Genomic DNA, 110,024 nt, shown 5'->3' on the forward strand with positions numbered 1-110,024 from the left:
GCCCAAAATGGATGGCGGCACGAACGAGCGGTCCAATCTGGCCGCCGCTTGCCTTGAGTGCAATCAGCGTCTCGGCCGGCAAATGAACGCTGCCAAGCAACGAAAAGCTATGGGAGCCGAGCGCTCGAAGCGCCCGGAGTCTGAATGCGCGACAGCGTACTGACAGATCGTCCAGGCCGCGGCTGGACGCCCTGGGCGGAAGGCACCGGCGAGAGCGCCATCGATGGTATCGAGTACTGGGGATGTCGCCAGCCTCAATGGTGTATGCGGAAGAAGCCGGCCGACTGGCAGCCTTTGCCCGATGTCTACCGATTGCGCACGAGGAGGAAAAGCTGGCGGCGATAGAGCGATTCCCCGCCGGAGCTCAGGCCAGGGCTTTGCAGCGCCTCATTCAGGCCAGCGAGAAGCGCCGGCGTGCGCGAGGCGCTTCGGCGGCGTAGGAGAGCGCCCAGCCGGAACGCGCGCTGGTGGGCTCCTAAGGGCTAATCCAAGGGGCACTGGCACGCGAGCTTCCATTCTTCAGCCTGTATGATTCAGTAGTCTGGTGGAGGTGTCACGACGATGTTCGGTATTGGCGCGATCGATGCCTTCTACGGTAATCGCGAACATCCCGTTTTCGACCCTTCCTATCCAGCCTTTTGCTTTTAGATACCAGAGATGAAACTCCAGATGTTCACGCGGACAGCCCGACATGCGTTCGAGTTCTTCATCGCCAATGCCAGGATTGTTGACGTCTTGTCGACGTTTGACATAAAGCAGCGAGAGCAGTTTGGCCTGAATGACGCCGTCCCGTTCGATTCCTTTAGTGTTGCTGACTTCCTCAATCAACTCGCGGCGAAGTTTCAAATGGTCTTTATACTGAATGTCGTACTGCACGCGTTTGACCGGATCTTTGAGAGTATTATGGGCCTCCGCGATTTCACTGAAGCGTGATGCATCGCCGGTATCCTGATTGTCGGGATGGTAGCGCATAGCAAAATAACGAAATACCCGTTCTATCGTTTCCGAGTTGGCGTTCGGGCTGATTTCCAGGAGTTCGTAGTAGTCAATGAACAAAGTGGTGCTCCCACAACGGCATTGCGCACACAGTCGAGGGAACGTCGCCGGAGTGTCTTGCGGTCATAGCTAGAAATCCGCGCTTGCTGGTTTCTACTCGCTCAATTCGTGGCATTCGTCCCCTCCCGTTTTGCAGATACTAGCGCGCAAGCTTCGCCCCTGCAAAGGGCTGCCCTCATTCCGGTCATCCGCCGATATACGTCGGCGATCATGCTGCTGAAGTGATAGCGGCCGGGATCAGCCCGCCAATGCCAGCCCAACGGCTATTCCCTATTAACTGTCGACCCGCGGGTCTTTGATCGGCGTGAACTTTTCAACTCCTGGCGTCCAGATCATCGGCAGTCGCCAGCGGTCGCCTTTGCCAGAGGTCGAGATGCGTTCCTTCGTTGTGATCCACCATCGAATAACCAATGCGGCTTGGCCGAACCGTTTGAGGTCCGGCCACCCAGCTGTCGCAAGTGAAGGGGGTCTTCGAGAAACTCGATGGCTGGCTGCGGCGCAGACTACGCTGCATCCTGTGGCGCCAGTGGAAACGGCCTTGATTTTATTGGTGATCCCGACAGGAATCGAACCTGTGACCTACAGATTAGGAATCTGCCGCTCTATCCTACTGAGCTACGGGACCACGCGGCCCGACACATAACCGCTTCGGATCGTTTCGCCAAGAGGCAGGCTTGACGCAATCGGTCGGTTGCGGTGGATCGCAAAGATGAGCTGGGATAGCGGAACTTCGGACCACCGCCGCGCTTTAGTGTGCCGAAGGAGATGCCGCATGAGTGCTACGAAAGAGTTCTTTGAAACCTGGCTCCAGGAGAACGTCGGCGACCTGCCCGCTGAAAGCGAGGTGAGCGTGGCGGTCCTGGCTCAGCAATTCGAACAGGATGCCGACGCGGCCGGCTATGGGCACGAGGTGCGCGAAGACGAGATCGGCGACATTGAAGAGGCTATTGCGGAAGCCCTGAGCAAGGCCAGGGCAGGCGCAGAGCCGCAGGCTGCGGCCGAAGGGAGTGATCCGGCGCCCGTCATGGAGGCGCTGGAGGTCGACGACCCGAAGAGCGGACCATAGCGGTCCAGGCACCATCGATTGATTTTCGCATAGGTTCTTCGCACCGGTTGCGGCCGCCTCTGCCCTACATGACCGCCCATGATAGATGCGTGGGCGTCGCGTCGGCTGCCTACCCTCGGGGGCAAGCCCGAGCGTCGGCTTTGTGGGGGCATGCATTAAAGCGCGTCGCATTTGAACGGATCATGCGGCGCGCTTTAAGTTCTTGTTTTATGCATGTCGTTATCGCAAAACCGCTGCGCACCCTCGGGTCAGGCCCGAGGGCATGCTTTTGGGCGACATGCATCAGGCGGCCAGCGCCGTCTCCGCGAGCTTCACCCAATAGCTCATGCCGTGCGGGATGACCTCGTCGTTGAAGTCGTAGGCCGGATTGTGCAGACCGGCGGTGTCGCCATTGCCGATGAAGATGAAGGCGCCGGGCCGCGCCTCCAGCATATAGGAGAAATCCTCGCCGCCCATCACCGGCTGGATGGCGCGGTGCACATGGGCCTCGCCGGCGACATCAGCGGCGACGTCGCTGGCAAAGACCGTCTCTTCCGGATGGTTGAAGGTGACGGGATAATTGGCATTGTAATCGACCTCGATCGTTGCGCCGAAGGCCGCACCCACGCCCTCGCAGATGGCGCGCACGCGCTGCTCAGCCTTCCTGGCGACCTCCCCCTTCAGCGTGCGCACGGTGCCGGCGATCTCGGCGCTCTCGGGAATGACATTGTAGGCATCGCCGGCGTGGAATTTCGTCACCGACACCACGACAGCCTCGACCGGATCGGTGCTGCGCGAGGCGATCGTCTGCAGCGCGCCGACGAGCTGGCTGGTGATGACGATCGGGTCGATCGTGCCGTGCGGCATCGCCGCATGCCCGCCCCGGCCCTTGACGGTGATGGTGAATTCGGCGGTCGCCGCCATGATCGGGCCCGCCTTGATGGCGAATTGCCCGACCGGCAGGCCCGGCATGTTGTGCATGCCGAATACCTTGGAGATGCCGAAGCGCTCCATCATGCCGTCCTTGACCATCTCGTTGCCGCCACCGCCGCCTTCTTCGGCCGGCTGGAAGATCACTGCGACGGAGCCGGCGAAATTGCGCGTCTCTGCAAGATATTTGGCAGCACCGAGCAGCATCGCGGTGTGGCCGTCATGGCCGCAGGCGTGCATCTTGCCTGGAATGGTCGAGGCGTAGGGTTTTCCGGTGATCTCGTTGAGCGGCAGCGCGTCCATGTCGGCGCGCAGGCCGATGCTCGTGCCTTCGCCCAGGCGGCCGCGGATGATGCCGACGACGCCGGTCTTGCCGAGCCCGGTCACCACGTCGTCGCAACCGAAGGCCTTCAGCTTGTCGGTGACGAAGGCGGCGGTCTTGAAGACGTCGAAATTCAGCTCCGGCGTCTGGTGCAGATGGCGGCGCCAGCCGGCGACCTCGTCTTGCATTTCGGCGGCGCGGTTCAGGATCGGCATGATGGTTCCATCTCGCTGTTGGAGCAGACGGGCCTCTGCCTGCTGCTTTGCAAATTGTGCCTGCTGTTTTACAATTGTCATTCAGGCACTTTGCCATCTTGACGTCACATAGGCTAAATAGCACCGCAAGATTGCGATCCGGATAGGGGCCGGATCACCATGCTGGCGATCGCGTAACAAATCTTACGGAGCCAGAGGCGACTGCGGCAAGAGGCGATTTCGGATTCCACCATGCGGTACAGGCATTTCCTCAAACTATTGCTGGCGGGCGCCGTGGCGCTTCCGGTGCTGGCCGGACCGGCTCTTGCCAATCCGACGATCGTGTTCGAACTGGGGAACGGCAAGATCCTCCAGCATCAGGAGGCTTTCAAGCGCTGGTATCCTGCCTCGCTGACCAAGCTGATGACCGCCTATGTGGCATTTCGCGCGATTGCCGCGGGCGAGGTCCAGCTCGATTCGCCGATCAAGGTCACGAAGCGTTCCGCCGGCGAGCCGCCGAGCAAGATGGGCTTCAAGCCGGGTTCGGTCATGCGGCTCGACAACGCGCTGAAGATAATGTTGGTCAAGTCGGCCAACGATGTCGCCATGGCCGTCGGCGAGAACATCGGCGGTTCGCAGGTCGCTTTCGCCGAACGCATGAACACCGAGGCGCGCCGGCTCGGCATGACCGGAACGCATTTCGTCAACCCGAACGGGCTGTTTTCGCCGGACCAGTATACGACGGCGCGCGACCTCGGCTTGCTGGTGATGGCGATCCGCACTGAATTTCCGCAATATGCCCCATGGTTCTCGATCGAGGGCCTGGCCGTCGGCAAGAAGCAGATCCCGAACTACAATCTCCTGATCGGCCGCTATCCCGGCGCCGACGGCATGAAGACCGGTTTCGTCTGTCCCTCGGGCTTCAACATGATCGGCTCGGCAACACGCGACGGGCGCACGCTGGTGGCGGTGGTGCTTGGCGAGAAGTCGGCCGTCACCCGCGCCGAGACCGTCGCCAGGCTGCTCGACCACGGCTTTGCCACGCCGACACCGGGCTGGTTGACGGTGGCAGCGCTGCCTTCCTATGGCGACACCACATCGGTCAACAACTTGAATGACGAGATTTGCAAGAAGAAGCCGGCTAAGGAGCAGTCGGAATCTGTCACTGTCGGCGATAAGAATGCGCCAAAATCTCCCTATCGGAAAAAGCTCGACCATGTGCCGACATTGGTCGCCGTCGGCCTTGGCGGCGCCACCGGGCCGAAGCCGAAGGCGATGCTCGATGCATCGGGCCTGGAATATGCAGACGTGCCGCTGCCGAACTGGCGGCCTGACCTGCCGCCGCCGCCCGGCGCCGAGCCGGCAGTGATCGGTTCCGCCACTGCGGCCCAGGAGCCCGCCAAGGCCGTGAACTAGCCTGATGAGCAGCGGCTTTCCCATCGCCGTCTCGGTGCTGACCGGTTTTCTCGGCGCCGGCAAGACGACGCTGCTCAACCGGCTGCTCAGGGATCCCGCGCTTGCCGATACCGCGGTCATCATCAACGAGTTCGGCGAGGTGGCGATCGACCATCTCCTGGTCGAACAGGCCTCTGACGGCATAATCCAGCTTTCCGACGGCTGTCTCTGCTGCACGGTGCGCGGCGAACTGGTCGACACGCTGGCCGATCTCGTCGACCGGCTGCAGACCGGCCGCATCGCCCGGCTTGCCCGTGTCGTCATCGAAACCACCGGCCTCGCCGATCCGGCGCCGGTGCTGCAGTCGATCATGGCGCATCCGGCGCTGGTCCATGCCTTCCGGCTCGACGGCGTCATCACGCTGGTCGACGTCGTCAACGGCAATGCGACGCTGGACGCCCATGTCGAGGCGGTGAAGCAGGTGGCCGTCGCCGACCGCATCGTGCTGACGAAAGCCGATCTGGCCACCGATCCGCGCGACGTCGAGGCCTTGCGGGCCCGGCTGCGGCAGATCAATCCGGGTGCCGAGCTGCTCGATGCCGGTGACAGAAGAACCGATGTAGCGGCGCTGTTCGATTGCGGCCTCTACAACCCGGCCACCAAGTCCGCCGACGTGCGGCGCTGGCTGGGCGAGGAAGCCGCCCATGATCACCATGGCGATCATGACCACGGCGACCATGAGCACAATCATCGGCACGATTCCCGCGTGCGCGCCTACTCGTTGGTTCATGACGGGCCGGTGCCGTTTTCGGCGATCGAGATGTTCCTCGACCTGTTGCGATCGGCGCATGGCGAGCGCCTGTTGCGCATGAAGGGCATCATCGAATTGTTGGAAGACCCGTCGCGGCCGCTGGTCGTCCACGGCGTGCAGAAGATCCTGCATCCGCCGGCGCGGCTGCCGTCCTGGCCGGACGGTCAACGCGGCACAAGGCTGGTGCTGATCACGCTCGACATGCCGGAAGATTACGTCCGCCGGCTGTTTGCCGCCTTCACCAACCGGCCGTCGATCGATACACCGGACCGCGCAGCGCTGGAAAACAACCCGCTGGCCATCGCCGGGCGGTAGTTTCAATTTCCGAACGCCGCACTGCCCCTCATCTGCCTGCCGGCATCTTCTCCCCGTATAGTGACGGGGAGAAGGGCGCCCTCACCGACGCTTTCGGCAATCAGCAACGTTGCAGAAAGAGCGCCAAGGTTGCGGCCAGTTCCCTTCTCCCCGTTCAACGGGGAGAAGATGCCGGCAGGCAGATGAGGGGCGGCGCACAGCTGGCAGAACGAGCTAAGTCGAGACTCAGCCGCCGCCGCGCTGGACGAGGAAGCGATGGCCGCCTGACATCGCTGCCGTTTCGATCAGATGATGGCCGCTCTCGGCGCAGAAGGCGGGAATGTCGATGACGGCGAGGGGGTCAGTGGTTTCGAGCCACAGGCGGCTGCCCGGCTGCATTGTGGCCAACCGCTTTTTTGCCTTGAGCACGGGCAACGGGCAGTTCAGGCCTTTGAGGTCGTAGATGGCGGCGGGGCTGGATGAGGGCCTGTCTTCCTGGCCCCCATCTTCTTGTTCAAGCATGAACCTCAGCCGCCGAACATGCCGAACAGCTTCTTCTTCAACCTTGTCGCCGTGCTTTCGGCGTCCGCAGCCTGCGTTTCGACTGCCGGGGCGGCCTCCGATGGCGCTACGGTGGCGGTGACGACAGGCGCTTCTGCGGCGGCCTTGGCAGCTTCCTTCTCGGCCAGAGCCTGAGCCTTGGCCGCCTCTTTCTCGGCCTTGGCTGCTTCTATCGCGGCAAGCCTTTGCTCCTCGGCCTTCTGCTTGGCGGCTTTCTCGGCGTCGAGCGCGGCCATTTTGCGGCCCGCCGGCGAATCGATGCGGCCCATGCGCGCCGTCTCGGTCACCGAGCCGTCGGCGTTGAATGAAGGCGGATCGATCGGCACACGTTCGCCACGGGCGCGCTTCTTCGACCACTCGGAGACGATGCTGGCTTCCTTGATGCCGGCGATGGTCGGCTTGGGCGCCGGCACGCTGGCCTTGACCGCGCCGTTGAAAGCCGCTTCGTAGGTGCTCTGATAGGCATTGAAGGCGCTCTTCAGCGAATCCGGCTGCGTCGTCGCGGGGCAGGCGCCGGCCGGATCGAAGGTCGCGCCGTCAGCCGCGACCTGGTTGAAGACATAGCGCTTCTGGCAGACGTCGACCTTCGGCGGCACTTTGGTGATCTCGAAATTATCGTAGCCGACCTTCAGCATCTTCCAGAATTCGTAGTTCGGGTCTTTGCGATAACGCGCCATGTTGGCGGCGGTCATGTGGAACGGAAAGGCCTGGATCTGGAACTCGGTCTGCCCGCCCTGGAAGGCATCGCGGCCGAAGGCGTAGATCTGCTCGATCTGTGCGTCGGTCATCGAATAGCAGCCCGACGACGAGCAGGCGCCATGGACCATCAGATGGGAACCGGTGCGGCCATTGGCTCGGTCGTAGGCGTTGGGATAGCCGATGTTGAAGGCAAGGTGGTAGCTCGACCGCGGATTCATCTGCGCCGGACGGACCGTATAGAAGCCCTCCGGCGCCTGGCGGTCGCCTTCGGTGTATTTGGGACCCAGCTTGCCCGACCATTTGCAGATGTCGTAGCTGGCGACCAAGTCATAGCGGCCGTTGGTCTTGGCCTTCCAGATTTCGAGCTTGCCCTCTTCCTTGAAGATGCGGGCCATCACCGGCGAGGTGCGGGTCATGCCCTTGGCCTTCATGCTGGCCAGGATCTTGTCGGGCAGCGGCTTGTTGGCCTGGGGGGCAAAATCCTTCATCGAAGAATCATTGCAGCCGGCGACGCCTAACGCGGCAATCACAAGTGCGGTGCGGGCAAGCTTGGCAAACATGGCTATGTCTTTTCTTTCGGGCCGCAGGCATCAGCGCCGTCAGGCCCAACCCTAATCCCGTTAACCTTGAAAATTCCTTACCGCAAGCGCCGGGCCTTACGGCAATCTGATTGAAACGAGTGCAGCGGCATTTTTGTGGCGAAGGTGCTCAATCTCGCCACATTGCGGCGCCGAAACCGTCTGGCGGTCCGTCCGATTGAAGTCGGACGGCCTGAAGCTTCTTGTTTGACCATGATCTTTTCCGAAAACCGGTACCCACTTTTTGGGATCATGGTCTAGAGGTTTCGCCCCATAGCCAGGTATTTCTCGCGGCGCTGCTCACGAAAATCGGTGTTGGCGCCGGAGAATTCCTTCATCGTTTTGGCGATGAGATCGCCGGTGGCGGCAATCACCGTCTCCGGGCCACGATGGGCGCCGCCGAGCGGTTCGGGAATGATGGCGTCGATAATCTTCAGCTCCAGCAGGTCCTGGGCGGTGATCTTCATATTGGTCGCCGCATCCTTCGAGCGGGTGGTGTCGCGCCACAGGATCGAGGCGGCGCCCTCCGGCGAGATCACCGAATAGATGGCGTGTTCGAGCATATAGACGCGGTTGGCGGTGGCGATCGCGATGGCGCCGCCCGAGCCGCCTTCGCCGATGACCACCGAGATCGACGGCACCTTCAGGCCGAGACAGGCCGAGGTCGAGCGGGCGATGGCTTCCGCCTGGCCGCGCTCCTCGGCATTGACGCCGGGGTAGGCGCCAGCCGTGTCGACCAGCGTCAGCAACGGGATATTGAAGCGGTCTGCGAGTTCCATCAGCCGCACCGCCTTGCGATAGCCCTCCGGTCGCACCGAGCCGAAATTATGCTTCAGCCGGCTGGCCGTGTCCGAACCCTTTTCCTGGCCGATGATCGCTACCGGCTCGCCGCGGAAGCGGGCGAAGCCGCCGACGATCGCCTGGTCCTCGCCGAAATTGCGGTCGCCGGCAAGCGGGGTGAAATCGTTGAACAGGCCCTTGATGAAGTCGACGCAATGCGGCCTGTCCGGATGGCGCGCCACCTGCACCTTCTGCCACGGGGTCAGCGCCCTATAAGTGTCGCGCAATGCGTCGCGCACGCGTTTCTCGAGACGGCTGATCTCATCGCCGACATCGACCGCCTCGCCATTCTCGGCGAGCTTCTTCAGCTCGACAATCTTGCCTTCGAGATCGGCAACCGGCTTTTCGAAATCGAGGTAATTGTACATTCTTGAGCGGACCGATAAGCCGGGAGGCAAAGACTGACGGAACCTAGGAAATACAGGCTCCGGGCGGTGGAACGTCGTCCTCACATAGCGATATGACGCCTAGTCGGCAAGCGGATGATGATCGTTGACCAGCCGCACCAGCCGCTCCTCCAGCACGTGCGTGTAAATCTGCGTCGTTGAAATATCGGCATGGCCAAGCAACTGCTGCACGGCCCTGAGATCGGCGCCGTTCTGCAGGAGATGGCTGGCGAAAGCATGGCGCAGCACATGCGGCGATATTTTCGCCGAGGCGATGCCGGCCCGCGCGGCAAGGCCCTTCAGGTCGCGCGCGAAGACCTGCCTGGAGAGATAGCCGCTATCGCTTGCTGCCGGAAACAGGAACGGGCTATCTGCGAAGGCCGGCACCGTTGCCCGGGCAGTGAGCCAGGCCCGCATCGCCGTGCGCGCCTTTGCCGACAGCGGCACCATACGTTCCTTGTCACCCTTGCCGCGCACCATGAAGAAACGATCGTCGCGCAGCGCCACCGTCACCGGCAGGCCGACCAGTTCGGAAACACGCAGGCCGGTGGCGTAGAGTACCTCGACCAGCGCATGCAGGCGCAACGCCGCCAGGCTGTCGCTATCGTTCAGCGAGACGTCAGCTGCCTCCTGCGCCGCACGGTCGATCAGCCGGCCGGTGTCGGCCTCGCTCATCGTCTTCGGCAGCGGCCGGCCTTTCTTCGGACTGTCCAGGGTTCCGGTCGGGTCGTCGCCGCGCAGGCCTTCAGCATAGAGGAACTTGAAGAACTGGCGGATCGCCGACAGTTTGCGCGCCTGCGAGGTGGCGGCAAAGCCGCGTGCGGCGATCTCGTCGAGATAGTTGCGGATATCGGCGGCGGCGGCACCCGCGAGCCCGCCGTCGATCCCGGCCGAAGCGTCTTCGAGGTCGCGGCGATAGCTGGAAAGCGTGTTTTCGGCAGCGCCGCGCTCGGCACTCATCATTTCCAGAAAGGCTTCGATGCGAGCCGCGCTGTTCATTTCTCGGGTCAGTTTTTCTTGATTCAGTCTTTATGGGGATTCAGCTTTTCGGGAGGAATGCGTACGCTCATTTCGGCCTTTCTTGGCTCGACGAACATCGCCAGAGCGAACATCGCGCCATAGACAATGCCGGCCAGAATCGTGAGCGTCACGACAAAGCGGAACAGTGTCGGCATCAATTTTCGCCCGTCTGCTTGTTCTGCGTTTCCAAACCCTGTGCCCTTATGAGACGCCAATCCGGCCAATTCAAGGGCGAAGCTCGGACGACGCGCGGCCGCGCCACGCTTGACGCAATCAGGCTTTTGATGTCGATACGCCGGCAAAGAGGGCCTAAGCAGGCATTCGTGGGCTGGCCCACGAATGCCTGCTTAGATTCTTTGGCTTGTCGCAGGTTCTTGTCGCAAAACCGTGGGACACTTTTGCGGAACCTGCTTAGAAACATCATGGTGTCATGAACGCGCTACCAGCAAATCCTCCTGATGAGAGCCATGCCGCGCTGCTCGGCCGGCTGGGCAATCGTTCCATCGTCTTTGTCGGCCTTATGGGCGCCGGCAAAACGGCGATCGGCCGCAAGGTGGCGGCGATCCTGGGACTGCCTTTCATCGACAGCGATCAGGAGATTGAAAGCGTGTCGCGCATGAGCGTCCCCGAATTGTTCGAACGCTATGGCGAGACCGAGTTCCGGGCGCTGGAGCAGCGCGTCATCCTGCGCGTGCTGGAACACGGGCCGCAGGTGCTGTCGACGGGCGGCGGCGCCTTCATGAGCGCGAAGACGCGGGAGGCCATTGCCGGCCATGGCGTGTCGGTATGGCTGAAGGCCGAGATCGACCTCTTGATGGACCGCGTTTCCAAGAAGCAGAACCGGCCGCTCCTGAAAAGCGCCGATCCGCGCGCCGTGATCGAGCGGTTGATGGCCGAGCGCTATCCGGTCTACGCAGCCGCAGATGTCACCGTGCCGACCCGCGACGATCGCAAGGAGGTCATTGCGGCCGAGGTGGTGAACGCGCTTTGCGGGTATTTCGGCGTTGCAGCCGCGACAGGCGAGGTGCGCTCGTGAGCAGCAATGCGACCGTCACCGTCGAAGTCGGGCTCGGCGATCGTGCCTATGACATAATGATCGGCTCCGGCCTGCTTTTGCGCGCCGGCAGCGAGATTTCGCGCCGCCTGCCCGGCACGCGCGCCGCCGTGGTCACCGACGTCAACGTCGCCGCAGCCCACCTCGATACGTTAAAGGCCGGCCTCGAAAAGGGCGGCATTCAGCCTGCCGTCATCACGCTGCCGGCTGGGGAAAAAACCAAGAGTTTTGCGCATCTAGAGGAGGTGGTGGACGGCGTGCTGGCAGCCAGGCTTGAGCGCGGCGATGTCGTCATCGCGCTCGGCGGCGGTGTCATCGGCGACCTGGCCGGCTTTGCCGCCGGCATCGTGCGCCGCGGCATGAATTTCGTGCAGATCCCGACTTCGCTGCTGGCGCAGGTCGACTCTTCCGTTGGCGGCAAGACCGGCATCAATAGTGCGCGCGGCAAGAACCTCGTCGGCGTCTTTCACCAGCCGAAACTGGTGCTGGCCGATACCGAAGTGCTCGACACGCTGCCGATCCGGGAATTCAGGGCGGGTTACGCCGAACTCGCCAAATACGGGCTCATCGACCGCCCCGAGTTCTTCGCCTGGCTGGAGCAAAACTGGGGCAAAGTGTTTGCCGGCGGCCCGGAGCGAGCCGAGGCCATCGCCGAAGCCTGCCGCGCCAAGGCCGATGTCGTCGCCCGCGACGAGTTCGAGACCGGCGACCGCGCGCTGCTCAATCTCGGCCACACGTTCGGCCATGCGCTCGAGGCCGCCACCCACTATGACAGCGCCCGTCTCGTGCACGGCGAGGGGGTCGCCATCGGTATGGCGCTGGCTTATCGTTTTTCGTCACGCCTCAATCTGGCAAGTCCCGACGATGCGGCGCGCGTCGAGACGCATCTTCGCGCGGTTGGCCTGCCCTGGCGCATGGCCGACATCCCGGGCGAATTGCCTGATGCCGAGGCGCTGCTTGCCTTCATCACGCAGGACAAGAAGGTGTCGCGCGGCGCGCTGACCTTCATCCTGACCCGCGGCATCGGCCAGGCGTTCATCGCCAAGGATGTGCCGGCGTCGGAAGTGCTGTCGTTTCTGAGGGAGAACCATCCGGGTCAGCAGGAAAGCCGCCCGGGTCAGCCGAAACGCAGCCCGAGTCAGCAGAAGAGCCGCCCGGGTCAGCAAAGCCGCCCGGGATGAACGAGGCCGGCTGGGTTGTCGCTGCTGTCCTGGCCGGGCTCGGCCTGCTCGCCTTCGCCTTTCGCGCGCGCCTGCTCGCCGCCTTCGGCTATGAACTGCAGCGCATCGAGCCGCAGCATTCGAACCATGATGAAGCGCGCGGCGCCGTCGACGATTCACGGCGCGACGGCCAGGTGGTGCGCGAGGATCGCGCCCGCATCGGCCGCCTGTCCGATCTCGACGAGCTCGAAGTGTCCGATGTCATGGTCCACCGCACCAACATGCGGTCGGTCAATGCCGACAATCCGCCGGAAGCCGTGGTGCGCGAGATCCTGCAGAGCCCGCATACCCGCATGCCCTTGTGGAAGGGCTCGCTCGACAACATCGTCGGCGTGCTGCACGCCAAGGACCTGCTGCGCGCGCTGAACGATGTCGGCAACGACTTTTCCAAGATCGACGTGATGAAGATCGCTTCAAAACCGTGGTTCGTGCCCGATACCACGACACTGCAGGAACAGCTCAATGCCTTCCTGCGTCGCAAGGCGCATTTCGCCGTCGTCGTCGACGAGTATGGCGAGGTCGAGGGGCTGGTGACGCTGGAGGACATCATCGAGGAGATCGTCGGCGAGATCGCCGACGAGCACGATATCGACATGCAGGGCGTCAAGCAGGAAGCCGACGGCTCCGTTGTCGTCGACGGCACTGTCTCGATCCGCGACCTGAACCGGGCGCTCGACTGGGACCTGCCGGACGAAGAAGCCACCACCATTGCCGGTCTCGTCATCCACGAGACGAAACTGATTCCGGACGAGAAGCAGGCTTTCACCTTTCACGGCAAGCGCTTCGTCGTCATGAAGCGCGACAAGAACCGGATCGCAAGGCTGAGGATCAGGCCGGCCGGCGACATTTAGTTCTGGTAGGTTCTGTCCCGGCTAACCAATCCTTGACTGGACGCTCGCCGCGCTGGCGTGCACTTTCGACTGGGCTGTCTGGAGATGACGGTGATCGATCGGCGAACCCTGCTTTTGATGTCGATGGCTTTGTTGCCGGCCAGCGCTGCGGCGGCATCGCGCCGGCGCTCGCCGTCTCCGCAAACCTTCGACTACGGACCGGCCCTGCTCGACGTCTACACGCGCGATGGCGCAAGCTCCCTGCCTGTGGTCCTTTTCATCCATGGCGGTGCCTGGCGGGCCGGCAACCGCACCAACGTCAACGTCAAGCCGGCCTTCCTGCTCGACAATGGCTTCTGCTTCGTCTCGATCGACTACCGGATGCTGCCCAAGGCCGATGTCGCCACCCAGGCGGACGATGTCGAGCAGGCATATCGCTACGTGCGCGCCAACATGGCCAGATACGGCGGCGATCCGAACCGGATAGCGGTCATGGGGCATTCGGCCGGCTGCCATCTCGCCGCATTGACCGGGCTGCGCGGCGGTCTGCCCGGTGTCGCGGCGCTGGTTCTGAACGACACCAGGGCCTATGACCTGGAAGCGCTTGCGAGGAGCGGCGGCATGACACCGGCCTATGCCCGGGCGTTTCCCGACCCGGCGCAGTGGCGCGCACTGTCGCCTGCGACCCATGTCGGGAGCCGCAAACATCCGCCGACCTTTGTCGCCTATTCGCGCGCACAGGGGAGGGAACAGGATTCCAGGGCCTTCGCCGAGCGTTTGCGCGCCACCGGGACCGAGGTCACGCTGTTCGACGGCAGCGCCTATTCGCACATGTCGATCAATCGCGATTTCGGCGAGGAGGGCGATGCCCTGACCGCAGCGGTGATGATTTTCCTGAAGGCGACGATCGTCTGATTTCGCTGGCGATCGCTTCGCCTGGCTTTTCGATGTCCACCGCGATCGCGGCCGCCCTTCAAGCTGGATCATGTCAAAGTCGGCGGCGGGATATTGCTCTCGGGGCGTATGCCAGCTCAATTGCCGTTCGGTCGACATGCGAGGGAGAAGTTCATGAATGGGGCCGACGTCCTGTGCGACGTGCTTTTGGCGAACGGCGTGAACGTCTGCTTCGCTAACCCCGGCACCTCTGAAATGCATTTCGTCGCGGCGCTCGACCGCAAGCCCGAAATGCGCTGTGTGCTCGGCCTGTTCGAGGGCGTGGTGACGGGAGCTGCCGACGGTTACGCCCGGATGACCGACCGGCCGGCCGCGACGCTGCTCCACACCGGCCCTGGACTGGCCAATGGATTGGCCAATATCCACAATGCCCGGCGCGCCCGCATTCCGATGATCAACATTGTCGGCGATCATGCTTCTTATCATCTTGAACTTGACGCGCCGCTTACCAGCGACATCGAAAGCCTCGCGGCGCCGATGTCGAACTGGGTCCGTCGCATCGCGGGTCCGGCCGACATCGCGCCCGCCGCGCAAGCGGCTTTTCGCGCCTCGCTGATGCCTCCGGGCATCGCGACCTTGATCCTGCCGGCGGACGCGGCTTGGGGCGATGCCAGCCCGGTCTCGTTGGCCACGGTGGAGCTTCCCCTGTCGCCTTCGGTCGACATGAGTGTTGTCCGCAAGATTGCCGAAGCGATACGTGCCGCTCCAGGGCGCGCGGGCATCGTCGTGCGTGGGCTCGCGGCGCGCGCCGATGCGCTCGAGATCGCCGGCCAGATCTCGGCGGCGATGGATGTTCGCGTGTTTGGCGAGGTTCTGATCGCGCGCATGGAGCGCGGCCGTGGCCGTGTCGCGCCCGTGCGCATCCCCTATCCGATCGACGCCGCCCGGGCCTTGCTCGACGACATCGATGTCCTGATCCTTGTCGGCGCCAAGGAACCGGTGGCCTTCTTTGCATATCCGGGAAAGCCGGGACGGCTCGTCCGTGAGGGTTGTGATGTATTGACGCTGGCCGCGCACGGCGAGGATTTGAAGGCGGCGCTGGCGGCGCTTCGCGAGGAACTTGGCGTCAGGCCATCGCGGCAGCTTCCCATCGCCACGGCCTTTCCCGACGAGTCAACCCCGCGCGGTAAGCTGACCGACGATGCAATGGCGCTTTTGGTGGCGAGAAGACTTCCCGCCAATGCCATCGTCTGCGACGAGGCCGTCACTTCGGCGCGACGCTACTTCGCCCTATCGGCCTTCGCAGCGCCGCACGACTACATGATGACCACCGGTGGATCGATAGGTGGAGGCATCCCGCTGGCAACCGGGGCGGCGATTGCCTGTCCCGGCCGCAAGGTCGTCAACCTGGAGGCGGATGGCAGCGGGATGTATACCGTGCAGGGGTTGTGGACGCAGGCAAGGGAAAAGCTCGACGTGGTCACGATCGTTTTCTCGAACCGAACCTACGCGATCCTGCATGGCGAAATGCGCAATGTCGGCGTGAATGCTGTTGGCGAGAATGCCAGACGCATGCTTGATCTCGACCAACCGGCGCTGGACTGGGTTTCGCTGGCAAATGGCATGGGTGTAGAAGCCGCCCGCGCCGAGACTTGCGAGCGGTTCGACGCGCTGCTGGACAGCGCCATGTCCCGCCCCGGGCCGTTTCTCATCGAAGCATTGATCTGACCGGGATTCGCGACCCGCCTTGGAAACTTACCAGCGCGTCTTTTCGTCCGGCGCGGCCGGCTCGATCGCCAGCGCGTGGACACCAGCCTTCAGCTCCTCGGCCAGCAATGCGTTGACCGCGCGGTGGCGCTCGATGCGGCTCATGCCGGCAAAGGCCGAGGAGACGATGCGGACGCGGAAATGCGTCTCGCCGGTGCCGTCATAGGTGCCGTGATGATCGGAGTCCTGATGGTGATGGCCGGCATGCAGATGGCTTTCGTTGATGATGACCAGTCGCTCCGGCGAGAACGCCTTCTTCAACTTGCCTTCCATCGTTGACTGTATGGACATTCGTACTTCCCTTCACCACATATGGCCCGCGCATGACCCCCGAAAATCGGTGCCCTTTGCGCGTCCAGAAGGACGCGCGGTGCCGCCGCCGCGACAAAATTCGCCGATCGCCCGCTTTATGCCGCGATTCAGCGGTTAGGGCGATCATCGCGAAAATGTCAATTCTTGTTTCGCACCGGCGAACAGCCCATAAATGGGTGAGATGAAACCGTACCCCAAATATTTCGAGAAAATCCGCATCCGCCCGGAGAAGGATGCGGAGCTGAAGTCGCGCTCGCCGATCTGCCAGTGGGACGGTTGCAAGGAGGCCGGCACCCATCGCGCGCCGGTCGGACGCATGAAGGAGGGCGAGTATTTTCAGTTCTGCTTCGATCATGTGCGCGAGTACAACAAGGGCTTCAATTATTTCTCCGGTGTCCCCGATACCGAGATCGCCCGCTTTCAGAAGGAAGCGATGACCGGCCACCGGCCGACATGGAAGATGGGCGTCAACGGCGCCTCGACGCGCTCCTCGCCCGATTTCGCCCAGCAGCGTTCCGGCCGCGCCGGCTATTACAACCGCATGCGCGATCCGTTCGACCTGTTCAAAGGTCCGAAGGATCCGCGCGAAGCCCGCGAGCGCAAAGCCAAGCCGCTTGAGGCCAAGGCGCTGGAAACGCTTGGCCTTGATACAAAGGCGACTGGCAAGGACATCAAGGCGCGTTATAAGGAACTGGTGAAACGCCACCATCCCGATGCGAATGGCGGCGACAGAGGTTCGGAAGACCGGTTCCGCGATGTGCTCCAGGCCTATCGCGTGCTCAAGCAGGCAGGATTGTGCTGAGCGACCTTACGGTCCGTGTCGTTTTCCAACTTTCATAAGGTTGGAAAAGGCTTTAAGACCGCCCCCGAACAAAATCGATTGCCGGCGAAACGCGGCGTTTCGCCCGTGGAGACGTTGATAAAGATGAACAAGGTCGATCGCGACATCGCCAACCTGCCCGACACCACCGTGCCGGTGAAGGAGAAATTTGGCTTCGAGTCCAAGATGGTGGTGCCGGCCTATTCGGTGACGAGCGAGCATGTGCCCGACATCGATCCCGACTACCTGTTCGACAAGAACACGACGATGGCGATCCTCGCCGGCTTTGCCTACAACCGCCGCGTCATGGTGTCGGGCTATCACGGCACCGGCAAGTCGACGCATATCGAGCAGGTCGCCGCCCGCCTCAACTGGCCTATGGTGCGCGTCAATCTCGACAGTCATGTCAGCCGCATCGACCTCGTCGGCAAAGACGCCATCGTCGTCAAGGAAGGGCTGCAGATCACCGAATTCCGCGACGGCATCCTGCCCTGGGCCTACCAGCACAATGTCGCGCTGTGCTTCGACGAGTACGATGCCGGCCGTCCGGACGTGATGTTCGTCATCCAGCGTGTGCTGGAATCGTCCGGCCGGCTGACGCTGCTCGACCAGAGCCGGGTCATCCGCCCGCATCCGGCATTCCGGCTGTTTTCGACCGCCAACACGGTCGGTCTCGGCGACACCACCGGCCTCTATCACGGCACGCAGCAGATCAACCAGGCGCAGATGGACCGCTGGTCGATCGTCACCACGCTGAACTATCTGCCGCACGACAATGAGGTGAATATCGTGCTGGCCAAGGCCAAGCACTATCGCGACGGCAAGGGCAAGGAGATCGTCAACAAGATGGTGCGTGTCGCCGACATGACGCGTTCCGCCTTCATCAATGGCGACCTGTCGACTGTCATGAGCCCGCGCACGGTCATCACCTGGGCCGAGAATGCCGAGATCTTCGGCGATATCGGCATGGCGTTCCGGCTGACCTTCCTCAACAAATGCGACGAACTGGAACGCTCGCTGGTCGCCGAGTTCTACCAGCGCGCCTTCGGCCAAGACCTGCCGGAATCCGCGGCGAACGTGGTGCTGGGGTAAGCATGGCTCGATTCCGATTTTCGGGGTCATGCTCCAAGGAATGATCGATGGCGGGTCCGGGCGACAACACGCGCAACAAGTCGAAGACGGGTTCTGAAGCCGACAGCTTCAAGCGCGCCGTCACCGTCTGCATGCGCGCGATTGCCGGCGACAAAGACCTCGAAGTCGGTTTCGCCAAGGATCGGCCGGCGCTCGCCGGCAGCCGCGCCCGGCTCCCTGAACTGCCGAAAAAAGCCTCGAAGGCCGACATCGCTATCACCCGCGGGCTCGGCGATTCCATGGCGTTGAAGCGCGCCTGCCACGACACGCGCATCCACACCAGGCTGGCGCCGGAGGGCAAACAGGCCCGCGCCATCTACGATGCGGTCGAGCAGGCCCGCGTCGAGGCGATCGGCTCCCGGGCCATGCAAGGTGTGGCCGACAATATCGGCTCGATGCTCGAGGACAAATACGCCAGGGCCAACCTCATCGACGTCAAGGACAAGGCGGATGCGCCGATCGAGGAAGCGCTGGCCCTGATGGTCCGCGAAAAGCTGACCGGCCGCGCCGTCCCGAAGAGCGGCGAGCGGCTTGTCGACCTCTGGCGCCCTTGGGTCGAGGAGAAGGCAAGCGCCGATCTCGACGGGCTGTCGGCAAAGCTCGACGACCAGCAGGCCTTCGCCCGCGTCGTGCGCGAGATGCTGGCTTCCATGGAAATGGCCGAGGAACTCGGTGACGACCAGGAGACCGAAGACTCCGAAGACAATGATGAAAACCAGCCGCAAGGCGAGGACCAGAGCGAGGAGGGCGGCGAGGACGATTCCGGCTCCGAGCAGTCGCAGTCGGACGATACCGAGGCGTCGTCCGACGACGAGCAATCGGCCGAGACGGAGGCATCCGATGCCACCGCCGACGACCTGTCCGACGATGACGACGCCGATGCCGAGACACCCGGCGAGGCGCGCCGCAACGACAATCCCTTCACCAATCTGTCGAAGGAGATCGACTACAAGGTCTTCACCACCGCCTTCGACGAGACGGTGGGTGCGGAGGACCTGTGCGAAGAGGAAGAACTGGATCGGCTGCGCGCCTTCCTCGACAAGCAGCTTGCCAACCTGTCCGGCGTTGTCGGCCGGCTGGCCAACCGGCTGCAGCGCCGCCTGATGGCGCAGCAGAACCGCTCCTGGGATTTCGATCTCGAAGAGGGTTATCTCGATCCGGCACGGCTGGTGCGCGTCGTCATCGACCCGATGCAGCCGCTGTCCTTCAAGCAGGAACGTGACACCAAATTCCGCGACACGGTGGTGACGCTGGTGCTCGACAATTCGGGCTCGATGCGCGGCCGGCCGATCACGGTCGCCGCCACCTGCGCCGACATTCTGGCGCGCACGCTGGAACGCTGCGGCGTTTCGGTCGAGATCCTCGGCTTCACCACCCGCGCCTGGAAGGGCGGGCAGGCACGCGAGAAATGGCTGAAGGAAGGCAAGCCGCCGAATCCGGGCCGGCTCAACGATCTGCGCCACATCATCTACAAATCCGCCGACCATCCGTGGCGGCGGGCGCGCCGCAATCTCGGCCTGATGATGCGCGAGGGCCTGCTCAAGGAAAACATTGATGGCGAGGCGCTGCTGTGGGCGCACAACCGCCTGATCGCCCGGCCGGAGCAGCGCAAGATCCTGATGATGATCTCAGACGGCGCACCGGTCGACGATTCGACGCTGTCGGTCAATCCGGGCAACTATCTCGAACGGCATCTGCGCGCGGTGATCGAACTGATCGAGACGCGCTCGCCGGTCGAGCTTTTGGCCATCGGCATCGGCCACGACGTTACCCGCTACTATCGCCGCGCCGTCACCATCGTCGATGCCGAGGAACTGGCCGGCGCCATGACCGAGCAACTGGCCTCGCTGTTTGGCGAGGAAAGTGCGCGGGACGCGCGAAGCGGCGGCGGCATACGGCGCGCCGGATGATTTTTTCGCGGGGCGGCTTTCGGCAGACGCTTTTCGCCGCCACAGCGCTTTTCGTTGCCGGCATCGCCTTGTCGCCTTGCATCGCGGCCGGCCCGGTTTCGGTCGACCCGATCGAAATCTCGGCACGGACCATAACTCGGTTTCACATCGGTCGTGACGACAAGCAGTTTGGCCCGCTCGAATTCGTCGGTGGGCTGGAAATGACCTCACCGTCACGCGATTTCGGCGCGCTGTCGGCGTTTCGCTTTCTCAAGCCCGGCAGTGATTTCATCGGCGTCGCCGATACCGGTTTCTGGTTCTTCGGCACCGTTACCCACGATGCCGAAAAGCGCCCGTCGGGCATCCAGAATTTCCGTATGCAGGAAATGGCCGACGAGGCGGGCCATCTGATCGACGAGAAATGGGATGTCGACGCCGAAGGGCTTGCGGTCAAGGACGGCATTGCCACGGTCGGCTTCGAGCGCAACCCCCGTGTCGCCCAGTTCAGCATTGCCCCGGAAGAGATGAAGCCGCCGTTCAGGCAACTTGACTTCCTGGTTCCTGCCTGGGAGCTCCGACGGAATCGCGGCTTTGAGACCGTCACTCATGCCAGTCCAAACGGCCAGCACGAAGGCGGGCTAGTCGTGGTGTCGGAGAAGAGCCTCGACAAGGCCGGCAACATCTATGCGGCTGCTATCGAAGGGCCGCATAAGGGCGTCTTCACCGTCAAGCGCAACGGTGATTTTGACATCACCGACGGCGCCTTCCTACCGGACGGCGACCTTCTGCTGTTGGAGCGCAGTTTTTCGATGGCCCGCGGTGTCAAGATGCGGCTGCGGCGCATCTATGGCGAAAGCGTCGAGAAGGGCGCCGTTGCCGACGGGCCGGTGCTGTTGGAAGCCGACATGGGCTACCAGATCGACAGTATGGAAGGGCTCGACGTCTGGACCCGCGACGACGGCGCTGTGATGGTATCGCTGGTCTCTGACGACAACCACTCGATGCTACAGCGCAATCTCTATCTGGAATTTGTGCTGCACGAGGATTGAGAGGCGGGCGGCAAAGGACGGCCGATAACAAGTCTACAGCTTCGCGCCGGTTGCCGCAGGCCGGGGTCCGCTGGTCGCGATCCAGATGACGTGGCGCGCGCCGCGCTTGCCATTGGCGCGGACCTTGACTTCCTCGACCGCGAAGCCTGCCTGCCTGAGCCTGCGGGTAAAACCGCTGTCGGGTCCCTGTGACCAGACCGCCAGCACGCCGCCGGGCTTGAGCGCTGCTCTCGCGCTGATCAGCCCGGCTATACTGTAGAGAGCCTCGTTGGCCTTGTGGACGATCCCTTCCGGACCGTTGTCGACGTCGAGCAGGATGGCATCCCAGGCCGAGGCTTCCGATCGTATGAGCTGCCCGACGTCCATTTCGCGAACAGTCAGGCGCGGATCGTCGAGACAGCCGCCGAACACCGCCGCCATCGGGCCGCGCGCCCACGCCACGACGGCGGGCACCAACTCGGCGACAACGACACCGGCATCGGCGCCAAGCTCGGCGAGAGCGGCGCGCAGCGTGAAACCCATGCCCAACCCGCCAATCAGGATTTTCGGCTGGCTACGGCCGGCAATCCTTTGGCAGGACAGCCTGGCCAGCGCTTCCTCGGAGCCGCTGAGGCGGCTGTTCATCAGCTCGTTCGAGCCGAGCATGATCGAGAATTCGGTGCCGCGTTGTTTCAGGCGAAGCTCGTGGTCGCCGTCAGGCGTTTTCGCGGTATCGAGCTGGACCCATGGGATCATGCTTGAGAACCTGTGAGCATGATCTTTTCCGAAAACCGGTTCCCACTTTCAGGGATCATGCTCTATGCCGCCAGTGCCGGCTGGCTCCAGCGGGCGGCAAGCAGCCGGTAGGGGATCAGCGCCACCACGGCGATGATCAGCTTCACGCCGAGGTCGCCGAGTGCCCATGACACCCAGCGCATGGTCTCGAGCGACAGCACGCCCATCAGCGGCGCGGTTTCGAGCGCGAAGCCATCGTTCGGGCCAGCGAAGGCGAAGGCCGCCGAAAAAGCGACGGTGAAGAACACGGCGGTGTCGAACACCGAGCCGACCAGCGTGCCGACGATCGGCGCCCGCCACCAGCTCTGCCGGCGCAGCCGGTTGAACACGGTCACGTCGAGCAGTTGCGCGATCAGGAACGCGGTGCCGGAAGCCGCCGCAATGCGCACCAGCCGGTCGGCGGCCGTTTCGAATTCGATCAGGCCGTAGCGGAACAGCAAGGGCGGGATGACGACCGAGCAGATCACCGCCGCCGTGAAGCCGACAAACACGATCCGGCGCGCCACGGCCGGGCCGTAGCGGCGGTTGGCAAGGTCGGTGACCAGGAAGGAGAACGGATAGGTGAAGGCGCCCCAGGTCAGAATGTCGGCCAGCGACAAGCCGCCGATCGCACCTTGCAGCGGGAACTGCACGAGGATGTTCGACGCCACCACGACAAGCGCCATGGCCGCAACAAAGGGCAGATATCGGGAGAAAAAACTCATTTTTTTATCCTGGGTAATGGAACCAGCGGGGTGTCATGCCGAGTTCGGACGACACTCCTTGGAAGGCGGTTGCCTGAGAAATTAAGCGGCCGGCTGTTCGACAAGCTTCTTGGCGATCTGCTTCTTCAGCAGGCGCGCGCGCTGCGACAGCTCCTTGGCGTCGGCCTTGGCCAGGAACGCATCAAGGCCGCCGCGGTGCTCGACCGAACGCAGCGCGTTGGCCGAAATGCGCAGGCGCACGTTCTGGTTCAGCGCTTCCGAGATCAGCGTCACATTGACGAGATTCGGCAGGAAGCGACGCTTGGTCTTGTTGTTGGCGTGGCTCACATTGTTGCCGGACATGACTGCCTTGGCAGTGAGTTCGCAGGTGCGGGACATGGTTCTAAACCTTCAGTTCTCGGTCTGGCCAAACATTCGACCCGCGCCGGGTGGCGCGCGGTTTCGGTCAGGCGGCCTTATGGAAAAAGTTGGCGTTCCATAGTTGCATTTCGCCGATGCGTCAAGCTCCGGCTTGCGCGCGGGTGTGACGACGCCTTTCACATAAAGGCCGGAATTCAGCCTATAAGCGGTCGCACAAGGAGATACCAGGCCGGAGTTGTCCGCTTCCGCTGAAAATCGAGGATCAATCCCCGCCATGCTTCGTTCGTCTCATGCTCTCCTTGCCTCGCTTGCCGTCGCGCTGCCGACGGCAACGTCTGCCGCCACGCAACAATCCTTCAAGGGCGAGTATACGGTGTCGATCCTCGGCCTCTCGGTGGCAAAGGCAACCTTTTCCAGCAGTTACGAAGGCGATACCTATTCGATCGACGGCAGCGTCTCCAGCGCCGGCCTCGCCACAATCTTCGACGACACACGTGGCACGATCTCGTCAAAAGGCAAGATTTCGGGCAAGCAATTGCAGCCGCAAGCGTTCCGCGCCGACTACAAGTCGGGCGAGAAGGCGTCGATGATCGATATCCAGTTCGCCAATGGCACTGTTACCGCGACGAAAGTCGTGCCTGCGCCGAAGAAGCGCAATCCCAAGAATTGGATACCGCTGGGCGCCAGCCATCTCGCGTCGGTGCTCGATCCGATGGCCGCCACCGTCATCCATGCCGATAGTCTCGACAAGGTCTGCGGGCGCACGGTGAAACTCTATGATGGCGAGATGCGCGCCAATCTGACGCTGACCTACGATTCGAAAGGCTCGACCTCGGTGCGCGGCTACAAGGGCGATACCGTCACCTGCAGGCTGGGCTTTGAGCCGGTGGCGGGTTACCGCAAGAACCGCAAAGCTTTGACGTACCTGAAGGATCGCAGCCGCATCATGGTGACGTTTGCACCGGTTGGCCAAACCGGCGTATATGCGCCGATCCACGCCACGGTCGGTACGAAAATCGGCACCCTCACCGTCAGCGCGGAGCGGTTCGAAGCGACAGAATAGGCGCGATCGCGCGCCGCCGGAGACGGACATGGGGCGCGCTACACTGATCGGCTTCTCGGCGGTCGCCATGTGGGCGCTGCTGGCGCTGCTTACGGACGCTTCCGGCGAGGTGCCGCCGTTCCTGCTTTCAGCGATCACCTTCACGATCGGCACCGGCGTCGGGCTCGTCGCGCGGCTGTTCATGCCGGCCGCCGCCACCCGGCAGAAGATACCGCCGCAAGTGTGGGTGATCGGCATTGCCGGCCTGTTCGGCTATCACTTCTTCTACTTCACTGCGCTGCGCAACGCGCCGGCGGTGGAGGCAAGCCTCATCGCCTATCTTTGGCCGCTGCTGATCGTGCTCGGATCCGCGCTGATGCCGGGCGAGCGGCTGGCCTGGAACCATGTCGTCGGCGCGCTGCTCGGCCTTGCCGGCACTTTCCTGATCGTCACCAAGGGCGGCGGGCTTGCCTTCGACGCACGCTATGCCTTCGGCTATGCGATGGCCGGCGTCTGCGCCGTGCTGTGGTCGTCCTATTCGCTGTTGTCGCGGCGCTTCCCGTCGGTGCCGACCAGCATCGTCACATGGTTCTGTGCGGCTACGGCAGCGCTTTCCCTTGTCTGCCATCTCATGCTGGAACAGACGGTGCTGCCTGTCGGTGCCGGCCAGTGGCTGGCCGTGCTCGGCCTCGGCCTGATGCCGGTGGGTGCGGCCTTCTACGCCTGGGATGTCGGCGTCAAGCGCGGCAACATCCAGGTGCTGGGCGCGGCGAGCTATGCCGCCCCGCTGCTGTCGACGCTGGTGCTGATATCGGCCGGTTTCGCCGAGCCGTCCCTGCGCATCCTCGCCGCCTGCGTGCTGATCACCGGCGGGGCAGCGCTTGCGGCGAAATCGCTGTTCTTGCGCAAGCAGGCAACGAGCGAGGCCGAGGCATGATGCCGTTTCCCGGCGGCATCGACGCCAACGCCAATGCGACGCTGCTGTTTTCGCTGGCGGCGGCGGTGATCTACGCCTTCACCATCGACATGCCGCCGAAGCTTGCGCGTTCTGCGGTCAAGACACTGGCCGTGGCAATGCTTGGCGTGCTGGCATCGCTGCAGGGCGGTCCGTGGCTGCTCGTCGCGGCGCTGACGCTCAGCGCCATCGGCGACGCGTTGCTGTCACGCGAGGGTGAAAAGGCTTTTCTCGGCGGGCTGGCCAGTTTTCTCGTTGCGCATGGGCTTTACATCGCGCTGTTCCTGCGCTTCGGCGACGGGATCGGGCTGCTGTCGGCCGAGCCGTGGCGCGCGGCGATTGCCATGGCAATGGCCGTGTTCGCGCTCGCCATGCTTTTTGCGCTCTGGCGCCGTGTCGGCCCCGCCTTGCGCCTTCCGGTCAGCGTCTATATCGCGGCAATCCTCGCCATGGCGATTTCAGCCCTCACCCTGAGCAATTTCTGGATCATCGGCGGCGCCGCGCTGTTCATGGCGTCCGACGGGCTGCTCGCCTCGGAAAAGTTCCTGCTAAGCGCCATCTCGCCGCACCGCGTCTGGACGCGCTATGCGGTCTGGATGCTGTATTACGCCGCCCAGCTGGCGATCACGATGGGTTTCCTGCTGGGTTAGGCCTCCAACCCGGTGCTGCCAACTCGAAGGCGGCGAAATCGAAGCCTGGCGCCACGGTGCAGCCGACCAGCGTCCACTCGCCCAGGCTGCGTGCCGATTGCCACCAGCCTGCCGGCACGACGATCTGCGGCCGCTCGCCCGCCGCCAATGCCGTGCCGAGCACCTGCTCGATCACCGGCCCGTTTTCCCGATGCATCGACAGTGCCAACGGGGCGCCGGCATAGAAATGCCAGACCTCGGCCGCGTCCTTGACGCGGTGCCAGGCCGACACTTGCTCCTGCTCCAAAAGGAAATAGATCGCGGTCGAATGGCCGCGCGCGCCCTCCGCGCCATCGCGGAAGGTCTCGGCATACCAGCCGCCTTCCGGATGCGGTTTCAGGCCGAGCGTTGCGATGATTTCGGCGGAACTGGTCATGATTTCCAGCACATCATGGTGCTCAGAAATTGTCCTTGCGTTTGCGAATTTCGGCGAACACTTCGGCGTCGGAGGCCTTCTCCATGCCGAGATGCTTGCGGATTGCCGGATCGTGCCAGCGCAGGAACGGATTGGTCGACAGTTCCTCGCCGATCGTGGTCGGCAGCGTCGGCTTGTCATCGGCGCGCAGCGTCTCGATTTTCGCAGCGCGCTCCTTCAACGCCGAATTGGTGGGGTCGACGGTCAGCGCGAAGCGGGCGTTGGAAAGCGTGTATTCATGGCCGCAATAAACGACCGTCTCGGCCGGAAGTGCCGCGAGCTTTTTCAACGAATCGTACATCACCGGCGGCTTGCATTCGAACAGCCGGCCGCAGCCGAGCGCGAACAGCGTGTCGGCGGTGAACGCCACTTTCGATCCCGGCAGATGATAGGAGACATGGCCCGCCGTGTGGCCGGGCGTGGCGATCACGTCGATCCTCTCGTCGCCGAGGTGGATGACCGAACCTTGCTCGACGGTTTCGTCGATGCCGGGGATTTTTGCCTTTTCCGCTTCCGGTCCGACAATGCGCAGCTTGAAGCGCTCCTTCAGCGCCAGATTGGCCTCGACATGGTCGACATGGTGATGGGTGGTCAGGATCATCGTCGGCGTCCAGCCGGTACGCTCGATCGCGGCCAGGATCGGCGCCTCCTCGGGCGCGTCGATGATCGCGGTCTGGCCGCTTTTCGGGTCATGCACCAGCACGCCGAAATTGTCGCTGCGGCACATGAACTGTTCGATTTCAACCGGCATGGCGTCTCTCCACTAGTGCGCCGTGCGTCCAGTTGGACGGCACAAAGGACGCTCTAACATTTTTTTTCCGCTGCATCGCGCTTTCCGAAATCGAAACCGATTTCGGCCGATGCAGTAGTCGCCGCAGACATAGGGCGCTTGCCCGCGGATGTCATCCGCCTTTGTTGAACTTGGACAGCATCGAAGATACCGTCCCGCGCATGCATTCCGATATCATCGACCTTCGCTCGTTTTATTCGACCACGCTCGGGCGATTGGCCGAACGCTCGATCACCATGGCGTTGTCCTCGATATGGGCTGTTGTGCCCAATGAGCGGCTGGTCGGCCTCGGTTACACCTTGCCGTGGCTGGAGCGGTTCGGCACCGACGCCGAGCGTGTCTTTGCCTTCATGCCGGCAACGCAAGGCGCGGTGGTCTGGCCGGCTACGGGGCCGACCGCGACCGCACTGGTCTTCGATGAGGAATTGCCGCTGGTCGATGCCTCCATCGACCGCATGCTGCTCGTCCATTCACTCGAACATGCCGAGAACCCGCGCGAGACGCTGAACGAAATCTGGCGGGTGCTGTCGCCCGCCGGCCGCGTCGTCATCGTCGTGCCCAACCGGCGCGGTGTCTGGGCCCGTTTCGAGCATACGCCGTTCGGCAGCGGCCGGCCCTTTTCGCGCGGCCAGCTCACCGAATTGCTGCGCGAAGCAAACTTCACGCCCGCGGCCTGGTCCGACGCCCTGTTCTTCCCGCCATCGCGGAGACGCTTCATGATGCAGTTCCACAATGTGCTGGAGCGCGCCGGCCGCAGGTTCTGGCCGATCTTTTCCGGCGTCATCGTGGTCGAGGCGCAGAAGCGGCTCTACCAGGGCGTGCCGGTCGTCCAGCGTGCCTCTCGCCGCGTCTTCGTGCCGGTTTTCTCGCCGCATGGCGCCACAGGGCTCGGCCGGATATCGCCGACCGGGAATGCAACATTGCCGGGCCGTCGATGACATGTTCGTGATCGGAATCGCGCTTTTTCTCACCTATCTGTCGAGGGCGGGTTTGGTACCCGATTGAGTCGACTTGTTCATCGGTTTCAGCACCGCTTGCGAATTCAAGGACTTCACCAATGGCTGATTATCCGGATGTCGAAGGCAGCGCCAAGCCGGTTGCCGCGTCGATCGAAGCCAGCAGCCTGCGTGACCAATTGGCGACCATCAAGCTGGCGCTGGGGACCTCGCCGATCCGCAAACACCTGCTCTGGGCCTGCGTCGGCATAGTCGCCGTCATTGTGGCAACCTCGATTGGGCAGGTTCTGCTCAATCGCTGGAACGAGCCCTTCTACGATGCGCTGGCTCGGCGCGACATGCAGGGCTTCCTGCACCAGCTTCTGGTCTTTGCCGCCATCGCCGGCGGGCTTGTGGTGCTCAATGTCGGCCAGACCTGGCTCGACCAGATGATCCGGCTGAAGCTGCGCGAGGCGTTGACCCTCGATCTGATCGGTGAATGGATGCGGCCGGCGCGTGCCTTCCGGCTCGCCAACGCCGGCGCCATCGGCGTCAACCCTGACCAGCGGCTGCAGCAGGATGCCGGGCATCTCTCTGATCTCTCTACCGGTCTCGGCATAGGGCTGTTGCAGTCATTCATTCTGCTTGTTTCGTTCGTCGGCGTCTTATGGTCGCTGTCCTCGGGCTTCGTCTTCCATATCGGCGGCTATTCGCTCGCCATTCCGGGCTACATGGTGTGGGCCGCGATCCTCTATGCCGGCACGGCCTCCTGGCTGAGCTGGCTGGTCGGACGGCCGCTCATCCGCTTCAACAGCGACCGCTATACGCGTGAAGCGGAGCTGCGCTCCTCGGTGGTCCGCGTCAACGAGAATGTCGATGCCATCGCGCTTGCGCATGGCGAGGCCGACGCGAGACGACGGCTCGAGCTCGACCTCGGCACGGTGCTGGGCGCGATGCGGCGCATCTACAGCGCCCAGATCAATCTTTCCTGGGTGACCGATACCTATGGCTGGATCACTGTCGTCGCGCCGATCCTCGTCGCCTCGCCGGTCTATTTTGCCGGCGATATCAGCTTCGGCGGGCTGATGATGGCAGTCGGCGCCTTCAACCAGGTGCATGCCTCGTTACGCTGGTTCATCAACAATATCGGCGGTATCGCCGATTGGCGCGCCACGCTGATGCGCGTCGCCGATTTCCGCATCGCGCTCGTTGAAACGGATGTGCTGCACGACAGCGAAGAACGCATCACGATCGGCGAAAACCCGAATGGCGGGCTGACATTCGAGAACCTCGAGGTCGCGTCGCGGGATGGATGTACGAAGCTCGCCGAGCCCCATGTCGAAATCCGCGCCGGCGAGCGCGTCATGATCACCGGAGATCCGCGCGCCGGCAAGACGCTGTTCTTTCGCGCCATTGCCGGTCTGTGGCCGTGGGGAAGCGGGCGGATCGGCATGCCGGCCGGAGAGGTGCCCGCCTTCGTTCCCCGCAAGCCCTATTTCCCGCTCGGCACGCTGCGCGAGGTGCTCAACCACGCCGATGCCGCGCTCAGCGACGCCGACATCTCGGCGGTGCTTGCCGAGGTCGGTCTCGGGCGTCTGTCGTCCTCGCTCGACCGCTCGGCGCGCTGGGAGCGCGAATTGAGCGATGACGAGCAGCGCCTGCTTGCCTTTGCCCGGCTGGTCTTGCGGCAGCCGAAATGGGTGATCATCGACGAGGCCTTGGACACGTTCGACGGCGCGACGCTGAGGCGGGTGCTGTCGATGCTGGAGGCGCGTCTGGCCGACGCCGCAATCCTCAATATCGGCCGAGGCCAGCAGAACATTGAATTCTTTCCACGCTCATTGGCGATCGTGAAAGACATCGAGCGACCGGCTCTCAAGCCAGTCCGTGTCAGGGCCGGCGCGATCGAACCACCCCCGGCCGTCGCCGCAGCCTACCAAGAGACGTAGCCGGCGATACGCAGCCAAGCTTTATTTCGCCGTGATCGCAGCGAAAGATCGCCGGTATCGTTCGGAAGCCTGCGGCATTGGACCATGCTCGACGCGCTTAGCCTGTTTGCCTGCCTCGCCTGCGCTCAGGCAGCACCACTGGCTACGCCCGCCGATGCCATTGCGGTGGACGTCGAACTGGTGCTGGCGGTCGACATTTCGCACTCGATGGACGAAAAGGAATTCGCGCTGCAGCGCGCCGGCTATGTCGAGGCGCTGCGCCACCCCGACTTCATCAATGCGGTGCGTTCGGGTGTGACCGGCCGCATCGCGCTGGCCTATTTCGAATGGGCAGGCACCGTCCGCGACGATGCTGTCATTGCCTGGCAGGTCATCGACAATGCTGAGAGCGCCAACGTTTTCGCCGACAAGATCGAGGCGCGCCCGTTCAGGAGCTTTCGCGGCACCTCGATTTCCGGTGCGCTCGCCTTCGGCGCGGAGCTTTTGGATGGAGCCGCTTTCGACGCGACGCGCAGCGTCATCGACATTTCAGGCGATGGCCCCAACAATACCGGGATGCCCGTCACCACGACACGCGACGCCGTGGTGGCAAAGGACATCGTTGTCAACGGCCTGCCAATCCTGATCAGCCCGTCGCCCAGCTTCAGCCATCTCGACCAATACTATGCCGAGTGCGTTACCGGCGGGCCAGGCTCCTTCGTGCTGCCGGTCTATGCCGCTTCCGAATTCGTGACCGCCATACGGCGCAAGCTGGTCCTGGAGGTCAGCGGTGTTTCCGGTCCCGGGGCCGATCCGGGACCGATCCGGGTCGATGCGGCAGCACCGGTCGACTGTTTGCAAGGCGAGCGCGACCGGCGGTTTTTCTCCGATCCGTATTTTCCGGAACTTAATCGCTAGCTAGACTTGGTCTATGAATGGCGAACAGTCCCAGATGGTCTCCGGACTCTTGCCGGCCGCGCGCCATATGCGACGGCCGTTATCGCTTCAGCAGGAACACCGCTTGCTGGCCAAAGAAATTCCAGAACCACCATGGCATCGACAGGCCGATTTTCTGGCCATTGGCGTCGAGCGCGGTTGCCTTTTCCACCGTTGCGCCGAGCTCTTCGCAGAGATTGACGAAGTCGCGGATGGTGCAGAAATGGATGTTGGGCGTGTCGTACCAGGAATAGGGCAGGTCCTTGGTCACCGGCATCCGCCCTTCGACGAACAGCGAAAGGCGCACCCGCCAGTGGCCGAAATTGGGGAAGGAGACGATGGCGTGCTTGCCGATCCTGAGCAACTCGTCGAGCACCAGCTTCGGGTTGCGGGTCGCCTGCAAGGTCTGCGACAGGACGACGAAATCAAAACCCTTGTCGGGATAGAATTTGAGGTCCTTGTCGGCGTCGCCCTGGATGACGGACAGGCCGCGCGCCACGCATTCGTTGACGCCGCGCTGCGACAGTTCCATCCCGCGGCCGTCGACCTGCTTCGTCGCCTGCAGCAATTCGAGCAGCAGGCCATCACCGGAGCCGACGTCCAGCACCCGCGACTGCGGCGGGATGAGATCGGCGACGACTTCGAGGTCGACGCGCTGGGCGTGGTTGACACTCATGATCGTGCCTTTTGTCTGGCGCATGATCCCGGTCCGAAAAGTCTGCAACTTTTCGGGGTCATGCGCTGATGCCTGGCGCAAGATGCCGGTCCGGAAAGCCTGCAATCTTCAGGGATCATGCGCTGAGCCCCCTGGCGCGAGCCGCCGAGGCGATGAAGCCGTTGATGGCGGCAAACAGCTCCGGCTCGTCGAGCAGGAAGGCGTCGTGGCCGCGATCGGTCTCGATCTCGACGAAGGACACCGAGGCGCCGGCCGCGTTCAGCGCGTGAACGACCGAGCGGCTCTCCTCGGTCGGGAACAGCCAGTCACTGGTGAAGGAGACCAGGCAGAAACGGGTCCTGGTTCCGGCAAAGGCGTCGGCCAGCCGGCCGCCGTGGTCGGCGGCGAGGTCGAAATAGTCCATCGCCCGGGTCATGTAGAGATAGGAGTTGGCGTCGAAGCGGTCGACGAAGGTCATGCCCTGATGGCGCAGATAGCTCTCGATCTGGAAGTCGGCGTCGAAACCGAAGGTGAGCGCTTCACGGTCCTGCAGGTTGCGGCCGAATTTCCGGTGCAGGGCCGCTTCCGACAGATAGGTGATGTGAGCGGCCATGCGCGCCACAGCCAGCCCCTTTTCCGGGCGCTTGCCATGCTCGAAATATTTGCCGCCATGCCAGTCCGGATCGGCCATGACCGCTTGCCGGCCGACCTCATGGAAGGCGATGTTCTGCGAGGAATGGCGCGCGCCGGTGGCGATCGGCAGCGCCGAGAAAACGCGCTCCGGATAGCTCGACGCCCATTGCAGCACCTGCATGCCGCCCATCGAGCCGCCGAGCACCGAGAACAGTTTTTCGATGCCGAAATGGTCGATCAGCATCAACTGCGCCCGCACCATGTCGCGGATGGTGATGATCGGCAGGTCGAGCCCGTGGGGCTTGCCGGTAGCGGGATTGGTCGAGGCGGGGCCGGTGGAGCCGAGGCAGCCGCCGATGACGTTTGAGCAGATGACGAAGAAGCGGCTGGTGTCGATGATCTTGCCGGGGCCGATCAGCACTTCCCACCAGCCCGGCTTGCCGGTCACCGGATTGGTGCTGGCGACATGCTGGTCGCCGGTCAGCGCATGGCAGACGAGGATGGCGTTGGAGCGGGCGTCGTTGAGCGTGCCGTAGGTCTTGTAGGCGATCTGGAACGGTGACAGCAGCGTGCCGGCGTCGAGCTTGAGCGGCTTGTCGGCACCAAAACGCAACACCGGGCTCGACGGCTCGACGGCCTCGTTGTTGGTTCTTTTAGTGCGCAGCGCGACCATCGCATCCTCTTACATTAACCCATCGCGCTTTCCGAAAGTCGATTCCGATTTTCGGTCGATGCGATTGTCCGGCCGGCTACGGACAACAAAAAAACCGGCATTGCCTTCGCAAAGCCGGTTACAGGATGCAAACGGCCCTTTAGCGAGTTGTTTAACGTGGCTGCAAGCCGACCGGCCAAATCACCACGGGATTTCGCCTTTCTTCTAGGACCGGCGCGCCTCGGCGTCAACGCCCAGTCGCTCACGGCCAGTCGCTCACCCATGATCGCCGCCTCTCGACATTCCAGGCCACGGCTTGTATTTCCGCTGCGGCTTCTAGTGTGGTGAATCCGAAATTCGCATCGCGTTGGAGCAGCGCAGTGGGCGAATTTCGGATTCGCCACACTGGCAAACCAATGAATTCTAGTGTGCTGGATTTGAAGTTCCTGAGCGCTGATGCCACCAAAATGGCAGGAACTTCAAATCCACCACACTAGGCGGAAGCGTTCTCGACGGATTTTTGCGATATGAACCAGGCATCGGATCAGGCACGTCCTACGCCCCGCGCGGGGATCATGGACATCGAAGCCTATGTGCCGGGCAAAAGCACGGCGCCGGCCGGCGTTGCCAAGGTCCACAAATTGTCGTCGAACGAGAACCCGCTCGGCCCCTCGCCGAAGGCGATAGAAGCCGCGCGTGACGTCGCGGCCAAACTCGACATATATCCCGACGGCACTGCCAGGCGCCTGCGGGAGGCAATCGCCGAGGTGCATGGCCTCAACCCGGCGAACATCGTCTGTTCCAATGGTTCCGACGAGATTCTGGGCCTGCTTGCGCAGACCTATCTCGCGCCCGGCGATGAAGCTGTTATCACCGAACACGGCTTCATGGTCTACAAGATCTACATCCAGTCGGCAGGTGCTGTCCCGGTGTCGGTCAAGGAAACCAATGAGCGCGCCGACGTCGATGCGATCCTCGCTGCGGTGACGCCGCGTACCAGGATCATCTTCCTCGCCAATCCCAACAACCCGACCGGCACCTATTTGCCGTTCCAGGAGGTGCGCCGCCTGCATGCCGGCCTGCCTCGAAACGTGCTTCTGGTGCTGGATGCAGCCTATGCCGAATATGTCCGCCGCAACGATTATGAAGCCGGCGTCGAACTGGTGGCTGGCGCGGAAAACGTGGTCATGACCCGCACCTTCTCCAAGCTCGGCCTTGGCGGTGCGCGGATCGGCTGGATGTACGCGCCGATGCATGTCATCGACGCGATCAACCGCGTGCGAGGTCCCTTCAACGTCAACGCGACGGCGATCGAGGCCGGCATTGCCGCGATCCGCGACCGCGCCCATGTCGAGCGCAGCGTGGCGCATAACGAGGCCTGGCTGCGATGGGTGAGCGAGGAGTTGACCAAGCTCGGACTGCGGGTGACGCCGAGCGTCGGCAATTTCGTCCTCATCCACTTCCCCGAAGACAAAAAACATTCGGCGGCGGCTGCGGACGATTACCTCTCCGCGCGCGGCTACATATTGCGGCGCGTTTCCGGCTACGGCTTCCCCAATGCACTGCGCATGAGCATCGGCACCGAAGAGGCCAATCGCGGCGTTGTCACCACCCTCGCGACATTTCTGAAAAGCTAGAATACCATGACATCACCGATGTTCGAAAAGATCGCGCTGGTCGGCATCGGCCTGATCGGCTCGTCGCTGGCCCGCGTCATCCGCCGCGAAGGCCTTGCCCGCCACATTGCCATCTCGACGCGCAGCGAAAACACGCTGGCGCGGGCAAGCGAACTCGGCCTCGGCTCTTCCTACACGATGGATGCGAAAGAGGCGGTCCGCGATGCCGACCTGGTTATCGTTTCGGTGCCGGTCGGCTCTTCGGGCGAGGTCGCCGAGGAAATCGCACCGGCGCTGAAGCAGGGCGCGATCCTAACCGATGTCGGCTCGACCAAGGCGTCGGTCATCGCGCAGATGCAGCCGCATGTGCCTGCCGGCGTGCATTTCATTCCCGGCCACCCGCTGGCCGGCACTGAAAAATCGGGTCCGGACGCCGGCTTTGCCGAACTGTTCGAAAACCGCTGGTGCATCTTCACGCCGTTGCCCGGCACCGATCCGGCCGCCTTGGAAAAGCTCTCGGAATTCTGGCGCCGCTGCGGCTCCAACATCGACACGATGGATCCCCAGCATCACGACATGACGCTGGCGATCGTCTCGCACCTGCCGCACATCATCGCCTATAACATCGTCGGCACCGCCGACGATCTGGAGTCGGTGACCAAGTCCGAGGTGATCAAATATTCGGCCTCCGGCTTTCGCGACTTCACCCGTCTGGCCGCCTCCGACCCGACCATGTGGCGCGACGTCTGCCTGCACAACAAGGACGCCATCCTCGAAATGCTGGCGCGGTTCTCGGAAGATCTGGCCTCGCTGCAGCGGGCGATCCGCTGGGGCGACGGCGAAAAGCTGTTCGACCTGTTCACCCGCACCCGCGCCGTCCGCCGCTCGATCATCGAGGCCGGCCAGGACATCGACGTACCGGACTTTGGCCGGCAGGCGGTGGAACATCCTGCCAAGGGATAGAGCATCGGGCCAAAAGGGGGCACCGGTTTTGGGAAAATCCGGTGCTCGAACAAAAAGAGCAGCGGTACGATTCGATTTGAAAGCCCGCCGCTGTCTCAGGCCGGCCAGTGAGCCGCCATCATCGCCAGTGTCTCGGCCCTGTCCGGCGCGCCCAGCCTGCCGCCGAAGCGCAAGCATTTGAGCGCGGCGGCGGCGCTGGCAAAGCGCAATGTCCGTTCGATCGGCATCGCCTCCGCCAGCCCGACGGCAAAGGCGCCGTGAAACACGTCGCCGGCGGCAAGCGTATCCACTGCCTTGATCCTTGGCGCCGTGACATGGCGCACGGACCCAGCCGAGCGGTCGAACCACCAGCTTCCCGCCGCGCCGCCGGTCACCGCGACGAACGCATCGGTGCGTCCGGCCAGCGCTTCACAGGCATCTGGCGGGCCTCGCTCCTCGCCGCAGAGGATGAACGCCGCCGGCTCCGACGCGACGATGTGCGAGGCCAGCGGAAACAGCCGTTCCAGCACGTCTCGTGGCGCGGTGTCGGCGTCCAGTATGGCCGGACGGCCGATTTCGCGCGCCGCCGCCAGGGCCAAAGCTGCTGCGCCCGGCCAGCGCACATCGGCCAGGACAGCGTCGAATGCGGTGAGATCTTGAATGGGGAGCGCCTCGGGGTCGGCCTGGGCGAGCTTGTCATAAAAAGGAACGATGATGCGCTCGCCATGCGTGTCGACCAAGATGGCCGACAGTGCCGACCGCGCGCCGGTGACGCGTCGGACAAAGCTGCAATCGACGCCCTCGGCCTCGATCCCGGCGACCAGCTGATCGCCGACGAGGTCGTCGCCCGCGCTCGCCCATAGCGATACGTCCGCGCCGAGGCGGCGTGCGGCGCAGGCCGCGCTCGAAGCCATGCCCGAGGCGATCTGGACGCCGTCGGATGCAATGAACTTGCCCGGACGTGCCGGAAGCGTGTCGACGCCAAGGATCGTATCGAGCGTCAGCGCGCCAACACTCAGGAGCTTCACCGGGCTGTTCATCTATCTTCCTGTTTCATCATGATCTTCTCCGAACTGGAGGTTCGCAATCATGGTCTAATCGACCGGCTTGATCCTGCCCAGCGGGATAAAACCCAGCGAGGCCTTGCCCTTGACGACCTTGAGGGGCATCGACGGTTCGTTGCCAAGCAGCGCCAGCCCGGCAAAGCCGGTTTTGATCTGGCTCTTCTGCTCCGGGATTGCCTCGCCAAGGATTTCCGCCACCGCCCTTGGGTCGCTGAGCTTGATCATCAAATCGGCGTCGATCAGCCCGTCGGCATCGACCGACACCGGTCCGGAAACGGTGACGCGCGCGGTCCCCGACGACAGATCGAGCTTGCCGATATCCACCGCCTGGCCACGCAGGCTCTCTGTTTGTGTCTTGATCAGCGCCACGCCGTTCTTCAGCGTCACGTCGCCACCGCCGTCGAGCGGCGGCAGCACGCGGCCATCGATCGCCCCTGGATCGATTTCGAGATTGGTGAAACTCCCGGAATAGTCGATGTCCTGGCCGTTCGGACGCAGTTGTCCGGCCGCTGTCCCGGCGCTGAACAGCTCGACCGGGTCTGTGCCATCCGCCGGATCGGTCTGGGCTGACAGGCCCTCGGCCTCCAGTGAAACGCGCCGGGGCAGGGGCCAGGACAGTTTGACGGTCGCTCGCAGATTATCCCAGTCGATCCACAGCGGCGCCATCCCCGGCGCGGAGGCCCTGAGCGGGCCCCGCAGGTCGGCGCCGGGCGACAGGATCTGGGTGATGTGCGTGACGGCGTTGAGGCTGCCGAGGGAGGCGGCGACGTTCCTGTTGTCGTCCTGATAAGCCAGGCTGTCGCAGGAGATGGCGAAGCTCGAGGGATAGCCGCTGACCGTGAGATTGGCGCAGTCCGCCTCGATGCCATTGCCGTTGAGCTCGGCCACCGCTTTGTCGGCTTCGCTCTTGACCTTGTCCGCCAGGTAGAACCAGCCGGCGCTGTAGAGGCCGAACAGCACAAGGATGAAAGCGCCAAGCCAGAAGAGGCGGCGGCGAAAATTCGGCGGACGCTCGTCACTTGACGTCATGCTGCGGCTCTCGCTAGCGCGTGTTGCAGAGGGGACTGTCGTTTCCGGCAACATCAGGTAGACGGAGACGGATTTTAAAAAACACCGATTCCAGTGCGGTGCTGCAACCAGGCTTGGCGATATGGGCGATTTTTGGGTTTTTGGCTACGGCTCGCTGATCTGGCGGCCGGGATTTGCGCATGTCGAGACGCGGCGCGCCCGCCTCCACGGCTATCGCCGGTCGCTGTGCGTCTACTCCTTCGTGCATCGCGGCACGCGCGAACGGCCCGGCCTGGTGCTCGGCCTCGACCGTGGCGGCTCCTGCATCGGATTGGCTTTCCGCGTCCCCGGCGATCTGCGCAACGAAGTCATCACTTATCTACGCGAGCGCGAGCTGGTCACCAATGTCTATCGCGAGCGCATGCTTAGCATTCGCCTCGACAATGACGCTACGAACGGCGAGACGGATGGGGGCGAGACGGTCTCGGCGGTCGCCTATGTCGTCGATCGTGCCCACGAGCAGTATGCCGGCGCGCTCGATGCCGCCGATGCGGCGACCGTCGTTCGCGGTGCCGTCGGCCAGTCGGGAAAGAACGAGGACTACGTGCTCAGCACGCTGGAGCACCTCGAAGCGCTGGGCATCCGCGACCACTGGCTGGAAGAGGTAGCGAAACGGATCGGGTCGTGATCTTCTTTCGTTGTTTGACCATGATCCCGAAAACCGGTTCCCACTTTTTGCGTCGCTGACCTTCGGTTCGGGATCATGGTCCGGGTTACATCCTGAAAATCTGCTTTCCGAGATCGGCGCGATCCAGGCTGTTTGTCACGGCGAGCTCGAACTCCGCCAGCGGATGGATGCCGCCAACAGGGACATGGAAATCGGGTTGGCCGAAGATGTCGACAATCTCGCGCAACACTGGCCGGTCGGCTTCGACAGGCGGCGAAAAGAAGTAGCGGTAGATATTTGCCCTGATCTCGAGGCCGCTCAGCAGCACGTCGAAATTGTGCAGTTCGAAACGCTCGGTGCTCATGCCGCCATTGATAACCATCTGCCCGCCCATCGCCAGGGTGCGGATCAACTCGCCACTGACGGGTCCGCCGACATTATCGATGATCCCGTTCAGCCCGGCGCCGTCGGTCATGTCCATGACTGCTTCCCTGATGCCGACCTTCAAACCCGACAGATCGAGGATGGCGGTGGCACCAAGCCCCTTCAGGTCCAGCCTCTCGCGAGATCGTCGCACGAGCGCAATCACGTTGATGCCGCGCCGTTGGGCGAACTGCATCACCATCGTCGAAACCGATGAATAGCCGGCGGTGACGGCCAGCCACTGTCCAGGCTGCACACGGGAATCCGCCAGCAGGTCCCAGGCGGTGATGGGGTTCACCATCTGCCCGGCGCGTTCGACCGGATAGCCGGCGGGCAGCGGGATCAGCCAAGCGGCCGGAACGGCCGCATATTCAGCCCAGCTGTTGTAGTAGCTGAATGCGACAAGCGTGCCCGGTTTCAAGGCGACGTTCGCGCCCACGGCCTCGACAATGCCGGCGCCATGGTTTCCGGCGATCTGGCGGGGGAAATGCGGCTTCTTCGGTTCGGGATAGAGGTTCTGGATGAACAGAAAGTCGCCAGGGTTGATCGAGGCGGAGACCATCCTGAGCAGCACCTCACCGTCGCCGATTCGCGGCATGGGCACGTCGCCGAGATAGAGCACGTCCTGCGGCGAGCCGATTGCGTCGAATACAACTGCTTTCATGGTGGTCTCCAATAAAGGGCGATCTGGCCATGCAATTTGGACGCGGCCAGATCGCAGGCACCGGTGTTTGCATCGGCGTCGCGGAACCTAAAACCGCTGGCAAAAATCGGAATTGGCAGATTTGACAATCTATGTGCTAAACTTGCCATAGCTGTTCAAAGGAGCCATCTTGGACAATCGTCCCGTCCACGCCGTGATCTGGCTGCCGTCGACGTTCTATTCGGCTGTCGCCGCGACGCTTGTCGAAATGTTCGAGCTGGTAAACACCATTCGCGGCGCGCCGGCGATTTCCTTCGAATTCGTGGCACGGCAGGCCGACGCCACGACGACGCCTGGAATCTCCTTTCACACCAGGCGCGAACCCTCGCAGCGCATGGACCTGCTGATCTTGCTGGCCATGCCCGGCATGCAGATTCCGGAGCTTGTTGCCGCGCTCGAGGAGGAGAGCCGCCACGCCGCGCCGCTTATCGCAAGCGCGCGGCGCGACGGCGCCATCATCGCCGCGCATTGCGGGGCCGGTTACTTCCTGGCAGACGCCGGTCTTCTCGACCGAAAGCGCGCGACGATCTCCTGGTGGCTGAAGACCGATGCCCAGCGCCACTTTCCGAAGGTGCGTTGGGACGCTTCACGTGTGCTGATCCGGGACGGACGGATCTATACTTGCGGCGGCGGTTTTTCAGGCCTGGAGCTCGGCAAGGCGCTTCTGCGCGACCTTGGCTTCGCCAGGGAGGAGCGCCTGGTTCGCAAATTGCTGGTGCTGCCGCCGACGCGGCAGATTCAGACACCCTACGAGTTCCCGCTCACCGATCTGCTGCCCTCGCAAGAGCCGTTCCGCGACCGGCTCGAAACCTTGTCCAGAAAACAGCCCGGAGCGCTCGACCTTGCCTTCCTCGGCGCGCAACTCGGTCTGTCGCCGCGAACGCTTGCGCGCCGGTTTTCCGACGAATTGCACACCACTCCCGGCCGATGGATCCAGGACCGGCGCCTTGAGGCCGCAAAAACACTTCTTGAAAGCACCAAACTCGGTATTTCGGAAATATGTTACCAGGTCGGATACCGGGATACGGCCTCATTCAGCCGGCTTTTCAACCGCGTGGTTGGACTGCCGCCTGGTGAATACCGGCGCCAGAGCCAGTAAACATCGGCTGGAACATAGAGCGCGGCGGATCGCGCCCTTGTGAAGCAGTGGTCCGTCGGAAAGAACGGCCAGGCCTTTGACCTCGGCGCGGTGAGACCTAGGTAAGCGAGGGCTTTTCGCCCGCTCCTTTCCATTCCCCACGGAGATCAGTCTTGCAGAAACGTCGTCTCGGTCAAACCGACCTGTCCATCGCGCCGCTGGTTCTGGGCGGCAACGTCTTCGGCTGGACCGCCGACGAGAAAACCTCTTTCGACCTGCTCGACCGCTTCGTCGGCGCCGGCCTTAACGCCATCGACACCGCCGATTCCTATTCGCGGTGGGTTCCCGGCAACACGGGCGGCGAATCCGAAACCATCATCGGCAAATGGATGAAGAGCCGCGGCAAACGCGACAAGGTCGTGGTGATCACCAAGGTCGGGTCGGACATGGGGCAGGGCAGGAAAGACCTCTCCGCCGCCCATATCGAAAAGGCCATCGATGCGTCGCTGAAGCGGCTGCAGACCGATGTCGTCGATCTCTATCTGTCGCACTGGCCGGACCCGACCACCCCCTACGAGGAAACGCTCGGCGCCTACCAAAAACTGCTCGCCAAGGGCAAGATCCGCCATGTCGGCGCTTCCAATCTCGACGCCGGCCAGTTGCGCGCCGCGCTCGACGTGGCAAGCCTGCGGGGCCTGCCACGCTATGCGGTGCTGCAGCCGGAGTACAATCTCTATGACCGCGCCTCCTTCGATGGGCCGCTGCGCGATCTGTGCATGGCCGAGGATATCGGCGTCATCAGCTATTTCAGCCTCGCCAAAGGGTTTTTGAGCGGCAAATACCGCAGCGATGCCGATCTCGGCAAAAGCGCGCGTGGCGGCGGCGTGAAGGGCTACCTCAACGGGCGCGGCATGCGCATCCTGGCGGCACTCGACGCCGTATCGGGGCGTCACGCGACCAAGCAGGCGGAAGTGGCGCTCGCCTGGGTGATCGCGCGGCCCGGCGTCACGGCGCCGATCGCCAGCGCCACGACGCTGGACCAAGTCGACAGCCTCGTCCGCGCTGCATCATTGAAGCTCAGTCGGGACGATATCGCCGAGCTCGACAGCGCGAGTGCATAGACGCCAGCGCGAAGCGGCGGCTTGATCAAACAGCAGCCAAGAATCGTGCGCGGCCTGCGCCGGAAGGCTCCCTGCACGATCGTTCAAGACGCCCTGGTCTGCCCTGCCATACCATTGCCCGCATCGCGCCTGGATACTGGTAAACAGATGGCCGAACTGGTCTTTTCCCATCCGAAACTATGGCAGCAATTGCTCGCGCTTGTGCTGGCATCGGCGGTCGTGATGGGCAGTCCGGGGCCGGCGACGATAAGCGTCACCGCCGTTGGCGCCGCCTTCGGCCTGCGCGATTCGCTCCGCTACGCCTCGGGCATCATTCTTGGTACAGTCGCCGTGCTTTTGGTCGTGGCGACGGGCATTACGGCCATGCTCGCCTCTGTGCCGAAGCTCGCACCGCTCTTGGCGGTGGCATCCGCAGCCTACATCCTCTACCTCGCCTTCAAGATAGCAACGGCTCCGCCTCTGGCAGCGCGCACCGGCGGGGCGGCACTTCCCACGTTCCTGGGTGGGTTTCTTCTGGCTGTCGCCAACCCGAAAGCCTATGTGGCGATTGCCGCCGTGTTCGGCGGCACGTCGTCCGCCGGTGAGCTCGATGCAGGGCTCAAGCTGGCGATCCTCGCCTCGATGATCGTCGCCATCCATGTCCTTTGGCTTCTCGCCGGGGCCGCGTTTGCGCGCTTCCTGCGCAGACCGCTGGCCTCGCGGATCATCAATCTGACGTTCGCGGCGACACTGGTTTTGACTACGGCGCTGGCTGTGATTCCCTAGGGGATCTTACCGGTCAGGCGGCGGTTCAGGCTGGGGTATCGGAGCCAGTTCCCTCAGCCGCTTCTCCGCCATCGGTGGCAGGGGCGGCGGATTCGGCGCCTGGGACGCCTCGACGAGCAGCTGGTCGCAGGCGGCCTCCGTCTCACCGATCAGGCGTTCCATGAATTCCTCCTTGCCCAATCCCGCCGGGATCGGCGGCAGGAAGCGGGCCTTGATGGTGCCGGGATAGCGCAGGAATTTCCGGCGCGGCCAGTAGAGGCCGGCGACGTGAGCGACCGGCACCACCGGAATGCCAAGCTGGGTATAGAGCTCGACGATGCCGTATTTGTAGGCCGGCTCGTCGCCCGGTGCCCGCCGTGTGCCCTCGGGGTAGATGATCAGCTGGCGGGGATTGCGCGCCAGCTCCTGCCTGGTCGCGGCGACCACCGCTTTCAGCGCCTTCGAGCGGCTGCCGCGGTCGACCGGGATCATCCGCATTTTCAAGATGTACCAGCCGAAGAACGGGATCCAGGTCAGTTCCCGCTTCAGGATGTAGATCGGATCTTGCAGGAAGGGGAAGAAGGCGATCGCGTCCCAGAAGGATTGGTGCTTCGGCGCCAGGATGAATGAACCCTCGGGCAGGTTTTCCTGGCCGGTGATCTCGCTTTTGGTGCCGGCGATCTTGTCATAGAGCCACATGCTGGTGCGCGACCAGAATTTCGGCACAAACCAGGCGCGGTGGCGCGGCGACAGAAAATAGTACGGGGTCCAGAGGATCATCTGGACGATCAGATTGACGTAGAAGACGAGGTTGAACGCCAACGAGCGAATAAGGAGCATGTGGGAAGTGCCCGGTGAGGAGGTGTGCGTTGGTTACACCAAGCGCGGGCAAAAAGGAAACGGTGCGATGGCCCGTTCGTCAGGCCTGCCACGTCGCTTGCATCAGCCGCTTCTTCAGGCGTGGGGCGGCGAAATCGAGGAACGCGCGCAGTTTCACCGGCAGTAGACCCTGGCCGGCATGCACGAGACTAACCGACCATGGCTGCGGCTCGAATGCCTCCAGCACGGCGCAGAGCGTGCCCGACCGCACCGCAGCTGTGATCTGGTACGAGAGCACCCTCGTCATCCCGACGCCGGCAATCGCGGCATCGATCGCCGCTTCCGCGGTATTGACCCGAAGCCGCGAGCGGATCGGAACAGCGAGTTCGGTCTTGCCGGTGGCAAAAGTCCATGCGGCGGGAGCGGTGAGCCCCTCGAAGGTGATGCAGCTGTGTGCCGCGAGGTCTTTCGGCGTCTTTGGCATGCCGTGCTCGGCCAGATAGGCCGGGCTCGCGCAAACAACGCGCCGGATCGAGCCGACGCGGGTGGCCACCAGGCTCGAGTCGGGAAGCTCGCCGATGCGGACGGCGAGATCGATGTGCTCCTCGGTCAACTGGGTTATCCGGTCCGCGAGCATCAGGCGGATAGCCACGTCGGGGTAGGCGGCGAGGAAGCCAGTGACGACCGGCAGCACATGCAGGCGGCCAAAGACGATCGGTGCGGTGATGATCAGTTCGCCCGTCGGCGCGCTGTATTCGCCGGCGGCGGTACGCTCGGCCTCGCCGACCTCGTCGAGAATGCGATGGCAGGCAGCGAGGTAGGCGTGACCCGCGTCGGTCAGCGTCAGCTGCCGCGTCGAGCGGTTCAGGAGACGCGTCTTCAGATGCCGCTCCAGGTCGGAGACCTTGCGGCTGACCGTTGCAAGCGGGATGCCGAAATGGCGTCCGGCGGCCGAAAGGCTGCCGGCCTCCACTGCGGCGACAAAAAGCGACATGGCCTCGAGGCGATCCATGTTTCTCCCGGAAAGTGGAAGGATTGATTGCAAATATGACATCTACATCCGAAGGATGGAAGGGGCCATGTTTGGCCGCGAAGCTGATCGACGAGAAGGAATGCCGATGCCCCGTATCCCTACACCCGCGTCCATAGAGGCCGCGCCTGCTGCGTCGCAGCCGATGTTACATGCCGTCGAGAAGCAACTCGGCGTCGTGCCAAACCTCTTCAGGCTTGTTTCCAATAGCCCGGCTGCGCTTGAAGGCTATCTCAGTCTGTCCGGAGCGCTTGCCAAAGGCCGCCTGCCCGCGCCGACGCGCGAGCGCATCGCTCTGGCGATCGCCGAGATCAATGGCTGCAGCTACTGTCTTTCCGCCCACACCTATCTCGGCAAGAACCTCGCCAAGCTGGACGATGCCGAAATGGTCGCCAACCGCGCGGGCGGCTCCAACGATCCCAAGGCCGCCGCAGCCGTGCGTTTCGCCACCAAGATTGCGCGCGACCGCGGCCATATCGGTGACGAGGATCTCAGCGCCGTCAGGCTCGCAGGCTACGACGATGCGCAGGTCATCGAGATCGTCCAGCATGTCGCTCTCAATGTCTGGACCAACTATGTCAATGAGGTTGCCAGGACGGAGATCGACTTTCCGGTCGTTTCTGCCCGCAGGGCAGCCTGAATTCAGCGACCGGTGTGTCGTTAGCCCATCACAAGGAGTTCCATGTCTGAAAGCCGCCCGCCGCTCCCGCCATTCACCGCCGAAACCGCCGTAAAGAAGGCACGCATGGCGGAGGATGCCTGGAATTCCCGTGATCCGGCACGGGTCGCGCTTGCCTACACAATCGACAGCCGCTGGCGCAACCGGGCCGAGTTCCTGCAAGGGCGCGACGCCATCCAGACCTTCCTCACACGCAAATGGGGTCGCGAACGCGACTACCGGCTCATCAAGGAGGTCTGGGCCTTCCGCGACAACCGTATCGCCGTGCGTTTCGCTTATGAATGGCACGACGACAGCGGCTCGTGGTTTCGCAGCTACGGCAACGAGAACTGGGAGTTCGATGAGCATGGATTGATGCGCTTGCGCATCGCCAGCATCAACGACCTGCCGATCCTCGAGGCCGACCGCAAATATCATTGGCCGCTTGGCCGCCGGCCGGACGATCATCCCTCTCTATCGGAACTCGGCCTTTGAAAGAGGCTTTCCATGCATGCTCACGCCTTCACCAGCGATGTCGCCTTTACGCCAACCGTCAAGGCGATCCAGGCCCGCAAAGGCTCACGTGATGCCTATGCCCGCGTCGAGGAGCGCGGCAGCTGGCAAGCTGATATCACGCCCGATCTCGCCGCCTTCATCGAGGCGCAGACCAGTATCTTCCTGTCGACGGCCAATGGTGAGGGCCAGCCCTACATCCAGCATCGCGGCGGGCCGGCCGGCTTTCTCAAGGTGCTCGACGAGCGGACGATCGGCTTCGCCGATTTCTCCGGCAACAGGCAATTCATCACCCAGGGCAATCTGGACGACAACCCCCGCGCTTTCCTGTTCCTGATCGACTATGCGCACCGGCAGCGCATCAAGATCTGGGGCAGTGCGCGTGTCGTAGAAGACGACGCCGAACTGATGGCGAAGCTGATGCCGGAAGGCTATAAGGCGCGCCCAGAGCAAATCATCCTGTTCACCGTTTCGGCCTGGGATTCCAATTGCCCGCAGCATATTCCGCAGCGTTTCGAAGCGGCCGATGTGGCGGCGGCGCTGGCCGAGCGGGACAAGCGTATCGAACGTCTCGAACAGGAGATCGCGCGCCTGCGCGGAGCCTCAAGCGCTACGGTCAAGGAATGATGTCGGTTCCAGATCGGCTCAGTTCGGCGCAGCAGCCTCGGCCAGCGCGATACCGGTTGGCGTTGGCTTCACCGGCACGATGCCGCGCGCCAGCGCCAGCAGATATTTGTTGTACTCGGTGAACAGCACGCGCAGCGCCCTGGGCTTGGTCAGCCAGCCGCCATTGCCGAGATTGCTGTTGACCACCGGATAGGGCTCGAGCTTGGCCTTGTGCAGCAGCCGGCCCATTTCCAGCAGGCTGCGCGGCATGTGATAGTTGTTGGTGACGAGGATCACGGTGCCATAGGCGTGGTCTTCCACCCACTTGGCACTTTCCTCGGCATTGCCGATCGTGTCGAGCGCGGCGCGGTCGATATCGACGCAACAGGAAAACAATTTCTTGTCGCCGCGCGTCGCGACCTGAAGCTGGCGGCGGCTGGCGGAAGGATGCACGCCGCTGATCAGCAGCCGCTCGCCCTTGCCGGATGCCAGCAGACCCATAGCGGCGTCGAGACGCGAATGGCCGCCGGTCAGCACGATGATGGCATCGGCTTTTGCCGGATTGGTAGGCGTCGCGAGACGGCTGACGGTGTTGGCGAACCAGCCGAAGCCGCCGGCAAACAGCGTTGCCAGCACGAGCAGAAAGAAAGCGGAGATACGCAACGCGCCCGCCAATCGGCTGGGCTTGGCGCGCTCGCGGGAACGCGTAATCACCAAGGGCAACTGTCCAGCCATTCCGGTCGAGTCGCGCGCGTCCATCGTGTCTATCGTTAACCCCGAAATGCGGCGTTTAGTAGGTGAAAAAGCACACATTACGTTACGTTAATTCTCTATTCGTGATCACCCCGCGTCCGGTTGGCGGACATCGATGTCGCTGAGATAGGTGACGACGGTGACATGGGAGGTTGCCGCCGTCAGCGCACCGATGACCAGCACCATGAGGACGACGCCGAGATAGCCCGCCGAACCGATGGCGAAATTGCCGAACAAGGCGGTCGCCTGATCTGCCTCAGGCGTTGCCATGTTGCGCGACGACCACCATGAGAAGACGATGAAGACGAGCACCGCCGCCGCACCCCCGGCGGCTGCGCCCTTCATACCGGTGACTAGAAAATGGTGGCGGAATTCGCGCGCGATAAAGCGCGCTTCGGCGCCGACGAAATGCAGCACCTCGATGATGTGGCCGTTGCCGGCCATGGCGCCGCGCGTCGCGAACACCACGGTCAGCACGGTTGCCGACAGCATCAGCGCCAGCACGGCGATGCCGATGGTCACCGTGGTGCGGGCCATAGCCACCAGCCGGTCGACCCAGGTGCGATGGTCGTCAAGCGCTGCACTGGGCAGCTTCGGCGTAATCGCGGCGCGCATTGCGGCGAAGTCGGGCGGGTTGTTCTCGTCTATGGTGACGATGATCAGACGCGGCACCGGCAGGTCGTCGATGTTGAGACCCGAGCCGAGCCACGGCTCCAGTAGCCGCGCCGTGGCATCGCGGTCGACGATCCTGGCGCTCGTCACGCCAGGAAATTCGCCGGCGATCTGCGAGGCCTGGGCAAGTGCTGCCTCCATGTCGAGGCCGTCTACCGGCTTGATCCGGATCGTCGCCTCGCGTGAGATCTGGTTCTCCCAGACAGAGGCGGTGTCGCGCACCAGCGTCACCGCGCCGAAGGCCAGGCAGGAGAGGAACGTCATGATGGCGATGACCAGGACCAGAGCCCGGCCGGCGATGTTCTGCGCCGGCACGATCGGCGCCATCTTGCGCTGAACGCGCTGCGTCGTCGCAGCCTTCCCGGCGTGCTGGTCTTCGACATGCTGAACGGAATGGTCAGTCATAGATATCCAGCCTTCCGCCGGCCAGGATCAGGCGCCGTGCGTCGACCTGTTCCATCAGGCCGAGGTCGTGGGTTGCGATCACCACCGCGGTGCCCAGTCGGTTGAGTTCGATGAACAGCCGCAACAGGCGCCGCGCCAGCGGCGGATCGACATTGCCGGTCGGCTCGTCGGCAAGCAGGATCTCGGGCTGCTCGATTAGCGCCCTGGCAATTGCGGCACGCTGTTTCTCGCCACCCGACAGCACCGGCGGCAGCACATGCATACGCTCGCCAAGGCCGACCCATTTCAAGAGCTCGGTCACGTCGGTGCGGTAGCTCGCCTCCTCGCGACCGCGCACGCGCAGCGGTAAGGCCACGTTCTCGTAGGTCGTCATGTGGTCGAGCAGGCGAAAGTCCTGGAACACGACGCCGATGCGCCGCCGCAGATGCGGCAGCTCGGTGCGCGAGATGCGCGAGCGGTCCTTGCCGAAGATGGTGATCAGTCCGCGCGTCGGCTTGAGCGACATGAACAAAAGCCGCAGCAGCGTCGTCTTGCCGGCGCCCGAAGGGCCGCTCAGGAACTGGAAGGAGCGCTCCGGTATGTGCAAGGAAATGTCGCGGAGGATTTCCGGACCCATGCCATAGCGGAGGCCGACATTTTCGAAGCGGATCACGTTCGACGACCTGAAACTTGCGGCGGCGACGAGCCAGCCATCTCTGAGAAAAGACCATCGGCCGGCATGGTTAACCGGCGGTTAATTCTGAGGTTTTTTGGGCGCGTCACAGGGGTACCGATGGGGAAGCGTTAACCATTTCCGTTTACGCAAAAGAAACGAAGAGCGAACAAGTGCCGTAGTGCTGGAGCCATGATGGCTGAGGATCGAACCGCGCGCCCGGTTTCCGGCGAAATCATGACCGGTGCGGCCGCAAATCCTGCGCCGGAACGCATCATGCGTGATCCGGCCGACGACATCGTCGATGCCGACTACGAGGTGCTGCCGCGCCGCACCGCCAGCATGGACCCTTCACCGCCGCTTTCGCGCGCGATCGCCACGCCATCGCTCGAAGGCATGGACATGCTGCGCAAGCCCAAAGCCGCGATGGAACGGCTGCGGGCGCGCGGCGGGCCGATCTTCTGGATCGCCGGCCTCAGTGCCGTGTTTGCAGCCTTCTGGGTCTCGGGCGGGCACGCGCTGGTGCGCCAGGCGCCGCTTTTTCTTGCGGCACAGGAAACGGGCGCTGCACTCACCATTTCAGGCGTTACGTCGCGTATCGATGCGTCCGGGCCGAAACCTGTCCTGTTCGTCGGTGGCGAGGCCGCGAATGACGGCGCCAGTCCGTCGCCGTTGCCGCCGCTGGAAATCCGGGTCACCGGCAATGACAGGCGCACAACCCGCTATACGCTGGAGACATCCAACCGTTCGCTAGCGCCCGGCGAAAGATTTGGCTTTTCGAGCCGGCTCGACATGCCTAGAAACGGGGTCAGGACCGTCTCGGTCACCTTCGCCAACTAGGGCGATCATTTCTGGAAAGGCTGCCAATGCCAGTCGTGCGCGGCAAGGATATCGAGGTTCTGTTTTCGGCGTCGGCGATTGCCCGCCGCAATCTGGAGCTCGCCAAGGAGATCGCCGAGCGCGACTATCAGGACCTTCTGGTGATTTCGGTGCTGAAAGGATCGTTCATTTTCGCCGCCGATCTCATTCGCGCCATGCACGATGTCGGCCTGTCGCCCGAGGTCGAGTTCATCTTCATCTCCAGCTACGGCGCCGGCACCACCAGCGGCGAGGTGAGGGTGCTGCGCGACATCGACAATGAGGTCGCCGGCCGCGACGTGCTGTTGATCGACGACATTCTCGAATCCGGCAAGACGCTGTCCTTCACCCGCGACCTGATGCTGTCGCGCGGCGCCAAAAGCTGCGCCATCGCCGTGCTGCTTGACAAGCGCATGCGCCGCCGGACCGCGCTCAACGCCGACTATGTCGGCTTCGACTGCCCCGACTATTTCGTCGTCGGCTACGGCATGGATGTCGCCCACGCCTTTCGCGAACTGCCGTTTGTCGGCGTCGTCAAGGGCGACGCCTGAGACCTTTTGATAATTCTACTGCGACGGTCACCACGCCATCTGACTCGCCGGAGCGAATTCTGAAAAGGCCTCACTGATCTCGGCTCCTTCAGAAAACGTCAACTTTTCCCCGCCAAACATTCCGCTATGGCAAAGCTCCTGATCGTCGAGGACGATGAGTCCGTCCGCACCCTCGCCGCCCGCGCGCTCGAACGCGCCGGGCATATGATCGACATCGCCGCCGACGGCGCGCAAGGGCTTGCCCTGATCCGCGCAGCACGTGGCAGCTACGACCTTGTCGTGTCCGATATCCGCATGCCGGAAATGGACGGCATCCAGATGGCCAAGGCGGCGGCGTCGCTATTCCCGGCGATGAAGATCTTGCTGATGACCGGCTATGCCGACCAGCGCGAGCGCGCCGAGGAACTGAACAGCGTCATTGTGGACGTCGTGCAGAAGCCGTTCACGCTGGCCGAAATCCGCGCGCGTGTCGAACAGGCGCTCGCCTGTTTTGCCTAGAATCCAAGCCTAATCGCGGTCAGGCGGGATCGCAGGTCGCCGCGATTGCCGGCCCGCTGCTCCGGCGCCGGCTGGCATGGAGCGCGAACAGACCGGCGCCGATGATGAGGGCGGCGCCGACGACGGTGGTCGATCGCGGCACTTCGGCAAAGAACAGGAAACCCCACAGCGGCGACCAGATGATGCCGGTGTATTCGAAGGTGGCGACGCTGTTGGCGGGCGCCAGCCGGTAGGCCTGCGACAACAGGATCATCCCAGCCGAAGCGACCAAGCCGCAGGCGGCCATCGTCAGAAGATCGATCGGCGTCGGCCAGATCCATGGCCTGACCAGGAATTCGAGGCTCGGATGCGTGGCGTGAGCTATTCCTGCCAGCCAGAACAGCCCGGCGACCGCTGCAGCGCCCAGGAGATAGACGCCGTTTTGATAGAACGCCATGACCGTGGATGATTCGGTGTCACCGATCTTGCGGGCCATCAACTGCGAAAAGCCGTACAGAACCGCCGAGGCCAGCGACAGCAGCGCCGCCCAGTCGAACAGCCCGGCACCGGGCCGCAGCATCACCAGCACGCCCAGCATTCCGACCATGACGGTGACCAGCGTCTGCCACGCCACCCGTTCGCCGAGATAAGGGCCGGCAAGCGCCATGATGAACAGTGGTGCCATGAAATAGAGCGCCACCGCGTCGGCAAGCGGCAGGGCGGCGATCGCCAGGTAGTAGACCGTGTAGGAGGTGAACAGGATGAAGGCGCGCATCGTCAGCATGCGAAACCGCTTCGAAAAGATCGCGCTGACCCCAACATCGGCATGAACAAGCACGAGAAGAATGGGCAGGGCGACGATCGAGCGGATCGCCATCACCTCGGTCACCGGATAAGTGCTCGATACGGCCTTGATCAGCGGGTCCTGGAGCGAGAACACCAGAACGCCGAGGCAAAGGCTTGCCATGCCGAAAACGATCCGGTTCTGCATGTCGTTCAGCGGCTCCTTGCGTGTGCGGCCCGAGAGCCGGGCCTGGTAATTTTTGGTGATGCATGTCGCTGTCCCAAAACCGCTGCGCACTTTTGGGCGACATGCATCAAAAAGAACCCGCCACCGTTTCGGGCAGCGGGTACGAGTGAGGACTCTAGATTGGTCCGCGGCCGATTTCGCAGCCGCATATCCAATGGGTGAGGTGACTATTATCTGCCGTTCGACATGTTGCAAACGAATTGGAATGATGCCAGCAATCATATTTTCTTATGGCGGACAAATGAAGCCCACGCTCGACAGCGATCTGCTGCGCACCTTCGTCGCGGTTGCCGACACCGGCAATTTCACCAAGGCAGCGGAGCAGGCCGGCCGTACCCAATCGGCGGTTTCGATGCAGATGAAGAAGCTCGAAGATGTGGTCGGCGACAGCCTGTTCGAGCGTGGCTCGCGTGGTGTGGCGCTGACGCGCCGCGGCGGCGAACTCATCGTCAACGCCCGCCGGATCGTATCGCTGCTGGACGAGACGGCGGCATCGATGGTCGCGGCGCCGCTTGGCGGGCCGGTGCGCATCGGCATCCCGGAGGAATATGGCCACGCGATCCTGTCGCGCGCGCTCGGCGCCTTTGCCAAGCGCCATCCTCAGGTCGACATCACCGTCCGCTACGCGCATTCCGGTGCGCAGATCGCGGCGCTCGCCGCCGGCGAACTCGATCTGGCGGTGGTGTTCGAATGGCAGGATCTCTCCGGCGGTGAGGTGCTGATGCATGACCCGACCGTGTGGGTGACGTCGGAGCTGCATCACATGCATGAGGAGCGGCCGGTGCCGATCGCACTCTACAACCGTGCCGGCTGGTGCAAGGATTTCGCGATCAAGTCGCTGGAGCAGCGCGGCCTCGCCTATCGTGTCGCTTATACCAGCGACACCAATGGCGGCCTGCGGCTCGCCGTCACCTCCGGGCTGGCGATCGCGCCGATCTCGCGCAGCAACATCCCGGCCGGCTGCCGCGAACTTACGGCCGCCGATGGGTTCGGCGACATCGATTCCTCGAACGTGGTGCTGCGCCGCAATCCGAACGCTTCCGGCGAGGCCATCGACGGCATGGAGGAGGCGATCCGCGAGGCGTTCACCAACCGCTAGAGCATCGGACTAAAGTGGGTACCGGTTTTGGGAAAATCCGATGCTCAAACAAAAGATAGAGCGCGGCACGGTTCGACTTGATAGTCCGCCGCTCTAGGATTCAGACTCAATCGGTTGGCTGCCGCCGATGACCGAGATGGGTGGAACACTGCAGTTCGGTCCATTGGATTAGGAATTACAGTTGTTGCTGCCTCGCACTTATGAAAGCAGATCGCGGCAGCCGAGATCGTCAACCGCCAGCATGATGCGCTCGAGGTTGTTCCACCAGACCCGCGGGGGAATGTTGTTCATGGCCTGCGCCACGGGTCTTGTGATTAGCCAAAGCGCTGACAGGCGATAATCGTCGCCCAGCGCCTGGCGGTCATAGCCGCTCACGCCACGTGTCAAGAGTTCCGCATGGTAGAGGTCCAGCAGCGGTCGCTCCATCCGTCGCCGGCGATCGGGATACCAAAGCATGGCCATCATATAGGCGAGGTCCATCGTCGCTGTGCCGATGTGCCAACTTTCCCAATCAATAAACCGGACGCCCTCCCTGTTTACCGGCCGCGGCAAGAAGCAGTTCCACCAATGCGCATCGCCATGAATGACGGTAAGATTGCGACGGGTGCGTCCGAGCAGAAGGGGCGTTTGCTCGATCAATCGTTCGTAGAGATCGCGCCTCTCGCGAGGCATGAACTCGCCGAAGCGATCGGTGGAGCACTCGAACCGCTCCGCGAAACCTCCCAAGTGTCGCTCCCACGAAGTTGCGTCGCCCACTGAAACGCCTAGACGTGGATGATCCCACCAAGCAGCGTGGAAGCGCGCCCATGCCTGCACAATGCTTTCGCATTGCTCCAATGAGGGCGGCAGCGGCCAGGCAGTGGCGATGAAATGCGAATCCGTAAGGTCTTCAAGCAGAAGATGCCACGCAGTCCCGCCCGCAGCGTCGATGGCCTCAAAACAGTGTGGCACTACGCGTGCTGGGAGGGCGGGGGCGATGTCACGGTAGAACGCGATCTCGCGATCATTCGTGTTTGACGGATGACCGGCGCTGTCGAGATGTCCCATCTTTAAAATCACGGAACTCGGCGCGTCTCCGGCCGGACCCTCGTAATCCAGGTGCAGCCGTAATGTGTGGGAACGTAGCTTCTTTAGCGAGCTCATCACCACGACGTTCGAAACGCACACTGTACCCACTGCGCCGGATCGGCGAAGCGCTTTGGTGAGATGCTCGGCGTCTGCTGGTCTGGGCAGGGGATCCGTTGTCATAACCGAACCGTACCGACACGGGTTTTCGACAGTGTGTCGTAGCAGATGTGCAGCCGCCATGTTCCCTTTGAGTCAGGTTTTCCCTTCAACGTCTCCAGAAGAAGGACGTGGAAGGGTGGAATCTTGTCGTCTGAGCCGACTAACGGAATGTGTAGGTAGCGCCAGGAGCGGACGCTGGGCTCCGATGTGGCGAACGTCTTGATTGGGCCGATTCCAGACTGACTGGTTCTGGAGGCGATCATGGGATAGCTGCCGTTCGCCGGGTCCGATTCCGCTGTCTCCTGGCCGATCTGGAGCTTCAGCACGGGTCGCAAGCGTCAGGTAACGGAAGCAGGTATCTGCCCGCGCTAGAACGGGTCCGCCTCGTCCTCCCACGAACCAGCGCAAATTGCTCGATCTCATATTCGCTGCGCAGATGATCGCCCCAGGAGAACCAACGCCGTCATCACCGTTGCGGTGCTCACCAGGAAGCTCGCATTGGTGACCGAGGTATCGAGGTAGGAGACCTGCTGGACAGTGATCGAAATCGAAAACAGAACGCTGATTTTGATGAGGCTCATCCAATAGCCGGGTCCGAATTTCCTTCCCCATTCGAGCATCGTCAGCGGCGCGACCATGAGCCCTGCGATCAGGCAGCGCATGCCCACGGCGCTGAGCGGATCGAGATGATCCAGAACGGTCTTCTGCGCGACATTACCGAAACCCCAAAAGGCAGCAGCCAGCAGCAGCAGACAGTTGGCCTGCACCTTCGACATATCAATGTCTCGATAAAGCTTGCGCCGCAAAGGGCGGAACGCTGGTTGCTAGCGGGCGGCGAGCTTGTCCCACCGTTTGCAATACAGGCGGACGCCGACGGGCCCGATCTCATAGCCGGCGTCGTTCAACTGGAGCTTCATCTCCTCGAAATGCCGCTTTGAGCCGCTGACGATCGATTCAGGCGTGTAGTCCCAGCCGTTGCGGGCGGCATTGGCCAGGATGTCGGCATAGAGGCGCATGCTCGCGATTTTCACATCCGATTCCAGCGCCTGCCTGCATCCTCTTGCGAACGACGGCGACTGCGCGGCGGAAAAACTCACCATCGTGCATGCCAGCACTACGGAAACAGGACGCATGGAAACCTCCCCTGATTGCAGCTTGTTGCTGCAAGCGATCTTGCAACGCGTGCGCCTGCGGCGTGATCGGGCAGATGCAGTATTCGACCTCCTGCATTTGTAGTATTCTGTCCTGGGACGGGTTCCACCATGACGCTCAATGACGCTTCGAAAGCGCAGACGCTCGATGCCTTGTCGGGTCGCGAGCGCGCGGTCGCGGAAAAATTCGCAACCGGCATGACCTATCGCGAAATCGGCAATGCACTTTTCATTGCCCCAACCACTGTTCGCACCCACCTTGCGGCCATCTACGAAAAACTTGGCGTGCGCACCAAGATCGGGCTCGCGGCGTATTTTGCCGGCGCTTCCGGCGCTAGCAACGGCTCGGACCAGCACGTCGAGATCGGCCATCAAAGCGGAAAACCGCGGCTGGCGGTGATGCCGGTCAAGGGTCAGTTCGGCAAAACAAAGACCGACGCGGATGCATTGACGCGCGCGTTGACCGCAGAGCTCGGCCGCTTCTCCCAAATCGGAATCGTCGCAGCGGCCACAATGTTCGCGCTCGCGAAGCGGCATCTCACTGTCAAGGAAATCGGCAGGACCACGGGAGCCAACTATGTCCTGGAAGTCGCGGTCCATCGCCAGGACAAGGCCACGCACGCCTTCGCGCATCTCGTGGACGCCCAGGAGGAAGTCGAGGTCTGGAGCGCAAGATACGATCTCGCCCAGACGTCATCGCATGACGAATTGACAGGCGTGATCAGCGGAAACCTGTTCCAGGTGTTGATGAAGCATGCGGCAGGCCCGCCCGCCCTCGAGGAAGCAGTTCAGCGCCGCAAGCTCTATCTGAAGGCATTTTACCACGTCGAACGGCCGACGGCGAAAGGCATGGTCGTAGCGCGGCGTCTTTGTGAAAGGCTCCTCGCCGCCGAGCCAGACCATGCCTTGATAAGAGAGACTCTTGCCTGGGTCGACTTCCACTCCTGCTTCAACGGATGGTCCAGTGACCCCATCCAGGCCTTTCGCCGGGCTGGTGATGAGGCGCGGGCCGGACTTCGTTGCGATGACCGGGAAGCATGTCTGCTCAGTGCTCTCGGATTGGCCGAGACTTATCTCGGAAACTTGCAGACGGGCCTTGGCTGCCTGCGGCGGGCCATCGCACTCAATCCGAACGATGCAGAGTGCCGTACCTGGCTGGGAATCGGGCTGACTTACGCCGGAGATCTCGAAGGTGCACAGGCAGCTTTCGCGCGGGCCAACCTTCTCAGTCCGGATTATCATCCGATCTTTCTGTTCAGGGGCGATGCCGAATACGCCGCGGGGAACTATGACGCCGCGACTGCCTCGTTTGATCGATTTCTGATGGTCCTGCCTGAATACCACTGGGCACGGCTCCTGCGGGCAGCATCCTACGTCGGGATAGGCGATCTCAAGTCTGCGCGGAAAGACGTGTCGTTCGTCTCGCGCGAGTCGCCCACGTTGACCGGCAAGCATGTCGATCAATTGCAGCAGGCGCGCGGTCCGGAGTTCAGGAATAAACTGTTGTCACGCCTCAGCGCCGCAGGACTGCCGTGGAAGTGACTCATCGAGGATGACATCTGGCGCATAAGGTCCGGTTCCGGGTCAACTTGCGTCGTGGCGGGCTCCAACCCGAACGGCGGGAACGGGTCATGGTTTCCCCTTCAACCTCTCCGATGGAACGGCAGAAAAGGGTCGAATTCGGTCGTTCAGAGTGATTGGGGTTTGACCCTGGAGCATATCGCCCAAAAGTGTGCAGCCCGGCGATGGCGGCCACCTGGATCCGCGCACGGCGATCTTCCTGATATAGAGGACGGCTTTATTTCAGCTCCAGCAGCCGCTCCAGATAGCTGCGCTCGATGTCGGGGCTGAGCGCGTTGCCGAGCCGCTTGCGGATCGCTTCGAGGATCTGGCGGGCGCGCTGCACGTCGATTTCGTCCGGGACCTTCACCGAATCGCCGAAATCGGGACCTTCGGTAGCGCGCGGCCGGCCGAGCGGATCGCGGTCGGCGTTCTGCTGGCGGCCGCCCCGCTCGCCTTCGCCCTCGTCGCCCTGCATGGCCTGCAATTGCTTCATCATGTCCTTGGCGCCCTTGCGCAACGCTTCCAGCGCGCGGCCCTGGTGACCGACGGCCTGGTCGCCATCGCTGTCGCCAAGCGCCTGTTCGGCGTTGCCCATGGATTTGCCGGCCTCGCCAAACCCTTCGTTGGGCTCGAGACCCATGCCTTCGAGGCCTTTTCTCAACTGGTCGAGGTCGCCTTGCAGCTTGCCCTGGCCTTCCTGCAACTGCTTCAGCGCGTCGGCGAATTCCTGCGGCGTCATCGGCTTCGGCCGGCCGAGCGGATCGCGGTCTTCACCTGGGCCGGGCTGCTCGCCCTGTTCGCCCATTTGGCCCTGCTCACCGTTCTCGCCGAGCTGCTCGTCGCGATTCTGCCCGCGCTGTTGCTGGCCGCGCTGCATCTGGTCCATGCGGAAGGTCTCGTTCATCATCTCCTGCTGGCGCCGCATGATCTCGCCGAGCTTGTCCATCTGCTGGCGCATTTCGCTGTTTTGCTGACCGCCCTGCTGCTGACGTCCGGCCTGCAGGTTGTTCATCATGTCCTGCAGTTGCGAAAGCAATTGCTGCGCGCTGTCGCGGTCGCCTGATTTCGCCAGGTTTTCGATCTGGTCCATCATGCGTTCGATGTCGCTCTGGCGCAGTTCCTGGCCGTTCTGCTGCATCTGCGGCGCGTTCGGATTCTGCTGTGCACGCTGGGCGAATTCCTGCAGGAACTGGTTCATCGCCTCGCGGAGTTCCTTCATCGCCTTGTCGATTTCCTCGTCGCTGGCGCCATTCTTGATCGCGTCCTGCAGCGCCTGCTGCGCCTGGCGCAGCCGCCGCTCGGCCTCCGAAAGATTGCCTTCCTCGATGCCGAGCGCGATCTCCCACAGATAGGCGACCTCGTCGCGCAACTTGTCGTCGCTGTCGGCTATCTTCAACCGGGTGCGGGCGCTCATGATGGCGAGGTAGTGCGCCATGTTTTCGAACGTGTCTTCAGGCCTGAGCGTGATCGCATCCATCAGGTCGAGCACGCGGCTCTTGGCGTTGGCGTCGAGCGCCAGCACGCGACGCTGCTCGATCACGGCCCTCGCCAGCGGGTTGGAGAAAGGCCGCTCCGGCATCACCAGCGTCTTGGTTTCGCTGGTTGCCGCATGTCCGGCGTCGTCGGTGGCGACAAGCGTGAGCTTGATGTTGCCGCCGGCCCAGACATGCTCGGTCAAGTCCTTCGTGGTCTTGGCGGCATTCCCCTTGGCGCCGCGGCGCGGCAGCGTCAGCGGCATTTCGGGCGGGCCATAGAGCGGATGCGCATTCGGCGCCGGTGGGTCGGCCAATTCGAAATCCGCCTTGGCGGAGGCCGCACCATAGTCGTCGTCGATCTGGTAGTTGAGTTCGAAGGAGCCATTGACGGCGCGTTTCGGCTCGCCGACGAAGCGGATCTGCGGCGGCTTGTCAGGGATCACCGCGAAGGCCCAGTTGCCGAGTTCGTCATTGCCCGAGTTCAGCGTTAGCGTGCCGTTGGCCGTCAGCTTTCCGGTGAACTGGCGCACCGTGGAGGGCGTTGCGGTGGAGGGCGTTGCCGCCGCCGGCTTGGCCGCGTCGGCCTGCTGACCGGCCGGCTCGATGGTGCGGGCGTTGCCGTCGGCGTCGGCGTAGCTCAGCGTTTCCTCGCCGGAACCGCCGGTGACGCGCAGCGACACATCGCTGCCTTCCGGAACGGTGAAGGTGGACACAGCCTGATTGCCATTGTCGGCGAGGGCTGGGTTGGCGAGGGCTGGGGAAGTGAGGAAGACCGGCGGCCTGCCGGTGTAGGCCGGCGGCGTCACCCAGGCGTCGATGCGCGGCGGCACGGCGTCGCGCGCCGCGTGGGCACTGAACCCGTCTGCGATGCGGCCGCCCGACGGTCCGAAGGAGAAGGCAAAAGCGGTGACCAACAAAAGCGCCGCCACGGCGCGCAGCCCCCACGGGTCGCGCTCCGGCACCCGGGTGCGCGGCAGGTCGCCACCGAGGTCGCCGAGTTTTTCGGCCATGCGTTTCTGGTGCTCGCGCCACAGCGCTTGCGAAAAAATGCTTTCCCTGCCGCTCGGCCGGTCGGTCTGCACCAGCACCGGGCTGTGCAGCAACTGGTTGGCCGCCTCGATGCGCCGGTCGATCTCGGCGCTGGTCGGCACGCGGAAGAAACGCAGGGGATAGAGTGCTGCAACGGCGGCGATGCTGAACACTGCCACGAGGCCGACGCGTGCAGTGTCGGGCAGCAGAAGGAAGAGGCCGAGCCACGAGACGCTGAGGAACAGGCTGGCGACGATGACCAGCGGCAGCAGCAACGGCCAGCCACGCTCGACCGTCATCGAGACCCGCGTCGCCAGCCGGCTCAGGGCAAGGCGCCCGGCCAGGCTGCGATCGCTGGTGAAGGTGGGTCGTTGCGTCATCGGCCCTTCCTGTTCGGGCGGGATAACCCGAACCTCACAAATCTATCGCACCGGCCCGAAAATCGGATGCGAAGGACTCAAAGTCTTAGATGCACGTCGCTCCAAACATACCAAGAAACACGGCGAAGGCGAGGCAGTTCCCTAAAACGTGAACAGGACTACCCCTACTATCGTCAGAATTTAGCCGGATTGGCGTTTGCACCGCAGACCAGCACGGCGACACGCTCGCCCGCAGCCGGCGCGTAGCGGCCGGACAGGATCGCCGCGAAGGTGGCGGCGCCACCCGGCTCGGAGATGATTCGCACCCGATCCCAAAGCGCCGCCTGCGCGGCGATGATCTCGTCGTCGCTGACCAATATGGAACGCTCGACGAAGGCTTCGGCGATTGGAAACATCATTTCGCCGACGCGCTTCGGCGCCAGCGAGTCGGCAGCGATGCCTTCCGCCGGGGCGTCGACGGGCCGGCCGGCCTCGAAGGCGCGATGAAGCGTCGGCGCACCCTCGGGCTCGACGGCGATGATCCTGATGCGTCCGGCAAACCAGGCGGCGATACCGCCGATCAGGCCGCCGCCACCAACGGCGACCAGCAGCGTGTCGAGATCAGGCAGGTCGGCCTCGATCTCGAGGCCGAGCGTGCCTTGGCCGACCAGCGTTTCCTCCTGGTTGAATGCGTGGATCTGCAGGGCACCGGACTTTTCCGCGAAACTCTCGCTGGCGGCCAGCGCCTCGGCATAGCGCGCGCCGCCGACGACCAGCTCGGCGCCGTAGCCGCGGATGCGTTCCAGCTTGGCCGGCGGGCTCACTTCGGGAACGAAAATTGTCGCCTTGTGGCCGAGCCGCATGGCGGCATAAGCGACCGCGGCACCATGATTGCCGCCGGATGCGGCGACGACGCCAGCCTTGGGAACCGGCCGCTCGAGAAGATTGGTGAAAGCGCCGCGCGCCTTGAACGAGCCGGAATGCTGCAGGCATTCGAGCTTCAGGTCGACGCTAACAGGCGGACGGCCGAAATCGGCCATGTCGACGCGCAGCACCGGCGTGTGGCGCAGGAATGGCCGGATGCGCGGTTCCATTGCGGCGATGCGTTCGCGTGTGATCCTATTGCCGTTCAGCATGGCCTGCTCCCGAGGGTTGACATCAATTAGTAACTTAGCAAAATGGCTAAATGCAAGAGGTTGATGTCTTCAAGGCGATTGCCAACGAGCGCAGGCTGCAAATCCTCGATTGGCTGAAGGATCCGCGCGCGCATTTCCCACGCCAAGCGGATGGCGATCTGGTCGAGGACGGCGTCTGCGCGCTGCTCATCGCCGAAAAGCTTGGCATCACCCAGGCGACGCTCAGCGCGCATATGCGGGTGCTGACCCAGGCGGGCCTTCTGCGCAGCAAACGCATCAAGCAGTGGACATTCTATCGCCGCGACGAGGGCAGGATCGCCGAGACCAGAACGCTGATTCAGCACCGGCTGTAGCCGGTCGAGGTTGCGCTGACGGCGGAATGATCGCTCACCCCGCCGCCGTGCTCAGTCGAGATCGGCAGCTTTGCGCAATGCCGCATTCATGCGCGTCTGCCAGCCCGACCCGCTTTTCTTGAAGCTCTCAACGATGTCAGGGTCCAGCCTCAACAATATTGCGACCTTGGCGTGCTCTGATCGAGGCCTCCCGCGCTTTGCTACTAAGTTTGGTTGCGCGTCAGGATCAGTTCTAGCCGCGGCGGTGATTGCGGCGTCTTCTTCAGCCGTCATTTCATCAAGAGCGGCCTTAGCCCGCTTCAATAAGCTTACTTTTGACGGCTCGCTTGTACCGATCAATGTAGCCTTCCTGATGGGGGAGGGCGCCCGCTTCGCTCTGACATGGGCGCCACCACTTTTAGTAGCCGGTTTCGATGTATTCGACATAGCTCCTAATCTCCTCTTTGGTGGCGCGCCGGAGCGAAATGACCCGGATATTTCCGTTGCGCGGTGTGTAAGCGATCTGGTGTATCTTGTTGCCGATGAAGCCGATCCCCACGAACCTTTCCTCGCCATAATCTTCAGTCGCATCTTCAAAGATCATTGCGCTGTCGAAATCGAAAATCTCGGCAAACTCGAACGACACGCCGTGTTTAGCTTTGTTCTTCCTAGCCTTTTCGTCGTCCCACTCAAATCTCACCGCCGTCAGCCCCTGCTGGTATTTTTGTATATACAGAAAGCGCATCACTTGCAAGTTTTTTTGTATATACAGAAATTTTCGGTGCGAGGCGCCGCAGGACCGCTGCCGCCCCGAGTTGTGAAGGGTGCTTTCGACCTAGCCATGTCGATTTCGACGCACTTGCCATTTCCTCGCGACGCGTCGCATCCACCGCCGCAAGTCGTCGCGCCGCCAAGGAAGCCGAGGTCGCTTGATCGCGCGCGACCGCAACTAAAGGGCGATAGGGGACGACGCGTCTACCTCAGCCAATCAGGCAGCGAATCCAGTCCGATTAGCTCGTCATAAGTCTGGCGCGGGCGCACGACATGGAAACGGTCGCCGTCGACCAGCACTTCGGGCACCAGCGGCCTGGTGTTGTAAGTGCCGGCCTGCACCGCGCCATAAGCGCCGGCGGTGGCGATGGCGATCAGGTCGCCGGCCTTCGGCCGGGGCAGGTCGCGGTCGAGGCCGAGATAATCGCCGGTCTCGCAGACCGGGCCGACGACGTCGACCGTCATGCGCGGCGCCGCGGCCGGCTGCTGCACCACCGGCTTGATGTCATGGAAGGCGTCGTAAAGCGTCGGCCGGATCAGATCGTTCATCGCGGCGTCGACAACCAGGAAATTCTTGGCGTCGCCCTCCTTTACGAAGATCACTTGCGAGACAAGGATGCCGGCATTGCCGACGATCAGCCGGCCCGGCTCAAACATGACCTTCAGCCCGAGCTTGGCGACGTGCTTCGTGACGATCTGGGCATAAGCGTCCGGCAAGGGAGGCGGGCTGTTGTCGACGCGGTAGGGAATGCCGAGGCCGCCACCGAGATCGATATGCTCGATGGCGTGCCCGTCGGCACGCAGCACGCCGACCAGTTCCACCAGCAGCGCGAAGGCGTCGTCGAAGGGCTGCAATTCGGTGATCTGGCTGCCGATATGGGTGTCGATACCGGTGACCTTGATGCCAGGCAGTTCAGCCGCGCGGGCATAGACCTGGCGCGCCTTCTGCCAGGGAATGCCGAACTTGTTCTCGGCCCTGCCGGTGGAGATCTTCTTGTGGGTCTTGGCATCGACATCCGGGTTGATGCGCAGCGAGATCGACGCGACCTTGCCCAGCGCCGTGGCGCGGGCCGACAGCAATTCAAGTTCCGGTTCGGATTCGACGTTGAAGCAGAGAATGCCGGCCGAGAGCGCAAAATCCATTTCGCGCGCGGTCTTGCCGACGCCGGAAAACAGGATCTTGTTGGCCGGAATGCCGGCGGCCAGCGCGCGGCGCAATTCGCCTTCCGAGACCACGTCGGCGCCGGCGCCGAGTTTTGCCAGGATCTTCAGCACCGCCTGGTTGGAATTCGCCTTCATGGCGTAGCAGACCAGCGCGTCCAGCCCGGCAAAGGCTTGCGTAAACACGCGGAAATGCCTGGTCAGCGTCGCCGTCGAATAACAATAGAACGGCGTGCCGATGCTTGCGGCGATATCCGGGATCGCCACGTCCTCGGCATGCAGCACGCCGTCGCGGTAGTCGAAATGGTTCACGAGAGTGGTTCCGGAAGTTGGAGCACGATGAGATCGGCCGATCTCATCGGCTCTAGATCAGCGGGTCCAGAATGAACTTCTTGTCCTTGACCGGTTTTTCCGGCTCGGGCGGCACGGGCTGCTCGGCCTTTTGTGCGTCCTTGCGCGCCTGCACGGCCGCCTCATAGGGCGTCTCGAGCCCGGACTTCCTGCCGCAGGCCGTTACGGTTGCTAGCGCCGCCAGCAGCGTCAGCGTCACCAAAATCCTGCTTGCGGTCATCGATCCATCCGTCCGAAACTTTTGCCCGCCGCTTTTAGCCGAGTTTTTCTGGCATTGCACCTAGTGTGGTGGATTTGAAGTTCCTGGCATTGATGGCATTCGCGTTGAGGAACTTCAAATCCAAAACCACACTAGAATTCATTAATTAATTCGTGCGGCTTTTGAATCCGAAATTCGCTCGCCGCGCTGCTCCAACGTGATGCGAATTTCGGATTCGCCGCACGAGCATCACGCCTTGGCGATGTGCTTTTTCCAGTATCGGATCTGCTTCCTCACTTCCGACGGCGCGGTGCCGCCGAAGCTCGTGCGGCTCTTCACCGAGTTCTGCACGGCAAGCACGGAAAACACGTCCGCCGTGATCCCTGCGTGAATGGACCGCAAGTCTTCCAGCGGCAGCCTGTCGAGCCCGATCTTCCTCTCTTCCGCCAGCGCTACCGCGCGGCCGGTGACGTGATGCGCCTCGCGGAACGGCAGGCCGAGGGTGCGCACCAGCCAGTCGGCGAGATCGGTCGCGGTCGCATAGCCTGACCCGGCGGCCTTCTTCATGGCGGCGGCGTTCACCGTCATGTCGCGCACCATGCCGGTCATCGCCGCCAGCATCAGGTCAAGCGTCTCGGCGGCGTCGAACACGGATTCCTTGTCCTCCTGCATGTCCTTGCCGTAGGTCAGCGGCATGCCCTTCATGACAGTCAGCAGGCCGACCAGATGGCCAGTGACGCGGCCAGTCTTGCCGCGCACCAGTTCGGCGGCGTCGGGGTTCTTTTTCTGCGGCATGATCGAGGAGCCGGTAGAGAATGAGTCCGACAGCCTGACGAAGCCGAATTGCGGCGTCGACCAGATGATGATCTCTTCGGCCAGCCGCGACAGATGCGTCGCGCAGATTGCCGCCAGCCCCAGAAACTCGAGCGCGAAATCGCGGTCCGAAACGCTGTCCAGGGAATTGCGCATCGGCTCGCGGAAGCCGAGCGCCTTGGCCGTCTGGTGCCGGTCGATCGGAAAGCTGGTGCCGGCAAGGGCGGCCGCACCGAGCGGGCTTTCGTCCATCCGTTCGATGGCGTCGCGAACACGAGACAGATCGCGCGAAAACATCTCGACATAGGCCATGCAGTGATGGCCGAAGGTCACCGGCTGCGCCGCCTGCATATGGGTGAAGCCAGGCATCACAGTTGCCGCATGCTCCGCGGCCCGTTCCAGGAACGCCGTGATCAGGCCCTTCAGCGCCTCGGCGACGCGAAAGCACTCGTCCTTGACCCACAGTCTGAGATCGACCGCCACCTGGTCGTTGCGCGAACGGGCGGTGTGCAGGCGGCCGGCGGCTGGCCCGATCAGCTCGGCAAGGCGAGCCTCGACATTCATGTGGATGTCTTCCAGCCTGGTCGAGAACTCGAACGTGCCGGCTTCGATCTCTGCCAGGATCGTGTTCAGCCCGTGAGCGATTTTTTCTTGATCGGCCGCCGAAATAATGCCCGTTTGCGCCAGCATCTCGCTATGGGCGATCGAGCCTCTGATATCCTGCGCATAGAGCTTGCGGTCGAACGAGATCGACGCGTTGATGGCTTCCATGATCGCGGCCGGACCCGAGGCAAAACGTCCGCCCCACATCTGGTTGCTGGCCTTCTTGTCGCTCATCGCTATAACCCGTGCTCCGGAGCAGTTTTTAAAAAATGGCAGACGGCAATCGATTTTTTCCGGCCCCGCGCCTCATCCTCGCCGCTTTGGTGGCGGGCGTGCTGGCCGGCGCGGTCGCGGTATATGTCAGCGAGAGCGGTTCTGGCAACAACGCGCCCGCTCAAGTCGCCGTTGACGACAGCAAGGACGATGTCGCCTGCGCCGCCAAGGCTGACCGCGCCAAGACGGTCGCGGCGGCTGCCACCGGCCAGGTTGCCGCACTCTTGCCGGCCGATCCGCCGCAATCGCTGAAAAGCCTTGCCTTCAACGACCCTGGCGGCAAGCCGATGACGCTCGCCGACCGTGCCGGCAAGATGCTGCTGCTCAATCTGTGGGCGACATGGTGCGCGCCGTGCCGCGCCGAAATGCCGGCGCTCGACGCGCTGCAGAAAGAAATGGGCAGCGACGCCTTCGAGGTCGTCGCGGTCAATGTCGATGCCGGCGACGACACCAAGCCGAAGAAGTTCCTCGAGGAAATCGGCGTCGAGGCGCTCGGCTATTACCGTGATTCGACGATGGCGCTGTTCAACGATCTCAAGACGCGCGGCCTGGCGCTCGGCCTGCCGGTCACCATGCTGATCGACGGTGAAGGCTGCCTGATCGCTCACATGAACGGCCCGGCCGAATGGTCCGGACCGGATGCCAAGCGGCTGGTCGAGACGGCGCTCGGCAAGTCGGACTAGGCGCCGGCAATCGCGCCGATCTCCGTCACTTGTTCGAACCGTAAGCCGGCTTGGCAAATTCCTTTCCATCGGCTCTCATCCGGAAGCGTGCACAACTTTGAGCCGAGATCGAGTTCATCGATCCGCAACAAAACCGTTGTCCAATTGTCACGAGCGGCACATATTGCCTTTGCGAGAGTGCCCTTTCGCCAATGACAAAACGGGAGATGAAACATGAAGTTCTTCGGCTTCGCGGCCGGTGTCGCCGCCACCATGACCCTGCTTTCCACCACCTCCGCTTTCGCCGTCACGCAGATCAGCTGGTGGCACGCCATGACCGGCGCCAACGCCGAGGTCGTCGACAAGATCTCCAAGGATTTCAACGCCAGTCAGAGCGACTATGAGCTGGTTCCGGTGTTCAAAGGCACCTATCCCGAGACGCTGAATGCCGGCATCGCCGCCTTCCGCGCCGGCCAGGCGCCCGATATCCTCCAGGTGTTCGATGTCGGTACCGGCGTGATGATGGCGGCCGAGGGTGCGATCAAGCCTGTGGCCGAGGTGATGACCGGCGCCGGGATGACCTTCGACAAGAGCCAGTATCTGCCCGGCATCGTCGGCTATTATTCGAAGCCGGACGGCACCATGCTGTCCTTCCCCTACAACTCCTCCTCGCCGATCCTTTACTACAACAAGGACATCTTCCAGAAGGCGGGCCTCGACGTGAACAACCCGCCCAAGACCTGGAACGAGGTGTGGGAAGCTGCCAAGAAGATCAAGGCGAGCGGCGCCGCCTCATGCGGCTACACCTCGACCTGGCTGACCTGGATCCATCTGGAGAATTTCGCGGCGTGGAATGATGTGTCCTGGGCCACCCAGCAGAACGGTCTGGCCGGCGGTGATGTCGAACTCAAGATCAACGCGCCGATCTTCGTCAACCACTTCCAGGCGCTCGCAGACCTCGCCAAGGACGGCACCTTCAAATATGGCGGGCGCACCTCCGAAGCCAAGCAGATATTCCTCGCCGGCGAATGCGGCATCTTCACCGAATCGTCGGGCGGCCTCGGCGACATCGTCAAGTCCGGCATGAATTATGGCATCGGCCAGCTTCCCTACGATAGCGACGCCAAGGGCGCGCCGCAGAACACCACGCCGGGCGGTGCAAGCCTGTGGGTGTTCGGCAACAAGTCGGACGAGCAATATAAGGGCGTCGCGGCCTTCTTTTCCTACCTGTCCAAGACCGATGTGCAGGAATATCTGCATCAGAAGTCGGGATACCTGCCGGTGACGCTCGCTGCGTACGACGCGACCAAGAAATCAGGCTTCTATGACAAGAACCCCGGCCGCGAGACACCCATCCTGCAGATGACGGGCAAGGCGCCCACCGACAACTCGAAGGGCGTGCGCCTGCCGAACCTGCCGCAGGTGCGCGATATCCAGAACGAGGAGTTCGAAAAGATGCTGGCCGGCCAGCAAACCGCTCAGCAGGCGCTCGACAATGCGGTCACGCGCGGCAACGCCGCCATCAAGGAAGCGCTAGAGAACTGACGAGACTATCTCGGTTAGTCGATGAATATCGCCCACGCGAGCTCGCGTGGGCGGCCCCTGGATAGCGAGGGAAATCAGCCTGTCTCCACGCATCGTCTTTCCCAACAAGATCCTGCCTTACCTGCTGGTGGCGCCACAACTCGCCATAACGCTGGTTTTCTTCTACTGGCCAGCCGGCCAGGCGCTTTACCAGTCGATGCTCAGGCAGGACCCGTTCGGGCTGAGGACCAAGTTCGTCTGGTTCGCCAATTTCCGCAAGGTGCTGGCCGATCCGGCCTACCTCAACTCGATCAAGGTCACGGTGGTGTTTTCGCTTGCGACCGCGATCGTTGCCATGGGTGCGGCCCTCTTGCTTGCGGTCATGGCCGAGAAGGCACTGCGCGGCAAAGGCCTCTACCGCACACTGTTGATATGGCCTTATGCCGTGGCGCCGGCGATTGCCGGGATGCTGTGGCTTTTTCTGTTCAATCCTTCGATCGGCTCGTTGGCCTATTTGCTGCGAAGCCTCGGCATCGCCTGGGATCCGCTGCTCAATGGCACCCACGCCATGATCCTGCTGGTGTCGGCGGCTGCCTGGAAGCAGATCAGCTACAATTTCCTGTTCTTCGTCGCCGGCCTGCAGGCGGTGCCGAAAACGCTGATCGAGGCGGCGGCCATGGATGGTGCCGGCGAGACCAAGCGCTTCTGGACCATCGTCTTCCCGCTGCTTGCGCCGACGACCTTTTTCCTGCTGGTCGTCAACACCGTCTATGCCCTGTTCGACACGTTCGGCATCGTCCATGCCGTCACCGGCGGCGGCCCGGGCAAGACGACCGAGACGCTGGTCTACAAGGTCTACAATGACGGCTTCGTCAATCTGATCCTGGGCGACTCGGCGGCGCAGTCGGTCATCCTGATGGCCATCGTCATTGCGCTCACCGCCATCCAGTTCCGCTACGTGGAACGCAAAGTCCATTACGGTTGAGGGCAGCGATGATCGGCCAGTCCCCGCTCCGCACCTTCATCGCCCATGCCGTGCTCATCCTTGGCATATTGATCGTGGCTTTTCCGATCTACTACACTTTCGTTGCCTCGACACACACGCTGCAAACGATCCTCAGGCCGCCGCTGCCGCTCTTGCCCGGCGGCCAGCTATGGAACAATTACAGCGAGGCGCTGTTCGGCGGCATTGGCCGCATCGGCGGTATCAGCGTCGGCCGACTGCTCCTCAACACCACGGTCATGGCGCTCGGCGTTGCGGTGGGAAAGATCTTCATCTCGATCCTGTCGGCGTATGCGATCGTGTTCTTCCGCTTTCCCCTGCGCATGACATTCTTCTGGTTGATCTTCATCACCTTGATGCTCCCCGTGGAGGTGCGCATCCTGCCGACCTATAAGGTGATGGTCGATCTCGGCATGATCGACACCTATGCCGGCCTGATCATCCCGCTGATCGCCTCGGCCACCGCGACGCTGCTGTTCCGCCAGTTCTTCATGACCATACCGGGCGAATTGGTCGAGGCGGCGCGTGTCGACGGTGCCGGGCCATGGCGCTTCTTCTTCGATATCCTCTTGCCGCTGTCGCGCACCAACATCGCGGCGCTGTTCGTGATCCTCTTCATCTATGGCTGGACGCAGTATCTTTGGCCGCTGCTCGTCACCAACAGCAACGATATGAACACCATCGTCATCGCGCTGAGAAAGATGGTTTCCTTCGCCGATGCCGACACCGAATGGCACCTGGTCATGGTCACAGCGATGCTGGCCATCGTGCCGCCGATCCTGGTTGTCGTGCTGATGCAACGCTGGTTCGTGCGCGGCCTGGTCGAATCCGAAAAGTGAGAAGCCGATGGCGACCGTCGATCTGAAGGACGTGAAGAAGGTCTATCCCAGCGGGGTCGAAGCCGTGAAAGGCGTCTCCATCGCCATTCCCGACAAGGAGCTTTGCGTGCTGGTCGGTCCATCCGGCTGCGGCAAGTCCACCCTGCTGAGGATGATCGCCGGGTTGGAGACCATTTCTGCCGGTACAGTCGCCATCGACGGCAAGGTGGTCAACGCCATTGGCCCGACCGAGCGCGACATCGCCATGGTGTTCCAGAACTACGCGCTCTACCCGCATATGAAGGTCTATGACAACATGGCCTATGGCCTGCGCAATCGCGGCACGCCGAACGACGAGATCGACAGCAGGGTGCGTTCGACCGCCAAGGTGCTGGAGCTTTCGGCGCTGCTCGACCGGCGACCGCGCGAGCTTTCCGGCGGCCAGCGCCAGCGCGTCGCCATGGGCCGCGCCATCGTGCGCAATCCAAAAGTCTTCCTGTTCGACGAGCCGCTCAGTAATCTCGATGCCAAATTGCGCGGCCAGATGCGGGTCGAGATCAAGAATTTGCAGCGCGCGCTCGGCGTCACCTCGGTCTATGTCACCCACGATCAGCTCGAGGCGATGACGCTGGCCGACATCCTTGTTGTCATGAACGCCGGACTGGTCGAGCAAACGGGCGCGCCGCTCGACGTCTACGAAAAGCCGGCCTCGATCTTCGTCGCTTCCTTCATCGGCGCGCCGCCGATGAATCTTCTGGCGCTAACCGGAAGTTCCTCAGGCCCGGTACTGGCTGACGGCACGGCGATCGACTTCGCGGCTCGCGAAACACCAGCCGTGACACTGGGTTTTCGCCCTGAAGATGCCGACGTCACCTTCAATGCGGAGGCGCTGCCCGGTGCGCTCGTCCTGCCGGCGACAGTCGAGGCAGTCGAACCGGTCGGTGCCGAAAGCTTTCTTCACTGCGCCGCAGGCGGTAGCCGTATCGTCGTGCGCGTCTCAGGGCGCGCCGCCGCAAAGCCTGGTGATCAGTTGCGTGTCGTGGCCAAAGCCGAAAAGCTGCATTGGTTCGATCAGACCGGAAAACGGGTCGATTGAAGTCGCCCTGTCGTCCCGACCAGCGAACCGCGAGAGGCGCAAGAGCGTTCAGGCAAACACATGCGCCTTGCCCGACACCGTCAGCCGGACGATCTCGCCAACCACCGGCGTGTCCATGCCCGGCTTGCGCAGGATCAACGGCGTGTTGCCGATCGCGGCCGCGTCCGGCGGATCGGGACTGTTCAACAGCCGCACCGCGATGGTGCACATCGAGCCGGCGAATTCGGATTCCGTCACTTCGCCGAACAGCATGTCCGGCGTGCCCGACATGCCCTCGCGCGACGTCCGTTTCAGCAGCACCTGTTCCGGCCGCAGCATGATGCGGACGATATCGCGCCGCTCGGTGCTGTCGACCGCGATGCGGCCGAGCGGCGAGCTGGCGAAGCCGTCCGCGATCTTGGCCGGCAGGATGATGGCATCGCCGAGGAATTCGGCGACCATCCTGTCCTTCGGCTTGAGATAGAGTTCGTGCGGCGTGCCGACCTGCGAGAATTTGCCGTCGCGCATCACCGCGACCTGGCTGGCAAAGGACAGCGCCTCGGCCTGGTCGTGGGTGACCAGGATCGTGGTGATGCCGGCGGTCTCCAGAAGCTCGGCCACCGCCTTGCGCATCGAGGCGCGCAGACCGGTGTCGAGCGCCGAGAACGGTTCGTCGAGCAGCATCAGCCGCGGCTTCATGGCCATGGCGCGGGCCAGCGCCACACGCTGCTGCTGGCCGCCGGAGAGTTCGTGCGGCCGCCGTTTCAGGATCGCCTTGTCGAGCCCGACGATATAGGCGAGCTCGGTGATGCGCTCGGTGCGCTTGTCCTCGTGGTGGCCCATGCCGAAGCCGATATTGGCGGCGATGCTCAGATGCGGGAACAGGGCGCCGTCCTGCGCCACCACGCCGATGCCGCGCCGATAGGCGGGCACGGCGGCGCCGCCATTGGCCAGCACCTGGCCGTCAAGCACAATGCGGCCCTGGTCCGGCGCCTCAAAGCCGGCGATCAGCCGCAGCAAGGTCGTCTTGCCGCAGCCGGATGGCCCGACGATCGCGGTGCGGCTGCCGCTGGCCACGCTGAGGTCGACACCGGCCAGTGCGGCCACCGGGCCGTAGTGCTTGTGCACATCGGTGAGTTCGAGGAAGCTCATCGTCCGGCCATCCGCTTCGACTGGACATAGAGCAGCCAGGTCAGGGGCAGCGACATCGCTACCATGATGAGGGCGTAGGGTGCGGCGGACGCATAGTCGATCTCGCCGCTGTGGGCCCAGAACGCCATCGCCAGCGTGCGGGTGCCGTTGGGCGCCAGCATCTGCGTGGCGGTCAATTCGTTCATGATGCCGAGCGCCACCAGCGCCATGCCTGCCGCGGCACCCGGCGCCGACAGGCGGATCGTCGTCGACCATAGCGCCTTGAGCGGTGACCGGCCGAGACTGGCGGCGGCGCGTTCGAGCTCGACCGGCGCCTGCGCGATCGACGCCCGCAGGCTGATCAGGGCGCGCGGCAGGAACATCAGTGCATAGGCAACGAGGATCGTGAACACGGTCTGATAGAGCGGCAGAGCGATGCGCACAGTGATGGTGACCAGCGCCAGGGCCACGACGACGCCGGGCAGCGAGCCGACGATGTAGTTGCAGCCCTCCAGAAGGCGCTGCAGCGGTCCCGGCGCGCGGATCGAGATCCAGGCCATCGGCATGGCGGCGACCGTGGCGAGCAGGGCGCCGGCGAGCGCCAGGAACAGGGTCTGGCCGAGCGCCAGGCCGATCTCGTCGAGGCGCCAGACATCGGCACCGCCGGCCACAAGCCAGCGGCTGATGGTGACGAACGGCACGCCCAGCGCCAGCAGGGTGGTGATGACCGGCAGCAGCAGGCACGGGATCGTGGCGCGGCCGAGCCTTGTGCGTTGCTGCTGCCGCGCGGCGCCCGAGCCGACGCGGGCATAGCGCTCCTCGCCGCGCACCAGCACTTCGATCCCGAGCAGCACGAAACAGCATGTCACCAGCACCGCAGCCAGCATGTTGGCGGCGGGGCCATTGAAGGTCGACTGGAACTGGTCGACGATCGCCGTGGTGAAGGTATCGAAGCGGATGAACACGTAGAGGCCGTATTCGGCCAGGAGATGCAGGCCGATCAGCAGCGAGCCGCCGCAGATGGCGAGCCTGAGCTGCGGCAGCACCACCCGCCGGAACACGCGCCACGGCCCAAGGCCGACGGCTGCTGCGGCGTCTTCGAGGGCAGGATCGAGCCGGCGCAAAGCTGCCGCCACCGGCAGATAGAGGAACGGGAAATAGGCGACGACGGAAACCAGAACGCCGGCCCACAGGCCGTGCAGTCCCGGCACCAGGGTGATCCAGGCATAGCTGTGGACGAAGGCAGGAATGGCGAGCGGCGCCACCGACAGCCAGGCCCACAGCCGGGCACCGGGAAGACTGCTGCGTTCGGTCAGCCAGGCCAGCGCCACCGAGAGCACGATGCAGATCGGTACGGCCAGCATCACCAAAAGCAGGGTGTTGGCCAGCAGCTCGCCGACGCGCGGCCGGAACACCAGTGCCGATACGGTTTCCCAGCCGGTCTGCACGGCAATCCAGATGATGAAGGCGAGCGGCAGCAGGGAGAAAAGTGAGACCAGGATGGCGGCGAGCGAAATCCAGGATATCGGCCGCCGGCGCGTCCATTGCCCAGCCGCCACGCCGGTCGGCAAGCCTGAACGTGCAAGATCGGCCGCAGACTGCATCAGCTCAGACGCCGCGCCGCTGCCGCCCGGTGGCGGAAACGGTCGAAGGGCCGCAAACGTGGCCAAATACACAGCTTGTCGTCATCGACGAATGCCATCTCGAAAAACAGAGCGCTCCTGCGGAAAGCGAATTCCCGCAGGAGCGCAGTCGGTTGCCCTTTTAGGACGAACGCTAACTAAAGCAAGCCGGCTGCCGTCATCAGATCGGTCACCTTCTTGGAGTTCAGCGTCGTCGCGTCGACCTTCGGCGCCTGCAGATCGGCCAGCGGCACCAGCGCCGGATTGGAATCCGCGCCCTTGCCGACGGCGTATTCGAAGGAATTTCCGGTTTTCAGCACGTCCTGACCACCCTTGCCGGTCACCCATTTCAGGAATGCCTGGGCCTCCTTCGGGTGCTTGCTGGAGGCCAGCACGCCACCGCCGGAAACCGAGACGAACGCGCCCGGATCCTGGTTCTTGAAATAGTGGAGCCCGACGTTCTTGCTGTTCTCGCCGGTCTTGGCCTGGTCGCCGTAGTAGTAATAGTGATAGATCACGCCGCCTTCGATCTCGCCGGCATTGACCGCCTTCATCACCGTGCTGTTGCCTTTGTAGGCGGTGAAATTCTCCTTCATCGCCTTCAGCCAGTCGGCGGTTGCGGCCTCACCCTTGAGCTGCAAAAGGGCGCTGACGATCGCCTGGAAATCGGCGCCGGAGGGCGAAGCGGCCCAGCGTCCCTTCCAGCTCTGATCGGCGAGATCAAGCAGCGACTTGGGCAACTGCTCGGTGGTCAGCTTGGTCTTGTTGTAGGCAAAGACGGTGCTGCGCGCGGCGATGCCCACCCACTTGCCGCTGGCCGGCTGGTACTCCTGCGGGACCTGCGCTTGCGTATCGGCGTCGACCGGCGCGAACAGGCCGGCGCATTCGACCAGCACCATGGCGGGTGAATTTTCCGTCAGGAACACGTCGGCCGGCGAGGCGGCGCCTTCGGCGACGATCTGGTTGGAGAAATCGCTGTCGCCGCCGTGGCGAACGGTGACCTTGATGCCGGTTTCCTTGGTGAAACCTTCCACCCAGGCATTGGTCAGGCTCTCGTGCTGGGCATTGTAAACGACGATGCCGCCGTCCTGGGCCATCGCCGGGCCGGCGACCAGGCTGATTGCAAGTGCCGTGGCACCGGCAAGGGCGGAAAGAGCATATTTCATGGAACGTCATCCCTCTCGATCTCGATGGTCTTGATTTAGCAAGGCTGCACCTATCAATTCATGACCGGTGTAGTCAACATTGATGAGCTGCGTAATCGGGCGCCGGAGGTGAAACCTTCGTGATGTTCCCATATTTTGGCTTGGACATTATTTCGCCAGCACGTAACAAATCAGCGCCGAAGCGCGAATATCGGGGAGTGAACTCTTGTGACCGGCAAGGACGAGGCCGAGCTTTCCCGGCTGATGCGGGCCGCGATCGCTGGAGATGAAAAGGCTTACGCCGACTTTCTTCACCGGACGGCTGCTCTCGTTCGCGGCTTTATCAGGCGCAAGATCGTTCAGGGCGGGGTCGATCCCGAGGATGTCGTGCAGGATACCTTGCTGGCCATTCATGTAAAACGACATACCTGGCGGCAGGATTTACCTGTGCTGCCCTGGGTCTACACCATAGCGCGTTTCAAGCTGATCGACGCCTTTCGGCGGCGCGGGCGGCGCATCGAGATCGAGATCGACGAGATCGCCGAGACCTTTGCCGAACCGGAGGCCGAGACGGTCAGCGAGCGCGACATCAATCGGGCCCTGGACGGCCTGCCGCCAGCGCAGCGTTCCGTGGTTTCGTCGGTGTCGGTCGAAGGCCGTTCCATTGGCGAGACGGCGGTGAAGTTCGGCATCAGCGAGACGGCGGTGCGCGTGTCGCTGCATCGTGGACTCGCAGCTATTGCCAAACGGTTCGGGGCCAAACAATTCGGGCGGGCCAAATAATTCGGGCGGGCCAAATATTCGGGCGGGAATGACATGAGGACCGACGATCTCATCAAGGCGCTCGACGCCGATGCCCGCAGCACGGCGATGCCGCTTGGCTCGGCCTGGTGGGCCGGCGCCGGTGCGGCTACGGCGATTGCGGCGGTGGTTTTCTGGCTGGCGATCGGCCCACGCACCGACATCGCCACCGCCATGCATACGATGCGCTTCCTCGCCAAGTTCGTCTTCACGATGGCGCTGGCCGTCAGCGCCTTCGCCTTGATCCGCGCCCTGTCGACCCCCGGTGCCTCGACGGGCAGGGCGGCGGCCTGGATGATTGCCGCACCGCTGCTGGTGATCGTTGCGGTGGTTCTGGAGCTCCTTTCCGTGCCTGCAGCCGACTGGGGCAGGCGGCTGATCGGCAGCAACATGGTTATCTGCCTGACCTTCATTCCACTGATCGGCGTCGGTCCGCTTGCCGTGTTCCTGGCGGTGCTGCGCTATGGCGCGCCGACGCGGCCGGTGCTTGCCGGAACGGTGGCGGGCCTGCTCGCCGGTGGACTGGCGGCAACTTTCTATGCCGCACACTGCTTCGACGACTCGCCGCTTTTCGTCGCCGCCTGGTACACGATCGCGATTGCCATCCTCGCCGCGCTCGGCGCGCTCGGCGGGCGGCTTTTCGTGCGCTGGTAACGACGGCCCGCGATCTGAGACCATGATGCTCTAAGGTCAAAACTCATTCATTCTGCACGACCTAGTTCGACCCGAAGGCGACCTTCGCGACGTCGGGCCGGAAGGTCTGCACAGGGATCAACTCGCCTCCAATCTGAAAACGTTTGTCGCCTCGTGCCGACCGCGCAATACATGCTGGCCGACGGGTTGCGCCGCGCATCCGGGTCCAGGAGATCGCAGCACGACGTCGCTGACCAGAATGACCGCTTCGTCTTCGTCGGTCATGCACTCTTTGGCGACATCCTCGATGCGTTGCGCCGTGTTCACGACATCTCCGACCAGCGTATAGTTGATGCGCCCCGGGGCCCCGATATTTCCCACCATCGCCGGGCCAGCATGGATGCCTATTCGGATTCGCACGGGCGGCAGGCCAAGCCCGCGTCGACGCCGATTGTCGCCAACTATCGCCGCCGCGATCGCGATCGCTGCACGACAGGCCCGGGCGGAATGATCGAGCTGGATTTCTGGCGCCCCCCAAAATGCCATCAGCGAGTCGCCAATGTACTTGTCGATAGTGCCACCTTCCGCCTCCACGCAGGCGGCAAGCTGCTGGAAATGGTCATTGAGGAACGTCGCCGCATCGGACGCCGATAGCCGTTCGGCAAAGCTCGTGAAGTCGACAATGTCGGTGAACAGCACCGTGACTTCCCGCTCTACAAGTGCTGACGCCTGTTCGCCCTGCGCCATCAGCTGCTTGACTAGGCGTCGCGGCACATAGGTCTCGAACCAGTGCAAGGTCGCGATGAGCGCGTTGTAGGCTCGGATCGCCTCGTCCAGTTCGCGAAGATGACTGCCAGCGAGCGGGCGGGCAGAAGTGAGATCGAGCGTACGAATTGCAGACGTTGCGCGTGCCAGACGCAATATCGGCTTTCCAATCGCATAGCCGACCAGCCAGGCGCCAGCGACCGCCACAAGGACCGCCCCGAGCCCTAGCCAGGCCGCGTGTTCAAGTCTGCGGACTTCGCTGCCAATCTCGTCGAGCGGCAGGTAGCGGCCTACCACCCAAGGCTGGTCGCTGTATCCTGTGATGTCGCGGTAAATGAAGACATAGGGCGCGCGATCAACGGTCACGACGTGGCTTTTCGAAGAACCTACGAAGGCGGCTGCGCCCAAATCGGGATTTGGACTCCAGATCGAGGCCAACACCGGATCCCCGATCTCGGTCACTTCCGGAAGGAGTTTATCGCGCTTGAACAGCTGAGGATTGTGCGCAAGTGCTGCATGAGCGAGGACGTGGTTGCGGCCGAGAAGAATGAACGCGCCGACGTCTGATCCGGCGGGCGATTCGGCGAGAAAACGTGACAGCTCCGAAACCGTAACCGCGGTTAATAAAATCCCGAGAAAGGAACCCTCATGCCACAGAGGGGTACGAACGTTGACGAGAGGCTGGTTCAACCGTTCACTCCACAGAAGCTCTTCCCAGACAGGGTGACCTGCGCGTCGCGCCATCTCGAACGCTTCGTCCAGGCCGGGCACGGTTTGCATGTCGATCTTTCGCAAAACTACATCGTCGCCATGGCGTTCGGCGCGCAATTGCTTCAAATCGGTGCGAATGACGGCTAGCGCGGCGACCTGTGGAATACCTGCGAGTGCCGCCCGAAGTTGGCCCAATGAGGCAGCTTCATCTTGCGGGTCGAGATCGCCATCGCGGAAAAGCCTGGCCAGGAATTCGGACTGGTCGCGGGCTGGATCGAGGTGCAATCGAGTCCGTTCCACAATCGTGTCGATAATTCGCTCACTGCGGTCGCGGACGAGAGCGATAGTGTTCTGGCGGCCGCTTTCCAATGCGAGGATGAGCGCGGCTGCGGTCACTGCGATGATGACACCAAACGTGAAAGCCAGCGCAGCGCGTATCGAGACGCGGCGCGGATGCAACGACGATGCTTCCTCACCGCTATTCGATCGAGCCTTTGCGACGCCTGCCGATCTCGTCCCGGGAAACAACTTCCCGGCCAGAACCATTCGCAATTTCGGACCGACAATGGACATCTGACGATCAGCGAGCCGCGAGCAAGAGAAAGGGCGGGCTGTAGTCCGGGACACAACCTCCCGTTAGGTCGCTCGCTTGATGGGTTGAAGCGCTCAGCTTCAATTCTCAGTAGTGTCAGTAGTGGAGGTGCAGCATGATCGGCGCCTGCTCTTCCTTCGGGACGACCACGAACAAATTGTCATATGCACTTCGTTCGATCTTTACTTCCTCAGGATATCCGAGCGCCTTGAGAATCTCTGGAATGGTACTCCAATGCCCAACGACAAGCACTCTGTCTCTGCCGTTCTCTGAGCGAAGTAGACGGACCAAGCCGTCGCTGTCCTCATACGAATGAACACGAATTTCGAGTCCACGGGTTTTCGCGAGTGGCTCTGCCGTCTCAACGGTACGCGTGGCTTGCGTGGCATAGATAGCGGTAACGCCGGCGTCTTTTAGTCGCTCAGCCAGCATCTTTGCCCTTTGTCGTCCGGACTCCGACAGCGGGGTTTCGTCGAGAATCTCATCCAGGTTCAGTGTCGATGGCGGATCACTGTGCCGAACGACATAAATCACCTCCTGCGCACTGACTGGATGGGGCAATACGAGGAAGCCGGCAGCTAACCCGACCAGAAATCGGATGGCCCTAGCTCCCATGACCGTTGCTCCCTGCGTCCGGCTCTCCCAGACGACCCCCAATGGTAACATGCAAGGCACGTTGCAGATAGCCATTGGTTCCGCACGAGGAGGCGACCGGAGTGTTCGGCGATGTCGCGCTCTCCGGTGCTGTCCGCGATCGCGCGGTGATCGTTCAGAGGAAAACGGGGCGCCCGGTGCAGTTCGAGATCACGGAGCAGACCCGCGCCGCCGTCAACGCTTGGATAGCGGCCTTAGCGAAAGGGACTTGCGCATGGGCGTTTGTCGCTACGCTATCGGCCTGCGTCGTGCTATACTTTTTCTTTGGCTTCTTTCGACGGGATGGAGATGTTCGCCCTGTCAACCTTGACGCGGAGAAGCATTGGCGTTGCTCTTGTCGGTTGCGCGTTCCTCGCGCCGGCTGCCATGGGAGCGGGAGATACTGAAGATGTCGCGATGGGAATCCGCCTTGCGGAATTGCTTCGCGCTGGGCGAAGCGTTGTCTCCAACTATCAGACACTAATCAACGATCCCGCACTTGGCGACAAGCACCTCGACAGCGAGCGGTTTGCGAGCGAGGCCATCGCCGTTTACTCAAAAAACACCGGCCAGGACCCGTTTTCCGGCGAATTGACCAATCGCGACCGGCGTCTGCTTGAGGCCCAGATTGGGGCTATGCGGGAGGTGGTGGACGAGCAGCAAGATGACATCAACCGCGCTGGGATCGGGTTCAAGGGCTTCGTGCCGGCCGTTTTCGCGCGTCTGTTGAATGAGAAATTCGCCGCCAAGGTTGGCAACGAAGCTCTGGTGCGCGTGACTGCGCCCGAGCAACTCGTGCGCAACCGCAAATCTCTTCCGGACGCTTGGGAAGCCAGCATCATCGTAAGCGTCTTTTCAGATCCGAAGAGAGCAAAAGGCGAAGCCTACACGGATGTGTCCGAGGTGGAGGGACGCCCGGCATTTCGAATGCTCCTGCCCGAATACTATACGGAGTCGTGCCTTTCCTGCCACGGCGAGCCGAAGGGCGAGATCGACATAACTGGATATCCCAAGGAGGGCGGAAAGGCCGGCGATCTGGGGGGCGCAATCAGCATCGTCTTGTTCAAATGAGCGTCCTGGAACAGACACCCCACGAGGTGGAAGCCATACCTGCGCCGTCGAAATCCCTGGGACGTCGCCTTGCCAGTCTGCCGATCGCGGCCCGCGTAGCTGCACTGACAGCGGCCGGCCTCATTAGTCTCATCGTATCTTCCATCCTTCTCACGCAGGCGCTTTATCGCAGTGCCGACCGCACCGCAGACACTAAGGCATTGTTCGATCTCGCGGCGACTGCGGCTGCGGCGCACGTGACCTTTGGCGAATTGCGATACTGGCTCACCGATTTGTCGGTCAGCTTGCTAATGAACTCCCAGCGGAATGCCGAGCAGGCGCGTGAGCGACTGCTGGACCAACTGGACGGCCTTTCGAAATCATCCCCCGATGCAGTGAGGGAAATCCGTGTCGAGATCGATGACTACGTCAAAAGGGCACTAGAGGCGGCGGACAGCTATACTCAGGATAACCGCATCATTGGAAACGCTCTCCTGGCCGAGGCGCGAACCCACAGCACGAATGTCGATGCCGCCCTTAACAAACTTGTCGAGCAAGTGAGCGCCGAGGCAGAAGCTGCTCGCAACGAGGCTGTAAGGCTAGCCCAGAAAACCGCGACTACCGCTGCCATTCTGGTGGTCATCGTGCTGTTGATTGGGTCGCTTCTTACAATCCTTGTTCTTCGCTCGATCATTGGCCCGTTACGGCGGCTGAACCGGGTCATCGGCGAACTGACGCAAGGACGCTACGATATTGAAATACCGATTGAGGGAGGCGACGAACTCGGCGCAATGTCGCGGACGCTTCGACTTTTTCGCGCGGGCGCGATTGAAAAGAAACGACTGGAAGACGAGGCGGAGCAGCAAAGACGGACGATCGCAGCGGCGCTTGAGGCAATTTCTGACGGATTTGTCCTATTCGATCCGCAGGACAGGGTCATCCTGGCCAACAGCAAATTTTGCGAATTCTTCCCTGACCATGCGCGAGCTTCTCTTCCTGGGCAAAGCTTCCAAGAAATCTTGGAGCAACGCCTGGCGGGCGGGCAAGTCGACCTTGCGGGCGCGTCGCCGGAGGAGTGGATTGCCCAGCGGTTACACATCCACAAGGACCCGGCGGGCTTCGTCGGTGAGGATCGCTTCAGCGACAGATGGGTTCGCGTAAGCAGGCGAAAGACGCCTGACGGCGGCGCGGTCGCCGTTTACACCGACATCACGGAATTGAAACAGAGACAAGACGAACTCGAGCGCGCCAAGAGCCGTGCTGAATCGACGAATGAAGCCAAGAGCCGCTTCGTCGCATCCGTCAGCCACGAACTGCGTACGCCGCTGAACGCGATTATTGGTTACAGCGAGATGCTGATCGAAGATGCGAGCGACCAGCACATGGTGGAATTCGTTCCGGAACTGGAGAAGATCGCCGCGGCTGGTCGCCATCTCCTGGCGCTCATCAACGACATCCTCGACTTGTCGAAGATCGAGGCGAACAAGATGGAAATTTTCTTGGAAACGTTCGACGTCGCCGATTTGATGCGCGACGTCCAGGCCACAGTCGCGCCTCTGATGGCGAAAAACCGAAACGGTTTCGTACTGGACCTCGAGGACGACCTCGGGAAAATGCATTCGGACCAGACGAAGTTGCGTCAGAACCTGTTTAACCTGCTCAGCAACGCCGCCAAGTTTACCGAAGGGGGTCGAGTAACACTCGCGGTGCGTCGCGACAGGCGACCAAACGGCGATTGGCTGATATTCAAAGTGTCCGACACCGGGATCGGGATGACGTCGGAGCAGCAGGAACGGCTCTTCGACGCTTTTACGCAGGCGGACGCATCCACCACTCGCAACTATGGCGGAACGGGGCTTGGCCTCAGCATAACCCGGAGTTTTAGCCGAATGATCGGAGGCGTTGTAAAGGTCGAGAGCGAACTCGGAAAAGGCTCGACCTTCACAATGGAGATTCCAGCCGAGTTCAAAAAAGAATCTAGCGAGCAACACCCCTCCGAAGCTGTGCCGTTGCCGCCACGAGACAAGGCGGTTCTGATCATAGATGATGAACCAGCCGCCCGAACCGTCATCGCCAGCGCCTTGGCGGAGGCGGGACTGGCATCGTTCGAAGCAGCAAGCGGCGAGGAAGGAATAGCCGCTGCTCGAGCGAATCGCCCCGCGGCGATCATTCTCGACATCATCATGCCGCATCAGGACGGCTGGTCAGTGCTGCGATCTCTGAAGAACGATAGGGAGCTTTGCGAGATTCCTGTGATCCTTGCGACGATACTTGCAGATCGCGAACTCGGCCTCTCACTCGGGGCGGTTGAATACCTGACGAAGCCGATCGACACCGAGAAGCTGATTCAAACAATTGAGGCTTGCGGCGGTGGCAACCGCGATGTGCTTGTAATTGATGACGACCAAGCCTCCCGCGATTTCCTTCGGCGTATCCTGATCAAGAAGGATTGGCGGGTTCACGAGGCAAGCGACGGCGTGCGCGGCCTTGGCCTGATGAAACGGTTGTTGCCGCGCCTGGTGGTGCTTGATCTGCTGATGCCCGAAATGGACGGGTTTCAGACATTGAGTGAGATGCAGCAGACGCCCGAACTGCAGAACATTCCGGTGGTCGTAGTTACCTCGAAAGATCTGTCGATGAACGAGCTCGAATGGCTCCGCGATAGGGCGGTTGCCGTTGTGACCAAGGGCGCGAACAGCAGGTCTCAATTGGTCAAGGCGCTCGAACGCCAGATTTCCGCGGCCGAGTAGGTTGGCCCGGCATCTCAGTTCGTTGACCCATCGTTAGAAGAGGCCGAAGATGACGAGAATCCTTCTGGTGGAAGACAACGAAATGAATCGCGACATGCTCTCGCGGCGGTTGTCGCGGCGTGGGTTCGAAGTGCTTATTGCGGAAAACGGACAATCCGGCGTGGAACTAACCATTTCGGAAAGACCGGATCTGATCCTTATGGATATGAGCCTGCCCGTGATGGACGGATGGGAGGCGACACGGCGGATCAAGGCTGATCCGGCCACCTCGGGGATCCCTATAATCGCGCTTTCTGCGCATGCTATGACCAGCGATCGGGAATTGGCGCTTGAGGCCGGCTGCGATGACTACGACAGCAAGCCGGTGGACCTGCCGAGGCTTGTCCAGAAAATCGAACAATTGCTTGCCGCAAATCCGTGAGCCGCCGAGTCGGCGGATTGGAGACATGACTGCCAACGAGTTCCAACGCCACGCAATAGCCGCCCATCTGGCGCAGACCCTTGCTGGACCAGCACGGGCAATCTCGGGATTTCAGGAACTGCTGCTAGAACAGGTGCAGAACCACAGTCTGGTGCACATCACTCCAGATCTTGAGAGGGTCGGCGCCGCTGCCCGGCAATTGAACAGCCTCATCGACAGCTTGATCCATGGCAAAGCCGACTATCCGGACCATGCAGGGCGCGAGATCGAGGCGAAACTGCGCCACGATTTGCGAACACCACTCAACGCGATTATCGGCTACTCCGAAATGATCCTTGAAGAAGCCGAAGAATTGCACGAACACGCATTGGACGAAGATGTCAGGGTGATGCTCGCGGCTGCGGCCGAGCTGTTGGCGCATGTCGATGCAATTGCCGGCCTATCGCGCGCCAGCGACAACGAAGGGCTGTGGACGACGGATCAGGCAGAGATCGATGCAGCAGGGCTCGAAAGGGCGCTGGGCAAGACGGAGCGCGATGCATTCTCAGGACGCAACGGTAGAATACTTGTCGTCGACGACATCGGCAGTAACCGCGATCTTCTCTCGCGCCGCTTGCTGCACGACGGTCATCAGGTAGTCACTGCCGAGTCAGGCCTGTCCGCGCTGACCCGCCTTGCGGAATATGAATTCGACCTTGTTCTGTTGGACATACTGATGCCGGACATGAACGGCATCGAGGTGCTCTCGCGATTGAAAGCTGAGCGCCGGTGGCGGCACATCCCGGTCATCATGATATCGGGGCTGAACGAAGTCGACGCCGTGGTCCGCTGCATCGAGGCGGGAGCCGACGACTACTTGCTTAAACCGTTCAATCCGGTCCTGCTGCGCGCCCGGATCAACTCCAGTCTGGAGAAGAAGCGTTGGGGCGACCGCGAGCACCAGTATCTTCAGCGGATCGAGGCGGAAAAGCGGCGGGCCGACTCGCTTCTACATGCCGTCCTGCCCGGTCAAATCGTTGCGCGGCTGCAAGGGGGCGAGGAGATCATTGCGGACCGGTTCGAGGAAGTGACCATCCTTTTTGCCGATATTGTCGGATTCTCGCCCATCGCAGCGAAATTGCCGGCATCCGACCTTATCAAGCGCCTCGACCGGATGTTCAGCATGTTCGACGCGCTGGCGGAGAAGCATTCCGTGGAGAAGATCAAGACAATCGGAGACGCGTATATGGCCGCTTGTGGTCTTCCGGAGCCGGCGGCCGATCACGCCGACAGGACCGTGGCGCTGGGAAAATCCATGCTGGACTCGTTGAGGCTCTTGGCGTCGGGCAGCGATAGTTTTCGCGTCCGAATCGGCGTACACACCGGACCGGTGATCGCCGGTCTGATCGGCCGACATCGGTTCGTCTATGATGTCTGGGGCGAAACCGTGAACATCGCAAGCCGGCTCGAGTCCCAGGGCGTAGCCGACCGCATGCAAATCTCGGAGGCAACCAGACGCGCTCTGCACGCCTCTTGGGAGCTAGAACCGCGCTGCACTGTGGAACTGAGAGGCGTCGGCACGATGGAAACCTATCTCGTTCGACACTGATGTCTGATTCCCTCAGGATATTCCGCAAAGCGACGCGTAAGCGAGTAGCTTACGGCACCGGCGTTGAGAGGCTATTACTACCATAGCAATCGCGAATCGAAGAGCAGATTAACCAGCGTCCGTGTCATCATCAGCATGACTGGGTTAGGCTCGGCGGACTTGGCTACGACCACCCGTCCCATCCATATCGAATTTAGTTATGGGTTGCTGGCGAGACTGGAGGCCTATGTCGAGACGGGTATTCTATGCTTCCGCCGCATCTCCAAGCGGAAGTTCATCCATCTGTGATGGTCGAGAATAACGCCAGAGCTATCGCGACACAGTTCATCTCTGGGGTGCTGACCTACCGTGGCACCATACGTCCGGAACGTGTCCGAGACGCGACCTCCATAGCGATGGCCGCGTAAGTCCGATTATGGCGCTCGTTGCGCGTTCCAATGAACGAGACGTACGACAGGAAACCACCCATCTCGGCCATTGGCGGCAGCCCGCTGATTGAGTTTTGACCCTAAAGCGGAATGCGTTTGGATTGAACCGGCATTCCGCTCTATCTCTTTGTTTTAGCCGCATTTGTGCGACGCCAAGTGATTCCACTTGGCTGCAAATGCTCTACGTGAAACGCTCTGCCGGGCTGGTTTAAGCCAAATCCATCGGGCTTCGGCGGTCGGCGAGCAAACGGGCAAGGAGCGGCCTGATGCAGTCTTCGATCAGCGGCCAAGAAGCTGTCGACAGACCAGCCGCATGGTCTTCACTCAGCGCGACCGCGCGCGATGTCCGTGAGCTCGTATCGCCGGTCAGCGCGTCGGAACCGGATGCTCGCCGCGATAGTCGTAGAAGCCGCGTCCGGTCTTGCGGCCGAGCCAGCCGGCCTCGACATATTTCACCAGCAGCGGGCAGGGGCGGTATTTCGAATCCGACAGGCCGTCATGCAGCACCTGCATGATCGACAGGCAGGTGTCGAGGCCGATGAAATCGGCGAGCTGCAGCGGTCCCATCGGATGGTTGGCGCCGAGCCTCATGGCGGTGTCGATCGCGTCGACCGAGCCGACCCCCTCATAGAGCGTGTAGATCGCCTCGTTGATCATCGGCAGCAGGATGCGGTTGACGATGAAGGCCGGAAAATCCTCCGAGACCGTGATCGTCTTGTCGAGATGGTTCACATAGGCCTTTGCCGCTTCGAAGGTCTGGTCCTCGGTGGCGATGCCGCGCACCAGTTCGACCAGCTTCATCAGCGGAACCGGATTCATGAAATGGATGCCGATGAAACGCTCCGGCCTGTCGGTCTGCGCGGCGAGACGTGTGATCGAGATCGACGAGGTGTTCGTCGCCAGGATGGCTTCGGGATTGAGCTGCGGGCAGAGCTGGGCGTAGATCTTGCGCTTGACCGTCTCGTCCTCGGTCGCCGCTTCGATCACCAGATCGGCACCCGCAAGGTCGGCCATGGTGGGCGCTGCCGAAATGCGCGCCATCGCCTCGTTGCGCAGCTTTTCCTCGAGTTTGCCGGAGCCGACCTGGCGGGCCATGTTGCCGCTGATCGTTGCGATGCCCTTTTCGATGCGGTCGGGTGAGATGTCGTAGACCAGCACCTTGTAGCCCGCAAGCGCGGACACATGGGCGATGCCGCCGCCCATCTGGCCCGCGCCGATGATGCCGATCGTCTCGATCTTGTTCATTACACCGATCCCGTCAAAAGGCCTTTGCGGCCTGCTTTTTGTGCGGTGCAAACTAAAAGGGCGGGGCGACTTCGTCTACCCCGCCCTTCACAATTTAATACGCTTTGGCAGAAGGCGTCAAAGCGCCTTTTGCAGTTCCGGCAGAATGACGAAAAGGTCGCCGACGAGGCCGTAGTCGGCGACCTGGAAGATCGGCGCTTCCTCGTCCTTGTTGATGGCGACGATGACCTTCGAATCCTTCATGCCGGCAAGATGCTGGATGGCACCGGAGATGCCGACGGCGATGTAGAGATCGGGTGCGACCACCTTGCCGGTCTGGCCGACCTGCCAGTCGTTCGGCGCGTAGCCGGCGTCGACGGCGGCACGCGAGGCGCCGACGGCCGCGCCGAGCTTGTCGGCGATCGGCAGGATGACTTCCTGGAATTTCTCCGAAGAGCCCAGCGCGCGGCCGCCCGAGATGATGATCTTGGCCGAAGTCAGCTCCGGACGATCGGTCTCGGAAAGCTTGTTCTCGACGAAGCTCGACAGGCCGGGATTGGCCGCCGCCGGAACCGTCTCGACCGGGGCGGAACCGCCCTCGGGTGCGGCCTGGAAGGAGGCGGTGCGCACGGTGATGACCTTCTTGGCGTCGCTCGACTGCACCGTCTGGATGGCGTTGCCGGCATAGATCGGCCGCTTGAAAGTGTCTGATGACACCACTTCGATGATCTCGGACACCTGCGCGACATCGAGCAGGGCTGCCACGCGCGGCGCGACATTCTTGCCCGACGAGGTTGCGGGCGCGATGATCGTGTCATAGGCGCCGGCTATGCCGACGACGAGCGCCGCCAGCGGCTCGGCGAGACGCTCGGTGAGTTCGTCGGCTTCGGCGAGCAGCACTTTGCTCACGCCCTTGAGCTTGGCGGCGGTGTCGGCTGCCGGCTTGGCGCCCTTGCCGGCGACCAGCACATGCACGTCCGAACCGATCTGCAGTGCCGCCGAAAGCGCCTTGGCGGTCTGGTCGGAAAGCGTCGCATTGTCATGTTCTGCGATGAGGAGAATTGTCATCTATCTATTCCTTGATCCACTTCAGTGGGGACGTCTCGAATTCATGTCAGGCCGAGTCGAAAACGGTTGGGTTCGAGAACCGGAGCGGAGCGTACTTCGGTACGTGAGCACCGGAAACGGAGAACCCTGCCGTTTGCAGGCCGGCATCACATGAATTCCTACAACACGCCGGCTTCGTTCTTGAGCTTGTCGACCAACTCGGCGACACTCTTGACCTTGACGCCCGCCTTGCGGCCGCTCGGCTCCTCGGTCTTGATCACCTTCAGCCGCGGCTTGACGTCGGCGCCGTAGTCGGCCGGGCTCTTCTCGTCGAGCGGCTTCTTCTTGGCCTTCATGATGTTGGGCAGCGAGGCATAGCGCGGCTGGTTGAGGCGAAGATCCGCGGTGACAATTGCCGGCATCTTCAGCTCCACCGTCTGCAGGCCGCCGTCGACCTCGCGCGTCACCTTGGCCTTGTCGCCATCGATGACGACCTTGGAAGCAAAAGTGCCTTGCGCCCAGCCCAGAAGTGCGGCCAGCATCTGGCCGGTCTGGTTCGAATCGTCATCGATCGCCTGCTTGCCGAGGATGACGAGACCGGGCTTTTCCGCCTCGACCACGCCCTTCAGCACCTTGGCAACGCCCAGCGGCTCGGTCTGCTCGTCGGTCTTGACCAGGATGGCGCGGTCGGCGCCCATGGCGAGCGCGGTGCGCAAGGTCTCCTGCGCCTGCTGCGGCCCGATCGAGACAACGATGATCTCTTCCGCCTTGCCGGCCTCCTTCAGCCGGATCGCCTCTTCGACCGCGATCTCGTCGAACGGGTTCATCGCCATCTTGACGTTGGCGAGTTCCACCGCCGAACCGTCAGCCTTCACACGAACCTTCACATTCGCGTCCACAACCCGCTTCACGGGCACAAGGATCTTCATTTGCCTGTCACCTCTTTCACGATAGCCACCTCTTTCAAGATAGTCGGGCGCGCTATAGCAGTGTGCGCCTCTTCAGAGTTGTCGAAAGCCGACATTCCGGGCGGAATTCTAGCCTCCGACCGCCTAAAGCGCGTCGCATTTGACTGGCCTCACGCGACGCGCTTTAGGTTGTGTGTTTTATGCATGTCGTTATCGCAAAACCACTGCACACTTTTGCGCGACATGCATTAGTGTGGGAAAGCTTCCGTAGTTGCGGCGCCCCCACACGTCAATATCCGGGGCGCGCCCAAATCATCCGCGACGCACTCAAATCGGTTCAGTCCGGACTGGAGGCGCTTCCCCGTCCCCAGCGCGGCGCCGGCTGCCCTAGCGGGTCGCTTGCCGTGGGTTCTGCAGCAGCGGGTGCCGGGCCGATTACCAGCGCGGTCTCTTCCTCAGCACCGGCAAGCAGTGGTACGGCGCGATTGCGCAAGATGAGCACCAGCACGGCCCCGGCGATGATGCCGCCGACATGGCAGGCCCAGGAAATCTGATCCTCGCCGCCGGCGGCGAACATCACGATCTGGAACAGGATCCACAGGATGAGCGGGATGAAGGCCGGGATGCGCAGCGGAATGCGGGCGAAGGCCAGCACCCATACCTTCACCCTGGGGTAGAGGATCAGATAGGCGGCGACCACGCCGGCGATGGCGCCTGAGGCGCCGATCAGCGGAACCTGCGAGTCCCACGCGATCAGGCCCTGGAAGAAGGCGCCGGCGATGGCGCAAAGCAGGTAAAAGATGAGAAAGCGTACATGGCCGAGCGCGTCCTCGACATTGTCGCCGAACACCCAGAGGAACAGCATGTTGCCGCCGAGGTGGAAAATATCGGCATGCAGAAAGGAATAGGTGACGTAGCTCAGGCTCTCCGGGATCACGACAAACTGCGGAGCCAGCTCGACGCTGTCGTGGACGACCGACGGGATGAAGCCGAGGCCCAGCACAGCGGCGTTGGTGAACTGCTCGCCGCCAAGCGCGGTGGCGAAGTAGATGAGCGTGTTGAACGCGATCAGGCCGATCGTCACATATTGCAGCTTTATGTGGCGCAGCCGGTTGGTGTCATAAAGCGGGATGAACATCGGACCCCCTCCCGCCTCGGCAGATTCAGCGGTTCTTACCGGGAACCCATAGCACGTCGGCGTTTCCATTGTCATTGACTGCGCGTGCGGCGACGAACAGAAAGTCCGATACGCGGTTGATGTATCTTATCGCCTCGCGGTTGACATGCTCGCCTGGGTCCTGCGTCAGAGCCACCATGATGCGCTCTGCCCGCCGTGCCACCGTGCGGGCGAGGTGAAGGGCCGCCGCCGCCGCCGTGCCGCCGTTGAGCACGAAGGATTTGAGCGGCTGCAGGTCCTTGTTGAGCAGGTCGATGTCCTTTTCGACACGATCGGTCTGCACTGCGGTGATGCGCAGCGGCTCATAGCCGAGCGGCTTGCCGTCGTCCGGCACGGCCAGATCGGCGCCGAGGTCGAAAAGATCATTCTGGATGCGGCCGAGCATCGCGTCGATCGCCGGATGTGCTGCCGCGGTGTGGATGCGGGCCATGCCGATGCAGGCATTGGCTTCGTCGATCGTGCCATAGGCGTCGATGCGCAGATCGGATTTCAGCCGCCGTTCACCGGTGCCGAGGCCGGTGGTGCCGTCGTCGCCGGTGCGGGTGTAGATCTTGTTGAGCTTGACCACGCTCTGCCTCCCGAAATCGCCACCCTCGTCACTTGCGGGTGAAATACACCGCCAGCATGATCAGCACCAATGCCACGAACTGCAGCAGCACGCGCGTCTGCATCAGCTTGTTGGAGGTCATGCCGGAGCCGCCGCGCATCATGTTGATGAGGCCGCGGATCAGCACGATCACCACGGCGACCATGACGAGGACAGCGAGGATGTTGAAGACGGTTGCCATAGTGTGTTTCCAGTCGATTGCGTTCAGGCGCGTTTGGCAAGCAGGCGGTAGAGCATTGATGCCGGCAGGATGCGTTTGAGGATAACGCCGATCCTGGCCGGCACCGTTACCACATAATGCGGACGCGGGCGCCGCGACAGAAGCGCATGGTGCAAGGCCGCATGAACCACCTCCGGCCCGGCCTTCAGCCGTGACGTGCTGCCGCCGGCCTGCAGCCGTTGCAGCTGCGCCTGGTAGGCGAGGCGGTGGACGGAATTCTCACGATCGATATTCCTGAGAAACCACCCAAGGCCGTTGCTGGCGATCTTCGATGTCACCGGCCCCGGCTCGATCAGCGAGACATGGATGCCGCTGCCCTGGAGTTCCTGATGCATGCACAGCATCAGCCCTTCGATCGCGTGCTTCGACGCCGAATAGGCGCCGCGAAAGGGCAGCGGCGCCAGGCCGAGGATCGAGGAGCAATGGACGAGACGGCCATGGCCCTGGCGCCGCATCACCGGGACGACACGGCGGGTGAGGTCATGCCAGCCAAAGACATTCGCCTCGAATTGCTCCCTGAGTGCCGCGACGGGCAGGTCCTCGACGGCGCCGGGCTGTGCATAAGCGCCGTTGTTGAACAGGGCATCGAGCCGTCCGCCCGTCCGCTCCAGCACTGACGCCACCAGCGTCTCGATGGATCCGGCCTCACGGTAGTCCAGATAGAAGGCCTCGATGCCATCGGCCTCGAGGGCGGCGATGTCCTCCGGCTTGCGAGCCGTCGCGAACACCCGCCAGCCTTCCGCCTTCAGCGCCCGGGTGCAATAGGCGCCTATCCCGGAAGAAGCTCCGGTGACGATGATGGTGCGCAACTCTTCTCCAGGAGCGTGCTTTGACCTAGGCTTGCCATTTGCCGCAATCCCTTCCCATATTCGCGGCGTCGAGACAATCGAAGGGAACGCGGTTCTTGTTGCGGAAGATCGTAGCCCTCAAACGCGTGCTCTATGACGCGGTCGGCCATTTCGATGCAGACGATGGCTGGGCGATGGCCAGTCATCTGGCGATCACGGCGCTGATGGCGCTATTCCCTTTTCTGATTTTCGCCACGACGCTGGCCAGCTTCCTCGGCGCACAGGCCTTTGCCGACACCGCCGTGCATCTCGTCTTCGACACCTGGCCAGAGCAGATCGCCAAGCCGATCGCGCGCGAAGTGCTCAATGTGCTCACCGTGCAGCGCACCGACCTGTTGACCTATGGCGTGCTGCTTGCCGCCTTCTTCGCCTCGAACGGGATCGAGGCGCTGCGCACCTCGCTCAACCGCGCCTACCGCGTTTCCGAAACGCGCGGCATCATCTATCGCCGGGTGCAGAGCATCGCCTTCGTTCTGATCGCCACGGCAGGTTTTCTGGTGATCAGTGTCCTCGTGGTTTTCGCGCCCTTACTGGGGCGGCTGGCCGAGGCCAATTTCGAATGGGTAAAACCCTATATGGGGACGATCACGCTGTGGCGTTACATCATCGCCTCCGCTGTCATCGTCGGCGGGCTGTTCGCGGTGCATTACTGGCTGCCTGCCGGCAAGCGCCGCTTCGTCTCGATCATACCGGGCATCATCTTCACGCTGATTGCCTGGCTCATCGGGTCGACAATCTTCGCCGCCTATCTCGACCGTTTCTCGTCCTATGTGACGACCTATGCCGGCCTTGCCTCAATCATGGTCGCGGTCGTCTTCCTCTACATCGTCTCGGCGATCTTCATCCTCGGCGGCGAGCTCAACGCGGCGATCAGCCGCTATCTGGAGGCACGCGCCCGAGTTGGCTGATTCTTGGTCGGCTGAGCGGTTGCCAGCCCGACGCCGAGCGTCGCGATCGCCATGCCGACGATCTGGATCAGGTTCAACTGTTCGCCGAATAGTATCCAGGCAATGACCGCGGTGACGGCCGGGACCAGATAGAACAGCGAAGCGACTTTCGACATCTCGCCGTCGCGGATCATCACCATCAACAGGAAGATGGCCCCGATCGACAGCACCAGCACCAGCCATGCCATGGCGAAGATCAGCTCGCCGTTGACGACGACCGTTCGCGTCTCGAAGGCGAGCGAGGCCAGGGCCATCACCGACGCGCCGCCGACATATTGCCATTTGGTGGCCGCCACGAGATCGCCGCCGGAGGCGAAGCGCTTCTGCCAGATCGTGCCGGCGCTCATGCCAAGCACCGAGACAAGCGAGGCGGCCAGCGTTTCGGCCGTTACGCCGCCGCCGAGCGCACCGAGCTTCGGCCAGAGCACGATGACCACACCGACCAGACCGATGCCGAGACCGGCCCAATGGCGCGGCAGGATGGCCTCGCCGAGAAATCGGCCAGCCATCACCGCCGTGATCAGCGGCTGCAGCCCGACGATCAAGGCCGAAAGCCCGGCCGGCATGCCCCTGTGGATGGCCCAGAACACGCCGCCGAGATAGACGCCATGCATCAGGATGCCGGCGCCGGTCGCGTGGAGCGCTTCCGCACGCGTCGCCCGCCTGGAACCGAGTGCTGCCATCAAGGCGGCCAACAGGACGGCGGCCAGAACGAAGCGCACTGCCAGGAAAGTGAAAGGCTCGGCCCATGGCATGGCGTAACGCGCGCCAATGAAGCCGGTCGCCCACAGGACGACGAAAGAGGCGGGGATGAACCGCTTGATGCTGTGCATTTTTGGAAGGCTGCCGCGTGATCGGTGATGGGTTGAGTGTCGCGACTGCTGTAATGCGGTTCAACCCGGCAAGCAAAACCAAACGGTTGATCCATAGGCTCATCCGAATTGAAGGATGCACTCTGGGTCTGGGAGGTTTCAAGATCAAAACATGATCAGAACCCAATCAGCCGCCTGACATCGGCCGGTGATGCGCCGGCCTCGCGCAGGGCGGCAAGGCCGGTGTCCGCAAAACACTTCGACAGCTTTCGCCCGTCTGGGCCAAGGACGAGACGATGGTGGAAGTAGCTTGGTTGCGGCAGCCCGAGGATCTCCTGGAGCAGGCGCTGCACGCCGGTGGCGGAATAGAGGTCCTGGCCGCGCACCACATGGCTGATGCCTTGCAGCGCGTCATCGACGACGACGGCGAGATGATAGCTTGTCGGGATTTCACGGCGCGCCACGATCACGTCGCCCCAGTCCTGCGGCCGGGCTTCCACCGCACGTGTTGCGGAAAGCCTCTCATCCGAAAATTCCAGCCATGACAGGTCTGTGCCGACGCGCGCCATCGCAGCATCGACGTCCAGCCGCCAGGCGAAGGGCGCATTGTCGGCAATCCGTCGCTGGCGTTCCCTCATCGGCAATGCCTTGTCGACGGCGGGATACAGCGGCACCCCGTCCGGGTCCCGCGGCCAGTCGCGGCCGCGCCTTTCGCTGTCGGCAATGAAGGCGCGGATTTCGCCACGGCTCATGAAGGCCGGGTAGACGAGATCTTCCCTGATCAGCCGGTCGAGCACCGCCTGATAGTCCGCGAAATGCTCGGACTGGCGGCGCACCGGTTCTTCCCAGCCAAGCCCGAGCCATTTCAAGTCGCGAAAAATGCCCGCCTCGAATTCCGGCGTGCAGCGCGTCGTGTCGATGTCCTCGATGCGCAGCAACAGGCGCCCGCCCGTTGCCCTCGCCAATTTTTGATTGAGCAGCGCCGAATAGGCATGGCCGAGATGCAGTTCGCCATTCGGGCTTGGCGCGAAGCGGAATGTCAGGAGTGTCATCCTTCGGCGGCAATCGGGTTGTGCGGCGCTTTCGCCAATTGCTACTTTGCGCCTGATTACATCTGACATTTTGCGCTGGGAACAAGGAGACATGCAACGCATCGCCACGCTCGACGACATCTCGCAAGGGCTCGACGCGCTTTGTCTGCTCGACCCGCGCCTCACAAAAGTGCGCGGCATGGCCGGCGAGGTGCCGCTTCGGCTTTCCGAGCCGGGGTTCAGAAGCCTTGCCTCGATCATCGTCTCGCAGCAGGTTTCCCGCGCCAGCGCCGATGCCATCTTCGGGCGGCTGACAAAACTCGTCGATCCGCTGACGCCGCAAGCCATCCTTGCCGCCGACGAAGCCATTTTTCGCGAGGCCGGACTGTCGCGGCCGAAGCAGCGCGGCCTAATCGCCGTCGCCCAGGCGGTGGTCGATGGCCTCGACCTCGATCATCTCTGCTTGCTCGACGCCACGGATGCGATCATGGCGATGACCAAGGTGTCGGGCATCGGCCCGTGGACGGCGGAAGTCTATCTTTTGTTCGCCGCCGGCCACCCCGATGTCTTCCCGGCACGCGACGTTGCCCTGCAGAGCGCGGTCGGCCACGCGCTCGGCATCGACCCGCGTCCGCCCGAGAAAACACTGATCCAACTCGCCGAATCATGGAGCCCGTGGCGAGGTGTCGCATCGCGGCTTTTTTGGGCCTATTATCGCGAATTGAAGGGCAGGGACGCCGCGCCTCCGGCTTGAATTCGCAAAAAAGCATTGAAATCAGGCGCTTTTGGCGTGGCGTTTGATCGACAAGCCGCTTCACATCCCTGTCATGTCGGGCTTACAGTATCCGCGCCGACAGGCTACAGCGCCGCGCATCCAATTGGATGCGCAAAGGACGCTGTAGGACTTTTGAATCTGTGCATGATCCTTTCCGAAAATCAGTCGATTTTCGGGGTCATGCACTGGACCAAGGAGGTCAATGACGTGACGGTTGCCGTATCTCCGGATGGGCTTCCAGCACTGGTGCTGAACGCGGATTACCGTCCGCTCAGCTATTACCCCCTGTCGCTCTGGTCGTGGCAGGACGCCATCAAGGCGGTGTTCCTCGAGCGGGTGAACATCGTCGCCGAATACGAGCACGCGGTGTCGTCGCCGACCTTCTCGATGAAGCTGCCGAGCGTCGTCAGCCTGAAGGCCTATGTAAAGCCATCGCGGCATCCGGCCTTCACCCGCTTCAACGTCTTCCTGCGCGACCGTTTCCAGTGCCAGTATTGCGGCACGCCGGAGGATCTGACCTTCGACCATGTCGTTCCCCGCCATCGCGGCGGCGCGACGACGTGGGAGAATGTCGTCGCCGCCTGCTCGCCCTGCAATCTGAGGAAGGGCGGCATGATGCCGGCGCACGCCAAGATGTGGCCGCTGCAGAAGCCCTACCAGCCGACGGTGCATGATCTGCACAACAATGGCCGCCTGTTCCCGCCCAACCACCTGCATGAAAGCTGGATGGATTATCTGTACTGGGATGTCGAACTGGAGCCGTAGGGTCGGCGTCAAACATTGAGGCTGCTTGGCCGACGCATGTACAAGATCATGATCGAGTGCCTTGACGTGGCGCCGGGTTCAGGTCCGCAAGCTGCCATCGACATAGAGCAAGAGTTTCGCATCCATCGGACTTGGCACGAGCGGCCTAGCTGCACTTATGCCAACGGGAAACTTCTACTAATCGCACGAAATGACTTTGACGCCGACGGAAAGGCCCTGCTCGACGAATTCTGGGACTGTCTGGCCGCATATCTCGGAGAGCACGGATCGATGCACATCCTTAGTGTCGAGCAGGTCTGAGGCAGCCCGAACCTGTTTGCTCAGTCGCGGGCAAAGGCGCCGCGGAAGGCGATGACTGCCAGGACAAAGCAGGCGATGGCGTTCCAGCCGGCCAGCGACAGGCCGAGGATGCGCAGTGCCGCCTTGTCGCAGGAGGGCGGGACGAATTGGTCGAGCGCGTCGAGCACGCCCTTGCCGCCGGTGTCCACCGGTCCTGCAGCCGCCGCACAATCGGTCGGCCCCGGCCACCACGCCCATTCGACGCCGGAATGATAGACGCCGAGATAGACGCCGTAGGCCATCAGCAGGCCGCCGACGGCCAGCAGGCCGCGTGTCAGCCAGGCCGGCCAGCGCAGCGCCGACGACAGCGCCGCCAGCAGCATCAGCGGCACGCCGACGTAGTAGGGGGTGCGCTGCTCCAGGCAGAGCTTGCAGGGGATGTAGCCGCCGAGATACTGGAAGGCCAGCGCCGAGCCGACGGTGGCGGCCATGGCGACGGCCAGAAACAACGCCGTCCGCATGCGCTGGCCTCCAGTGTCGGCATTCACGGTCGCTGTCATCGATCTACCGTCCATTCCCCTCAAGGGATGGGTCAAATTGAACATCCTTGCTCTAAAAGGCGTATTTGACGACGATATAGAGCGAAATCAGGGCAGCGGCGCCGGCGCCGGCGATCATGCCGAGGCGCTTTTCGATGAACTCGCGGATCGGTTCGCCATAGCGGCGCAGCAGCCAGGCGAGGAACAGGAAGCGGGCGCCGCGCGCCACGATCGCCAGCACGATGAACAGCAGCAAAGGCGTGCCGATGACGCCGGACAGGATCGTCACCACCTTGATCGGCGGCAGATGGGCGAGGCCCGAGGTGATCAGCATCAGGACGATGAATCCGGTGCCCGCCGAGACGCGCAGTGTCTCGAAGTCGTCATACTTACCGTAGAATTCGAGGATCGGCCGCGCCACCGTGTCGTAGGCATAGTGGCCGATGTACCAGCCGGCTATACCACCCAGAACGGAGGCCAGCGTGGCGACCAGCGCGTAGCGATAGGCGCGATCCGGCCGCGACAGCGCCATCGGCAGATAGAGCACGTCGGCCGGCACCAGGAACACCGAGCTTTCGACGAAAGCGATGAAGGCCAGCCACCACTCGGCGGATTTCTTGGCCGCCAGCGACAAGGTCCAGTCGTAAAGTCCGCGAAGCATCGGCACTCCTGATGCACGTCGCCCAAAATGCGCAGCGCCTTTGGGATAACGATGCATAAAAACAAAGACCAAAAGCGCGCCATATGAATCTCTCCAGACGCGACGCGCTTCATTGCGCTGCCTGTCTAGAAAGATTTTCTGCGCCGCACAATGGCCGCGGCTTCACGAAATCGAAAGGCTGGGGATTGAGCAAAGGCCGCTTGCCGGGAATTGGCCAGTTGACGAACAGGCCTCCAACCGTATAGTCCGCGCCCATCCAGGCCGCCCGGCCTGAGCCCCTATGGCGGAATTGGTAGACGCGCTCGACTCAAAATCGAGTTCCGCAAGGAGTGCTGGTTCGATCCCGGCTAGGGGCACCACCTGCTTTTTCAGGCGCTGATTTTCCTCAGTTTTTTGCCTGTTTTTGTCCCACTTTCTTCAACCGCCTGAAGCGGTGGGACAGTTTCGTCCATTTTTTGTTCCGCGGTGAAGAGCAGTTTGTGAGCTGCGCGGCCGGCGATCAGCTTGCGTCTGGCCTTCTTCGTGTAGAGCGTCGATTGCGTCTTGGTGACCCAGCCATAGATCGCCATCAGCTCTTCATCCGTTGCGCCGTTCTCGGCCGCGATCGTGGCGCCGAGCTTGCGCAGACCATGCAGAGAGCATTGTGGCAGGTCGGCCTGGTCGCACCAGTCGCGCATCTTGTTGCCGAGCGAGTTCACCGTGAACGGCCGCTTCCATTCCGATTCGAGGAAGGTCATGTCGCCGGCAGCACCGGCATCGATCTCGTCCTGCAGGATCGGCAGGATCGGAAGTTCGATGACGACGCCGGTCTTCTTCGCGGTCTTGCCCGGCCGGATTGTCAGCCAGCCGGCTTTGACATGCTGCTTGCCGGCGACGGCAAGATCCTCGCGCCGGAGACTTCTGCAGTCGGTCACTTGCGATTAAATCTACCGGCCTTATCCGGTCGTATAATGGGACACGGAGCGATTATTGTGCAAAGGCCCGAGCCGACGAAGATAACTCTAATGACGACAATTCTGACAATGACACCGATGAGTAGCTGGACGCTGGACGTCCCTGTAAGCGCTGGTCTCTCGGTAGCGGGCGATCAGCCACTTCAAGCTGCCAACGCCCCGGGATGAGCCCACTACATACCGGCGGGATAGATCCACGCATAGCCGAAATGATAGACGTCGCCGTCGCGCCCATAGTGATAGGGCAGCGCAACGTCCTTCACTTCGGGCTCCACGCCGCGCAGTTCCGGTCTGGCCTCGACCCAGGCCGCGAGATCGTCGGGCATCGCCGGATCGGGCTTGCCCTTGTTGCGCCAGACGACCAGCGCCGGATGCGCCGGGTCGAATGCGTAAGGCCGTTCGAAGCTTTCATAGCCCGGAAGCATCACCGGAATGTCCTGCGCATGCAGGCGCAAGTTGCCAGCCATCTGATGATCGTCGGCCAAGATGACCAACGGCTGGTCTTTGTTGGATGACAGGATTGCTGTAATCGCTGGGCCATACGGCACGTTCTGCTTTCCATAGCGCCCCATCGCGCCGAACAGTGGCGTGCGCGTGAAAAGCACGAGCGGCACCGCTACCATGATGGCAGGGGCGATGACGCCGAACCTGCGAGCGGCGCCGGCGATCGTCTCGCCCGATGCTTCGATCTTTAGGCACAGATAGGTCGGCAGCAGGAAGAAGAAGGGAACGAGCCAGCGATCCTCGATATGGTCCGCGCCGCCGAACAGAACCATGAGCACCAGCGCGACCACGATGACCAAAAACATCCGGCCGATCAATCGCGCCCATTGGCTTTCCGCCTTCCAGGAGCGGAGCAGCGTGCCGCCAAATGCGATCGCGAAGAGCAGCAGGGTCGCAAGTGTGAAACCCGCAATCGCGTCGACCAGCGACAGCAGACCCTCGGCGATCTGGTCCAGCCGGCTGCCATCGGCATCTCCCGTCAGCTTGCTCATGGTTCGGGCCGTCGCGGCGTCGATATGATCGAGGAACCACAGACCGTGCGGCAGCACGATCGCCGCGGCGACAAGGATTGCGAGGAGCATGTGCGGATCGAGCAGCCTTCCCCGGAGCTTTCGCTCCGGCAGGATGGCGATGATCGCTGCGATCGGCAGCAGGACGAAGTTGTATTTCGAGATGACCCCGATGCCCATGGCGACGCCGGTCAGCGCGTAGTTCAGGGCATTCGGCTCCCGCAGTGCCCGGATGAAAAAATAGACGAGGAGGCAAGCCGCGAAAAGCACCGCCACGGTGTGCGTCAGGTCACGCTCCGCTTCGAAGCCGATCTGCGGCATAGTTAGCAGGCCGAGCGTGGCGATGATGGCGAGCGTCCGGTCGCGGATGACGAGGTGAGCCGTCAGCCCGAAGAACAGGAAGCAGCCGAACAGCATCAGGTTCTTGAGGATCGACAGCGCCGCGACCGTGTCGCCGAGGACCTGCACCACGCCATATTGCAGCCAGTTGTAGAATGGCGGCTGGCTGTCATAGCCGCTGGCGAACCATTGCGCGAGGAAGAGCTGCTGGCCCTCGTCAAGTTCCAGGGAGGCTGGCATGGCGAGGCGGACAAGCACGTTGACGGCGAAATAGCCGGCCAGCAGCAGATAGAGCGCGCTGCCGTTGCGTGTCAGCCGTTCGATCACGTCAGCCGTCCCGACCGTAGCTTTTGCGGATAACGTAATTCGTCGTGTCGCGCTCTGTTCGCGCCAGCATCTCCGCCAGGATGCCGGTGGTGATCATCTGCACGGAGCCCAGGAACAGCATCACGGCGATGGTCAGCATCGGCCGCGTGCCGATGCTTTCACCGAGGATGAATTTCGCCCAGAAAAGATAGAGAAACATCAGGGCGCTGATCCCGCCGAACACCAACCCGATCGAGCCGAAGAAATGCCCGGGCCGCTGGCGGAAACGCATGAAGAACAGCACCGAGAGCAGGTCGAGGAACACCCGGAACGTCCGCCAGATGCCGTATTTCGATTCGCCGAACTGGCGCGCATGGTGATTGACCGCCATCTCGCCGATCCGCGACGTCGGTACGACGCCGGCGATCCATGCGGGGATGAAACGGTGCATGCCGCCGAGGATTCTGATCTGCTTGAGGACTTTGGTGCGGTAGAGCTTGAGCCCGCAGCCATAGTCATGGATCGTTACCCCGGTGATCTTGCGGATCAGCCGATTGGCGATCCAGGAGGGGATGAGCCGGAGCACCAGCCCGTCCTGCCGGCTCTTGCGCCAGCCGCAGAGCAGATCGAGTTCCCGTTCCTCGATCACCGCGATCATCTTTGGAATGTCGTAAGGGTCGTTCTGCAGGTCGCCGTCGAGCGTCACCAGCAGCCGGCCGCGCGCCGTGTCGATGCCGGCCTGCAGGCCGGCCGCCTTGCCGAAATTGCGCTGGAACTCGATGATCCTGAGGTCGAGCCCTTCGCGGCCGAATTCCTTGCGGACATTGACAAGCGTACCGTCCGTCGATCCATCGTCGACGATGATCAGCTCCCACGGCTTGCCGAAATCCTTGAGGGCATCGCAGATCCGCTCGAACAGCGGCGCGATGCTTTCTTCCTCGTTGCAGACCGGGATAAGGACGGACAGCTCGATTTCGTCGGCCGCATCTCGGGCGAAAAGCGGAACAGGTTGGGATTTCGACACGGGATCTCTCGATGGAAATTCGGCTTTGAGGCGGCCTTCTGGTACGCCAGGCGGCGGTTCAAAGCAAATCGAAGGCAAATCGGCAAGATGACTGACGGCGTCCCATGGAATTGGCTGGCGAAAAACCGGTTGGTGCTGTTCGCGGTGGCGGTCATCGTCTTTTACGCGGGTTTCGTGCAATGGATCTGGGGTTGGCCGTCGATCCTCGCAGTATGGCGGGAGGTCGGGTTCGGCACGATCCTGGCTGCGCTCACGCTGCTTGTCGCCACCTATTTCGTCCGCGCCCACCGCATGCACGATTATTTCCCGCGTGAGACGGCCGGCCGGTTCCTGCGGCTGTTCCGTGTGACGCAGGTTCACAACATCCTCAACATCATGCTGCCTTTCCGGGCTGGCGAGACCAGCTTTCCGCTGCTGATGCGCTCCGAGTTCGGCGTGCCGCTGGCGCACGGAACCTCGGCGCTGCTGGTGCTGAGATCGCTCGACCTGCACGCGCTGCTAGCTGCGGCCGGCGTCGGTCTGATCATGGAAACGGGCTACGCGCTGTGGGCCTGCGGCCTCTGGATTCTGTTCCTGGGTTCGCCGCTGCTCGTTTTCCCGTTCCACGATCCGGTGCTCCGCGCGGCCCGGCGAAAGCTTCCGGCGAAGTTTTCGAAGCTGGTCGACCAGATCGCCGACGGCATTCCGCAAAACCTCGCCGCGTTCGTCCGCGCTTGGGCACTGACCGTTCTGAACTGGGGCGTGAAGGTGCTGGTGCTCGCCTGGGTACTGGCGCTGATGGGCGTCGGCCCGCTCGCCGCATGCTTCGGCGGCGCGTTGGGTGGAGAGCTCTCGTCGGTACTGCCGGTCCATGCGCCGGGCGGCGTCGGCACCTATCCGGCCGGCATCGTCGCCGTCGCTGCGGCCTTCGGCGCCGGTGAGAATGCTGACGGACTTGCCGTTCTCGCCAAGGCGAGCATCAACACCCATCTGCTGATGATCGTCTCGGCGCTTGCCGGCACCGGCATTTCCCTTGTACTCCCGTGCTTGACAGGCCCTGGGAGCGGCCGGATTCGAGGTGACGAATAGGGGCAAAAGGACTCCATATTGAATGGTTGTCCCGCTTGCCAACGTTTGTTTGATACGATAGTACCGCCGCTGCAGGAGGATAAAGACCAGAACGCCTTCCTGCACGCATCATGGCGCGGGCTATCGCGAGCTGCGCCTCGACCTTGGCGTTTTCCTTTTGCGTCATATTGTCGGCGGCGACCAGGCGCTGAAGCGCGCGCATGACCTCTCCGCGCGTCCAGCCGGCCTCCAGCATGCAATCAACGATTGCCTGAAAGCCTGGCTCCATGGCCTCCTGGCAGTCAATCTCGCGATCGGCGTATTCGCCCTGTTGTCTTGGCGGTCTGATCATCCGGGCATGCTCAGAGGTATCGCTCGCCTTCGGCGCGGTGCTCGAAACAGAACCAGTGCGACGGCTGCCGCGGCTTGGCGAAGCCCCATCCGGCATTCTTGCCGCAGCCGGGATGCTCGCACCTGTGGTGCTGAATGCCGGGGCGCGTGACAGGCTCCATTGCGGGAAGGCGGATCAGCTCTTCGCTCATCGGTATGTTCTCACTTCAGATTGGTGGAAAGATTCCACGGCCCGTCTTGACGATCAAGGAAAATGTTCCTTATTCGTTCTCATGGCGCACGATCCGATCGACACGCTGGGCAAGGCGACCCGGCACAACATGCTCGTCAAGGCTGAATGCAGTTGCGGCAATGTTCGCTACTGCCGTTCAGCGGACCTGATGATGGTCTATGGCGGCGGGGTCGATCCGCTGAAGCTCAAATTCGACTGCAGCCGCTGCAAGCCAACGGTGAAGATCACATTGCTCGAGGTTCATCCCGAGCACCTGCCCAAGCGCCTGATGATCCATAAGCCGATGAAGATCGGCGGCAAGATCCATTGGACCACCGAGCGGTTCCGAGGATGAGCGAGCGCCTCAAGGTGCGCCTCGCCTACCAGCGCGGCTTCCAGATCGTCGAAGGGAGCACCATACTTGCTGCCTTCGAAAACCCTGTCGAGGCCTTCAAGTTCGTCCGCGACCGCGGCGCTCGTGCCTGGCTGGACTGGGGCAGAACCGTGATCGCTAGCCAAACTGGACAGTACGATTTACCGCGAGTTTCCTGCAATCCTCAGTCGGCCGCATTTTGAAGAACCAATGGGGTTCGCTCTCAGGAACTTGGTTCTGGTCGATCTCGACCTCCGATCCGCGCTTCCGTCGTCATGGCGGGCAGCGCGGTAACGCCGGCACGAAAGACGAGGCGGTCTTCAAGCTCGAGCGCGAGTTCACGCGCTTCATGGCCGAGACGGAAAAATACCGGCGCTAGCTGCAGCTCGGTGGGTTGTTACAGCCGATGCGAAGCCCAGTTAGGCACTCTTTGCGCCGTCGACGTCTGCATTCAGTACGACCGAGCGCCACGCACCCTTCGCCAAAGCTTCCATGAGATCAAGGTTGTTCGGGCCGATTTGTCGCACAGCGGCATAGGCTGGATTGTTGCTACTCTTCTCGTGAACGATGCGGATCGACTTCTTGAACGAGGCGCATGTAGCTTTGATCTCCCCTACGATCCCCAGAGCAAAGCCACACTTATCCTTTGGTTTGATGTTCACGCATTTCCGAAGCGTGTGAACAGTCGCGACAACGCTGGCAGCTCTCTCCTCTCCATGGAACTCAAGCCAGCTGGCGGAGAGATATTCCTCATCTGGTCGAAGCTCGAACGCTTGAGGCAAAGGAACCGGTTTGCCGGTCGGCCTTTTTTTGCCAGTTCTCGGATTCGAAACTGTTGTTGATCAGGCTCGGATTTTCCCTTGGCCTATCACGCCCGTGGCTGGCGGCGGGCGAAACTAAAAAGTGGGACCAGCGCGCGAGAAAACCAAATGAAACGTGGCTTTCGACGGCTGTCCCACCTTTTTGCAACTGACTGATTTTGTTCGCTTCAGTCACATCGGCTAGGGGCACCATTTCCCACCCGAGAGACCTTGAAAGCTCGGTGGGAGGTTATCCCAGGCGCACTGGGATAACTGCAATTGAGCCCGGGCCTTCCTGACACCTTCCGGATTGCGTAGCCTAAGTCGCTATTACATCGGCCCCGGCACCATCTTGGTCGGCTGCTCCGGCATCGGAAACGCGTAATTGTCGCATTTCACGTCAGGGTTCGTCGGGCTGAACATTCCGAGCGGGTTGTCCTTGAACAGCCAGGCGTGAAGATCGTAGTGGTAGAATTCCTTCGGAATAAGCGGATAGTGCCCCTCCATCGGCCCCTGGAATGTCTGTCCAAAGAGTGTCGGCGGCTCCTTGGTGTCGGGCGTCAAGGGCACGAGCCATTCCACGGCGACCAGGCGCAAGCCGTTGTCGACCGGCTCATAGATAAGGACATTGGGGCGCGTCGGATCTGGTGTCGGGCTGACGCTCGCGACGTTGACGAAATGAATGCCCATCGCGCCCTTCGGGTAGTCCATAGCTCCAGCCACCTTTTCGCCGCTGTAGTAAACGCATCCGACCGTCGACAGATACAGGTCGCGGATGGCGGCCTTGTAGTCTTCGTACTTGGATAGCGATTGTTTCAGGGCATCGATGTCGGCCTTGTTGGGCTCGGTGGCCTGAACTGCAGCCGCGTTCAGACAGCCGCCAATAAGACCGATCAAAGCGAGAATACTGCGACGCCTGAAGCGAGTTGTTTTCGTCATGCATTCCTCCCAGTTTTTTTGTTCTGGCCGTGCAAGGTGGCAATGATGCTGGTTGCGCGGCCGATCGCCGATGCTAATCCTTTCCGCTGCTTGGGAGAATTAATCCTCACGACCTAGGTCCACAAGGGATTTGGTTCTTCGACTGAGCCTGAAAAGGAATGTAGACGGTCGCCTGCCGCCGGAACTGCGGGTTTGTTTGTGAGCCCGCAGTTCCGGCCGCCAGACTACCTGATCCTTCTCAAACAATCCCAGGGCGGAGCAAGGAGCGAAGCGACGCGGCGCAGACCCTGGGATCCATTCCGTGAAATCAGCCGAAGAATGCAGCGGCTCAGAACGACGCTATGCCTACTGACCGCGAGCCAGAAGCGTGGCACGATCTGCACCAGCCGCTGCGGCGTGCAGCGTCTGGTCTGGTACGAAGAACATTTCGACATTCGCGATGCCATCCAGCGCGAGACGTCGCTGAAGCGTTGGCCAATGGAAGATCGACCCTGATCGAGAAGACCAATCCAGAATGGTTCGAGCTTTTTCGCGGGACCGGGTGGAAGCGTTCGGTTCTGGTCCGCAGGAGCACTGCCGCCAGGTAACGGCATGGATCCCAGGGTCTGCGCCGCGTCGCTTCGCTCCTTGCTCCGCCCTGGGATGAAATGGCTTCGGCTAATCCTAGAGGTTTGCGATTTGCCACTGACAGGAGTTATCGACGTTCGCTGTTGATTGGCCCGGCCTGTCGAGGAACTAGGCCCTTAGCAGAACCACCAAGCCTACCGCCGCCCCAACAGGCTCTTCATCCGGTTGCGCAGCAGGCGCGCCATGTTGCGGGTTTCGCGGTAGAGGTGAAGCTGCGACGCCGCCTGGCGGGCGAGGCGGTCGGCGTCCGGCGTCAGGCCGATGACCAGCGTGCCGATCGGCCTGCGCTCCGTCCATAGCCGGCTCATCACCGGATGGTCGGGCACGGCGCAGGAATCGGTCATCATGATGTTGGGATCGTCGAGATGCTGCCTGGTCACCTCGATCATCAAGAGCGTGCCCGGCGAATAGGCGGCGAGCGTCTCGTCATAGGCCGTCTTCCAGGTGTAGGCGACGCCGGCCTCGACGAAGACTATCAGGCTGGCGATGGTGCGGTCGTCGAGCGTCAGTGAATGGATGCGGCACAGATCCTGTTCGGCGAGCCGGTGCACGGCCTCGCGGGCGAAGGCGGCGCGGTAGCGGTCGATGGCCATGGCGGTGCGCTCGCGGCCTTTCCAGCCTGCTGCTTCCAGCGTCAGGAAGCGTTCAATGGCATGTCGGATATTTTCCGGTCCGCGCGCCACCAGATGCTCCAGCCTGCCGAGGTCGACGAGGCGGCGCTTCAGGCGGCGGAACTCGCGATAGTGGTGCGAGCGCAGCGAGGCCTTCAGATACTCATCGCCGTCGATCTCGCTTTCGAGCATCGGGCGTTCGGCCTTGCCGGTGGTGACCAGCGTCAGGCCACGCGTCTCGGCGACCGTCGCCAGCAGGCTGGCAACCGGGCCGTCGAGCCGGATGTCGGGCAGCACAAAGACTTTCGGCAGCTTGAGATGCGGCCGCGACAGCATCGAGAAGAAATCCTCGATGACGCCGACGGGATCGTCACGGTCGACCAGCGGCGTGCCGATCGGGCCGAACGGACTCGACCATGTGCGCATGACCCGCACGCCGAGCGGCACCGCCGGCCGCTCCATCGAGAACGGCACCAGCAGGCGCAGCCGGTTGCGGTATTCGTCGCCGTCGCGGATGACCGCCAGCCGCACCTCGCGGTCTTCCAGCCGCGGCATGGCGGGCGCCAGGAAGCGCGGGTTGAAGAAGACGTTGGGCTCGATCGTGCGGGTGCAGAGATAGCCGAGTTCCTCGACCAGGTCGAAGCCGGCGGAGGCCGGGTAGATCGCCAGCTTGCGCTCTGGCCGGTCGTTGGCCAAGAGTTCGAGATGGGCGGGATCGGCTTCGCGGGCGAGCCCGGCGAGGCCGGACACCATGGCGCCGGCCGGGCCGCCGCTGGTTTCCTCGAGCAACGGGATGGCGGCCATTACGCGGCTCCTCTGGCAGCTGCGAAAATGGCCATGACGATGCCGAGCCTGCGCCAGACGGTGAAGGACAGCGCGCCGGCCTCGAAGATCATGGCAAAGGCGGTGGCCATTGCCGCGCCCCACAGGCCGAAAAGCGGAATCAGCACCACATTGAGGCCGATGTTGAAGGCCAGCGTCATGGCGTAGACGGCGGCACAGATGTTCTGGTTGCCGCTCATGGTGAGCAGGCTTTCGCAGGGGCCGACGGCGGCGCGGGCGACGACGCCGAAGACCAGCAGGAACAACAGCGGATAGCCGGCAACGAATTCAGGCCCGAACAGGCTCAGCATAGGCTCGCCCAGCACCAGCACCAGCAGCGCCATCAACAGCGACGGCCAGAACGTCCACGACACCGTTTCGCGGGCGAAGGCGGCGAGCTTTTCCGGCTCGCCATGGGTGAATTGCGCGTAGCGCTGGGCGACGCCCGCCTTGACCGCGAAATAGACGAAATGCACCAGAGCCAGCGTTTTGACCGTGGCGAAATAGACGGCGACGTCGTTGGGATTCATATAGGCGCCGACCATCAGCACGTCGGCATTGGTAAGCAGGAAGAAGAAGCCTTCGACCAGGAAGATCGGCAGCGACACGAAAAACCACTGCGCGAAATGCAGCTTCATCGGCCCGGCAGGGATGTTTTTGTCGATGCGCGCCGTGACGCCGATGAGCTGGCCGAGCGTGGTGGCATAGGCGGCGGCGATCGAGGCGAAGATCGCCGTCCTGGCGTCGGGCGCAAAGCCGACCAGAAGCATCAGCGCCATCAGCGCCAGGATCAGCACCGGCCGCACCAGATAGGTCGGCGCCAGCGCAAACAGCGCCCATGAGTTGGCCCGCGCCAGCCCCTGCAGCAGGTCGGACATGGCGATCATCGGCATGCAGATGAGGCCGAGCATGAACGGCACGACATAGTAGTTTTCGATAAAGGGCGAGAGCAGCCAGACGCCGAGCGCGCCCAGCCCGGCGATCGCCGTCGAGGCAACCAGCACGAACAGGCGGCTGGTCAGCACGATGCCGCGCAGTTCGGCCAGCATGTTGCGCTCGCGGTATTCGGGAATGAAGCGGATGACCGAGGTGTGGAAGCCGAGGCAGGCGAGATTGCCGACGATGACCATCGTCACCCAGACGAGGACGAAGATGCCGTATTCGAACGAGCCCATCCAGCGCGCCATCAGCACCTGGCTGACGAAGGCGATGACGGCGCTGATGATGCGGATGGAAAAGGCGATCAGCGACATGCGGCCGGCCTCGCCGCGCTCGTCGGCGGTGAACAGCACGGCATCGATACGGCCAAGCAGCGGCTTTACGCGCAGCGCAAGGCGCTGCGGCAGGAACCGCCCGGCTGTCGTCGCCGCGGAAAAGCGCACCCACTACTCTCCGTTTTCCGCCTCTTTTCTGGCTCTGCGTCTAACGAGAACACATTAAGAAACGGTTGGGTGGGGAGCGATCCGCGCAGCGGACGAAAGCCAACGATTTGGGCTTCTCGAGCGACGAACACCCGGAGCCATAGCGGAGGGCGGCGCGCCGGTGCGCGGCAACGCGCGCTCGTCATACCGGTGGCATTATGAGGGCGAGCGAACGCCGGGAGTTGCCGGAGCCCGTGCGATCCGGCCGATCGCGCTCGGCCGCAAGAACTGGTTGTTCGCCGGATCGGACAAGGGCGGCGAGCGCGCCGCTGCGATCCTGTTGCTGATCGAAACCGCGAAGCTCAACGGTCTCGATCCCGAATCCTATCTTCGCGACGTCCTCGCTCGCATCGCCGACCATCCGATCAATAGGATTGACGAATTGTTGCCGTGGAGCATGCGGCATCAAGATCGATAGTATCTGTCGCGCCTCTTTTTGGCGTTTAGGATTCTACGCCGCGGGTTGACAATAACCACGGCCAAACACGCGGCTAGCACTGGGTAGATTGCCGGCCAATCGAACAGCAGTGCCACAATGACACCCGCGTAAATGGGAGCGCTACATGGAAACCGATGGAAAGCGGCCAGCGAAGAGATGAAATGTGAAATTACGGACAAAATCCCGCAGGGCAGCCACTAGGTGGTAAGCGATCGTCACCTTGGAGAGCTTCGTCAGCAGGCGCTCGGCTGCCTAACCGCATGGCCGGCTGCGCTTACCCAACCGACTCCGCCGGCCATGCTGCCTTTGGCGCAGCAGCCAAGGCCACACTAACATTCTCCCTGGACCACTCGGTGGGGGCTGGTCACTCCGCTCTGCGTGTCTCGGGGTGAGGCCCTTACCTCGAGTTAGTAACCCAGTTCGAGGTCGATCTTGTTGGACAGAGGCTCTCCTCTTGCGACTTGACCGCAGAGATCGGCGGCCTGGTCGATTCCAGAATCCACCCAGAAGCTCGCGACATGAGGTGTGATGGTCACCTTGGGATGATTCCACAGTGGCGATGAGGCCTCCAGCGGTTCACGCTGAAACACGTCAAGGCAAGCACCAGAAAGCTGATCTTCGTCGAGAGCGCGGATCAGGTCGGCTTCGTTGACATGCGCGCCCCTGGCGACATTCACGAGGTAGGCACCTCGCTTCATTTTTCCAAAGGCACTGGAGTTCAGTATCCCACGAGTGTCACCAGTCAGGGGAAGTGAACAGATAACGTAGTCCCGGAGTGTGAGTGCGTCCGCAAGCTGGGCACGGCCAAAGTAACTCTGTATGCCAGGAAGCGTCTTCTGGTGACGAGACCAGACAGCAGTGTCGTAGCCCAGGTCCGCAAACAGCTTTGCGGCCCAGCCACCGATCCGGCCCGCACCCAGCACAACAATTCTTGTCTCGGAGACCTTCCGCGGCGCGATCGGACTCCAAATCTTGCGGGCTTGCTGACTCATGTACTCCGCAACATGCCGTTGCTGGCAGAGAACGCGAAGGACGATGTACTGCACCACTTCCGAAGCCTGCTCACGCGTTGCGAGCCTAATGAGCGAAACACTCTTTGGAAAGCTTTGGAGATCAATACCGTCGACACCTGCCCCCAAATAGACGACGGCGCGCAGTCCTGTCATCGCGTCGAAAAAGCCAGGACTGGCGCCTTTGTCGATCAGCACTATATCTATGTCTCCTTTGTTCCCGACGTCTGGCCAAAGCCTGAACTCCAGCTGCGGCACACGATTCTTCAGCTCAGCAGCCCACACTTTGGCGTCGATGTAGTCAGGATACTCATTGACCATCAGAACGGTAATGGGTTGGCCCGACACTTCGCACCTCCAAGATACAGGCAATGATCGGATGCATATTCCCGCCTATTCTAGCACACCGGCCTTGCGCAATGAATCTGCGAAATGCTGCTGGTCCTCCGGGCTGCGGTAGGGGTTGTTTTCGAGCATAATTTGAATGCACGTCTTCTTCGCCTGCCTTGCGCCTCCAGGGTGCTGGCCTTGCAACAGCCAGCTCGGCCCATTGTCGCGCCTCGTCAAGGCGACCGAGTTCCGCGAGCATCGCGGCTCCGTAGAAGGTCGAGTCGATGAAGTAGTCTGGCAACTTTCTTCTGAGCTCGAATGCGTCCTCGTAACGCTCAAGCCGCGTAGGACGCCGGACGCTTACGATGGGATGCGCCGACCGTTTATTGTCACGGCGATCCGGACCGGGTGCGCGCGCGATTGCACAGGCTTATCGCCGAGGCACGCAGCGCGGAGACGTTGCCTTGGGATCAGGACAGCACTCGGCTCTACCGCAAGATCGTGCCCCAGATGGTGCTTTGGCTGCCGGAGGAAGAGGCCGCGCAGTTGAAGTTCGAGCTCGAGGCTGAAATGGAGCGGCCGAAAGCGGCGTAATAACGGATACGCCGGCGGGACAGCGCCCCCTCTGGCCTGCCGGCCATCTCCCCCTCAGGTGGGGAGATTGGCTAACCGCGAACGCCGGCGCCGCCCCTCATCCGCCTGCCGGCACCTTCTCCCCGTGAACGGGGCGAAGGCAAGCTTACGCAAACGCCCCATGGCAATGCTTGTACTTCTTGCCTGAACCACACGGGCAGGCCTCATTGCGGCCGACCTTGCCCCAGGTGGCGGGGTTGTTTGGGTCGCGGTTTTCGGGGGCGACGATGGCGTTGGTCTCCTGGCGAACCAGAAGCCCGGTCTCGCCGCCGTTAAAATCGTCCTCGCCGGTGGTGCCGTCGAGATGGCTGCCGAACATATCGGGCGCCTCGGGCGGCGGCGCTTCGGCGGCCTGGCGGACCAGCTCGACACGCATCAATTGCGCGGTGACGGCCTGGCGCAGATTGCCGAGCATAGCCTGGAACAGCTCGAACGCCTCGCCCTTGTATTCCTGCAGCGGGTCGCGCTGGGCGTAGCCGCGGAAGCCGACGACCGAGCGCAGATGATCGAGGTTGACGATGTGCTCGCGCCACAGATGGTCGAGCGTCTGCAGCACCACCGAGCGCTCGACATAGGTCATCACGTCGGGGCCGAAGCGCTCGGCACGCTCCTTGGCGGCAGTTTCGGCGGCCTGGCTGATGCGCTCGCGGATGTCGTCCTCGGCAATGCCCTCTTCCTTGACCCAGTCCTCGATCGGCAGGTCGAGATTGAGGAATTCGGCGACCTCGGCCTTGAGGCCGGCGACGTTCCACTGCTCGGCATAGGCGTTTTCGGGAATGGCCTTGGCGACGATCTCGTCGATGACGCCCTCGCGCATTTCGGCGATGGTCTCGGAGAGGCCCTCACCGTCCATCAGCTCGAGGCGCTGCTCGAACACCACCTTGCGCTGGTCGTTCGAGACGTCATCATATTTCAGCAGGTTCTTGCGGATGTCGAAGTTGCGCGCCTCGACCTTCTTCTGCGCCTTTTCCAGCGCCTTGTTGATCCAGGGGTGGATGATCGCCTCGTCTTCCTTGAGGCCGAGCTTCTGCAGCATGCCGTCCATGCGCTCGGAGCCGAAGATGCGCATCAGATCGTCCTGCAGCG

118 protein-coding genes, 2 tRNA genes, 1 pseudogene and 1 riboswitch (2 of these 122 only partly in view) are annotated in these 110,024 nt (G+C 62.5%); of the genes and pseudogenes, 60 read left to right on the forward strand and 61 right to left on the reverse strand.

Translation table 11 applies throughout. The features are described from left to right. Positions 1-163, forward strand: partial view of an HNH endonuclease gene (locus IHQ72_RS07170; RefSeq protein WP_258121799.1) — the 3' portion only. It extends 134 nt beyond the left edge of the window; 163 of the gene's 297 nt are visible here — the last part of the coding sequence; the start codon falls outside the window, past its left edge; it ends in the stop codon at positions 161-163. A gap of 356 nt (positions 164-519) precedes the next feature. Here the strand turns inward: IHQ72_RS07170 and IHQ72_RS07175 are convergent, their stop codons facing one another. Next, positions 520-1,056 (reverse strand): DnaJ domain-containing protein, encoded by a 537-nt coding sequence (locus IHQ72_RS07175; protein WP_258121800.1) that lies wholly within the window; start codon positions 1,054-1,056, stop codon positions 520-522. 458 nt (positions 1,057-1,514) lie between these two features. On the opposite strand from IHQ72_RS07175, the gene IHQ72_RS07180 reads away from it, so the two are divergent. Next, the gene (locus IHQ72_RS07180; protein ID WP_258123767.1) at positions 1,515-1,598 is read left to right on the forward strand and encodes a group II intron maturase-specific domain-containing protein; all 84 of its coding nucleotides are present in this window, start codon (positions 1,515-1,517) and stop codon (positions 1,596-1,598) included. 6 nt (positions 1,599-1,604) lie between these two features. Here IHQ72_RS07180 and IHQ72_RS07185 read toward each other — a convergent pair. Next, positions 1,605-1,681 (reverse strand) — tRNA-Arg (locus IHQ72_RS07185). A 147-nt stretch (positions 1,682-1,828) separates the two neighbouring features. On the opposite strand from IHQ72_RS07185, the gene IHQ72_RS07190 reads away from it, so the two are divergent. Continuing rightward, the gene (locus tag IHQ72_RS07190; RefSeq protein ID WP_258121801.1) at positions 1,829-2,122 is read left to right on the forward strand and encodes a hypothetical protein; all 294 of its coding nucleotides are present in this window, start codon (positions 1,829-1,831) and stop codon (positions 2,120-2,122) included. Between the two features lie 282 nt (positions 2,123-2,404). On the opposite strand, the gene IHQ72_RS07195 is transcribed toward IHQ72_RS07190, so the two are convergent. Next, a complete protein-coding gene (locus IHQ72_RS07195; RefSeq protein ID WP_258121802.1) occupies positions 2,405-3,568 on the reverse strand; it encodes a M20 aminoacylase family protein in 1,164 nt (387 codons plus the stop codon). Positions 3,569-3,799: 231 nt separating this feature from the next. Here IHQ72_RS07195 and IHQ72_RS07200 point away from each other — a divergent pair, with 231 nt between their 5' ends. Both IHQ72_RS07200 and IHQ72_RS07205 read left to right on the forward strand, forming a co-directional pair. Beyond that, positions 3,800-4,963, forward strand: coding sequence for a D-alanyl-D-alanine carboxypeptidase family protein (locus IHQ72_RS07200; protein WP_258121803.1), 1,164 nt, complete (start codon positions 3,800-3,802; stop codon positions 4,961-4,963). 4 nt (positions 4,964-4,967) lie between these two features. Beyond that, positions 4,968-6,068 (forward strand): CobW family GTP-binding protein, encoded by a 1,101-nt coding sequence (locus IHQ72_RS07205; RefSeq protein ID WP_258121804.1) that lies wholly within the window; start codon positions 4,968-4,970, stop codon positions 6,066-6,068. Positions 6,069-6,293: 225 nt separating this feature from the next. On the opposite strand, the gene IHQ72_RS07210 is transcribed toward IHQ72_RS07205, so the two are convergent. The 5 genes from IHQ72_RS07210 to IHQ72_RS07230 form a co-directional block, all read right to left on the reverse strand. Continuing rightward, entirely contained in the window at positions 6,294-6,569 is a 276-nt protein-coding gene (locus IHQ72_RS07210) for a sulfurtransferase TusA family protein (RefSeq protein ID WP_258121805.1), read from the reverse strand. A 5-nt stretch (positions 6,570-6,574) separates the two neighbouring features. Then, positions 6,575-7,867 carry a L,D-transpeptidase family protein gene (locus IHQ72_RS07215; protein ID WP_258121806.1) on the reverse strand — a complete coding sequence of 431 codons (1,293 nt, stop codon included), beginning with the start codon at positions 7,865-7,867 and terminating at the stop codon, positions 6,575-6,577. A 275-nt stretch (positions 7,868-8,142) separates the two neighbouring features. Further along, the gene (locus IHQ72_RS07220; RefSeq protein WP_258121807.1) at positions 8,143-9,093 is read right to left on the reverse strand and encodes an acetyl-CoA carboxylase carboxyltransferase subunit alpha; all 951 of its coding nucleotides are present in this window, start codon (positions 9,091-9,093) and stop codon (positions 8,143-8,145) included. Between the two features lie 99 nt (positions 9,094-9,192). Then, positions 9,193-10,110 (reverse strand): site-specific tyrosine recombinase XerD, encoded by a 918-nt coding sequence (locus IHQ72_RS07225; protein ID WP_258121808.1) that lies wholly within the window; start codon positions 10,108-10,110, stop codon positions 9,193-9,195. 23 nt (positions 10,111-10,133) lie between these two features. Continuing rightward, a complete protein-coding gene (locus IHQ72_RS07230; protein ID WP_258121809.1) occupies positions 10,134-10,286 on the reverse strand; it encodes a histidine kinase in 153 nt (50 codons plus the stop codon). A gap of 275 nt (positions 10,287-10,561) precedes the next feature. Here IHQ72_RS07230 and IHQ72_RS07235 point away from each other — a divergent pair, with 275 nt between their 5' ends. The 5 genes from IHQ72_RS07235 (at position 10,562) to IHQ72_RS07255 (ending at position 15,857) form a co-directional block, all read left to right on the forward strand. After that, complete coding sequence (locus tag IHQ72_RS07235) at positions 10,562-11,167, forward strand: shikimate kinase (RefSeq protein WP_258121810.1); 606 nt, start codon at positions 10,562-10,564, stop codon at positions 11,165-11,167. A gap of 56 nt (positions 11,168-11,223) precedes the next feature. Continuing rightward, positions 11,224-12,366, forward strand: a complete 1,143-nt coding sequence (gene aroB, locus IHQ72_RS07240) for a 3-dehydroquinate synthase (protein WP_374120385.1) — start codon at positions 11,224-11,226, stop codon at positions 12,364-12,366. Next, complete coding sequence (locus IHQ72_RS07245) at positions 12,363-13,256, forward strand: HlyC/CorC family transporter (RefSeq protein ID WP_258121812.1); 894 nt, start codon at positions 12,363-12,365, stop codon at positions 13,254-13,256. The genes aroB and IHQ72_RS07245 overlap by 4 nt, the downstream gene beginning before the upstream one ends. A gap of 90 nt (positions 13,257-13,346) precedes the next feature. After that, positions 13,347-14,150, forward strand: coding sequence for an alpha/beta hydrolase (locus IHQ72_RS07250; protein WP_258121813.1), 804 nt, complete (start codon positions 13,347-13,349; stop codon positions 14,148-14,150). A 153-nt stretch (positions 14,151-14,303) separates the two neighbouring features. Further along, positions 14,304-15,857, forward strand: a complete 1,554-nt coding sequence (locus IHQ72_RS07255) for an acetolactate synthase large subunit (protein WP_258121814.1) — start codon at positions 14,304-14,306, stop codon at positions 15,855-15,857. A 27-nt stretch (positions 15,858-15,884) separates the two neighbouring features. Here the strand turns inward: IHQ72_RS07255 and IHQ72_RS07260 are convergent, their stop codons facing one another. Then, the gene (locus IHQ72_RS07260) at positions 15,885-16,187 is read right to left on the reverse strand and encodes a BolA family protein (RefSeq protein ID WP_258121815.1); all 303 of its coding nucleotides are present in this window, start codon (positions 16,185-16,187) and stop codon (positions 15,885-15,887) included. A gap of 193 nt (positions 16,188-16,380) precedes the next feature. On the opposite strand from IHQ72_RS07260, the gene IHQ72_RS07265 reads away from it, so the two are divergent. From IHQ72_RS07265 to IHQ72_RS07280, 4 genes are all read left to right on the forward strand, one after another. Then, positions 16,381-17,010, forward strand: a complete 630-nt coding sequence (locus IHQ72_RS07265; RefSeq protein ID WP_036262308.1) for a J domain-containing protein — start codon at positions 16,381-16,383, stop codon at positions 17,008-17,010. A gap of 123 nt (positions 17,011-17,133) precedes the next feature. Further along, positions 17,134-18,120, forward strand: a complete 987-nt coding sequence (gene cobS, locus IHQ72_RS07270) for a cobaltochelatase subunit CobS (protein WP_258121816.1) — start codon at positions 17,134-17,136, stop codon at positions 18,118-18,120. A 47-nt stretch (positions 18,121-18,167) separates the two neighbouring features. Next, the gene (gene cobT, locus IHQ72_RS07275; protein WP_258121817.1) at positions 18,168-20,069 is read left to right on the forward strand and encodes a cobaltochelatase subunit CobT; all 1,902 of its coding nucleotides are present in this window, start codon (positions 18,168-18,170) and stop codon (positions 20,067-20,069) included. Further along, positions 20,066-21,097: an esterase-like activity of phytase family protein gene (locus IHQ72_RS07280; RefSeq protein ID WP_258121818.1), complete on the forward strand. Its 1,032-nt coding sequence runs from the start codon at positions 20,066-20,068 to the stop codon at positions 21,095-21,097. Before cobT ends, IHQ72_RS07280 begins: the two co-directional genes overlap by 4 nt. A gap of 33 nt (positions 21,098-21,130) precedes the next feature. Here the strand turns inward: IHQ72_RS07280 and IHQ72_RS07285 are convergent, their stop codons facing one another. The 3 genes from IHQ72_RS07285 to rpmB form a co-directional block, all read right to left on the reverse strand. Continuing rightward, positions 21,131-21,832, reverse strand: coding sequence for a spermidine synthase (locus IHQ72_RS07285; protein WP_258121819.1), 702 nt, complete (start codon positions 21,830-21,832; stop codon positions 21,131-21,133). A gap of 62 nt (positions 21,833-21,894) precedes the next feature. Beyond that, positions 21,895-22,575 (reverse strand): queuosine precursor transporter, encoded by a 681-nt coding sequence (locus tag IHQ72_RS07290; RefSeq protein ID WP_258121820.1) that lies wholly within the window; start codon positions 22,573-22,575, stop codon positions 21,895-21,897. A gap of 81 nt (positions 22,576-22,656) precedes the next feature. Beyond that, entirely contained in the window at positions 22,657-22,953 is a 297-nt protein-coding gene (gene rpmB / locus IHQ72_RS07295; RefSeq protein WP_258121821.1) for a 50S ribosomal protein L28, read from the reverse strand. 256 nt (positions 22,954-23,209) lie between these two features. Here rpmB and IHQ72_RS07300 point away from each other — a divergent pair, with 256 nt between their 5' ends. Genes IHQ72_RS07300 through IHQ72_RS07310 form a run of 3 tightly spaced genes read left to right on the forward strand, consistent with a single transcriptional unit; the run spans position 23,210 to position 25,582 of the window. Then, on the forward strand, positions 23,210-23,998 hold the full coding sequence (locus IHQ72_RS07300; RefSeq protein WP_258121822.1) for a DUF3108 domain-containing protein: 789 nt from the start codon (positions 23,210-23,212) through the stop codon (positions 23,996-23,998). Positions 23,999-24,026: 28 nt separating this feature from the next. Next, positions 24,027-24,914 (forward strand): aromatic amino acid exporter YddG, encoded by an 888-nt coding sequence (gene yddG / locus IHQ72_RS07305; RefSeq protein WP_258121823.1) that lies wholly within the window; start codon positions 24,027-24,029, stop codon positions 24,912-24,914. Continuing rightward, a complete protein-coding gene (locus IHQ72_RS07310; RefSeq protein ID WP_258121824.1) occupies positions 24,911-25,582 on the forward strand; it encodes a lysoplasmalogenase in 672 nt (223 codons plus the stop codon). The genes yddG and IHQ72_RS07310 overlap by 4 nt, the downstream gene beginning before the upstream one ends. Here the strand turns inward: IHQ72_RS07310 and IHQ72_RS07315 are convergent. Both IHQ72_RS07315 and gloB read right to left on the reverse strand, forming a co-directional pair. Further along, the gene (locus IHQ72_RS07315) at positions 25,557-25,997 is read right to left on the reverse strand and encodes a cupin domain-containing protein (RefSeq protein ID WP_258121825.1); all 441 of its coding nucleotides are present in this window, start codon (positions 25,995-25,997) and stop codon (positions 25,557-25,559) included. The genes IHQ72_RS07310 and IHQ72_RS07315 overlap by 26 nt on opposite strands. A 22-nt stretch (positions 25,998-26,019) precedes the next feature. Beyond that, complete coding sequence (gene gloB / locus IHQ72_RS07320; RefSeq protein WP_258121826.1) at positions 26,020-26,787, reverse strand: hydroxyacylglutathione hydrolase; 768 nt, start codon at positions 26,785-26,787, stop codon at positions 26,020-26,022. A 200-nt stretch (positions 26,788-26,987) separates the two neighbouring features. On the opposite strand from gloB, the gene IHQ72_RS07325 reads away from it, so the two are divergent. The 3 genes from IHQ72_RS07325 to IHQ72_RS07335 all read left to right on the forward strand — a co-directional run bounded on the left by IHQ72_RS07325 (position 26,988) and on the right by IHQ72_RS07335 (position 30,607). Next, on the forward strand, positions 26,988-27,764 hold the full coding sequence (locus tag IHQ72_RS07325) for a class I SAM-dependent methyltransferase (RefSeq protein WP_258121827.1): 777 nt from the start codon (positions 26,988-26,990) through the stop codon (positions 27,762-27,764). Between the two features lie 119 nt (positions 27,765-27,883). After that, positions 27,884-29,710 carry an ABC transporter ATP-binding protein/permease gene (locus tag IHQ72_RS07330; RefSeq protein WP_258121828.1) on the forward strand — a complete coding sequence of 609 codons (1,827 nt, stop codon included), beginning with the start codon at positions 27,884-27,886 and terminating at the stop codon, positions 29,708-29,710. Between the two features lie 84 nt (positions 29,711-29,794). Then, the gene (locus IHQ72_RS07335) at positions 29,795-30,607 is read left to right on the forward strand and encodes a DUF1194 domain-containing protein (protein ID WP_258121829.1); all 813 of its coding nucleotides are present in this window, start codon (positions 29,795-29,797) and stop codon (positions 30,605-30,607) included. 79 nt (positions 30,608-30,686) lie between these two features. Here the strand turns inward: IHQ72_RS07335 and metW are convergent, their stop codons facing one another. Together metW and metX are read right to left on the reverse strand one after the other, a co-directional pair. After that, positions 30,687-31,301: a methionine biosynthesis protein MetW gene (gene metW, locus IHQ72_RS07340; protein ID WP_023797197.1), complete on the reverse strand. Its 615-nt coding sequence runs from the start codon at positions 31,299-31,301 to the stop codon at positions 30,687-30,689. Positions 31,302-31,416: 115 nt separating this feature from the next. After that, positions 31,417-32,586, reverse strand: a complete 1,170-nt coding sequence (metX, locus tag IHQ72_RS07345; RefSeq protein ID WP_258121830.1) for a homoserine O-acetyltransferase MetX — start codon at positions 32,584-32,586, stop codon at positions 31,417-31,419. A gap of 119 nt (positions 32,587-32,705) precedes the next feature. Then, a riboswitch (SAM riboswitch) is annotated at positions 32,706-32,783 on the reverse strand. 309 nt (positions 32,784-33,092) lie between these two features. Here metX and hisC point away from each other — a divergent pair. Both hisC and IHQ72_RS07355 read left to right on the forward strand, forming a co-directional pair. Continuing rightward, positions 33,093-34,202: a histidinol-phosphate transaminase gene (gene hisC, locus IHQ72_RS07350; RefSeq protein WP_258121831.1), complete on the forward strand. Its 1,110-nt coding sequence runs from the start codon at positions 33,093-33,095 to the stop codon at positions 34,200-34,202. Between the two features lie 6 nt (positions 34,203-34,208). Next, positions 34,209-35,144, forward strand: a complete 936-nt coding sequence (locus IHQ72_RS07355) for a prephenate/arogenate dehydrogenase family protein (protein ID WP_258121832.1) — start codon at positions 34,209-34,211, stop codon at positions 35,142-35,144. 95 nt (positions 35,145-35,239) lie between these two features. Here IHQ72_RS07355 and IHQ72_RS07360 read toward each other — a convergent pair whose 3' ends face one another. Further along, positions 35,240-36,163, reverse strand: coding sequence for a sugar kinase (locus IHQ72_RS07360; protein ID WP_258121833.1), 924 nt, complete (start codon positions 36,161-36,163; stop codon positions 35,240-35,242). Positions 36,164-36,217: 54 nt separating this feature from the next. Further along, positions 36,218-37,216 (reverse strand): DUF2125 domain-containing protein, encoded by a 999-nt coding sequence (locus IHQ72_RS07365; protein ID WP_258121834.1) that lies wholly within the window; start codon positions 37,214-37,216, stop codon positions 36,218-36,220. A 121-nt stretch (positions 37,217-37,337) separates the two neighbouring features. Between IHQ72_RS07365 and IHQ72_RS07370 the strand changes: the two genes are divergently transcribed. Then, entirely contained in the window at positions 37,338-37,883 is a 546-nt protein-coding gene (locus IHQ72_RS07370) for a gamma-glutamylcyclotransferase (RefSeq protein ID WP_095493433.1), read from the forward strand. Positions 37,884-37,968: 85 nt separating this feature from the next. Here the strand turns inward: IHQ72_RS07370 and IHQ72_RS07375 are convergent, their stop codons facing one another. Then, on the reverse strand, positions 37,969-38,949 hold the full coding sequence (locus IHQ72_RS07375; RefSeq protein ID WP_258121835.1) for a quinone oxidoreductase family protein: 981 nt from the start codon (positions 38,947-38,949) through the stop codon (positions 37,969-37,971). 169 nt (positions 38,950-39,118) lie between these two features. Between IHQ72_RS07375 and IHQ72_RS07380 the strand changes: the two genes are divergently transcribed. The 3 genes from IHQ72_RS07380 (at position 39,119) to IHQ72_RS07390 (ending at position 41,952) form a co-directional block, all read left to right on the forward strand. Continuing rightward, positions 39,119-40,087, forward strand: a complete 969-nt coding sequence (locus IHQ72_RS07380; protein WP_258121836.1) for a GlxA family transcriptional regulator — start codon at positions 39,119-39,121, stop codon at positions 40,085-40,087. 152 nt (positions 40,088-40,239) lie between these two features. Next, entirely contained in the window at positions 40,240-41,187 is a 948-nt protein-coding gene (locus IHQ72_RS07385) for an aldo/keto reductase (RefSeq protein ID WP_258121837.1), read from the forward strand. Between the two features lie 147 nt (positions 41,188-41,334). Beyond that, positions 41,335-41,952, forward strand: a complete 618-nt coding sequence (locus tag IHQ72_RS07390) for a LysE family translocator (RefSeq protein ID WP_258121838.1) — start codon at positions 41,335-41,337, stop codon at positions 41,950-41,952. A 6-nt stretch (positions 41,953-41,958) separates the two neighbouring features. Here the strand turns inward: IHQ72_RS07390 and IHQ72_RS07395 are convergent, their stop codons facing one another. Together IHQ72_RS07395 and IHQ72_RS07400 are read right to left on the reverse strand one after the other, a co-directional pair. Beyond that, the gene (locus IHQ72_RS07395) at positions 41,959-42,771 is read right to left on the reverse strand and encodes a lysophospholipid acyltransferase family protein (RefSeq protein WP_258121839.1); all 813 of its coding nucleotides are present in this window, start codon (positions 42,769-42,771) and stop codon (positions 41,959-41,961) included. Positions 42,772-42,850: 79 nt separating this feature from the next. Next, on the reverse strand, positions 42,851-43,762 hold the full coding sequence (locus IHQ72_RS07400) for a LysR family transcriptional regulator (RefSeq protein ID WP_258121840.1): 912 nt from the start codon (positions 43,760-43,762) through the stop codon (positions 42,851-42,853). A 106-nt stretch (positions 43,763-43,868) separates the two neighbouring features. Between IHQ72_RS07400 and IHQ72_RS07405 the strand changes: the two genes are divergently transcribed. The 3 genes from IHQ72_RS07405 to IHQ72_RS07415 are packed head-to-tail and all read left to right on the forward strand — an operon-like array spanning position 43,869 to position 45,578. After that, on the forward strand, positions 43,869-44,420 hold the full coding sequence (locus tag IHQ72_RS07405; RefSeq protein WP_258121841.1) for a carboxymuconolactone decarboxylase family protein: 552 nt from the start codon (positions 43,869-43,871) through the stop codon (positions 44,418-44,420). A gap of 42 nt (positions 44,421-44,462) precedes the next feature. Next, positions 44,463-44,933, forward strand: coding sequence for a nuclear transport factor 2 family protein (locus IHQ72_RS07410; RefSeq protein ID WP_258121842.1), 471 nt, complete (start codon positions 44,463-44,465; stop codon positions 44,931-44,933). A gap of 12 nt (positions 44,934-44,945) precedes the next feature. Beyond that, positions 44,946-45,578 carry a pyridoxamine 5'-phosphate oxidase family protein gene (locus IHQ72_RS07415; protein WP_258121843.1) on the forward strand — a complete coding sequence of 211 codons (633 nt, stop codon included), beginning with the start codon at positions 44,946-44,948 and terminating at the stop codon, positions 45,576-45,578. Between the two features lie 18 nt (positions 45,579-45,596). Here IHQ72_RS07415 and IHQ72_RS07420 read toward each other — a convergent pair whose 3' ends face one another. The 3 genes from IHQ72_RS07420 to ftsE all read right to left on the reverse strand — a co-directional run bounded on the left by IHQ72_RS07420 (position 45,597) and on the right by ftsE (position 48,039). Next, on the reverse strand, positions 45,597-46,316 hold the full coding sequence (locus tag IHQ72_RS07420; protein WP_258121844.1) for a YdcF family protein: 720 nt from the start codon (positions 46,314-46,316) through the stop codon (positions 45,597-45,599). 81 nt (positions 46,317-46,397) lie between these two features. Next, the gene (locus tag IHQ72_RS07425) at positions 46,398-47,387 is read right to left on the reverse strand and encodes a cell division protein FtsX (RefSeq protein ID WP_258121845.1); all 990 of its coding nucleotides are present in this window, start codon (positions 47,385-47,387) and stop codon (positions 46,398-46,400) included. Next, positions 47,380-48,039, reverse strand: a complete 660-nt coding sequence (ftsE, locus tag IHQ72_RS07430; protein ID WP_195178105.1) for a cell division ATP-binding protein FtsE — start codon at positions 48,037-48,039, stop codon at positions 47,380-47,382. Before ftsE ends, IHQ72_RS07425 begins: the two co-directional genes overlap by 8 nt. A 192-nt stretch (positions 48,040-48,231) precedes the next feature. Between ftsE and IHQ72_RS07435 the strand changes: the two genes are divergently transcribed. The 3 genes from IHQ72_RS07435 (at position 48,232) to IHQ72_RS07445 (ending at position 49,946) form a co-directional block, all read left to right on the forward strand. After that, positions 48,232-48,879, forward strand: a complete 648-nt coding sequence (locus IHQ72_RS07435; protein WP_258121846.1) for a hypothetical protein — start codon at positions 48,232-48,234, stop codon at positions 48,877-48,879. Between the two features lie 26 nt (positions 48,880-48,905). Further along, a complete protein-coding gene (hpt, locus tag IHQ72_RS07440) occupies positions 48,906-49,448 on the forward strand; it encodes a hypoxanthine phosphoribosyltransferase (protein ID WP_258121847.1) in 543 nt (180 codons plus the stop codon). Positions 49,449-49,574: 126 nt separating this feature from the next. Continuing rightward, positions 49,575-49,946: a response regulator gene (locus IHQ72_RS07445; RefSeq protein ID WP_258121848.1), complete on the forward strand. Its 372-nt coding sequence runs from the start codon at positions 49,575-49,577 to the stop codon at positions 49,944-49,946. A 19-nt stretch (positions 49,947-49,965) separates the two neighbouring features. Here the strand turns inward: IHQ72_RS07445 and IHQ72_RS07450 are convergent, their stop codons facing one another. After that, complete coding sequence (locus IHQ72_RS07450; RefSeq protein ID WP_258121849.1) at positions 49,966-50,916, reverse strand: DMT family transporter; 951 nt, start codon at positions 50,914-50,916, stop codon at positions 49,966-49,968. A gap of 280 nt (positions 50,917-51,196) precedes the next feature. Here IHQ72_RS07450 and IHQ72_RS07455 point away from each other — a divergent pair, with 280 nt between their 5' ends. Continuing rightward, complete coding sequence (locus IHQ72_RS07455; RefSeq protein WP_123148637.1) at positions 51,197-52,054, forward strand: LysR family transcriptional regulator; 858 nt, start codon at positions 51,197-51,199, stop codon at positions 52,052-52,054. 198 nt (positions 52,055-52,252) lie between these two features. Here IHQ72_RS07455 and IHQ72_RS07460 read toward each other — a convergent pair whose 3' ends face one another. The 3 genes from IHQ72_RS07460 to IHQ72_RS07470 form a co-directional block, all read right to left on the reverse strand. Next, entirely contained in the window at positions 52,253-53,362 is a 1,110-nt protein-coding gene (locus tag IHQ72_RS07460) for a phosphotransferase (protein WP_309508786.1), read from the reverse strand. Positions 53,363-53,700: 338 nt separating this feature from the next. After that, positions 53,701-54,057 (reverse strand): EamA family transporter, encoded by a 357-nt coding sequence (locus IHQ72_RS07465; protein ID WP_258121851.1) that lies wholly within the window; start codon positions 54,055-54,057, stop codon positions 53,701-53,703. A gap of 48 nt (positions 54,058-54,105) precedes the next feature. Then, on the reverse strand, positions 54,106-54,312 hold the full coding sequence (locus IHQ72_RS07470) for a hypothetical protein (RefSeq protein ID WP_258121852.1): 207 nt from the start codon (positions 54,310-54,312) through the stop codon (positions 54,106-54,108). Between IHQ72_RS07470 and IHQ72_RS07475 the strand changes: the two genes are divergently transcribed. Then, positions 54,296-54,517 (forward strand): hypothetical protein, encoded by a 222-nt coding sequence (locus IHQ72_RS07475; protein WP_258121853.1) that lies wholly within the window; start codon positions 54,296-54,298, stop codon positions 54,515-54,517. The genes IHQ72_RS07470 and IHQ72_RS07475 overlap by 17 nt on opposite strands. Before the next feature lie 26 nt (positions 54,518-54,543). Beyond that, positions 54,544-55,974 carry a LuxR C-terminal-related transcriptional regulator gene (locus tag IHQ72_RS07480; protein ID WP_258121854.1) on the forward strand — a complete coding sequence of 477 codons (1,431 nt, stop codon included), beginning with the start codon at positions 54,544-54,546 and terminating at the stop codon, positions 55,972-55,974. Between the two features lie 256 nt (positions 55,975-56,230). On the opposite strand, the gene IHQ72_RS07485 is transcribed toward IHQ72_RS07480, so the two are convergent. Continuing rightward, positions 56,231-58,879: a TIGR02302 family protein gene (locus tag IHQ72_RS07485; protein ID WP_258121855.1), complete on the reverse strand. Its 2,649-nt coding sequence runs from the start codon at positions 58,877-58,879 to the stop codon at positions 56,231-56,233. A 173-nt stretch (positions 58,880-59,052) separates the two neighbouring features. Next, entirely contained in the window at positions 59,053-59,994 is a 942-nt protein-coding gene (locus IHQ72_RS07490) for a threonine/serine dehydratase (protein ID WP_258121856.1), read from the reverse strand. A 50-nt stretch (positions 59,995-60,044) separates the two neighbouring features. Between IHQ72_RS07490 and IHQ72_RS07495 the strand changes: the two genes are divergently transcribed. Next, entirely contained in the window at positions 60,045-60,347 is a 303-nt protein-coding gene (locus IHQ72_RS07495) for an ArsR/SmtB family transcription factor (protein WP_258121857.1), read from the forward strand. Between the two features lie 51 nt (positions 60,348-60,398). Here the strand turns inward: IHQ72_RS07495 and IHQ72_RS07500 are convergent, their stop codons facing one another. The 5 genes from IHQ72_RS07500 to argH form a co-directional block, all read right to left on the reverse strand. Further along, entirely contained in the window at positions 60,399-60,686 is a 288-nt protein-coding gene (locus tag IHQ72_RS07500) for a BrnA antitoxin family protein (RefSeq protein WP_258121858.1), read from the reverse strand. 58 nt (positions 60,687-60,744) lie between these two features. Further along, entirely contained in the window at positions 60,745-61,071 is a 327-nt protein-coding gene (locus tag IHQ72_RS07505) for a BrnT family toxin (protein ID WP_258123769.1), read from the reverse strand. Between the two features lie 230 nt (positions 61,072-61,301). Further along, complete coding sequence (lysA, locus tag IHQ72_RS07510; RefSeq protein WP_258121859.1) at positions 61,302-62,570, reverse strand: diaminopimelate decarboxylase; 1,269 nt, start codon at positions 62,568-62,570, stop codon at positions 61,302-61,304. 52 nt (positions 62,571-62,622) lie between these two features. Further along, positions 62,623-62,829 carry a lipoprotein gene (locus IHQ72_RS07515; RefSeq protein ID WP_192356009.1) on the reverse strand — a complete coding sequence of 69 codons (207 nt, stop codon included), beginning with the start codon at positions 62,827-62,829 and terminating at the stop codon, positions 62,623-62,625. Positions 62,830-63,057: 228 nt separating this feature from the next. Further along, positions 63,058-64,458, reverse strand: coding sequence for an argininosuccinate lyase (gene argH, locus IHQ72_RS07520; protein WP_258121860.1), 1,401 nt, complete (start codon positions 64,456-64,458; stop codon positions 63,058-63,060). Between the two features lie 35 nt (positions 64,459-64,493). Between argH and tlpA the strand changes: the two genes are divergently transcribed. The 5 genes from tlpA to IHQ72_RS07545 all read left to right on the forward strand — a co-directional run bounded on the left by tlpA (position 64,494) and on the right by IHQ72_RS07545 (position 69,600). Then, complete coding sequence (gene tlpA, locus IHQ72_RS07525) at positions 64,494-65,180, forward strand: thiol:disulfide interchange protein TlpA (RefSeq protein WP_258121861.1); 687 nt, start codon at positions 64,494-64,496, stop codon at positions 65,178-65,180. A 213-nt stretch (positions 65,181-65,393) separates the two neighbouring features. Then, a complete protein-coding gene (gene ugpB, locus IHQ72_RS07530; RefSeq protein ID WP_258121862.1) occupies positions 65,394-66,704 on the forward strand; it encodes a sn-glycerol-3-phosphate ABC transporter substrate-binding protein UgpB in 1,311 nt (436 codons plus the stop codon). Positions 66,705-66,783: 79 nt separating this feature from the next. Continuing rightward, the gene (gene ugpA, locus IHQ72_RS07535) at positions 66,784-67,668 is read left to right on the forward strand and encodes a sn-glycerol-3-phosphate ABC transporter permease UgpA (RefSeq protein WP_258123770.1); all 885 of its coding nucleotides are present in this window, start codon (positions 66,784-66,786) and stop codon (positions 67,666-67,668) included. An 8-nt stretch (positions 67,669-67,676) separates the two neighbouring features. Continuing rightward, positions 67,677-68,525 (forward strand): sn-glycerol-3-phosphate ABC transporter permease UgpE, encoded by an 849-nt coding sequence (gene ugpE, locus IHQ72_RS07540; RefSeq protein ID WP_258121863.1) that lies wholly within the window; start codon positions 67,677-67,679, stop codon positions 68,523-68,525. 7 nt (positions 68,526-68,532) lie between these two features. After that, positions 68,533-69,600: a sn-glycerol-3-phosphate import ATP-binding protein UgpC gene (locus tag IHQ72_RS07545; RefSeq protein WP_258121864.1), complete on the forward strand. Its 1,068-nt coding sequence runs from the start codon at positions 68,533-68,535 to the stop codon at positions 69,598-69,600. A gap of 48 nt (positions 69,601-69,648) precedes the next feature. Here IHQ72_RS07545 and IHQ72_RS07550 read toward each other — a convergent pair whose 3' ends face one another. The 3 genes from IHQ72_RS07550 to IHQ72_RS07560 all read right to left on the reverse strand — a co-directional run bounded on the left by IHQ72_RS07550 (position 69,649) and on the right by IHQ72_RS07560 (position 73,498). Next, on the reverse strand, positions 69,649-70,731 hold the full coding sequence (locus IHQ72_RS07550) for an ABC transporter ATP-binding protein (protein ID WP_258121865.1): 1,083 nt from the start codon (positions 70,729-70,731) through the stop codon (positions 69,649-69,651). Further along, positions 70,728-72,314: an ABC transporter permease gene (locus IHQ72_RS07555; RefSeq protein ID WP_258121866.1), complete on the reverse strand. Its 1,587-nt coding sequence runs from the start codon at positions 72,312-72,314 to the stop codon at positions 70,728-70,730. The genes IHQ72_RS07550 and IHQ72_RS07555 overlap by 4 nt, the downstream gene beginning before the upstream one ends. 176 nt (positions 72,315-72,490) lie before the next feature. Continuing rightward, positions 72,491-73,498, reverse strand: coding sequence for an iron ABC transporter substrate-binding protein (locus IHQ72_RS07560; RefSeq protein ID WP_258121867.1), 1,008 nt, complete (start codon positions 73,496-73,498; stop codon positions 72,491-72,493). 207 nt (positions 73,499-73,705) lie between these two features. Between IHQ72_RS07560 and IHQ72_RS07565 the strand changes: the two genes are divergently transcribed. Continuing rightward, positions 73,706-74,260: a sigma-70 family RNA polymerase sigma factor gene (locus tag IHQ72_RS07565; protein ID WP_258121868.1), complete on the forward strand. Its 555-nt coding sequence runs from the start codon at positions 73,706-73,708 to the stop codon at positions 74,258-74,260. A gap of 33 nt (positions 74,261-74,293) precedes the next feature. Further along, positions 74,294-74,932: an NrsF family protein gene (locus tag IHQ72_RS07570; RefSeq protein ID WP_258121869.1), complete on the forward strand. Its 639-nt coding sequence runs from the start codon at positions 74,294-74,296 to the stop codon at positions 74,930-74,932. A 117-nt stretch (positions 74,933-75,049) separates the two neighbouring features. Here IHQ72_RS07570 and IHQ72_RS07575 read toward each other — a convergent pair whose 3' ends face one another. After that, the gene (locus IHQ72_RS07575; RefSeq protein WP_258121870.1) at positions 75,050-76,846 is read right to left on the reverse strand and encodes an adenylate/guanylate cyclase domain-containing protein; all 1,797 of its coding nucleotides are present in this window, start codon (positions 76,844-76,846) and stop codon (positions 75,050-75,052) included. A gap of 229 nt (positions 76,847-77,075) precedes the next feature. Beyond that, positions 77,076-77,594: a histidine phosphatase family protein gene (locus tag IHQ72_RS07580; RefSeq protein ID WP_258121871.1), complete on the reverse strand. Its 519-nt coding sequence runs from the start codon at positions 77,592-77,594 to the stop codon at positions 77,076-77,078. Between the two features lie 327 nt (positions 77,595-77,921). Here IHQ72_RS07580 and IHQ72_RS07590 point away from each other — a divergent pair, with 327 nt between their 5' ends. The 5 genes from IHQ72_RS07590 (at position 77,922) to IHQ72_RS07610 (ending at position 83,709) form a co-directional block, all read left to right on the forward strand. Continuing rightward, positions 77,922-78,683 carry a Tll0287-like domain-containing protein gene (locus IHQ72_RS07590; protein WP_258121872.1) on the forward strand — a complete coding sequence of 254 codons (762 nt, stop codon included), beginning with the start codon at positions 77,922-77,924 and terminating at the stop codon, positions 78,681-78,683. Then, a complete protein-coding gene (locus tag IHQ72_RS07595; protein ID WP_258121873.1) occupies positions 78,680-81,412 on the forward strand; it encodes a response regulator in 2,733 nt (910 codons plus the stop codon). The genes IHQ72_RS07590 and IHQ72_RS07595 overlap by 4 nt, the downstream gene beginning before the upstream one ends. 49 nt (positions 81,413-81,461) lie before the next feature. Further along, on the forward strand, positions 81,462-81,833 hold the full coding sequence (locus IHQ72_RS07600) for a response regulator (protein WP_031255744.1): 372 nt from the start codon (positions 81,462-81,464) through the stop codon (positions 81,831-81,833). Between the two features lie 25 nt (positions 81,834-81,858). Further along, positions 81,859-83,421, forward strand: a complete 1,563-nt coding sequence (locus IHQ72_RS07605; RefSeq protein WP_258121874.1) for an adenylate/guanylate cyclase domain-containing protein — start codon at positions 81,859-81,861, stop codon at positions 83,419-83,421. A 159-nt stretch (positions 83,422-83,580) separates the two neighbouring features. Beyond that, on the forward strand, positions 83,581-83,709 hold the full coding sequence (locus IHQ72_RS07610; protein WP_258121875.1) for a hypothetical protein: 129 nt from the start codon (positions 83,581-83,583) through the stop codon (positions 83,707-83,709). 506 nt (positions 83,710-84,215) lie between these two features. Here IHQ72_RS07610 and IHQ72_RS07615 read toward each other — a convergent pair. The 7 genes from IHQ72_RS07615 to IHQ72_RS07645 all read right to left on the reverse strand — a co-directional run bounded on the left by IHQ72_RS07615 (position 84,216) and on the right by IHQ72_RS07645 (position 89,841). Continuing rightward, a complete protein-coding gene (locus tag IHQ72_RS07615; RefSeq protein ID WP_029348585.1) occupies positions 84,216-85,094 on the reverse strand; it encodes a 3-hydroxybutyryl-CoA dehydrogenase in 879 nt (292 codons plus the stop codon). A 117-nt stretch (positions 85,095-85,211) separates the two neighbouring features. Next, a complete protein-coding gene (locus tag IHQ72_RS07620) occupies positions 85,212-86,141 on the reverse strand; it encodes an electron transfer flavoprotein subunit alpha/FixB family protein (protein WP_258121876.1) in 930 nt (309 codons plus the stop codon). Positions 86,142-86,299: 158 nt separating this feature from the next. Beyond that, entirely contained in the window at positions 86,300-87,049 is a 750-nt protein-coding gene (locus IHQ72_RS07625; RefSeq protein ID WP_126104763.1) for an electron transfer flavoprotein subunit beta/FixA family protein, read from the reverse strand. Positions 87,050-87,365: 316 nt separating this feature from the next. Further along, entirely contained in the window at positions 87,366-88,166 is an 801-nt protein-coding gene (locus IHQ72_RS07630; RefSeq protein ID WP_258121877.1) for a rhomboid family intramembrane serine protease, read from the reverse strand. A 25-nt stretch (positions 88,167-88,191) separates the two neighbouring features. After that, positions 88,192-88,773: a cob(I)yrinic acid a,c-diamide adenosyltransferase gene (locus tag IHQ72_RS07635; protein ID WP_258121878.1), complete on the reverse strand. Its 582-nt coding sequence runs from the start codon at positions 88,771-88,773 to the stop codon at positions 88,192-88,194. Between the two features lie 28 nt (positions 88,774-88,801). Then, positions 88,802-88,993: a twin transmembrane helix small protein gene (locus IHQ72_RS07640; RefSeq protein WP_023797244.1), complete on the reverse strand. Its 192-nt coding sequence runs from the start codon at positions 88,991-88,993 to the stop codon at positions 88,802-88,804. Between the two features lie 23 nt (positions 88,994-89,016). Continuing rightward, complete coding sequence (locus tag IHQ72_RS07645) at positions 89,017-89,841, reverse strand: SDR family oxidoreductase (RefSeq protein WP_258121879.1); 825 nt, start codon at positions 89,839-89,841, stop codon at positions 89,017-89,019. Positions 89,842-89,936: 95 nt separating this feature from the next. Here IHQ72_RS07645 and IHQ72_RS07650 point away from each other — a divergent pair, with 95 nt between their 5' ends. Then, positions 89,937-90,788, forward strand: coding sequence for a YihY/virulence factor BrkB family protein (locus IHQ72_RS07650; RefSeq protein ID WP_258121880.1), 852 nt, complete (start codon positions 89,937-89,939; stop codon positions 90,786-90,788). On the opposite strand, the gene IHQ72_RS07655 is transcribed toward IHQ72_RS07650, so the two are convergent. Both IHQ72_RS07655 and gluQRS read right to left on the reverse strand, forming a co-directional pair. Further along, positions 90,758-91,660, reverse strand: coding sequence for a DMT family transporter (locus tag IHQ72_RS07655; protein WP_258121881.1), 903 nt, complete (start codon positions 91,658-91,660; stop codon positions 90,758-90,760). The two genes, IHQ72_RS07650 and IHQ72_RS07655, sit on opposite strands and share 31 nt — an antisense overlap. Before the next feature lie 155 nt (positions 91,661-91,815). Further along, a complete protein-coding gene (gene gluQRS / locus IHQ72_RS07660; RefSeq protein ID WP_258121882.1) occupies positions 91,816-92,691 on the reverse strand; it encodes a tRNA glutamyl-Q(34) synthetase GluQRS in 876 nt (291 codons plus the stop codon). Positions 92,692-92,782: 91 nt separating this feature from the next. Here gluQRS and IHQ72_RS07665 point away from each other — a divergent pair, with 91 nt between their 5' ends. The 3 genes from IHQ72_RS07665 (at position 92,783) to IHQ72_RS07675 (ending at position 94,510) form a co-directional block, all read left to right on the forward strand. Continuing rightward, positions 92,783-93,424 carry a DNA-3-methyladenine glycosylase family protein gene (locus tag IHQ72_RS07665; protein ID WP_258121883.1) on the forward strand — a complete coding sequence of 214 codons (642 nt, stop codon included), beginning with the start codon at positions 92,783-92,785 and terminating at the stop codon, positions 93,422-93,424. 228 nt (positions 93,425-93,652) lie between these two features. After that, positions 93,653-94,210 (forward strand): HNH endonuclease, encoded by a 558-nt coding sequence (locus IHQ72_RS07670; RefSeq protein ID WP_029348574.1) that lies wholly within the window; start codon positions 93,653-93,655, stop codon positions 94,208-94,210. A gap of 36 nt (positions 94,211-94,246) precedes the next feature. Further along, a complete protein-coding gene (locus tag IHQ72_RS07675; protein WP_258121884.1) occupies positions 94,247-94,510 on the forward strand; it encodes a hypothetical protein in 264 nt (87 codons plus the stop codon). A gap of 20 nt (positions 94,511-94,530) precedes the next feature. Here the strand turns inward: IHQ72_RS07675 and IHQ72_RS07680 are convergent, their stop codons facing one another. Continuing rightward, the gene (locus IHQ72_RS07680; protein ID WP_258121885.1) at positions 94,531-95,049 is read right to left on the reverse strand and encodes a disulfide bond formation protein B; all 519 of its coding nucleotides are present in this window, start codon (positions 95,047-95,049) and stop codon (positions 94,531-94,533) included. A gap of 52 nt (positions 95,050-95,101) precedes the next feature. Then, positions 95,102-95,689, reverse strand: a complete 588-nt coding sequence (locus tag IHQ72_RS07685) for a YqaA family protein (protein WP_027153359.1) — start codon at positions 95,687-95,689, stop codon at positions 95,102-95,104. 274 nt (positions 95,690-95,963) lie between these two features. Here IHQ72_RS07685 and IHQ72_RS07690 point away from each other — a divergent pair. After that, positions 95,964-96,048, forward strand: a tRNA-Leu gene (locus IHQ72_RS07690). 9 nt (positions 96,049-96,057) lie between these two features. On the opposite strand, the gene IHQ72_RS07695 is transcribed toward IHQ72_RS07690, so the two are convergent. The 3 genes from IHQ72_RS07695 to IHQ72_RS07705 form a co-directional block, all read right to left on the reverse strand. Beyond that, the gene (locus tag IHQ72_RS07695; protein ID WP_258121886.1) at positions 96,058-96,603 is read right to left on the reverse strand and encodes a tyrosine-type recombinase/integrase; all 546 of its coding nucleotides are present in this window, start codon (positions 96,601-96,603) and stop codon (positions 96,058-96,060) included. Between the two features lie 212 nt (positions 96,604-96,815). Continuing rightward, complete coding sequence (locus tag IHQ72_RS07700; protein ID WP_258121887.1) at positions 96,816-98,321, reverse strand: ArnT family glycosyltransferase; 1,506 nt, start codon at positions 98,319-98,321, stop codon at positions 96,816-96,818. A gap of 1 nt (position 98,322) precedes the next feature. After that, positions 98,323-99,324, reverse strand: a complete 1,002-nt coding sequence (locus tag IHQ72_RS07705; RefSeq protein ID WP_258121888.1) for a glycosyltransferase family 2 protein — start codon at positions 99,322-99,324, stop codon at positions 98,323-98,325. An 87-nt stretch (positions 99,325-99,411) separates the two neighbouring features. On the opposite strand from IHQ72_RS07705, the gene IHQ72_RS07710 reads away from it, so the two are divergent. From IHQ72_RS07710 to IHQ72_RS07725, 4 genes are all read left to right on the forward strand, one after another. Beyond that, positions 99,412-100,392, forward strand: a complete 981-nt coding sequence (locus IHQ72_RS07710) for a lysylphosphatidylglycerol synthase domain-containing protein (RefSeq protein WP_258121889.1) — start codon at positions 99,412-99,414, stop codon at positions 100,390-100,392. Positions 100,393-100,835: 443 nt separating this feature from the next. Continuing rightward, the gene (locus tag IHQ72_RS07715; protein ID WP_258124090.1) at positions 100,836-101,288 is read left to right on the forward strand and encodes a hypothetical protein; all 453 of its coding nucleotides are present in this window, start codon (positions 100,836-100,838) and stop codon (positions 101,286-101,288) included. After that, complete coding sequence (locus tag IHQ72_RS07720; RefSeq protein ID WP_258121890.1) at positions 101,285-101,509, forward strand: hypothetical protein; 225 nt, start codon at positions 101,285-101,287, stop codon at positions 101,507-101,509. Before IHQ72_RS07715 ends, IHQ72_RS07720 begins: the two co-directional genes overlap by 4 nt. After that, on the forward strand, positions 101,506-101,685 hold the full coding sequence (locus IHQ72_RS07725; RefSeq protein WP_258121891.1) for a hypothetical protein: 180 nt from the start codon (positions 101,506-101,508) through the stop codon (positions 101,683-101,685). The genes IHQ72_RS07720 and IHQ72_RS07725 overlap by 4 nt, the downstream gene beginning before the upstream one ends. Positions 101,686-101,725: 40 nt before the next feature. On the opposite strand, the gene IHQ72_RS07730 is transcribed toward IHQ72_RS07725, so the two are convergent. The 3 genes from IHQ72_RS07730 to IHQ72_RS07740 form a co-directional block, all read right to left on the reverse strand. Further along, positions 101,726-101,968 (reverse strand): hypothetical protein, encoded by a 243-nt coding sequence (locus tag IHQ72_RS07730; protein WP_258121892.1) that lies wholly within the window; start codon positions 101,966-101,968, stop codon positions 101,726-101,728. An 88-nt stretch (positions 101,969-102,056) separates the two neighbouring features. Next, entirely contained in the window at positions 102,057-102,320 is a 264-nt protein-coding gene (locus tag IHQ72_RS07735) for a hypothetical protein (RefSeq protein ID WP_258121893.1), read from the reverse strand. Between the two features lie 116 nt (positions 102,321-102,436). Next, complete coding sequence (locus tag IHQ72_RS07740) at positions 102,437-103,045, reverse strand: hypothetical protein (RefSeq protein WP_258121894.1); 609 nt, start codon at positions 103,043-103,045, stop codon at positions 102,437-102,439. Between the two features lie 198 nt (positions 103,046-103,243). On the opposite strand from IHQ72_RS07740, the gene IHQ72_RS07745 reads away from it, so the two are divergent. Then, complete coding sequence (locus IHQ72_RS07745) at positions 103,244-103,540, forward strand: GIY-YIG nuclease family protein (protein ID WP_258121895.1); 297 nt, start codon at positions 103,244-103,246, stop codon at positions 103,538-103,540. A gap of 266 nt (positions 103,541-103,806) precedes the next feature. Here IHQ72_RS07745 and IHQ72_RS07750 read toward each other — a convergent pair whose 3' ends face one another. Beyond that, entirely contained in the window at positions 103,807-105,087 is a 1,281-nt protein-coding gene (locus IHQ72_RS07750; protein ID WP_258121896.1) for a GNAT family N-acetyltransferase, read from the reverse strand. Next, positions 105,087-106,487 (reverse strand): lipopolysaccharide biosynthesis protein, encoded by a 1,401-nt coding sequence (locus tag IHQ72_RS07755; protein ID WP_258121897.1) that lies wholly within the window; start codon positions 106,485-106,487, stop codon positions 105,087-105,089. The genes IHQ72_RS07750 and IHQ72_RS07755 overlap by 1 nt, the downstream gene beginning before the upstream one ends. 232 nt (positions 106,488-106,719) lie before the next feature. On the opposite strand from IHQ72_RS07755, the pseudogene IHQ72_RS07760 reads away from it, so the two are divergent. Further along, a pseudogene (locus tag IHQ72_RS07760) lies at positions 106,720-106,944 on the forward strand (transposase domain-containing protein); the annotation flags it as partial. Positions 106,945-107,372: 428 nt separating this feature from the next. On the opposite strand, the gene IHQ72_RS07765 reads toward IHQ72_RS07760, so the two are convergent. Beyond that, positions 107,373-108,323, reverse strand: a complete 951-nt coding sequence (locus IHQ72_RS07765) for an NAD(P)-dependent oxidoreductase (RefSeq protein ID WP_258121898.1) — start codon at positions 108,321-108,323, stop codon at positions 107,373-107,375. A 402-nt stretch (positions 108,324-108,725) separates the two neighbouring features. Between IHQ72_RS07765 and IHQ72_RS07770 the strand changes: the two genes are divergently transcribed. Next, positions 108,726-108,899: a hypothetical protein gene (locus IHQ72_RS07770; protein ID WP_258121899.1), complete on the forward strand. Its 174-nt coding sequence runs from the start codon at positions 108,726-108,728 to the stop codon at positions 108,897-108,899. A gap of 145 nt (positions 108,900-109,044) precedes the next feature. Here IHQ72_RS07770 and secA read toward each other — a convergent pair whose 3' ends face one another. After that, positions 109,045-110,024 carry the end of a preprotein translocase subunit SecA gene (gene secA, locus IHQ72_RS07775; protein WP_258121900.1) on the reverse strand. 1,753 nt of this gene lie beyond the right edge of the window, so 980 of the gene's 2,733 nt are visible here — the last part of the coding sequence; its start codon lies off the right edge, out of view; the stop codon is at positions 109,045-109,047.

Source organism: Mesorhizobium onobrychidis, assembly GCF_024707545.1.
Lineage (GTDB): Bacteria > Pseudomonadota > Alphaproteobacteria > Rhizobiales > Rhizobiaceae > Mesorhizobium > Mesorhizobium onobrychidis.

Bases quoted from the DNA above. Each gene is read 5' to 3' on its own strand.
- IHQ72_RS07190 (WP_258121801.1), top strand. From the start codon at position 1,829: ATGAGTGCTACGAAAGAGTTCTTTGAAACCTGGCTCCAGGAGAACGTC.
- IHQ72_RS07195 (WP_258121802.1), bottom strand. From the start codon at position 3,568: ATGCCGATCCTGAACCGCGCCGCCGAAATGCAAGACGAGGTCGCCGGC.
- IHQ72_RS07200 (WP_258121803.1), top strand. From the start codon at position 3,800: ATGCGGTACAGGCATTTCCTCAAACTATTGCTGGCGGGCGCCGTGGCG.
- IHQ72_RS07205 (WP_258121804.1), top strand. From the start codon at position 4,968: ATGAGCAGCGGCTTTCCCATCGCCGTCTCGGTGCTGACCGGTTTTCTC.
- IHQ72_RS07210 (WP_258121805.1), bottom strand. From the start codon at position 6,569: ATGCTTGAACAAGAAGATGGGGGCCAGGAAGACAGGCCCTCATCCAGC.
- IHQ72_RS07215 (WP_258121806.1), bottom strand. From the start codon at position 7,867: ATGTTTGCCAAGCTTGCCCGCACCGCACTTGTGATTGCCGCGTTAGGC.
- IHQ72_RS07220 (WP_258121807.1), bottom strand. From the start codon at position 9,093: ATGTACAATTACCTCGATTTCGAAAAGCCGGTTGCCGATCTCGAAGGC.
- IHQ72_RS07225 (WP_258121808.1), bottom strand. From the start codon at position 10,110: ATGAACAGCGCGGCTCGCATCGAAGCCTTTCTGGAAATGATGAGTGCC.
- IHQ72_RS07230 (WP_258121809.1), bottom strand. From the start codon at position 10,286: ATGCCGACACTGTTCCGCTTTGTCGTGACGCTCACGATTCTGGCCGGC.
- IHQ72_RS07235 (WP_258121810.1), top strand. From the start codon at position 10,562: ATGAACGCGCTACCAGCAAATCCTCCTGATGAGAGCCATGCCGCGCTG.
- aroB (WP_374120385.1), top strand. From the start codon at position 11,224: ATGATCGGCTCCGGCCTGCTTTTGCGCGCCGGCAGCGAGATTTCGCGC.
- IHQ72_RS07245 (WP_258121812.1), top strand. From the start codon at position 12,363: ATGAACGAGGCCGGCTGGGTTGTCGCTGCTGTCCTGGCCGGGCTCGGC.
- IHQ72_RS07255 (WP_258121814.1), top strand. From the start codon at position 14,304: ATGAATGGGGCCGACGTCCTGTGCGACGTGCTTTTGGCGAACGGCGTG.
- IHQ72_RS07260 (WP_258121815.1), bottom strand. From the start codon at position 16,187: ATGTCCATACAGTCAACGATGGAAGGCAAGTTGAAGAAGGCGTTCTCG.
- IHQ72_RS07265 (WP_036262308.1), top strand. From the start codon at position 16,381: ATGGGTGAGATGAAACCGTACCCCAAATATTTCGAGAAAATCCGCATC.
- cobS (WP_258121816.1), top strand. From the start codon at position 17,134: ATGAACAAGGTCGATCGCGACATCGCCAACCTGCCCGACACCACCGTG.
- cobT (WP_258121817.1), top strand. From the start codon at position 18,168: ATGGCGGGTCCGGGCGACAACACGCGCAACAAGTCGAAGACGGGTTCT.
- IHQ72_RS07280 (WP_258121818.1), top strand. From the start codon at position 20,066: ATGATTTTTTCGCGGGGCGGCTTTCGGCAGACGCTTTTCGCCGCCACA.
- IHQ72_RS07285 (WP_258121819.1), bottom strand. From the start codon at position 21,832: ATGATCCCATGGGTCCAGCTCGATACCGCGAAAACGCCTGACGGCGAC.
- IHQ72_RS07290 (WP_258121820.1), bottom strand. From the start codon at position 22,575: ATGAGTTTTTTCTCCCGATATCTGCCCTTTGTTGCGGCCATGGCGCTT.
- rpmB (WP_258121821.1), bottom strand. From the start codon at position 22,953: ATGTCCCGCACCTGCGAACTCACTGCCAAGGCAGTCATGTCCGGCAAC.
- IHQ72_RS07300 (WP_258121822.1), top strand. From the start codon at position 23,210: ATGCTTCGTTCGTCTCATGCTCTCCTTGCCTCGCTTGCCGTCGCGCTG.
- yddG (WP_258121823.1), top strand. From the start codon at position 24,027: ATGGGGCGCGCTACACTGATCGGCTTCTCGGCGGTCGCCATGTGGGCG.
- IHQ72_RS07310 (WP_258121824.1), top strand. From the start codon at position 24,911: ATGATGCCGTTTCCCGGCGGCATCGACGCCAACGCCAATGCGACGCTG.
- IHQ72_RS07315 (WP_258121825.1), bottom strand. From the start codon at position 25,997: ATGACCAGTTCCGCCGAAATCATCGCAACGCTCGGCCTGAAACCGCAT.
- gloB (WP_258121826.1), bottom strand. From the start codon at position 26,787: ATGCCGGTTGAAATCGAACAGTTCATGTGCCGCAGCGACAATTTCGGC.
- IHQ72_RS07325 (WP_258121827.1), top strand. From the start codon at position 26,988: ATGCATTCCGATATCATCGACCTTCGCTCGTTTTATTCGACCACGCTC.
- IHQ72_RS07330 (WP_258121828.1), top strand. From the start codon at position 27,884: ATGGCTGATTATCCGGATGTCGAAGGCAGCGCCAAGCCGGTTGCCGCG.
- IHQ72_RS07335 (WP_258121829.1), top strand. From the start codon at position 29,795: ATGCTCGACGCGCTTAGCCTGTTTGCCTGCCTCGCCTGCGCTCAGGCA.
- metW (WP_023797197.1), bottom strand. From the start codon at position 31,301: ATGAGTGTCAACCACGCCCAGCGCGTCGACCTCGAAGTCGTCGCCGAT.
- metX (WP_258121830.1), bottom strand. From the start codon at position 32,586: ATGGTCGCGCTGCGCACTAAAAGAACCAACAACGAGGCCGTCGAGCCG.
- hisC (WP_258121831.1), top strand. From the start codon at position 33,093: ATGAACCAGGCATCGGATCAGGCACGTCCTACGCCCCGCGCGGGGATC.
- IHQ72_RS07355 (WP_258121832.1), top strand. From the start codon at position 34,209: ATGACATCACCGATGTTCGAAAAGATCGCGCTGGTCGGCATCGGCCTG.
- IHQ72_RS07360 (WP_258121833.1), bottom strand. From the start codon at position 36,163: ATGAACAGCCCGGTGAAGCTCCTGAGTGTTGGCGCGCTGACGCTCGAT.
- IHQ72_RS07365 (WP_258121834.1), bottom strand. From the start codon at position 37,216: ATGACGTCAAGTGACGAGCGTCCGCCGAATTTTCGCCGCCGCCTCTTC.
- IHQ72_RS07370 (WP_095493433.1), top strand. From the start codon at position 37,338: ATGGGCGATTTTTGGGTTTTTGGCTACGGCTCGCTGATCTGGCGGCCG.
- IHQ72_RS07375 (WP_258121835.1), bottom strand. From the start codon at position 38,949: ATGAAAGCAGTTGTATTCGACGCAATCGGCTCGCCGCAGGACGTGCTC.
- IHQ72_RS07390 (WP_258121838.1), top strand. From the start codon at position 41,335: ATGGCCGAACTGGTCTTTTCCCATCCGAAACTATGGCAGCAATTGCTC.
- IHQ72_RS07395 (WP_258121839.1), bottom strand. From the start codon at position 42,771: ATGCTCCTTATTCGCTCGTTGGCGTTCAACCTCGTCTTCTACGTCAAT.
- IHQ72_RS07400 (WP_258121840.1), bottom strand. From the start codon at position 43,762: ATGGATCGCCTCGAGGCCATGTCGCTTTTTGTCGCCGCAGTGGAGGCC.
- IHQ72_RS07405 (WP_258121841.1), top strand. From the start codon at position 43,869: ATGCCCCGTATCCCTACACCCGCGTCCATAGAGGCCGCGCCTGCTGCG.
- IHQ72_RS07410 (WP_258121842.1), top strand. From the start codon at position 44,463: ATGTCTGAAAGCCGCCCGCCGCTCCCGCCATTCACCGCCGAAACCGCC.
- IHQ72_RS07415 (WP_258121843.1), top strand. From the start codon at position 44,946: ATGCATGCTCACGCCTTCACCAGCGATGTCGCCTTTACGCCAACCGTC.
- IHQ72_RS07420 (WP_258121844.1), bottom strand. From the start codon at position 46,316: ATGGACGCGCGCGACTCGACCGGAATGGCTGGACAGTTGCCCTTGGTG.
- IHQ72_RS07425 (WP_258121845.1), bottom strand. From the start codon at position 47,387: ATGACTGACCATTCCGTTCAGCATGTCGAAGACCAGCACGCCGGGAAG.
- IHQ72_RS07435 (WP_258121846.1), top strand. From the start codon at position 48,232: ATGATGGCTGAGGATCGAACCGCGCGCCCGGTTTCCGGCGAAATCATG.
- hpt (WP_258121847.1), top strand. From the start codon at position 48,906: ATGCCAGTCGTGCGCGGCAAGGATATCGAGGTTCTGTTTTCGGCGTCG.
- IHQ72_RS07445 (WP_258121848.1), top strand. From the start codon at position 49,575: ATGGCAAAGCTCCTGATCGTCGAGGACGATGAGTCCGTCCGCACCCTC.
- IHQ72_RS07450 (WP_258121849.1), bottom strand. From the start codon at position 50,916: ATGCAGAACCGGATCGTTTTCGGCATGGCAAGCCTTTGCCTCGGCGTT.
- IHQ72_RS07455 (WP_123148637.1), top strand. From the start codon at position 51,197: ATGAAGCCCACGCTCGACAGCGATCTGCTGCGCACCTTCGTCGCGGTT.
- IHQ72_RS07460 (WP_309508786.1), bottom strand. From the start codon at position 53,362: ATGGCGGCTGCACATCTGCTACGACACACTGTCGAAAACCCGTGTCGG.
- IHQ72_RS07465 (WP_258121851.1), bottom strand. From the start codon at position 54,057: ATGTCGAAGGTGCAGGCCAACTGTCTGCTGCTGCTGGCTGCTGCCTTT.
- IHQ72_RS07475 (WP_258121853.1), top strand. From the start codon at position 54,296: ATGCTCGCGATTTTCACATCCGATTCCAGCGCCTGCCTGCATCCTCTT.
- IHQ72_RS07480 (WP_258121854.1), top strand. From the start codon at position 54,544: ATGACGCTCAATGACGCTTCGAAAGCGCAGACGCTCGATGCCTTGTCG.
- IHQ72_RS07485 (WP_258121855.1), bottom strand. From the start codon at position 58,879: ATGACGCAACGACCCACCTTCACCAGCGATCGCAGCCTGGCCGGGCGC.
- IHQ72_RS07490 (WP_258121856.1), bottom strand. From the start codon at position 59,994: ATGCTGAACGGCAATAGGATCACACGCGAACGCATCGCCGCAATGGAA.
- IHQ72_RS07495 (WP_258121857.1), top strand. From the start codon at position 60,045: ATGCAAGAGGTTGATGTCTTCAAGGCGATTGCCAACGAGCGCAGGCTG.
- IHQ72_RS07505 (WP_258123769.1), bottom strand. From the start codon at position 61,071: ATGCGCTTTCTGTATATACAAAAATACCAGCAGGGGCTGACGGCGGTG.
- IHQ72_RS07515 (WP_192356009.1), bottom strand. From the start codon at position 62,829: ATGACCGCAAGCAGGATTTTGGTGACGCTGACGCTGCTGGCGGCGCTA.
- argH (WP_258121860.1), bottom strand. From the start codon at position 64,458: ATGAGCGACAAGAAGGCCAGCAACCAGATGTGGGGCGGACGTTTTGCC.
- tlpA (WP_258121861.1), top strand. From the start codon at position 64,494: ATGGCAGACGGCAATCGATTTTTTCCGGCCCCGCGCCTCATCCTCGCC.
- ugpB (WP_258121862.1), top strand. From the start codon at position 65,394: ATGAAGTTCTTCGGCTTCGCGGCCGGTGTCGCCGCCACCATGACCCTG.
- ugpE (WP_258121863.1), top strand. From the start codon at position 67,677: ATGATCGGCCAGTCCCCGCTCCGCACCTTCATCGCCCATGCCGTGCTC.
- IHQ72_RS07545 (WP_258121864.1), top strand. From the start codon at position 68,533: ATGGCGACCGTCGATCTGAAGGACGTGAAGAAGGTCTATCCCAGCGGG.
- IHQ72_RS07550 (WP_258121865.1), bottom strand. From the start codon at position 70,731: ATGAGCTTCCTCGAACTCACCGATGTGCACAAGCACTACGGCCCGGTG.
- IHQ72_RS07555 (WP_258121866.1), bottom strand. From the start codon at position 72,314: ATGCAGTCTGCGGCCGATCTTGCACGTTCAGGCTTGCCGACCGGCGTG.
- IHQ72_RS07560 (WP_258121867.1), bottom strand. From the start codon at position 73,498: ATGAAATATGCTCTTTCCGCCCTTGCCGGTGCCACGGCACTTGCAATC.
- IHQ72_RS07570 (WP_258121869.1), top strand. From the start codon at position 74,294: ATGAGGACCGACGATCTCATCAAGGCGCTCGACGCCGATGCCCGCAGC.
- IHQ72_RS07580 (WP_258121871.1), bottom strand. From the start codon at position 77,594: ATGGGAGCTAGGGCCATCCGATTTCTGGTCGGGTTAGCTGCCGGCTTC.
- IHQ72_RS07590 (WP_258121872.1), top strand. From the start codon at position 77,922: ATGTTCGCCCTGTCAACCTTGACGCGGAGAAGCATTGGCGTTGCTCTT.
- IHQ72_RS07595 (WP_258121873.1), top strand. From the start codon at position 78,680: ATGAGCGTCCTGGAACAGACACCCCACGAGGTGGAAGCCATACCTGCG.
- IHQ72_RS07600 (WP_031255744.1), top strand. From the start codon at position 81,462: ATGACGAGAATCCTTCTGGTGGAAGACAACGAAATGAATCGCGACATG.
- IHQ72_RS07605 (WP_258121874.1), top strand. From the start codon at position 81,859: ATGACTGCCAACGAGTTCCAACGCCACGCAATAGCCGCCCATCTGGCG.
- IHQ72_RS07615 (WP_029348585.1), bottom strand. From the start codon at position 85,094: ATGAACAAGATCGAGACGATCGGCATCATCGGCGCGGGCCAGATGGGC.
- IHQ72_RS07620 (WP_258121876.1), bottom strand. From the start codon at position 86,141: ATGACAATTCTCCTCATCGCAGAACATGACAATGCGACGCTTTCCGAC.
- IHQ72_RS07625 (WP_126104763.1), bottom strand. From the start codon at position 87,049: ATGAAGATCCTTGTGCCCGTGAAGCGGGTTGTGGACGCGAATGTGAAG.
- IHQ72_RS07630 (WP_258121877.1), bottom strand. From the start codon at position 88,166: ATGTTCATCCCGCTTTATGACACCAACCGGCTGCGCCACATAAAGCTG.
- IHQ72_RS07640 (WP_023797244.1), bottom strand. From the start codon at position 88,993: ATGGCAACCGTCTTCAACATCCTCGCTGTCCTCGTCATGGTCGCCGTG.
- IHQ72_RS07655 (WP_258121881.1), bottom strand. From the start codon at position 91,660: ATGCACAGCATCAAGCGGTTCATCCCCGCCTCTTTCGTCGTCCTGTGG.
- gluQRS (WP_258121882.1), bottom strand. From the start codon at position 92,691: ATGACACTCCTGACATTCCGCTTCGCGCCAAGCCCGAATGGCGAACTG.
- IHQ72_RS07665 (WP_258121883.1), top strand. From the start codon at position 92,783: ATGCAACGCATCGCCACGCTCGACGACATCTCGCAAGGGCTCGACGCG.
- IHQ72_RS07675 (WP_258121884.1), top strand. From the start codon at position 94,247: ATGTACAAGATCATGATCGAGTGCCTTGACGTGGCGCCGGGTTCAGGT.
- IHQ72_RS07680 (WP_258121885.1), bottom strand. From the start codon at position 95,049: ATGACAGCGACCGTGAATGCCGACACTGGAGGCCAGCGCATGCGGACG.
- IHQ72_RS07685 (WP_027153359.1), bottom strand. From the start codon at position 95,689: ATGCTTCGCGGACTTTACGACTGGACCTTGTCGCTGGCGGCCAAGAAA.
- IHQ72_RS07710 (WP_258121889.1), top strand. From the start codon at position 99,412: ATGACTGACGGCGTCCCATGGAATTGGCTGGCGAAAAACCGGTTGGTG.
- IHQ72_RS07715 (WP_258124090.1), top strand. From the start codon at position 100,836: ATGCTCGCACCTGTGGTGCTGAATGCCGGGGCGCGTGACAGGCTCCAT.
- IHQ72_RS07720 (WP_258121890.1), top strand. From the start codon at position 101,285: ATGAGCGAGCGCCTCAAGGTGCGCCTCGCCTACCAGCGCGGCTTCCAG.
- IHQ72_RS07735 (WP_258121893.1), bottom strand. From the start codon at position 102,320: ATGGTGCCCCTAGCCGATGTGACTGAAGCGAACAAAATCAGTCAGTTG.
- IHQ72_RS07740 (WP_258121894.1), bottom strand. From the start codon at position 103,045: ATGACGAAAACAACTCGCTTCAGGCGTCGCAGTATTCTCGCTTTGATC.
- IHQ72_RS07750 (WP_258121896.1), bottom strand. From the start codon at position 105,087: ATGGCCGCCATCCCGTTGCTCGAGGAAACCAGCGGCGGCCCGGCCGGC.